The 115,343-nt window shown below is 45.5% G+C and carries 114 protein-coding genes and 1 pseudogene (2 of these 115 cut by a window edge); 17 read left to right on the plus strand and 98 right to left on the minus strand.

Going from position 1 to position 115,343, the window contains the following annotated elements; all coding sequences use genetic code 11:
• The 37 genes and pseudogenes from whiA to ACFODW_RS02655 form a co-directional block, all read right to left on the minus strand.
• A protein-coding gene (gene whiA / locus ACFODW_RS02475) for a DNA-binding protein WhiA (protein ID WP_390302444.1) crosses the window boundary here: on the minus strand, positions 1-288 show its start. 663 nt of this gene lie to the left of the window's left edge; the window shows 288 of its 951 coding nt (coding positions 1-288); its start codon is at positions 286-288; its stop codon lies off the left edge, out of view.
• Between the two features lie 51 nt (positions 289-339).
• Positions 340-1,305, minus strand: a complete 966-nt coding sequence (locus ACFODW_RS02480; protein ID WP_390302447.1) for a gluconeogenesis factor YvcK family protein — start codon at positions 1,303-1,305, stop codon at positions 340-342.
• A gap of 1 nt (position 1,306) precedes the next feature.
• Positions 1,307-2,191, minus strand: a complete 885-nt coding sequence (rapZ, locus tag ACFODW_RS02485) for an RNase adapter RapZ (protein ID WP_390302450.1) — start codon at positions 2,189-2,191, stop codon at positions 1,307-1,309.
• A gap of 365 nt (positions 2,192-2,556) precedes the next feature.
• Entirely contained in the window at positions 2,557-3,510 is a 954-nt protein-coding gene (gene trxB, locus ACFODW_RS02490; RefSeq protein WP_390302453.1) for a thioredoxin-disulfide reductase, read from the minus strand.
• A 77-nt stretch (positions 3,511-3,587) separates the two neighbouring features.
• A complete protein-coding gene (locus ACFODW_RS02495) occupies positions 3,588-4,592 on the minus strand; it encodes a tetratricopeptide repeat protein (protein ID WP_390302456.1) in 1,005 nt (334 codons plus the stop codon).
• A 63-nt stretch (positions 4,593-4,655) separates the two neighbouring features.
• Positions 4,656-6,326 carry a glycerol-3-phosphate dehydrogenase/oxidase gene (locus ACFODW_RS02500; RefSeq protein ID WP_390302459.1) on the minus strand — a complete coding sequence of 557 codons (1,671 nt, stop codon included), beginning with the start codon at positions 6,324-6,326 and terminating at the stop codon, positions 4,656-4,658.
• A 146-nt stretch (positions 6,327-6,472) separates the two neighbouring features.
• Positions 6,473-6,997, minus strand: a complete 525-nt coding sequence (locus tag ACFODW_RS02505) for an acyltransferase (RefSeq protein ID WP_390302462.1) — start codon at positions 6,995-6,997, stop codon at positions 6,473-6,475.
• A gap of 1 nt (position 6,998) precedes the next feature.
• Positions 6,999-7,637 carry a pyrophosphatase PpaX gene (ppaX, locus tag ACFODW_RS02510; RefSeq protein WP_390302465.1) on the minus strand — a complete coding sequence of 213 codons (639 nt, stop codon included), beginning with the start codon at positions 7,635-7,637 and terminating at the stop codon, positions 6,999-7,001.
• A complete protein-coding gene (locus tag ACFODW_RS02515) occupies positions 7,612-8,571 on the minus strand; it encodes a nucleoside recognition domain-containing protein (protein ID WP_390302468.1) in 960 nt (319 codons plus the stop codon). The genes ppaX and ACFODW_RS02515 overlap by 26 nt, the downstream gene beginning before the upstream one ends.
• Before the next feature lie 20 nt (positions 8,572-8,591).
• A complete protein-coding gene (lgt, locus tag ACFODW_RS02520; protein WP_390302471.1) occupies positions 8,592-9,464 on the minus strand; it encodes a prolipoprotein diacylglyceryl transferase in 873 nt (290 codons plus the stop codon).
• A gap of 12 nt (positions 9,465-9,476) precedes the next feature.
• On the minus strand, positions 9,477-10,412 hold the full coding sequence (gene hprK, locus ACFODW_RS02525; protein WP_390302474.1) for an HPr(Ser) kinase/phosphatase: 936 nt from the start codon (positions 10,410-10,412) through the stop codon (positions 9,477-9,479).
• 145 nt (positions 10,413-10,557) lie between these two features.
• On the minus strand, positions 10,558-10,914 hold the full coding sequence (locus tag ACFODW_RS02530; RefSeq protein ID WP_390302478.1) for a phage holin family protein: 357 nt from the start codon (positions 10,912-10,914) through the stop codon (positions 10,558-10,560).
• The gene (locus ACFODW_RS02535; protein WP_390302481.1) at positions 10,914-11,108 is read right to left on the minus strand and encodes a PspC domain-containing protein; all 195 of its coding nucleotides are present in this window, start codon (positions 11,106-11,108) and stop codon (positions 10,914-10,916) included. The genes ACFODW_RS02530 and ACFODW_RS02535 overlap by 1 nt, the downstream gene beginning before the upstream one ends.
• Before the next feature lie 159 nt (positions 11,109-11,267).
• Positions 11,268-11,924: a bacillithiol biosynthesis deacetylase BshB2 gene (gene bshB2 / locus ACFODW_RS02540; RefSeq protein WP_390302484.1), complete on the minus strand. Its 657-nt coding sequence runs from the start codon at positions 11,922-11,924 to the stop codon at positions 11,268-11,270.
• Between the two features lie 27 nt (positions 11,925-11,951).
• Positions 11,952-12,305, minus strand: coding sequence for a YojF family protein (locus ACFODW_RS02545; RefSeq protein WP_390302487.1), 354 nt, complete (start codon positions 12,303-12,305; stop codon positions 11,952-11,954).
• A 122-nt stretch (positions 12,306-12,427) separates the two neighbouring features.
• A complete protein-coding gene (gene uvrA, locus ACFODW_RS02550) occupies positions 12,428-15,307 on the minus strand; it encodes an excinuclease ABC subunit UvrA (protein ID WP_390302490.1) in 2,880 nt (959 codons plus the stop codon).
• A 24-nt stretch (positions 15,308-15,331) separates the two neighbouring features.
• Positions 15,332-17,314: an excinuclease ABC subunit UvrB gene (gene uvrB / locus ACFODW_RS02555; protein WP_390302493.1), complete on the minus strand. Its 1,983-nt coding sequence runs from the start codon at positions 17,312-17,314 to the stop codon at positions 15,332-15,334.
• A 263-nt stretch (positions 17,315-17,577) separates the two neighbouring features.
• Positions 17,578-18,488, minus strand: a pseudogene (locus ACFODW_RS02560) (multicopper oxidase domain-containing protein).
• A gap of 455 nt (positions 18,489-18,943) precedes the next feature.
• Complete coding sequence (locus tag ACFODW_RS02565; protein WP_390302496.1) at positions 18,944-20,119, minus strand: PDZ domain-containing protein; 1,176 nt, start codon at positions 20,117-20,119, stop codon at positions 18,944-18,946.
• A gap of 174 nt (positions 20,120-20,293) precedes the next feature.
• Entirely contained in the window at positions 20,294-21,760 is a 1,467-nt protein-coding gene (locus ACFODW_RS02570) for a S41 family peptidase (RefSeq protein WP_390302499.1), read from the minus strand.
• Between the two features lie 258 nt (positions 21,761-22,018).
• Positions 22,019-23,464 carry a murein hydrolase activator EnvC family protein gene (locus tag ACFODW_RS02575; protein WP_390302502.1) on the minus strand — a complete coding sequence of 482 codons (1,446 nt, stop codon included), beginning with the start codon at positions 23,462-23,464 and terminating at the stop codon, positions 22,019-22,021.
• A gap of 104 nt (positions 23,465-23,568) precedes the next feature.
• Positions 23,569-24,462 carry a permease-like cell division protein FtsX gene (gene ftsX / locus ACFODW_RS02580; RefSeq protein ID WP_390302505.1) on the minus strand — a complete coding sequence of 298 codons (894 nt, stop codon included), beginning with the start codon at positions 24,460-24,462 and terminating at the stop codon, positions 23,569-23,571.
• Positions 24,452-25,138 carry a cell division ATP-binding protein FtsE gene (gene ftsE / locus ACFODW_RS02585; protein ID WP_390302507.1) on the minus strand — a complete coding sequence of 229 codons (687 nt, stop codon included), beginning with the start codon at positions 25,136-25,138 and terminating at the stop codon, positions 24,452-24,454. The genes ftsX and ftsE overlap by 11 nt, the downstream gene beginning before the upstream one ends.
• Positions 25,139-25,353: 215 nt before the next feature.
• Positions 25,354-25,731, minus strand: a complete 378-nt coding sequence (cccB, locus tag ACFODW_RS02590) for a cytochrome c551 (protein WP_390302510.1) — start codon at positions 25,729-25,731, stop codon at positions 25,354-25,356.
• Positions 25,732-25,946: 215 nt separating this feature from the next.
• Positions 25,947-27,048, minus strand: a protein-coding gene (gene prfB, locus ACFODW_RS02595) for a peptide chain release factor 2 (protein ID WP_390302513.1) whose coding sequence is annotated in 2 segments (ribosomal slippage) — positions 25,947-26,975 and positions 26,977-27,048 — 1,101 coding nt in all. Because the reading frame shifts where the segments join, the coding sequence is not laid out codon by codon here.
• 76 nt (positions 27,049-27,124) lie between these two features.
• On the minus strand, positions 27,125-29,638 hold the full coding sequence (gene secA / locus ACFODW_RS02600; protein ID WP_390302516.1) for a preprotein translocase subunit SecA: 2,514 nt from the start codon (positions 29,636-29,638) through the stop codon (positions 27,125-27,127).
• A 638-nt stretch (positions 29,639-30,276) separates the two neighbouring features.
• Positions 30,277-30,834, minus strand: coding sequence for a ribosome hibernation-promoting factor, HPF/YfiA family (hpf, locus tag ACFODW_RS02605; protein WP_390302519.1), 558 nt, complete (start codon positions 30,832-30,834; stop codon positions 30,277-30,279).
• A gap of 210 nt (positions 30,835-31,044) precedes the next feature.
• Positions 31,045-31,398, minus strand: a complete 354-nt coding sequence (locus ACFODW_RS02610) for a flagellar protein FliT (RefSeq protein WP_390302522.1) — start codon at positions 31,396-31,398, stop codon at positions 31,045-31,047.
• Positions 31,398-31,793, minus strand: coding sequence for a flagellar export chaperone FliS (gene fliS / locus ACFODW_RS02615; RefSeq protein WP_390302525.1), 396 nt, complete (start codon positions 31,791-31,793; stop codon positions 31,398-31,400). The genes ACFODW_RS02610 and fliS overlap by 1 nt, the downstream gene beginning before the upstream one ends.
• Positions 31,794-31,815: 22 nt before the next feature.
• The gene (locus tag ACFODW_RS02620) at positions 31,816-33,306 is read right to left on the minus strand and encodes a flagellar hook-associated protein 2 (protein ID WP_390302528.1); all 1,491 of its coding nucleotides are present in this window, start codon (positions 33,304-33,306) and stop codon (positions 31,816-31,818) included.
• Positions 33,307-33,473: 167 nt separating this feature from the next.
• Positions 33,474-34,346 carry a flagellar hook-associated protein FlgL gene (gene flgL / locus ACFODW_RS02625; protein ID WP_390302531.1) on the minus strand — a complete coding sequence of 291 codons (873 nt, stop codon included), beginning with the start codon at positions 34,344-34,346 and terminating at the stop codon, positions 33,474-33,476.
• Between the two features lie 5 nt (positions 34,347-34,351).
• A complete protein-coding gene (gene flgK, locus ACFODW_RS02630; RefSeq protein ID WP_390302534.1) occupies positions 34,352-35,788 on the minus strand; it encodes a flagellar hook-associated protein FlgK in 1,437 nt (478 codons plus the stop codon).
• A 28-nt stretch (positions 35,789-35,816) separates the two neighbouring features.
• The gene (locus ACFODW_RS02635) at positions 35,817-36,305 is read right to left on the minus strand and encodes a flagellar protein FlgN (protein ID WP_390302537.1); all 489 of its coding nucleotides are present in this window, start codon (positions 36,303-36,305) and stop codon (positions 35,817-35,819) included.
• A 22-nt stretch (positions 36,306-36,327) separates the two neighbouring features.
• On the minus strand, positions 36,328-36,591 hold the full coding sequence (gene flgM, locus ACFODW_RS02640) for a flagellar biosynthesis anti-sigma factor FlgM (protein ID WP_390302540.1): 264 nt from the start codon (positions 36,589-36,591) through the stop codon (positions 36,328-36,330).
• A gap of 96 nt (positions 36,592-36,687) precedes the next feature.
• Positions 36,688-37,113: a TIGR03826 family flagellar region protein gene (locus tag ACFODW_RS02645; protein ID WP_390302543.1), complete on the minus strand. Its 426-nt coding sequence runs from the start codon at positions 37,111-37,113 to the stop codon at positions 36,688-36,690.
• A gap of 38 nt (positions 37,114-37,151) precedes the next feature.
• Positions 37,152-37,631, minus strand: coding sequence for a ComF family protein (locus tag ACFODW_RS02650; protein ID WP_390302546.1), 480 nt, complete (start codon positions 37,629-37,631; stop codon positions 37,152-37,154).
• Between the two features lie 206 nt (positions 37,632-37,837).
• Complete coding sequence (locus ACFODW_RS02655; RefSeq protein WP_390302549.1) at positions 37,838-38,962, minus strand: DEAD/DEAH box helicase; 1,125 nt, start codon at positions 38,960-38,962, stop codon at positions 37,838-37,840.
• Positions 38,963-39,008: 46 nt separating this feature from the next.
• Here ACFODW_RS02655 and ACFODW_RS02660 point away from each other — a divergent pair, with 46 nt between their 5' ends.
• Positions 39,009-39,140, plus strand: coding sequence for a hypothetical protein (locus tag ACFODW_RS02660; RefSeq protein WP_390302552.1), 132 nt, complete (start codon positions 39,009-39,011; stop codon positions 39,138-39,140).
• Positions 39,141-39,314: 174 nt separating this feature from the next.
• On the opposite strand, the gene ACFODW_RS02665 is transcribed toward ACFODW_RS02660, so the two are convergent.
• The 3 genes from ACFODW_RS02665 to ACFODW_RS02675 form a co-directional block, all read right to left on the minus strand.
• Entirely contained in the window at positions 39,315-40,157 is an 843-nt protein-coding gene (locus tag ACFODW_RS02665; RefSeq protein ID WP_390302556.1) for a DegV family protein, read from the minus strand.
• A 290-nt stretch (positions 40,158-40,447) separates the two neighbouring features.
• Positions 40,448-41,140 carry a response regulator gene (locus ACFODW_RS02670; protein WP_390302559.1) on the minus strand — a complete coding sequence of 231 codons (693 nt, stop codon included), beginning with the start codon at positions 41,138-41,140 and terminating at the stop codon, positions 40,448-40,450.
• Between the two features lie 102 nt (positions 41,141-41,242).
• Complete coding sequence (locus ACFODW_RS02675) at positions 41,243-42,376, minus strand: sensor histidine kinase (RefSeq protein ID WP_390302562.1); 1,134 nt, start codon at positions 42,374-42,376, stop codon at positions 41,243-41,245.
• Between the two features lie 128 nt (positions 42,377-42,504).
• Here ACFODW_RS02675 and ACFODW_RS02680 point away from each other — a divergent pair, with 128 nt between their 5' ends.
• Positions 42,505-43,158, plus strand: a complete 654-nt coding sequence (locus ACFODW_RS02680; protein ID WP_390302565.1) for a YigZ family protein — start codon at positions 42,505-42,507, stop codon at positions 43,156-43,158.
• Positions 43,159-43,575: 417 nt separating this feature from the next.
• Here ACFODW_RS02680 and ACFODW_RS02685 read toward each other — a convergent pair whose 3' ends face one another.
• Both ACFODW_RS02685 and ACFODW_RS02690 read right to left on the minus strand, forming a co-directional pair.
• Positions 43,576-43,737 (minus strand): hypothetical protein, encoded by a 162-nt coding sequence (locus tag ACFODW_RS02685; RefSeq protein WP_390302568.1) that lies wholly within the window; start codon positions 43,735-43,737, stop codon positions 43,576-43,578.
• Between the two features lie 155 nt (positions 43,738-43,892).
• Positions 43,893-44,375, minus strand: coding sequence for a VanZ family protein (locus tag ACFODW_RS02690; RefSeq protein WP_390302571.1), 483 nt, complete (start codon positions 44,373-44,375; stop codon positions 43,893-43,895).
• 313 nt (positions 44,376-44,688) lie between these two features.
• Between ACFODW_RS02690 and ACFODW_RS02695 the strand changes: the two genes are divergently transcribed.
• Both ACFODW_RS02695 and ACFODW_RS02700 read left to right on the plus strand, forming a co-directional pair.
• Positions 44,689-45,633 (plus strand): LCP family glycopolymer transferase, encoded by a 945-nt coding sequence (locus tag ACFODW_RS02695; protein WP_390302574.1) that lies wholly within the window; start codon positions 44,689-44,691, stop codon positions 45,631-45,633.
• Between the two features lie 188 nt (positions 45,634-45,821).
• On the plus strand, positions 45,822-47,840 hold the full coding sequence (locus tag ACFODW_RS02700) for a penicillin-binding transpeptidase domain-containing protein (protein WP_390302577.1): 2,019 nt from the start codon (positions 45,822-45,824) through the stop codon (positions 47,838-47,840).
• A gap of 82 nt (positions 47,841-47,922) precedes the next feature.
• Here ACFODW_RS02700 and ACFODW_RS02705 read toward each other — a convergent pair whose 3' ends face one another.
• The 7 genes from ACFODW_RS02705 to ACFODW_RS02735 all read right to left on the minus strand — a co-directional run bounded on the left by ACFODW_RS02705 (position 47,923) and on the right by ACFODW_RS02735 (position 53,734).
• Positions 47,923-48,369, minus strand: coding sequence for an IDEAL domain-containing protein (locus ACFODW_RS02705; RefSeq protein ID WP_390302580.1), 447 nt, complete (start codon positions 48,367-48,369; stop codon positions 47,923-47,925).
• Positions 48,370-48,703: 334 nt separating this feature from the next.
• Positions 48,704-49,147 (minus strand): IDEAL domain-containing protein, encoded by a 444-nt coding sequence (locus ACFODW_RS02710; protein ID WP_390302583.1) that lies wholly within the window; start codon positions 49,145-49,147, stop codon positions 48,704-48,706.
• A 132-nt stretch (positions 49,148-49,279) separates the two neighbouring features.
• On the minus strand, positions 49,280-50,314 hold the full coding sequence (locus tag ACFODW_RS02715; protein ID WP_390302818.1) for a hypothetical protein: 1,035 nt from the start codon (positions 50,312-50,314) through the stop codon (positions 49,280-49,282).
• Between the two features lie 115 nt (positions 50,315-50,429).
• Complete coding sequence (locus ACFODW_RS02720) at positions 50,430-50,789, minus strand: DUF779 domain-containing protein (protein ID WP_390302586.1); 360 nt, start codon at positions 50,787-50,789, stop codon at positions 50,430-50,432.
• A gap of 40 nt (positions 50,790-50,829) precedes the next feature.
• Positions 50,830-52,350 (minus strand): acetaldehyde dehydrogenase ExaC, encoded by a 1,521-nt coding sequence (gene exaC / locus ACFODW_RS02725; RefSeq protein WP_390302589.1) that lies wholly within the window; start codon positions 52,348-52,350, stop codon positions 50,830-50,832.
• 244 nt (positions 52,351-52,594) lie between these two features.
• Positions 52,595-52,777 carry a cold-shock protein gene (locus ACFODW_RS02730; protein WP_390302592.1) on the minus strand — a complete coding sequence of 61 codons (183 nt, stop codon included), beginning with the start codon at positions 52,775-52,777 and terminating at the stop codon, positions 52,595-52,597.
• Between the two features lie 78 nt (positions 52,778-52,855).
• Complete coding sequence (locus ACFODW_RS02735; RefSeq protein ID WP_390302595.1) at positions 52,856-53,734, minus strand: LysR substrate-binding domain-containing protein; 879 nt, start codon at positions 53,732-53,734, stop codon at positions 52,856-52,858.
• Positions 53,735-53,878: 144 nt separating this feature from the next.
• Here ACFODW_RS02735 and ACFODW_RS02740 point away from each other — a divergent pair, with 144 nt between their 5' ends.
• Positions 53,879-54,892, plus strand: a complete 1,014-nt coding sequence (locus tag ACFODW_RS02740; protein WP_390302598.1) for a YeiH family protein — start codon at positions 53,879-53,881, stop codon at positions 54,890-54,892.
• A 142-nt stretch (positions 54,893-55,034) separates the two neighbouring features.
• Here ACFODW_RS02740 and ACFODW_RS02745 read toward each other — a convergent pair whose 3' ends face one another.
• From ACFODW_RS02745 to putP, 10 genes are all read right to left on the minus strand, one after another.
• The gene (locus ACFODW_RS02745) at positions 55,035-55,766 is read right to left on the minus strand and encodes a Cof-type HAD-IIB family hydrolase (protein ID WP_390302601.1); all 732 of its coding nucleotides are present in this window, start codon (positions 55,764-55,766) and stop codon (positions 55,035-55,037) included.
• A gap of 118 nt (positions 55,767-55,884) precedes the next feature.
• Positions 55,885-56,826, minus strand: coding sequence for a 5-oxoprolinase subunit C family protein (locus ACFODW_RS02750; RefSeq protein WP_390302603.1), 942 nt, complete (start codon positions 56,824-56,826; stop codon positions 55,885-55,887).
• 43 nt (positions 56,827-56,869) lie between these two features.
• On the minus strand, positions 56,870-57,634 hold the full coding sequence (locus ACFODW_RS02755) for a 5-oxoprolinase subunit PxpA (RefSeq protein WP_390302606.1): 765 nt from the start codon (positions 57,632-57,634) through the stop codon (positions 56,870-56,872).
• Between the two features lie 5 nt (positions 57,635-57,639).
• A complete protein-coding gene (gene pxpB / locus ACFODW_RS02760; RefSeq protein ID WP_390302609.1) occupies positions 57,640-58,353 on the minus strand; it encodes a 5-oxoprolinase subunit PxpB in 714 nt (237 codons plus the stop codon).
• 103 nt (positions 58,354-58,456) lie between these two features.
• A complete protein-coding gene (locus ACFODW_RS02765; RefSeq protein WP_390302821.1) occupies positions 58,457-59,665 on the minus strand; it encodes a CynX/NimT family MFS transporter in 1,209 nt (402 codons plus the stop codon).
• Positions 59,666-59,764: 99 nt separating this feature from the next.
• Entirely contained in the window at positions 59,765-60,229 is a 465-nt protein-coding gene (locus ACFODW_RS02770; protein WP_390302612.1) for a ferritin family protein, read from the minus strand.
• A 302-nt stretch (positions 60,230-60,531) separates the two neighbouring features.
• Entirely contained in the window at positions 60,532-60,633 is a 102-nt protein-coding gene (locus ACFODW_RS02775) for a putative holin-like toxin (protein ID WP_390302615.1), read from the minus strand.
• A gap of 298 nt (positions 60,634-60,931) precedes the next feature.
• Positions 60,932-61,180: a hypothetical protein gene (locus ACFODW_RS02780; protein WP_390302618.1), complete on the minus strand. Its 249-nt coding sequence runs from the start codon at positions 61,178-61,180 to the stop codon at positions 60,932-60,934.
• Positions 61,181-61,379: 199 nt separating this feature from the next.
• Entirely contained in the window at positions 61,380-62,339 is a 960-nt protein-coding gene (locus ACFODW_RS02785) for an agmatinase family protein (protein WP_390302621.1), read from the minus strand.
• A gap of 16 nt (positions 62,340-62,355) precedes the next feature.
• Entirely contained in the window at positions 62,356-63,852 is a 1,497-nt protein-coding gene (putP, locus tag ACFODW_RS02790; protein WP_390302624.1) for a sodium/proline symporter PutP, read from the minus strand.
• A gap of 389 nt (positions 63,853-64,241) precedes the next feature.
• On the opposite strand from putP, the gene ACFODW_RS02795 reads away from it, so the two are divergent.
• Genes ACFODW_RS02795 through ACFODW_RS02805 form a run of 3 tightly spaced genes read left to right on the plus strand, consistent with a single transcriptional unit; the run spans position 64,242 to position 69,253 of the window.
• Complete coding sequence (locus ACFODW_RS02795) at positions 64,242-65,894, plus strand: serine hydrolase (RefSeq protein ID WP_390302627.1); 1,653 nt, start codon at positions 64,242-64,244, stop codon at positions 65,892-65,894.
• A 12-nt stretch (positions 65,895-65,906) separates the two neighbouring features.
• Positions 65,907-67,985, plus strand: coding sequence for a beta-N-acetylhexosaminidase (gene nagZ / locus ACFODW_RS02800; RefSeq protein ID WP_390302630.1), 2,079 nt, complete (start codon positions 65,907-65,909; stop codon positions 67,983-67,985).
• Between the two features lie 14 nt (positions 67,986-67,999).
• Positions 68,000-69,253, plus strand: coding sequence for an exo-beta-N-acetylmuramidase NamZ family protein (locus ACFODW_RS02805; protein ID WP_390302633.1), 1,254 nt, complete (start codon positions 68,000-68,002; stop codon positions 69,251-69,253).
• A gap of 381 nt (positions 69,254-69,634) precedes the next feature.
• Here the strand turns inward: ACFODW_RS02805 and ACFODW_RS02810 are convergent, their stop codons facing one another.
• From ACFODW_RS02810 to ftsW, 7 genes are all read right to left on the minus strand, one after another.
• A complete protein-coding gene (locus tag ACFODW_RS02810) occupies positions 69,635-70,477 on the minus strand; it encodes a carbohydrate ABC transporter permease (protein WP_390302636.1) in 843 nt (280 codons plus the stop codon).
• Positions 70,478-70,518: 41 nt separating this feature from the next.
• Positions 70,519-71,412: a carbohydrate ABC transporter permease gene (locus ACFODW_RS02815; RefSeq protein ID WP_390302639.1), complete on the minus strand. Its 894-nt coding sequence runs from the start codon at positions 71,410-71,412 to the stop codon at positions 70,519-70,521.
• Between the two features lie 79 nt (positions 71,413-71,491).
• Positions 71,492-72,856 (minus strand): ABC transporter substrate-binding protein, encoded by a 1,365-nt coding sequence (locus tag ACFODW_RS02820; protein ID WP_390302642.1) that lies wholly within the window; start codon positions 72,854-72,856, stop codon positions 71,492-71,494.
• A 56-nt stretch (positions 72,857-72,912) separates the two neighbouring features.
• Positions 72,913-73,836: an N-acetylmuramic acid 6-phosphate etherase gene (gene murQ, locus ACFODW_RS02825; protein ID WP_390302646.1), complete on the minus strand. Its 924-nt coding sequence runs from the start codon at positions 73,834-73,836 to the stop codon at positions 72,913-72,915.
• A 184-nt stretch (positions 73,837-74,020) separates the two neighbouring features.
• Positions 74,021-74,881, minus strand: coding sequence for a MurR/RpiR family transcriptional regulator (locus ACFODW_RS02830; RefSeq protein ID WP_390302649.1), 861 nt, complete (start codon positions 74,879-74,881; stop codon positions 74,021-74,023).
• Positions 74,882-74,888: 7 nt separating this feature from the next.
• The gene (locus tag ACFODW_RS02835) at positions 74,889-75,866 is read right to left on the minus strand and encodes an N-acetylglucosamine kinase (RefSeq protein ID WP_390302653.1); all 978 of its coding nucleotides are present in this window, start codon (positions 75,864-75,866) and stop codon (positions 74,889-74,891) included.
• A 335-nt stretch (positions 75,867-76,201) separates the two neighbouring features.
• A complete protein-coding gene (gene ftsW, locus ACFODW_RS02840) occupies positions 76,202-77,326 on the minus strand; it encodes a putative lipid II flippase FtsW (protein WP_390302656.1) in 1,125 nt (374 codons plus the stop codon).
• A gap of 489 nt (positions 77,327-77,815) precedes the next feature.
• Between ftsW and ACFODW_RS02845 the strand changes: the two genes are divergently transcribed.
• Positions 77,816-79,870, plus strand: coding sequence for a thioredoxin domain-containing protein (locus ACFODW_RS02845; RefSeq protein ID WP_390302659.1), 2,055 nt, complete (start codon positions 77,816-77,818; stop codon positions 79,868-79,870).
• Between the two features lie 38 nt (positions 79,871-79,908).
• On the opposite strand, the gene ACFODW_RS02850 is transcribed toward ACFODW_RS02845, so the two are convergent.
• From ACFODW_RS02850 to ACFODW_RS02910, 13 genes are all read right to left on the minus strand, one after another.
• A complete protein-coding gene (locus tag ACFODW_RS02850) occupies positions 79,909-80,826 on the minus strand; it encodes a type II secretion system F family protein (protein WP_390302662.1) in 918 nt (305 codons plus the stop codon).
• Positions 80,827-80,829: 3 nt separating this feature from the next.
• Positions 80,830-81,756, minus strand: a complete 927-nt coding sequence (locus ACFODW_RS02855; RefSeq protein WP_390302665.1) for a type II secretion system F family protein — start codon at positions 81,754-81,756, stop codon at positions 80,830-80,832.
• A gap of 6 nt (positions 81,757-81,762) precedes the next feature.
• Entirely contained in the window at positions 81,763-83,169 is a 1,407-nt protein-coding gene (locus ACFODW_RS02860; protein WP_390302668.1) for a CpaF family protein, read from the minus strand.
• Entirely contained in the window at positions 83,153-83,983 is an 831-nt protein-coding gene (locus ACFODW_RS02865) for an AAA family ATPase (RefSeq protein WP_390302671.1), read from the minus strand. The genes ACFODW_RS02860 and ACFODW_RS02865 overlap by 17 nt, the downstream gene beginning before the upstream one ends.
• A gap of 17 nt (positions 83,984-84,000) precedes the next feature.
• Positions 84,001-84,957, minus strand: coding sequence for a Flp pilus assembly protein CpaB (gene cpaB / locus ACFODW_RS02870; RefSeq protein ID WP_390302674.1), 957 nt, complete (start codon positions 84,955-84,957; stop codon positions 84,001-84,003).
• Positions 84,958-84,966: 9 nt separating this feature from the next.
• Entirely contained in the window at positions 84,967-85,878 is a 912-nt protein-coding gene (locus ACFODW_RS02875; protein ID WP_390302677.1) for a pilus assembly protein TadG-related protein, read from the minus strand.
• Positions 85,879-85,887: 9 nt separating this feature from the next.
• Complete coding sequence (locus ACFODW_RS02880; RefSeq protein ID WP_390302680.1) at positions 85,888-86,265, minus strand: TadE/TadG family type IV pilus assembly protein; 378 nt, start codon at positions 86,263-86,265, stop codon at positions 85,888-85,890.
• Positions 86,262-86,768: an A24 family peptidase gene (locus ACFODW_RS02885; protein ID WP_390302683.1), complete on the minus strand. Its 507-nt coding sequence runs from the start codon at positions 86,766-86,768 to the stop codon at positions 86,262-86,264. The genes ACFODW_RS02880 and ACFODW_RS02885 overlap by 4 nt, the downstream gene beginning before the upstream one ends.
• Before the next feature lie 69 nt (positions 86,769-86,837).
• Positions 86,838-87,023 (minus strand): Flp family type IVb pilin, encoded by a 186-nt coding sequence (locus ACFODW_RS02890; protein ID WP_390302686.1) that lies wholly within the window; start codon positions 87,021-87,023, stop codon positions 86,838-86,840.
• Positions 87,024-87,084: 61 nt separating this feature from the next.
• Positions 87,085-87,267 (minus strand): Flp family type IVb pilin, encoded by a 183-nt coding sequence (locus tag ACFODW_RS02895; protein WP_390302689.1) that lies wholly within the window; start codon positions 87,265-87,267, stop codon positions 87,085-87,087.
• 40 nt (positions 87,268-87,307) lie between these two features.
• The gene (locus tag ACFODW_RS02900; RefSeq protein ID WP_390302692.1) at positions 87,308-87,682 is read right to left on the minus strand and encodes a DUF192 domain-containing protein; all 375 of its coding nucleotides are present in this window, start codon (positions 87,680-87,682) and stop codon (positions 87,308-87,310) included.
• A 192-nt stretch (positions 87,683-87,874) separates the two neighbouring features.
• Positions 87,875-90,007, minus strand: a complete 2,133-nt coding sequence (locus tag ACFODW_RS02905) for a LuxR C-terminal-related transcriptional regulator (RefSeq protein ID WP_390302695.1) — start codon at positions 90,005-90,007, stop codon at positions 87,875-87,877.
• Entirely contained in the window at positions 89,994-90,260 is a 267-nt protein-coding gene (locus ACFODW_RS02910) for a hypothetical protein (RefSeq protein WP_390302698.1), read from the minus strand. Before ACFODW_RS02910 ends, ACFODW_RS02905 begins: the two co-directional genes overlap by 14 nt.
• A gap of 202 nt (positions 90,261-90,462) precedes the next feature.
• On the opposite strand from ACFODW_RS02910, the gene ACFODW_RS02915 reads away from it, so the two are divergent.
• The gene (locus tag ACFODW_RS02915; RefSeq protein ID WP_390302701.1) at positions 90,463-90,597 is read left to right on the plus strand and encodes a hypothetical protein; all 135 of its coding nucleotides are present in this window, start codon (positions 90,463-90,465) and stop codon (positions 90,595-90,597) included.
• A gap of 88 nt (positions 90,598-90,685) precedes the next feature.
• Here ACFODW_RS02915 and ACFODW_RS02920 read toward each other — a convergent pair whose 3' ends face one another.
• From ACFODW_RS02920 to ACFODW_RS02930, 3 genes are all read right to left on the minus strand, one after another.
• Positions 90,686-90,925 carry a DUF362 domain-containing protein gene (locus ACFODW_RS02920; protein ID WP_390302704.1) on the minus strand — a complete coding sequence of 80 codons (240 nt, stop codon included), beginning with the start codon at positions 90,923-90,925 and terminating at the stop codon, positions 90,686-90,688.
• Between the two features lie 84 nt (positions 90,926-91,009).
• Positions 91,010-91,342 carry a CHY zinc finger protein gene (locus ACFODW_RS02925; protein WP_390302707.1) on the minus strand — a complete coding sequence of 111 codons (333 nt, stop codon included), beginning with the start codon at positions 91,340-91,342 and terminating at the stop codon, positions 91,010-91,012.
• A 15-nt stretch (positions 91,343-91,357) separates the two neighbouring features.
• Entirely contained in the window at positions 91,358-92,872 is a 1,515-nt protein-coding gene (locus tag ACFODW_RS02930) for an AbgT family transporter (protein WP_390302710.1), read from the minus strand.
• 397 nt (positions 92,873-93,269) lie between these two features.
• Here ACFODW_RS02930 and ACFODW_RS02935 point away from each other — a divergent pair, with 397 nt between their 5' ends.
• Positions 93,270-93,467: a DUF2188 domain-containing protein gene (locus ACFODW_RS02935; protein WP_390302713.1), complete on the plus strand. Its 198-nt coding sequence runs from the start codon at positions 93,270-93,272 to the stop codon at positions 93,465-93,467.
• Positions 93,468-93,555: 88 nt separating this feature from the next.
• Positions 93,556-94,098, plus strand: coding sequence for a hypothetical protein (locus ACFODW_RS02940; RefSeq protein ID WP_390302716.1), 543 nt, complete (start codon positions 93,556-93,558; stop codon positions 94,096-94,098).
• 88 nt (positions 94,099-94,186) lie between these two features.
• Here the strand turns inward: ACFODW_RS02940 and ACFODW_RS02945 are convergent, their stop codons facing one another.
• Positions 94,187-96,361, minus strand: a complete 2,175-nt coding sequence (locus ACFODW_RS02945; protein ID WP_390302719.1) for a DNA topoisomerase III — start codon at positions 96,359-96,361, stop codon at positions 94,187-94,189.
• 165 nt (positions 96,362-96,526) lie between these two features.
• Here ACFODW_RS02945 and ytaF point away from each other — a divergent pair, with 165 nt between their 5' ends.
• Positions 96,527-97,129: a sporulation membrane protein YtaF gene (ytaF, locus tag ACFODW_RS02950; protein WP_390302722.1), complete on the plus strand. Its 603-nt coding sequence runs from the start codon at positions 96,527-96,529 to the stop codon at positions 97,127-97,129.
• Here the strand turns inward: ytaF and ACFODW_RS02955 are convergent.
• Both ACFODW_RS02955 and ACFODW_RS02960 read right to left on the minus strand, forming a co-directional pair.
• On the minus strand, positions 97,124-97,915 hold the full coding sequence (locus tag ACFODW_RS02955) for an SDR family oxidoreductase (protein ID WP_390302725.1): 792 nt from the start codon (positions 97,913-97,915) through the stop codon (positions 97,124-97,126). The two genes, ytaF and ACFODW_RS02955, sit on opposite strands and share 6 nt — an antisense overlap.
• 296 nt (positions 97,916-98,211) lie before the next feature.
• Positions 98,212-99,111, minus strand: coding sequence for an AEC family transporter (locus tag ACFODW_RS02960; RefSeq protein WP_390302728.1), 900 nt, complete (start codon positions 99,109-99,111; stop codon positions 98,212-98,214).
• Positions 99,112-99,591: 480 nt separating this feature from the next.
• Here ACFODW_RS02960 and ACFODW_RS02965 point away from each other — a divergent pair, with 480 nt between their 5' ends.
• The gene (locus tag ACFODW_RS02965; protein ID WP_390302731.1) at positions 99,592-100,449 is read left to right on the plus strand and encodes a CvfB family protein; all 858 of its coding nucleotides are present in this window, start codon (positions 99,592-99,594) and stop codon (positions 100,447-100,449) included.
• Positions 100,450-100,640: 191 nt separating this feature from the next.
• On the opposite strand, the gene ACFODW_RS02970 is transcribed toward ACFODW_RS02965, so the two are convergent.
• Positions 100,641-100,925: a hypothetical protein gene (locus tag ACFODW_RS02970; protein ID WP_390302734.1), complete on the minus strand. Its 285-nt coding sequence runs from the start codon at positions 100,923-100,925 to the stop codon at positions 100,641-100,643.
• A gap of 106 nt (positions 100,926-101,031) precedes the next feature.
• The gene (locus tag ACFODW_RS02975) at positions 101,032-101,226 is read right to left on the minus strand and encodes a YwbE family protein (RefSeq protein ID WP_390302737.1); all 195 of its coding nucleotides are present in this window, start codon (positions 101,224-101,226) and stop codon (positions 101,032-101,034) included.
• Between the two features lie 154 nt (positions 101,227-101,380).
• Here ACFODW_RS02975 and ACFODW_RS02980 point away from each other — a divergent pair, with 154 nt between their 5' ends.
• Together ACFODW_RS02980 and ACFODW_RS02985 are read left to right on the plus strand one after the other, a co-directional pair.
• Positions 101,381-103,078, plus strand: coding sequence for a M3 family oligoendopeptidase (locus tag ACFODW_RS02980; RefSeq protein ID WP_390302740.1), 1,698 nt, complete (start codon positions 101,381-101,383; stop codon positions 103,076-103,078).
• Between the two features lie 175 nt (positions 103,079-103,253).
• Positions 103,254-104,039, plus strand: coding sequence for an HAD family hydrolase (locus ACFODW_RS02985; RefSeq protein ID WP_390302743.1), 786 nt, complete (start codon positions 103,254-103,256; stop codon positions 104,037-104,039).
• A gap of 395 nt (positions 104,040-104,434) precedes the next feature.
• On the opposite strand, the gene ACFODW_RS02990 is transcribed toward ACFODW_RS02985, so the two are convergent.
• From ACFODW_RS02990 to ACFODW_RS03000, 3 genes are all read right to left on the minus strand, one after another.
• Positions 104,435-104,962, minus strand: a complete 528-nt coding sequence (locus ACFODW_RS02990) for a chromate transporter (protein ID WP_390302824.1) — start codon at positions 104,960-104,962, stop codon at positions 104,435-104,437.
• Positions 104,962-105,537, minus strand: coding sequence for a chromate transporter (locus tag ACFODW_RS02995; protein WP_390302746.1), 576 nt, complete (start codon positions 105,535-105,537; stop codon positions 104,962-104,964). The genes ACFODW_RS02990 and ACFODW_RS02995 overlap by 1 nt, the downstream gene beginning before the upstream one ends.
• A gap of 63 nt (positions 105,538-105,600) precedes the next feature.
• On the minus strand, positions 105,601-107,214 hold the full coding sequence (locus tag ACFODW_RS03000) for a gamma-glutamyltransferase family protein (protein WP_390302749.1): 1,614 nt from the start codon (positions 107,212-107,214) through the stop codon (positions 105,601-105,603).
• 182 nt (positions 107,215-107,396) lie between these two features.
• On the opposite strand from ACFODW_RS03000, the gene ACFODW_RS03005 reads away from it, so the two are divergent.
• Positions 107,397-107,846 carry an Lrp/AsnC family transcriptional regulator gene (locus ACFODW_RS03005; protein ID WP_390302752.1) on the plus strand — a complete coding sequence of 150 codons (450 nt, stop codon included), beginning with the start codon at positions 107,397-107,399 and terminating at the stop codon, positions 107,844-107,846.
• 106 nt (positions 107,847-107,952) lie between these two features.
• Here ACFODW_RS03005 and ilvA read toward each other — a convergent pair whose 3' ends face one another.
• The 8 genes in view from ilvA to ilvB are tightly spaced (at most 58 nt apart) and all read right to left on the minus strand, a layout consistent with a single transcriptional unit that may run on beyond the window.
• Positions 107,953-108,918 (minus strand): threonine ammonia-lyase, encoded by a 966-nt coding sequence (gene ilvA / locus ACFODW_RS03010; RefSeq protein WP_390302755.1) that lies wholly within the window; start codon positions 108,916-108,918, stop codon positions 107,953-107,955.
• A 58-nt stretch (positions 108,919-108,976) separates the two neighbouring features.
• On the minus strand, positions 108,977-109,561 hold the full coding sequence (leuD, locus tag ACFODW_RS03015; RefSeq protein WP_390302758.1) for a 3-isopropylmalate dehydratase small subunit: 585 nt from the start codon (positions 109,559-109,561) through the stop codon (positions 108,977-108,979).
• Positions 109,562-109,573: 12 nt separating this feature from the next.
• Positions 109,574-110,980, minus strand: coding sequence for a 3-isopropylmalate dehydratase large subunit (gene leuC, locus ACFODW_RS03020; protein ID WP_390302760.1), 1,407 nt, complete (start codon positions 110,978-110,980; stop codon positions 109,574-109,576).
• Positions 110,981-111,013: 33 nt separating this feature from the next.
• Positions 111,014-112,105 carry a 3-isopropylmalate dehydrogenase gene (gene leuB, locus ACFODW_RS03025; protein ID WP_390302763.1) on the minus strand — a complete coding sequence of 364 codons (1,092 nt, stop codon included), beginning with the start codon at positions 112,103-112,105 and terminating at the stop codon, positions 111,014-111,016.
• A gap of 28 nt (positions 112,106-112,133) precedes the next feature.
• Complete coding sequence (locus tag ACFODW_RS03030; protein ID WP_390302766.1) at positions 112,134-113,678, minus strand: 2-isopropylmalate synthase; 1,545 nt, start codon at positions 113,676-113,678, stop codon at positions 112,134-112,136.
• Positions 113,665-114,699, minus strand: a complete 1,035-nt coding sequence (gene ilvC / locus ACFODW_RS03035; RefSeq protein ID WP_390302770.1) for a ketol-acid reductoisomerase — start codon at positions 114,697-114,699, stop codon at positions 113,665-113,667. The genes ACFODW_RS03030 and ilvC overlap by 14 nt, the downstream gene beginning before the upstream one ends.
• 55 nt (positions 114,700-114,754) lie before the next feature.
• On the minus strand, positions 114,755-115,273 hold the full coding sequence (ilvN, locus tag ACFODW_RS03040) for an acetolactate synthase small subunit (RefSeq protein ID WP_390302773.1): 519 nt from the start codon (positions 115,271-115,273) through the stop codon (positions 114,755-114,757).
• Positions 115,270-115,343 carry the 3' portion of a biosynthetic-type acetolactate synthase large subunit gene (ilvB, locus tag ACFODW_RS03045; protein ID WP_390302776.1) on the minus strand. It continues 1,648 nt past the right edge of the window, so only the last 74 of its 1,722 coding nucleotides appear in the window; its start codon lies beyond the right edge, outside the window; it ends in the stop codon at positions 115,270-115,272. The genes ilvN and ilvB overlap by 4 nt, the downstream gene beginning before the upstream one ends.

The raw sequence follows: 115,343 nt of genomic DNA on the forward strand, positions 1-115,343 counted from the left end.
CATATGTTTAACGTCTTCCTTCATCCGCACAATATAGACGTTATTCTTTTTCAACTTCATCTTTTTCCGCACCAAAAGTTCCACGGGAATAGAGTAAAGCGATTTTATTAATGTATATATTCTCCTTGCGATGGCCGCATTTTCGGTCTGTACATCTAAAACAAAATTCTGCCTGGAAACGGATAAAGCTCCATTCATACGTATCAAGGCTGCAAGTTCCGACTGGATACAGCATTCTTCCACTTCCATCGCTGTCAATTCTTTCTTGATTTCTGAGGCAAAAGACAAATAGTCCCCCTCCTTCCCACTAACTGTAAATATCTCCGTTGGCTTAAATATTTAACTATTCTTCTTTATAATGGAATACAACAGTTTAGATACCTTTTCCGTGTGATGGCGAATAGTTGATTTGGAGTGGTCAATGATATCTCCCTCAATAATCTGAAGTCCGATCTGACGAAGACGATCAGTATCATATAATACAGGTTCAGCATTCTCCTCGGCATAGACCGCCCGGACTTTCTTGCGGATCGGTTCGTTATGGACGACGATGGCATCTACAGTACCCTGTCCAATATGGCTGGTTATAGCCTCTACATGCTCTGAAGCCGTATAACCTGTTGTTTCACCTTCCTGTGTCATCACATTGCAAACATATACAACCTTTCCTTTACTGCTGCTGATGGCCTGATCAATTTCAGGCATGATCAATGTAGGAAGGATGCTCGTATACAGACTGCCCGGGGCTATTACAACCAAATCTGCTGCCTTTATAGCCCGAATAGCATTAGGCAGCGGCTTTACCGGCTGCGGCCTGAGGAATACCCTTTTAATCCGCTTTTTGGAAAGGGGGATATTCGATTCGCCAGAAACAATGGTTCCATCTTCCATTTCTGCATGGAGGGACATATTGTCATTGGAGATCGGGTAAATTTTCCCCTTGACGTTCAACACACGGGAAATTTCCTTGATTCCATTGTTGAAATCCCCAGTGATTGAAGTCATCGCCGCAAGCAAAAGATTGCCCATTGAATGGCCGGAGAGGCCATTGCCGACAGCAAAGCGATGCTGAAATAAGTCGACTAGCATCGGTTCTGCATCGGACAGTGCAGCTATTACATTACGTATATCCCCGGGAGCCGGAATATCCATCTCGCTTCTCAGCCTTCCGGTACTACCTCCGTCATCTGCAACTGTCACAATCGCTGTCAGATTAACAGGCAAATCCTTTAGGCCTCGCAATAGAACAGGCATACCCGTTCCACCACCGATGACAACCACCTGGGGCTTGTTCTCCTCCGTCATATTAATGTCCCTTTCTTTTATCAATATCCCTATGTGTCACATGTGCTATATAGTCAGGCGACAACTCTTTGGCAAAATACTCCGCAAGCGCTACAGAACGGTGCTGACCCCCTGTACAACCGATTGCAACCACCAGTTGTGATTTTCCTTCTTTTTTATATTGCGGCAGCATAAATTGAAGGAGATCGAAGACTTTTGAGGTGAATTCCTTCGTATCTCCCCATTTGAACACATAGGACGAAACTTCTTTGTTCAATCCAGTCATCGGCTGAAGATGGGAGACATAATGTGGATTCGGGAGAAACCTTACATCAAATACAAGGTCTGCATCAATTGGAAGTCCGTATTTGAAACCGAAAGACACCATTTGAACAGAAAAAACAGCCTGCTTTTCTTCCGCATACACTTTTACTATCTTTTCCCTTAGTTCTTTAGGCTTCAGGCTAGTCGTATCGATGATTCGATGGGAACGCCCTCTCAATTCATCGAGAAGCTCCCTTTCCTTCCTGATTCCATCAAGCGGCAAACCTTCAACGGCCAAGGGGTGGGATCTCCTCGTCTCTTTATATCTGCTGACAAGCTTTTCGTCTTTGGCATCAAAGAAGATAATATGTTCTTCCAGCCAATCTTCCTTGCCCAGAGTATCCAGAGCTTCCACTAATGAATCGAAGAACTCCCTTCCTCGCAAATCCATGACAATTGCCACTTTGCGGATGTTATTATTGGAATCCCTCATCAGATCGAGGAATTTTGGCAGTAATGTCGGCGGAAGATTATCCACACAATAATAACCCAAATCCTCAAAACTTTGGACGGCAACTGTCTTGCCCGCTCCGGACATCCCAGTGATGATCACCAATTTGGTTTCTTTTTCGCCGTTTCTCATCTCTATCTCCCCTTTAGTAGATCCGTAACACCCTGAAGGCACGACCCGATTGTTTCCTATTTATATTTATGCAGCATATTGGCTGAGTTATTCTTTTGATCTTTGCATCCATTACTCCCTATTATACAATGAAAAAAAATAAATCAACAGGGGATATTTATGGCTGGACATTATTTCGACACAGCCGGACAATCCTCTGCGAAACACCCAAAAAAATACACAGGCGCTGGGCACCTGTGCCAAAAAACTAATTTATTTATTAAAAGGGGGTCAATTAGTTATTTCTATTGTAACCAACTATTGTTGCGAGTGTATTACAGGTACATTAAAAACCGGTTACTTCTTGTAAATCCCACTTCATATTTCTAGGAATTCCCTGCTTTAATTTCCTCTTGCAAATCTTCGACATACTTAATGGCTGCCTCGGCTGCAATACTGCCATCCCCGGTAGCTGTCACAATCTGTCGAAGGTCTTTCTCCCGAATATCGCCTGCAGCGAAAATGCCCGGAATGTTTGTAGCCATATTTTCATCTGTAGGAATATAGCCATCCTCATTAGTAATTCCAAGTGACTGGAATGGTTCACTTAATGGCACCATGCCAATGTAAACAAACACGCCATCGGCATCAAAATCACGTATTTCACCTGTCTTTACGTTCTCAAGGGTGACACTGCTCACTTTTCCTTCTGGTCCATTTATCTCATTGACCACCGTATCCCAGATAAATTCTATTTTATCATTGTCGAATGCCCGATTCTGCAGAATTTTTTGGGCTCGCAATTCATCTCGACGGTGGATGACAGTTACCTTCTCTGCAAAGCGGGTCAAATAGATGCCTTCCTCGACAGCTGAGTCTCCGCCTCCGATGACTACCAGATCTTTTCCTTTAAAGAAAGCCCCGTCACAAACTGCACAGTAGGAGACTCCGCGGCCGCCAAGTTCCTCTTCACCCGGTATCCCGAGTTTTTTATACTGGGCTCCAGTAGTGATGATGAAGGAGCGGGTTTTATATTCTTTATTACCAGCGATTATTGTTTTGTAATCCCCTTGATCGGTTACTTCCTTGATATCGCCGTAGGCATATTCTGCCCCGAATTTCTTTGCATGTTCAAACATTTTATTGGATAGGTCAGGGCCCAGAATATGGTCAAAGCCGGGATAGTTTTCTACCTCTTCGGTATTTGCCATCTGGCCGCCCGGTATTCCACGCTCAATCATAAGGGTATCCAAATTAGCGCGTGAAGCATAAACGGCTGCTGTCATGCCGGCAGGCCCGGCACCTGCAATTATTACATCATATATACGTTCGTCGGACATAGTAATCGCCCTTTCTTGTTCAGTATTCAAAGCACCTTTAGCTTAATAAAAATAACTGTTTTCGTCCATCATTCTGCTTATATCATTTTCCAAGGGCCTTCCTCTTTGGAAAGCTTCGGATGCCGCTTGCAGCCTTCCTCCCACAGGGATAGGGCTTTCGAAGGTTCGCCGACCCTATAGGATGCAATACTATACCATTGGAAATAGGACAAGTGGCTTTTCATTTGATTTTTCATAAGCGGACGGAAGCGTTGATATGCTTCCATATAATGTCCAGTTTTGGCCAAAGTAACAGCAATCCGCAACTTCTGCTGTTCATGGATGGGATATACATTCTGCAATACATTAATATGATGCCTTGCTTTTTCTTCCTCTCCAAGTTGGTGATAAAACAAAGCAAGGTTCGTATGGCTGTATAAATTATCGGGATCCTCCGAATTTGCCTGTTGTTCAATTTCAACGGCACGCTCTTCCTCCCCGGTAAAGAAAAGGGCATACGCATGTTCGTGTACGGCTGTTCTGTGTTCCGGAAAGATCAGCATCATATCCTCAATTAAAGGCAATGCCTGCTCCCATTCTTTGTTTTCCATATGATAAAAGATGGTCTCTTGATAAATAAGAAGGTCATCTTCTTCTTCCAAGTCCCAATTATCCTCATCCATGTCATCTTCATCAATGTCTATCAGTTCAAGAAGTGTATTTGCCTCTTCGGTAAAATCCCCATCCGGTTCTTTTTCCAAATAGATATTGGCATGCTTTCTGGCGTCATTCAGCAGACCCAGATGTGCATAGTTATTGGCTATTAAATAATAACAGTCAGCATATTCGCTAGCCTGTAGCACGTTGGTCAATAATTGATTCGCCTTATGGTAACTGCCTGTCTCCGTATAGACCACGGATAACTGGCATGCATATAATGGCTCGAACGGCTTGGCTTCCATGGCTTTTTTCAGCCATTTCTCTGCTATATCAAATTTTCTTTTTTGAAATGCTTCAACGCCTTTGGTGAAATAAAAGTCGCCTTCGGGAATGAAGGGAATAATTTTATTTTCACTCTTACGTTTCTTTTCAACTTGCTGCATAGGTGGAGTCCCCCTAGTATTCATTACACATACGTACAGAGTATACCATATTTAATGGGGGAATTATATATCCTCTTTTATCGGGTTGACAGCATCATGGAGAAGTTGATCAAGCTCACGGCTGTATTCCTCTTGCTGTATTTCACTCCAATGAAGAACTTTTGCCATATACGGGATGACAGCGTCTTTATGGGCCTTTACCCAGTTGATTTCAAAAAACAGGGCACCTGTCCTCCTTACAAAGAAATCTGCAGGCTTATACACTGCTTCATGTTCGATACAATAGAGAAGTTCTGCAAATACTAGGGGATCTATCCCTGCCCTCTTTGCTTCCTCTTGTCTCTCTAGAAAAAGATCAAAAATCAGATCGACATTGGCACCATAGTTTTTCACTAGCTTCATGACCTTACTTTCTTCCATACCAAGTGCTCTTCCTAGTTCCAACTTCCGTCTTTTAAAATCAGTGAACCCCTTCGACCCGCCTACTTCTCCTCCTGCAATAGGCAAATTTTTTGTCTCCGACCCGGAGTAGAGAATACCTTCTTCCTTGAAATGCTCGGATACATTATCTATCACTTCTTCGGCCATTTTACGATAGCCTGTAAGCTTTCCACCAGCGATGGATATAAGGCCGGATTCCGAGACAAAGATTTCATCCTTTCTGGAAATTTCACCGGGACTGTCTTTTCCCTCTTCAGCAATAAGGGGGCGAATACCAGCCCAACTTGACTCCACATGATCCGCTTGAAGACCCAAGGATGGGAATATATATTGAATGGCATCGAGTAAATAATCTCGATCCTTCTCCGTCATAACTGGGTGTTGTTTGCTGCCGTCGTAAGCTGTATCCGTCGTACCCACATATGTCTTATTCTCCCTTGGAATAGCAAATATCATTCTGCCATCGGGAGCATTAAAGTAAACCGCTTGTTGTAGAGGAAATATTTCCTTAGGAAATACAAGATGAACCCCTTTGGAGAGAAGTAGATGCTTGCCGTTAGTCGATCCATCCATCTCTCTGAGATCATCCACCCAGGGTCCAGCTGCATTAACAATTTTCTTAGCATATACCTTATGCACCCTGCCTGATATTTCATCTTGTACTTTTACCCCGCATAGTTTATTGGATTCGTCATATATAAATTCTGTGACTTTCGCATAATTCAATGCCACAGCGCCTTTTTGTACGGCTTTCTTTAGAACCTCTATTGTTAAACGGGCATCATCTGTTTTATACTCCACATAGTAGCCTGCCCCGCTTAGTCCATCCCTTCTTAACAATGGCTCTCTTTCCAGGGCTTCACCTGCTTTGAACATGGTTCGCCTCTCACTTTTTTTCACCCCGGCAAGATAATCATAGATGCGCAGGCCGATATTGGTCATCAGCGGGCCGAAGGTGCCTCCTTTATAAAAAGGCAGCATCATCCATTCAGGCGTTGTCACATGGGGCCCGTTTTCATAGACTACCTCTCTTTCACTGCCAGTCTCCGACACCACCTTGACTTCAAACTGTTTTAAATAACGCAATCCGCCATGCACCAGCTTTGTCGAGCGGCTGGATGTGCCCGCAGCAAAATCCTGCATCTCCAGTACTGCTGTCCGCATTCCCCTGGTGGCAGCATCCAAGGAGATCCCAGCACCAGTAATGCCCCCTCCGATCACCAATACATCCAACATATCCTCCTCTAGCCGTTTGAAAGAGGATTTTCGTTCGAAGCTTGAAAAATTCGTCATTTCTGACACTCCTTATCGGTGGAATCCTATAGATATATTTACCCTATTCCCCTAAAACTAATTACCTTCTCGGCTTTCCGCAAAAAATAAAACCATAAAGCGGGAATTGGACAGGAAGCCATCCGCCTTACGGTTATCTGGTATTACTATTCGTCTAATGGTATATTCTTGTTCCTAGTTTCCATTTGCTCTTTTGTATAGATGATTTTCATTGGATTCCCTCCTGCAAAAGCTCCTTCCGGTACGTCCTTATGCACCAGGCTGCCTGCAGAGATGATTGCCCTGTCGCCAATTTCCACACCGGGGAGGATGGTGGTATTTGCACCAATTAACACGTTATTTCCGACGACGACATCTCCAATCCGGTATTCTTCTATTAAATATTCATGGGCTAGGATGGTGGTATTATATCCAATTACTGTGTTTTCGCCAATACGGATTTTTTCCGGGAACATTACATCCGGCATGACCATTAGAGCAAATGCCGTCTGTTTTCCGACATGCATTCTCAAAAGATTGCGGTACAGCCAGTTCTTTACTCCCAAGAACGGCGTATATCTAGCAGTTTGGATGACCACGAAGTTTTTAACCATTTTCCAGAAAGACACAGTATTATAAATCTGCCATAATGAATTGCTGCCTTTGACATAGTATCTATCTGTCCGTCGCATATTACTTCACCCCGGTTATTTTCAGCAAGTCCCGCATATCATCCAGCATGTATGTAGGATGGTAGGAAAGAAGCCTCTCTTTTCCTTTATGGGCCCATGCTACACCTGCAGTCTTTACCCCTGCATTCTTCCCCGATTCAATATCGTGATAATTGTCCCCGACCATAAGAGTCGTTGCCGGGTCGCCACCGAGCAGCTCCATGCCTCTAAGCACCGGTTCTGCATGTGGCTTAGGATGGTTGACATCATCATAGGTAACAATGGCATCGAAACAGCCGTCAAGTCCAACTGCAGTCAGCCCCATGTCTACCCCAGCCCTCATTTTAGTCGATACAATTCCAAGCTTGAAATTTTTTTCTTTCAGCTGGAGGATGGTATCTTTTACATGTGGGAAGGCTGTTACATAACTGTCATGGTTGGCATGGTTATGCCCGCGATATGCCGCAACCATCTGATCCGCCTTTGTTGGATCTATATTAATGAAGGTATCCATCAACGGAGGCCCATTGAATTCCATAATCTGTTCTCGTGTAAATGAGTGATTGAATTCAGAAAGTGTATGGCTGAAAGAAGCCATAATTAGTTCATTGGTGTCGATTAACGTGCCGTCGAGATCAAAGAGTATGGTATGAATGCTCATTTCCTGTTTCCCTTCTTTTTTGAACTTCTATGCGTTTCCAAATGTGGCCGATAACCATAGTCAGCACTACAGCTGTAACAATACGGATGATAAGCAAAGGCCATACTGGTATGCCGAGAGGAATAAAGACAAGTGTGTCCTCCACTACTGCATGGCATGAAACGAGGAAGATCATGGCCAAATACATATCTTTCTTGGACACTCCATCCTCTTTGACTGCCTGAATCATTAATCCTGCCCCATAGGCAAGTCCGATGGTCAAGCCTGCCACCATGGTCATAGATGTATTTCTTTCCATCCCAAGTATTTTTAAAGAGGGCGCGAGTTTGTCGGAGAACACATCCAGCCAGCCCTTTTCCCGCAGGTACTGCATGATGACCATTAGCGGAATGACGATGAGAGCGAGTTGGAACACTCCCATTCCCGCAGTCTCCAAGCCCTGTATGGCTATTTCCCCCCACCCACTTGGGCTTTCCTCTGATGCATTGATCAACCCATATTGCGCTTGCTCTGCTCCCCCATTCCACACAAAATTAATAACGATAGCAGATGTAAGAGCAAGAGTGATACGGGTAAGCAGAATGACCCATAAATTAATCCCCACCTTCGAAGCTACTGCAGATTCGATAAACAGGTTATGTGAAAAAGACAGCATGACTGCCAGGATAAATACTTCCTTGACAGTAAATTCAAAGGAGACGATTGCTGCAATGCCAGCATATAGGTTTAATGCATTTCCAAGCACCAATGGGACTGCCGCTTCCCCCGAAAGCCCGAGCAGTCCCATTAGCGGTGATAGTTTTTCAATTAACCATGGGAGAACGGGGGTGTATTGCAGGATGGTGACGATAAGAGTAATGGGAAAGATAATTTTCCCCAGTGTCCAAGTCGTACTCAATCCCTGCTGCAATCCCCTCCCCATTATTCCTCTCATCTATATCCCTCATTCCTAGCTTACTTTTTCTTCTTCGGTTTTTTAGCTTTTTTATTTGTTTTTGATTTCTTTTTGGATGGGACATCGTTGTAACGCGGGATCCCTCCTTTAAACCGCCGATAGATAATCAACGCAATAGCCGTGACAATTATAAGGATGGAAATCAACTGCGCCTGACGGATATCTCCGAAGTATAAACTGTCTGTCCGCAGACCCTCCACAAAGAATCGGCCAATCGAATAACTGATAGCATATGTAAGGAATATTTCCCCACGAAGAGGATTAAATTTTCTTAACAGGATAAGCAGAACGAATACCAGGACATTCCACATAGACTCATACAAGAATGTCGGATGATACAGTGTCCCATCAATTGTCATTTGATTGAGGATAAAATCCGGCAAGTACTGAAGGAAATTATTGAATACAGTCTCGGAAACCGGACCGCCATGAGCTTCCTGGTTCATAAAATTTCCCCACCGGCCGATTGCTTGGCCAAGGATGAGACTGGGAGCAATTATATCTGCAAGCTGCCAGAAGGAGATGTTTCGCTTCCGTGTATAGATGACAGCCGTCAGGACTCCGCCAATGATGGCCCCATGGATAGCAATTCCGCCTTCCCAAATGGCAAAAATATCCCACCAAGGTCCTCCAACATAGTTTTCCCATTCAAATATCACATAATAAATGCGAGCCGAGATGATGGCAACGGGGATGGCAAAAAAGATAAAGTCAATAAGTATATCTTTTTCCAATCCCAACCGATCTGCCTCTTTAGAGGCTAAATATATACCCAGAAATGCTCCAGCAGCTATAATGACGCCATACCAATAGATAGTTAGCGGTCCAAGCTCCAGAAATACCGGGTCAAGAGGTTGTGTACTGGCCAACAAATATACTCACTCCTACTCTTCTTCATTTTTTTCATGGTCTATCATGGTAGTTAAGCGTTCCGAAAATTCTTGAGCCGTGTTGATACCCATATTTTTAAGGCGAAAGTTCATTGCAGCCACTTCTATAATGACGGCAAGGTTCCTCCCTGGCCTGACAGGGATGGTTACTTTTGGCAGATGGACATCCATGATTTTCATGGTATCTTCATCCAATCCCAGCCGATCATACTGCTTCTTTTCATCCCAGTTTTCCAAATTCACAATCAAAGAAATCTTTTTGTAATTCCTGATTGATCCCGCTCCAAACAGCGTCATGACATTGATGATGCCCAAACCGCGTATTTCCAGCAGATGTTCAATTAAAGCTGGAGAATTTCCGATAAGTGTATCATAGTCCTCCTGTCTGATTTCCACACTGTCATCAGCAACCAGTCGATGTCCACGCTTGACCAGTTCCAGTGCAGTTTCACTTTTACCGACACCACTCTGACCGGTGATCAGCACACCTACACCGTTTATGTCCACCAATACCCCGTGAATAGCGGTAAAAGGAGCAAACTTGGATTCCAGATAATTGGTAAGCCTGCTGATGACTCTTGTCGTCTTTCTTGGTGAATGGAGAATCGGCACCCCGCCGTTATTGGCAGCGTCTATCATGGTTTGAGGAATCTCCATCCCTCTGGAGATGACGATTCCAGGTGTAATATCGGTACATAACTGTTCCATTCGATCTCGTTGCTGTGATTCCGTCAATTCAAGGAAATAAGCCATTTCCGTCTTTCCGATCAGTTGCAGCCGCTCTTTGGGATAAAAGCGGAAATAGCCCGTCATCTCTATCCCAGGCCGGGACAGATCGCTTGTAATGATTTCTCTATGTATTCCATCTTCTCCGGCGACTAATTTCAAATTAAAATTAGCCAATAAATCCTTTGTCCTCACTATCGACATTCTAACCCCTCCTTTAAAGGCCATCTGACTGTCTTTTATTGTAGCATATTTAATTCAGAAAAAAACTATTGTAAATCCAGCGTACTCTTCCAAAAAAGTTTTCAACCAGGCTGCCAGGCAGAAAAAATCGCAGGCAAGCCTGCGATTATCTCATAGAGTCTTTGATTAAGCTGTTAAGCAGAAGGTTCAGCACGGAAATGACGATGGACGCGATAATTGCCATGCCGAACCCATCTATTGTGAAAGACGGCCCCATCAAACTTTGGGCAATCATCAGGGTAACCGCATTGACAACAAACAAAAACAGCCCAAAAGTGATCAACGTGATCGGTAAAGTTAGGACAATCAGGATAGGTTTAACAATCAGATTAAGAATCGCTAGGATGAAGCTCGCCAACAGGGCTGCCCCGAACCCTTCCAAATGGAAGGAGCCAAATAACTGTGCTACCACTATCAAAGCCACAGCATTGAGTACCAGGGAAACCAACCATCCGAGCAACATCAGTATATGTCCCTCTCATTCGGTATAATAAAAGCAGCAACCACATAAATCAGCCCCACAGTGAAACCAGTGGTGATTAGAAGTACTGCAAATAAGAGACGGAGAATAGTAGCATCCATATTGATATACTCACTAAGACCGCCAATAACCCCTGCAAGCATTCTGTTTGTTTCGGAACGGTACAGTTTTTTCATATATCTATCTCCTTCCATCTGGTTTTGCTTTGTCCTGGTGAACACCTTCCTAGACTACGAATCACTCTGTCAAAAGGTTTCATCTTATTATTTAACACATTTCTTCCTGCTCATTGTAAAGAGCCCTTCCGCATAAAATTACGCAAAAAGGGCTCCGGTTTATTCATATTTCCAGATAAAAAACGCTTCCTTGCTGAACATTTGACGGGCATACTCCATGACATCTTTCTCATCTTTTCCGCCGCCCAACATGGGTGCTGCCTGGGAGTCATGCGCAAACACAGCCTCCATCTTCTTTTCAAACTGCTTGCTAACATCATTTATAACGTCCGGCCTCCCCAACTCTTCCAAGTAGTTGTTGGTGATAGCCTGCGCCCAGACAGCAGGCCTTTTCTCCGGGTCCATCCGCCGTACGGCTTCGACAGCGGCCGCTCCCAATGCATTATGATCCGGATGGACAGCATGATCCGGATAATGGGTAATAACGAGACTTGGGTTAATTTCCTCCAAAATTCCCTTTAAATGTTCTGCTACTTCACTACGATTCTCGAACTCCAGAGTCTTATCCCTATATCCAAGCATCCTCAGCTCCATATCAAGTACTTCACACGCATTTTTCAACTCTTTTTTGCGGATTTCTGGAAGTGTCTCCCTGTTGGCAAAAGTAGGGCTTCCCATATTTCTGCCCATTTCTCCTAGAGTCCCACATAGATAGGTTACCGGTACACCCTGTTCACGAAACTGTGTTATCGTGCCAGCAGCACCAAACGATTCATCATCAGGATGTGGATAGATGACAACCACATGCTTTTCCATTTATCTCACCCAGCTTTCTGTAAGTAATCAATACTTAAAAGGTGTTTCGCTAATCTGTAATGCTACCATCAGCCGCCCTTCCCGGTCATGTCCGGCCATTAGCAGCTGGTTCTCCGTCTGCATTACCCAATCGGTAAGTCCTTCCGCATAAATCCACCCTATCTCCATCTTTAACCCGACACGGTATGTACTGCCGTTACCGACAATCTTTGCCTGGTTGAAGGATACCTGTGCATTTCGTATATAAGCACCTACGTTATATGCTTTATCATTGAAGTGACTCGCATAAGCGCCATTTGTTGTTTCCAGATGTACATAGACCTGTTTATCAATAAACTGATTCAGGGTTTCCTGCACTTTTTCCATATCAATTGGCTTCATTCTTTTACCTCCATCCCTGCACACTTCTTCTTATAACCTTATCGGAAGGAGCTAAAAGCGTCAAAAATTCAGCACATATAAAATAGGGAGGACAGCAAGCTCCCTGACCTGCTGCCTCCTAATTACTTCTCCGTGCTGACTTTTTCCTTCCTTGCAACTACTTCTGCCATCCGATTCCGATCCCTTTCCAGTATCGGCTTAAGATACCGGCCAGTATAAGATTCTTCCTCTTCGCCAATTTGCTCTGGGGTCCCTGCTGCAATAATCTGGCCTCCCCTGTCTCCGCCTTCTGGCCCCAAGTCAATGATATGGTCTGCCGTTTTAATCACATCGAGATTATGCTCAATAATCAGTACGGTGTCTCCATTTTCCACTAACCTCTGAAGAACGGACAGGAGCCGCTTAATATCATCGGCATGCAGGCCGGTCGTAGGTTCATCGAGAATATAGAAGGACTTGCCGTGCGAACGCCTATGGAGCTCACTGGCCAGTTTCACCCGCTGGGCCTCGCCCCCGGACAATGTCGTTGCAGGCTGTCCCAATTTGACATAGCCGAGACCCACATCGTAAACGGTCTGCAGCTTACGTTTAATTTTCGGGATGGCAGCAAAGAAGTCCAAGGCTTCTTCCACACGCATATCCAGTATATCCGCTATGCTTTTTCCTTTGTATTTCACTTCCAATGTTTCCCTGTTATATCGTTTGCCGTCGCATACTTCACATGGTACATAGACATCCGGCAGGAAGTGCATTTCGATTTTAATAATTCCATCGCCGCGGCAGGCCTCACACCGGCCGCCCTTGACGTTAAAGCTGAACCGGCCTTTCTTATAACCACGTACTTTGGCCTCATTAGTTTGTGCGAATACTTCCCGTACATTATCGAAAACACCGGTATATGTCGCCGGATTGGACCTTGGTGTCCTCCCGATCGGGGATTGGTCTATATCAATCACTCTGTCAATATGATCGGTACCTGTTACTTTTTTATGTTTTCCGGGCTTCTGCTTGCTTCTATGAAGTTCTTTCGCAAGTGATTTATAAAGAATCTCATTGACAAGCGTGCTTTTACCGGAACCTGAAACACCTGTAACAACTGTCATAAGTCCGAGTGGGAACTTGGCTGTTACATTTTTGAGGTTATTCTCGGATGCTCCAGTCACTTCAATTTTTCTTTTATCCGGTTTGCGCCTGTTGGATGGCAATGGGATGAACTTCTCACCGGATAGGTAATTCCCAGTAAGGGATTGTTTATTGTTCATGACCTCTTCCGGTGTCCCGCTGGCAACAATCTGCCCTCCGTGTTCTCCCGCACCAGGGCCGATATCAATCAGCCAATCTGCTGCTGCCATGGTATCTTCGTCATGCTCCACTACAATCAACGTATTATCCAGATCCCGCATCTTCTTTAGACTGGCAATCAACCGGTCATTATCACGCTGATGGAGGCCGATGGACGGTTCATCCAGGACATAAAGCACACCTGTCAGTGCAGAGCCAATCTGTGTAGCCAGGCGGATCCGCTGTGCTTCCCCTCCAGAAAGGGTTCCCGCCGCCCTAGCCATCGTCAGATAGTCTAGACCAACATTATTCAAGAACTCCAATCTATTATTGATCTCTTTCAATATTAGTTTCGCAATCTGTTCTTCTTTTTCCGTTAATTCCAGGTTGGAGAGAACGTCTATTGCTTCGGCAATGGAATAACGGGTCACTTCACTGATGTGCATGCCATTGATCCGTACGGACAGGGCTTCCTGCTTAAGGCGGTGGCCTTTACAAGTGGGGCAATCCTTTTGTGCCATGTATTTTTCCAGCGTTTCCCGGGTGAAATCAGAAGTAGTTTCACGATAGCGCCGCTCTACATTGTTCAGTACCCCTTCAAAATAGATCATATTATCGCGGACATTTCCAAAATCATTCACATAATGAAAATGAATTTTTTCCTTGCTGCTGCCATGCAGGATTATATCCATTTGATCTTTAGGCAGATCTTTAACTGGGGTATCCATATCAATCTTATAATGCTCACAGACAGCCTTCAGTAACTGTGGGTAATATTGGGAGCTTATTGGTTCCCAAGCTGCAATGGCATGTTCACTTAAGGTGCGAGTCCAATCGGGGATCACCAGCTCAGGATCCACCTCAAGGTTGGTCCCGAGCCCATCACAGGTCGGACACGCGCCAAATGGGCTGTTGAAGGAGAACAGCCGCGGCTCCAACGCACCGATGGAAAAACCGCAGATAGGACAGGCATGATTTTCATTGAACAGCAATTCCTCCTGCCCAATCACGTCGACAATGATTTTCCCATCACCCAGTGCAAGGGCCGTCTCTATCGAATCAGTAAGACGCCCTGTAATTCCTTCTTTTACGACGATTCGGTCGATTACCGCTTCAATGGAATGCTTTTTATTCTTCTCCAATTGTATATCTTCGGACACATCCCGTATTTCATTATCCACCCGAACACGCACATATCCTTCTTGACGCAATTTCTCCAGTACTTTGATATGTTCTCCTTTGCGGCCTGATATTACAGGAGCCAAGATCTGCATCTTGGTCCTCTCCGGGTATTCCAGAATGCGATCCACCATCTGCTGGATGGTCTGAGAAGTAATTTCAATGCCGTGTTTCGGACATGTAGGACGGCCGATTCTAGCATACAGCAGCCGGAGATAATCATAGATCTCGGTTACTGTTCCAACTGTTGATCGGGGGTTATTGCTCGTCGTCTTCTGATCTATAGAAATGGAAGGAGACAGACCTTCGATCGAATCAACATCCGGCTTATCCATCTGTCCCAAGAACTGGCGTGCATAAGCGGAAAGAGACTCTACATAACGCCTTTGGCCTTCTGCATAGATGGTATCAAAGGCCAGGGAAGATTTGCCGGAGCCTGATAACCCAGTTAGAACTACTAATTTATTCTTAGGAATCGTTACATCGATATTTTTTAGGTTATGAGCTCTGGCTCCTTGAATTTGAATAGATTTACTAGGCATATGTTCACCTTCTTAGCTTTATAGTTAGGCTCCTGATTTAAGCTCGAGAATAACATCCCTCAGCTCAGCCGCTTTTTCAAAGTCAAGAGACTTGGCGGCCTCTTTCATTTCTTTTTCCATCTGTTCTATCACTTTCGTTTTTTCTTTGGCTGACAGCTTGGTCAAGCTTGGTTTTTCCTTATATTCTTCCTGCTCTTCTGCAGCTACTGTTGCGCGGATTACATCTCTTACATCTTTTTTGATGGTAGTAGGAGTAATATTATGTTTTTCATTATATTCCATTTGAATTTTCCTACGCCTGTTGGTTTCATCGATTGCCGCCTGCATGGACTGGGTGATTTTATCCGCATACATAATGACCTGGCCGTTTTCATTACGGGCTGCACGCCCCATCGTTTGGATAAGCGACCGTTCCGAACGAAGGAAACCTTCTTTGTCAGCATCCAGGATGGTGACCAGGGATACTTCCGGAATGTCCAGCCCCTCCCTCAGCAGGTTGATTCCTATCAATACATCATATTTGCCGACCCTCAAATCGCGTATCAGTTCAATTCGTTCGAGGGTTTTTACTTCGGAATGGAGGTAGGCCACCTTGATGCCGACTTCTTTTAGGTAATCGGTCAGATCCTCAGACATTTTCTTGGTAAGAGTAGTCACGAGTACACGCTCGTTCCGCTCTGTGCGTTTGTTTATTTCTTCGATTAGATTATCTATTTGCCCTTCAATCGGCCGGACTTCCACCTCCGGATCCAACAAACCTGTCGGCCGGATGATCTGTTCCGTCATATCAGGAGAGTGTTCCATTTCATATGGACCTGGTGTGGCTGATACATACACCAGCTGATTGGTCGATTTCTCAAACTCTTCGAATTTAAGTGGACGGTTATCAAGCGCAGATGGCAGGCGGAAACCATGATCCACCAGCACCTGTTTTCTTGCCTGGTCCCCATTATACATACCACGGATCTGTGGAAGGGTGACATGGGACTCGTCGATGATGGTCAAAGAGTCCTCCGGGAAATAATCCAGCAGCGTATAGGGAGTGGCACCCGATTCCCTGAGTGTCAAATGGCGGGAGTAATTTTCAATCCCAGAGCAAAAGCCCATCTCCTCCATCATTTCCAAATCATAGTTGGTGCGCTGTTCCAGCCGCTGTGCCTCCAGCAGTTTATCCTCGCTCCGCAGTTCTTCCAGTCTTTCTTCCAATTCCTTTTCTATATTGGCAATAGCCAGTTTCATTTTCTCTTCACGGGTAACGAAGTGGGAAGCCGGGAAGATGGCAATATGTTCTCTGTCTCCGACAATCTCGCCTGTCAGGGCGTCCACTTCTCGAATTCTGTCAATTTCATCACCGAAGAACTCTATCCGGATACAATGCTCCTCGCGCGAGGCTGGTATGATCTCCACCGAATCTCCTCTTACACGGAAGGTACCGCGCTTGAAATCAATATCATTTCGTGCATATTGTATATCAACAAGATCCCTCAGCAGCTTATCCCTGTCTTTCTCCATCCCCATTCGGAGGGAGAGTACCTGGCTTCCATATTCTTCCGGGGAACCTAGGCCATAGATGCATGAGACACTGGCTACAATGAGTACATCATTCCGTTCGAACAAGGCTGATGTCGCAGAGTGCCTCAGTTTATCAATTTCATCATTGATGCTCGCATCCTTTTCGATGAATGTGTCGGTGGAAGGCACATAGGCTTCAGGCTGATAATAGTCATAATAGCTGACGAAATACTCTACTGCATTGTTAGGAAAAAATTCTTTGAACTCACTGTACAATTGTCCCGCCAGCGTTTTATTATGAGCTATCACCAAGGTTGGACGATTAATCTCTTTCACTACATTGGACATTGTAAACGTTTTTCCCGTTCCGGTCGCGCCAAGTAGCGTTTGATGGCGCTGGCCAGCCAATACCCGTTCGGTGATTTCCCGTATGGCATTGGGCTGATCCCCTGACGGTTCGTATTTGGAAACAAGCTCAAACTTATTTTCTTTCACTTGTAAAGCCTCCGTTCTTATCCTACACCTAGTTTATCATAGATAATTATATATTTTAACATACTTGCGAACGAACATTCGATGGTTCTGCTTTAACTGGCTACTAACATAATACCCTTCCTGCCAGGCAAAAAACCGTTGCCTTCTACATTCCCTGCAAAAGAAACGCTCAAAACCTGTCTTGATGTATCAATTGGTTAAAGCCCATTTTCTGATTGCAAAAAGCCTTCAGCAATAAACTGAAGGCTTTTTAGATCAGGCAGTTATTCCGTTACAAGGAGTCTTCCCTTGGCTCCTTTCGCAACATGGTTGAATTGATGGGTAACGAAGTGGTAGTCTCCTGCTTCTTTCACCGTAAATTCAGCCACTGCTCCACAGCTGGCCGGAAGCATTAATGTTTGTAATCCTTCCATATGGTTCGCCGGATTTCCGTCTATATAGACGTCATCAAATATAGTTCCAATCATATGGAAAGAGCTGACTTCATTTGGACCTACATTATTGATATAGAATCGGACTTTATCCCCGACTTTGGCTGTGAGCGGCTCTTCTTCTATAGAAGCAACGGTTCCATTCGTATTCAATTGATGATCATTCAGGGCTTTCGTAGAGAATACTACCTGAGAAGGTACATTGTTCATCATATCTTCCAAATCATTATACTTATACCATTCATTTTGGATGATCACATATTCCTGGTCCACTTCCCCATCTGTCGGGTAACCCTCATCAGGCTGGACAATGATCACCCCGTGCATGCCATTGGCTATATGGGACAAAACTGGATCGGTGCCACATCCGCAAATCCTTTATCAGGAGCAGTGTGGACGGCGTGGAAATCCATACTGTGCGGAATAGCGGGGTCCAGGTTATCCAGTGTGAAATGGATGGTATCTCCTTCTTTCACTACTACTAATGGGCCTGGGGCTTCTCCATTGAACGTCCAAGCCTTATACGTGTTGCCTGGTTCTATTTCAATATCAGTAATTTGAGAGGTCATTTTGATAAAAACATCTGACCCATCTCTTTCCAACTCCACCGGAACCGGTTCTTGATTTAAATGTTGATGGGGTGCAATTACTTGGGCTGCCTCCTCCACTTCCTGTTTTTCTTCTGCCTTTACTTCATCTCTCTGTTCATTCGGATGATCCATTTCCATGAATACGGATAACATAACGGCGAGCGCTCCAAAACCGACTATGATACCGAAAACAATTTTTTTCAGCATTTTTACCACTCCATGGTTATATGGTAGATAAAAGTTCCGACCACTCAACCGTTGTTATAACCTGCCATCCACTGGATTGAATGGTTGATTTTTATCTTCATCTATAGTATAAATGGCCTATATTTTCCCACGTGTGATTTGCCTCACTTATTCATGCTCATTTGTGAACAACGTATGACAGCTTATGCGAACAACCAAACAGGGCGGCCAGTCGGCAAGATGCGGTTCTACCAGAGCAATGGCGGGTTGCTCACCGGAGCAATGACCACATAACCCTTCTGCAGAATATGCCAACGCACACCCTGAGTCGAAATGCCTAGTCCTCTTTAAAAATGGAAGCGTACTCCCCAATGATCATACTTTCTTAACTATTTAAAAGCCATCCTGGCATACAGCAATGGCTATCTTTCCCTGTGCGGCCCGGTCACGAAGACTAATCCAAGCTCATAGTGGTCTCCCTCATAAAAAGCACCTTGGACAAACCTCATTTCACCGAACGCATTCAATACTTCCAATTTAAAATAGGCTCCGCTGCCCTGTAGAGCTTGATAAAAACCCTCTTCTGTATCTACTTTTCGGCCATTTACTTTGGTGATCGTTTCCCCTACGCCAATGTCCATGCGATCAGCCGGTGTTCCCTGAATAATTCCTAGAACACGTAACCCGTTTCCCATCTTTCGGAAGTACGGCTGACCTTTCCTTTCCCTTATGCGGTGCCGGTAACTGATATATTCTCTACCTATAATAGCTGCAGCTGCTGCAACGAAAATAAGCAATGATTGATAGATACCGCCAACTGCAAGCAGCAAAACCAGCAAAGACAATAAAAGAGTTGCCTTGAACAGGCTACCAGCTGCTTGTTGGGGCAGCCTGCTTTTCACCCCATAATCAAATCCTAGCAAAAAGGGAATAAGCACCAGACCATAGGACTCCCCTCCGATAGAGAAATAAGGCCAAAAATCAGCAAAAGGCGTAATCGCTCCCATCGGTACCAGAGTGAAAAAGGGAATAATACTCATCTTTTTTAGATGGTGTTGTCCTATCCACCCGCCGCGCCGGCCGGGAATCAACCTTGGAAAGCCCTCCTGTCCGGCCCTCCGAACTAACAAAGCCTCTATGATTAATAGAATTCCAAGCAACAAGACAATTCCCAAAAGGTTGACCTGTTGCAGTCCATCTATCATGGTGCCACCAAAGAACAAGCGATCCCCGATGGGAAGCAGAAGAAGCAGCAAATAGGTAATCCCCAGGGTATACGCCGGTGATAGCAGGGTAAATCGGTATGGCAGTGACAAAAGAAGGGTAATCCATCCTAGAAGCAGTATGGTTTCAAACTGAAAAACCATTCCTGCTCCTAAATTGATCATGGAAAGCAGGAACCCCGCACCGATAGAAATCTTCCAAGTATGCCTCCATTCCGTAAACAGAGGAGAGACTTTAACACCGAAATCTTTTCTTTCTCTTTTTATCCTTACATAGCCCGATATCAGTATTAATAATATCGCCCAATAGGTCAGCGGATGAATAAACAGCTTCCCTGCGGCTGATAGCAATTCATGGAGCCAGTCCTGTATCATTTATCTCACCTTCCAAAATAATCAAGCGAATCTTTGCTAAATGTACTATTCGCTGCTTAAAGATTTTTCTCCTGCAAAATCTGTAGAAATTATTTACACTCTGTAGAATAAAGCAGAACAGCTTTCACGTAAAGAAGATGAAACGGAAAGATCCGCGGGAGTCCCGCGGATCTTTTATTGATATAACTCTTCCATCGCTTTTTCCAACTGTCTGTCGTCGTTTCCTTCCCGAATCTTTTCCACAATAGCCGCTTCCAAGACTCCAGCAGTTTCTTTGTCGACTTCCCCAGTAGGCTCCAACTCGTGTTCAGACTGGAACTGGCTGACAGCCTCCTCCGTCTCCACGCTGAAATAGCCATCGGTCCGGCCTGGTTCATAGCCAAGACCCTTGAGCATCTGCTGTACATTGGAAATAGCAGTATCTGTCTGATCCAAGGTAAACGGCTCCTCTACTTGCACAGGACTGGTGTAGAAGTAATCAGGCTGTGATACCTCAATGGTAGGTTCAACACCTTCCTCATTAATCCAGTTCCCATTCGGTGACAACCATTTGAAGGTGGTAAGTTTGATGGAACTGCCATCCCCTAATGGTACAGCCTGCTGAACAGTTCCCTTGCCATAGCTTGTCCGGCCGACAACATCATAACCAAGCTCTTTCATAGCCACTGCAAGGATTTCCGAAGCAGACGCACTTCCTTCATCAATAACTACACTAATTGGGTAATCCTTTTTCTCCTCCAAATTAGAATAGTAAGGCTGTTTTTCGCCATTCTGATCTTCTATCTGAATATATGGGATATCAGAAGGAACAAATAGGGATAGTATTTCTTCAGCCACGTTCAACAGCCCGCCTGGGTTTGCCCGGACATCTATGACAAGACCTTCCATCCCATCCGCTTCCAATGCCTCCAACTGTTCGGTAAATTCATCGGCTGTATTCTCACTGAAATTCGTTATTTCAATTATACCCGTCTTTTTTCCATCCACTGTTTCCATATTACTGTATACTGTCTCCACCGGAATTTCATCTCTAGTGATCGTCACTTCAAATGAATCTTCCACACCGGACCGCTTTATTTCCAGCACCACTTCTGTTCCTTTTTCCCCTCGGATTTTCGCTACTGCCTCATTAAGATTCAATCCTTGCAAATCTTCTCCGTCAACAGAAAGCACCTGATCATTCGGACGGATTCCCGCCTTTTCGGCTGGTGAGTCTTTTATCGGGGCTATAATGGTGACAATGTCATTCACCATGCTTACCTCGGCACCGATACCTTCAAAGGAGGACTCAATCTGCTCATCGAATTGTTCCATCATTTCTATATCCATATAGGAGCTATGCGGATCATCCAACGTGGACAGCATCCCTTCAATCGCTCCTTCTACCAACTGCTTATCGTCAACTTCTTCCAGATAATTCTGCTGAATTATCCCGAATGCTTGGCTAATCTTCTGCATTTGACCATCACCACTGGAACCCTTGATAGCACCCGTTTCAGATGATTCAATGGCTTCAATGATTTCCTGGCTGGGATTACTGTTATCGGGCCCTGCAATTTGAATACCCGCATAGACGCCGCCTGCCAAGAGAACTACAGCACCTAAAACAGCTAATAAAATTTGCGGCAATCTTTGTTTCATTTTTTCACCTCTGTTATATCTTTCGTATAAAAAGCATACCACTATATTCTAACAATGACTATGGTTTTATCCATTTTCCCTGCCAAATTAAGGCATGAGCGTCCACTTAGGTACGATCATGCCATTAATTGAAGCTGCTCGTTAGTATTCCAGCTGATTGAATGAAAAAGGGCCTAAGACTTTCATTTTCTTACTTTATTATAGAAGAAGGCATCATGCCATAATGGCAGATGCCTTCTTCATCCATTCATTTAAAAATTATTGTAGATATGGCATAGGGTCTACCGGATTTCCATATCCTCCAACATGCACCTCAAAGTGTAAGTGAGGTCCCGTTGAGTTGCCCGTGTTCCCTGTAGCGCCGATTACTTCTCCCCTGCTGACTGTATCGCCTTTAGATACGGACATGCTGCTTAAGTGAGCAGAGACTGTTGTATAGCTCTTTCCGTTAATATGGTGGGAAATCATAATGACATTTCCGAACCCGCCCAATCTGCCGGCCCTGCTGACAACACCATCTGCCGGAGCTTTAAGTGGAGTTCCAGTACTGACTGCAAAATCCACCCCTTTATGGTTGGTCGAACCTATCCCTCCCGGGGATTTCCGCGGACCGAATGTAGAGGTAACTCCTCCTGGTGCTGGATGCATAAAGATGCCGCCGTTATTGGAACTTGTCTTAGAACTTGAAGCAGCAGCTGAACGAGAATTGCTGCTTGGCTTGCTGTTTGAAGTGGATGGAGCAGAGGAATCCGCACTGGCTGTTTCAGTTGATGCCTGTGCCTTCTGTTCGCGCTCCCTATCCGCCTTTTCCTGTGCAGCTTTTTTACGCGCTTCTTCCTCTTTTGCAAGCTGTTCAAGCTCCCGCTGCTCTTGCTGGGCCATAGCGATTGCCTTTTCATTGGCTTCTTTTTCTGCAGCAAGAATCTCTTGTCTCTCCTCCGCACTCAGATGAATTTCCTCTAAGTGGTCATGCTCTTCCTCCAGCTCAGCGAGCAATGCTTCATGCTCTTTGCTTTGTTCTTTAAGCTGTGTTTTTAATGTTTCAAGCTCTTCTTTCTGCTTTTCCAAGGCAAGCTTCTTATTTTCCACTTCTTTTTTACTGTCTTGCACTTCTTTCTTGTTATCCTCTAAAGCAAGCTTGTCTGCCTGCTGATCTTCCATGATTTGCTTATCGGAATCCATGATGGTATTCACGGCCGTAGACCTGTTAATGAAGTCACTGAAACTCTGAGCTCCAAAGATCACTTCCATATAATTCATCGGTCCGCCGTTTTGCTGAATCGACTGGAGACGCTCTTTCAGCAGTTCCTCTCTTTTAGCAATTCGTTCTTCAAGAACCTTGATCTCCTTTTTCAATTCTTCAATACGGTTATTGAGGTCCTTAATCTCTTCATTTGTATCGTCAATTTCCTGCTCTTTTTCGCTAATTTTGGTGTTTGTCTTGTTGAGATCTTCTTCAAGAGATGCGAGCTTTTCTGAAACACTTTTCTGCTCACTCTGGTTTTCTTCCAGCTTTTTTTCCGTCTTCTCTTTTTCTTCAAGAAGACTCTCCCTCTCCTGCTCTATTTCACTATTATTCTTTTCAAGTTCATTGATTTCCTGTTGTTTTTGTTCAACCGACCCAGCGGATACAGCGCTCATATTTGTGGTGGCACCGGCAGTTGCTAAAGCGACTGCTAGTAATCCTGATAAGACTTTCCTCATTGTATTGCTTCCCCTTCCATTGCCTAAAAGTTAAACTGCATAGATAATCTGCATTTAGTTCATCAGCTCTTCTTAGCATTGCGGAACCTGCTTCTCCTTCTAAATTAAACCTTGAGGAATTTCCGGACACTCATCACACTGCCCCATACTCCGATAGTTGCCCCGATGACAAAGATGATCAAGGACAGCTGCCAGGCAAACGGATTGAATGGCAGAATCTCCACAAAACTGAAGCTTATTTTATCGCTCAAATTATTGTCTAAGAAATAATAGCCTGTCATGATGACAGCAATAGGTATGATCGATCCCAATACGCCCAGAAGCAGGCCTTCAATAAAGAATGGCCACCTGATAAAACCATTGGTTGCACCAACCAATTTCATAATCCCGATTTCCCTGCTTCGTGCCATAATCGTAATTTTGATAGTATTGGAAATCAGAAAGATTGCTGTGAACAACAAACCAATAATCAAAGCCAAGCCGATATATCTGGCATATTGGTTAAATTCAAATAACTGTTGGACAACTTCCTGGCCATAGTTGACCTCTTGGGTCCCTTCAAGCTTTTGAATAGCCTCGGCTACAGAGCCGGTTTGTTCCGGGTTCTGTGCATGGACTTCATAGGCATGATTCAGCGGATTTTCCTGTTCAAACAGCTGCCAGGCCTGCCCTTCTTCCCCCATGCTTTCGACGAGACTTTCCAGTTGTTCATCTTTGGATGAAAATTCCACCGACTCAACCCCTTCAATTTCAGCGATCTGGTCACCAAGGGCGGTTATCTCTTCTTCATCCAAGGTAGGGTCAATAAGCACATTCACCTGTACATCGTCTTCTATATTGGTAGCCATCTGGTTAATGTTCAGCATCAGGGCTATAAATGCACCGACCAAAATGAGGGTCGTTGTAACTGCTCCTACAGAGGCTACCGTCATCCAGCCGTTACGGAAGATATTTTTTGCACCCTCCCGCAGATGCCGCGTCAAAGTACTAAATTTCATAGCCGTATTCACCTCTGTATTCATCCCTGACCACCAATCCGTCTTCGATGGCGATCACTCGCTTTTTCATAGAGTTCACAATTTCCCTGCTATGTGTAGCCATGATAAGGGTTGTTCCCTGTGCATTGATTTGCTCGAATGTTTTCATGATTTCCCATGAGGTCTCCGGATCCAGGTTGCCTGTCGGTTCATCGGCAATCACAATCTTCGGACGGTTGACGATGGCCCGGGCAATCGACACCCGCTGCTGTTCCCCGCCCGAAAGTTCATCTGGAATGAATCTTGCTTTATTCTTCAGGCCAACAAGTTCCAATACGTCCATGACCCTTGTACGGATCTTCTGTGGCGACTCTCCTATCACCTCTAAAGCAAAGGCAATATTTTCATAGACTGAGAGTTTCGGAAGCAGCTTGAAATCCTGAAAAACGACACCAATTTCGCGGCGCAGATAGGGAACCTTTTTTTCCTTTAATGTAGCCAAGTCTTTATTGTTTATTAAAATTGTTCCATCTGTAGGTTTTTCTTCCCTGTATATAAGTTTTATGAAAGTGGATTTGCCGGCTCCACTAGGGCCGACAACATAGACGAATTCCCCTTGTTTTATGTCAATACTGATGCCATTTAAAGCGGTCACTCCATTGGCATACGTCTTATAGACATCCTTCATTAAAATCATAAATTTAGCTCACCTTTTTGCTGTAGTCTCTTGTGCTGTAATTAATTCTGTATTTATTATTTGCTCTCTCTCCAAATCACTTCTACATTATATCATTTATCGACAGCATTTTTAGCTAAAAAATTATTACATTTATATTTCATGAAAGGAAATTTTGTAATAAAAAAACGGACCATGGAATATATCCATGATCCGTCTTTCTTTCTACAAAAATTTTACTGTTTTTCTGCCAGCCAATTGGCCAATGTTTCACGGTCTTCTGCGGAAACTTGATCCTGTGCCGGCATGCTGCCTTTTCCATTTTGAATAATATCTGCAATCTCCTCTGCAGAATATTCAGCGCCTACGGAAGTCAAATCAGGGCCTGCTCCGCCTGAAAGGTCACCACCATGGCAAGACGCACAATTGTTTTGATAAATTTCTTCTGCTGAGGCAGTATCCACTGTTCCGCCTCCATCAGCGGATTCCTCTGTGCCTGTGTCACCATTGCCATTGTCTGCCGGCTCATCGGTGCCGCCTTCATCGCCACCTCCGCCGCATCCGGTAAGTACGAGTGCTGAACCAAATACTACTGCCATTAACCATTTCTTCATTTGAGCTTTCCCCCTAACTGGATATTGGAGTTGGTAGTTACAATGTTATTATAACCTTTAGGAGTGGAAATAAAACAATTTTTGCTTTTTACTTGTCTGGGCTTTTCAGGACTTAGCACAAGGTTTCCAAGTACTTTCCCCATATCTTGGAGAAAATATTCATAAAAACATCATAGGAAAGGGCTGTGGGACTAAAGGCTACTCCACCCCATCGTTTAATTCATCCTTGAACGAAGGTATGCATCAATAAAGGGATCAAGGTTACCATCCATAACACTTTGCGTATTCCCGATTTCCATATTTGTACGGTGATCCTTCACCATAGAATACGGATGGAATACATAGGAACGGATCTGGCTCCCCCAACCTATTTCTTTTTGTTCACCGCGAATCTCGTCTAGTTCCCGCTGCTGCCGCTCAATTTCCTGCTGATACAGCTTGGATTTGAGCATTTTCATAGCTGCTTCTCTATTCTTGATCTGCGACCGCTCGTTCTGGCATGTGACAATCGTATTGGTCGGGAGGTGGGTGATTCGCACGGCTGAATCGGTCGTGTTGACATGCTGACCGCCAGCTCCGCTCGCCCGGTAAGTGTCCACCTTAATATCTTCTGTCTTTATTTCGATATCCACGTCCTCCGGCATTTCCGGCATGACCTCACAGGAAGCAAAGGATGTGTGGCGCCGTCCAGAGGAGTCGAACGGGGAAATCCGTACCAGACGGTGGACACCTTTTTCCGCCTTCAAGTAGCCGTATGCATTATGGCCTTTAATCATAAGCGTGACGCTTTTAAGGCCTGCCTCTTCACCTGGGAGGTAATCAAGTGTTTCTACTTTAAAATCTTTTTCCTCGGCCCAGCGCTGGTACATGCGCAGCAGCATACTTGCCCAATCCTGTGATTCCGTCCCGCCTGCACCTGGATGGAGTTCAAGAATTGCATTATTCCGATCATATGGTTCACTGAGCAGCAACTGAAGCTCAAAGTCATTGATCTCCTGTTGCAGTGCACTCACTTCTTCATTCAATTCTTCATAGAGTTCCTGGTCATTCTCTTCCTTGACTAGTTCATAGGAAACTTCAAGATTCCCCCATTTTTCATCCAATTCCTCAAAGGTGCCTACATAATCCTTCAGTACATTTGCCTCATTAATAATTTTCTGCGCTGCATCCTGATCATTCCAGAATTCTGGCTCCGACATCTCCAGATCCAATTCTCTAATACGCGCCTTTTTGTTATCCAGGTCAAAGAGACCCCCTAAAGTCTTCGATTCTTGCCCTCATTTTATCCAATTCATTTTTAATTTCTGCCATTTCCATTATTGGATCACCTCTTATTGAATAATAAATATTTCAAGGAAACACTCCCAAAGATTATGGGAGTGTTCATATATCTTTAAGCACCGTGGCAGTTCTTATATTTCTTGCCGCTGCCGCAAGGGCATGGATCATTTCGGCCGACATCCTGCCTTTTCACAAAGGGCTTGCGTTTTTTCTTCTTTTCTTCCTGTCCGCCGGAAACTGCCTGCGTATTCTTAACTACTGCTTCTCTTTGCAGGTTTTCCCTGATGCGTGCTTTCATTACATATTTTGCAACCTCTTCCTCAATGTTCTCAACCATTGCTTCAAACATGGAAAAGCCTTCAAGCTGATATTCACGCAGCGGGTCATTCTGGCCGTATGCCCGGAGATGGATTCCCTGCCGGAGCTGGTCCATCTGATCAATATGATCCATCCACTTCGTATCAACTGTACGCAGTAAAATAACCTTTTCAAATTCTCGCATTTGATCCGGGGAAAGTTCTGCCTCTTTTTCATCATACCGTGCTCTGACTTTTTCCATGACCAGTTCGTTGATCTCTTCGGGCTCTTTGCCTTTTATTTCATCGATTGAGAGATCTTCTTCATCCAGAAGATTACCATGTACATAGTCGATGATCGCCTGTAGATCCCACTTATCTTCGTCATCGTCCTGGGTATGTGTAGCTGTTACCCTCTCTAATGTGGAAACAATCATATTCTCTACAATTTCGCGGAGATTTTCGTTCCCTTCGATGACCTCAAAACGCTGTTTATATATGATTTCCCGCTGTTCCCGAAGGACATCATCATAGGAAAGCACCTGTTTCCGGGCATCAAAGTTATTTCCTTCCACCCGTCTCTGTGCTGATTCGACGGCACGGGAAACCATTTTACTTTCAATTGGCTGATCGTCATCCATACCAAGCCTATCCATCATGGAACGAAGGTTATCTGAACCGAACCTGCGCATCAATTCATCTTCCATAGACAGGAAGAACTGCGACATACCAGGGTCTCCCTGGCGTCCGGCCCGCCCTCTGAGCTGATTATCTATCCTGCGGGACTCATGGCGTTCCGTTCCGATAACTGCCAGACCGCCAAGTTCTTTGACCCCGTCGCCGAGCTTAATGTCCGTTCCACGCCCTGCCATGTTAGTTGCAATGGTAACGGCGCCTTTTTGGCCAGCATTTTCAATAATTTCCGCCTCACGGTAATGATTTTTCGCGTTCAGCACATTGTGCTTGACACCTGCTTTCTTCAGCAGGTTGGAGATCAATTCAGAGGTTTCCACCGCAACGGTGCCTACCAATACCGGCTGTCCCGCTTCATGCCGTTCTTTAATATAATCGACAACCGCCCGGAATTTCCCCTCCATTGATTTATAGATCATATCCGGTTTATCTTCACGTTGAATAGGTTTATTTGTCGGGATCGCAATAACATCCATATTATAGATGTTCCTGAATTCCTCTTCTTCTGTCTTAGCCGTACCGGTCATCCCAGACAGCTTATTATACATACGGAAGAAATTCTGGAAGGTGATCGAGGCTAATGTCATGCTTTCATTCTGGATCTGCAGACCTTCTTTTGCCTCAATCGCCTGGTGCAGCCCATCACTGTACCGGCGTCCTTTCATTAAACGGCCAGTGAACTGATCGACAATAACAACTTCGCCATCTTCCACTACATAATCTGTATCTCTATGCATGGAGACATGTGCTTTAAGGGCTTGATTAATATGGTGGGTAAGCGAAACATGATCCAAGTCAAACAAGTTTTCAATGGAGAAATACCGCTCCGCTTTATTAATTCCCTCTTCCGTCAGCTGTACCCCTTTCGTCTTTTCATCAAAGGTATAGTCTGTTTCGCGCTGGAGGGTCCGTACAAATCCATCCGCCTGCTGATAGAGGGAAGCTGATTTTTTAGCAGACCCTGAGATGATTAGCGGTGTCCTTGCTTCATCAATCAATATGGAATCGACCTCGTCAATGATCGCAAAATTCAGCGGCCGCTGAACCATCTGCTCTTTATACTGCACCATATTGTCCCTCAGATAATCGAAGCCGAACTCGTTGTTGGTACCATAGGTAATATCTGCTTTATATGCTTCACGTTTCTCTTCCTTTGACAAGCCGTTGCCATTCAAGCCGACAGTCAAACCGAGGAATTGATAGAGCTGGCCCATTTCCCCAGCATCCCGTTCGGCCAAATAGTCATTCACCGTGATAATATGGACGCCCTTGCCCGTGATAGCATTCAGGTAAGCTGGCATCGTGGAAGCAAGTGTTTTACCTTCCCCTGTTTTCATTTCCGCAATATTGCCTTCATGCAAAGCAACTGCACCGGTCAGCTGGACAGGGAAGGGCCGCATGCCCAATACACGTTTAGCAGCTTCCCGGACCACTGCGAAGGCTTCCACCATCAAGTCATCCGTGCTCTCTCCTCCAGCATGCCTTTCTTTGAATTCCTCCGTTTTCTGTTGGAGATCATGGTCGGAAAGCTTTTCCATCTCCGGTTCCATTGCTTCAATTTTATCTACTGTCTTTTGTATTCGTTTCAGCTGTTTTTGGTTTCCATCACCAAATATCTTTGTCAGTAATCCAGCCATCGCAAACGCTCCTCAACTATTTCGAAATTATCCAGAATTTCCGGTTCAAGTTATAAATACTATTCAATAATAACACTATATCTTTTGGGATGACAACTTGTTGAGTTCTTACGGGGAACGGCAAAAAGAGCAATCCAGGGGATGGACTGCTCTTTATATGAAAAGTGGTGTAGCGGGGCTTCTTGCAGCTTAATTGTAATTTTCGGCCGGCGGGGAGATTCAATGAAGGGGTGCTTAAAACATCTGGTGTCCCTGTGGCTCGGTTCAATCAGGCAATGTCTAGCTTGTTCTCCGGCAATTATGCGACACGGCCTTTTGTCGTGGACTTGTCATGCCTGGATGGTCCATTTTACTCCTCGCGCTTAGTTTCTTGATCACCTCCTAGTGCTATTGACTCAGTTATACCACATAGCCTATTAAATGCGCTAGTTGCAATTTTCCGATTTTATTGAGTCATTCGACACCTTTCTCTCCGGAAATCAGCCTTTTTTGTCCTCTTTTTGTCTATATTTTCCATTTTATCAATTTTTTTCCCTGTTAAATTTCAATTTCTGCAAATCGTACGTCAAATTTCGACAGCAAGGCGAAAAAAGGCGGTCCCCCTCAGGGAACCGCCTCGACGTCTATTTCATTCAGCATTAAGCATTTGGTTCAATTAAGCCGTACTTGCCATCCCGGCGTTTATAAACGACATTTGTATCTTCAGTTTCCGCATTGGTAAAAACATAAAAGGAGTGGCCCAGCATATTCATTTGAAGTATTGCTTCCTCGGAATCCATCGGTTTCAGATTGAACTTTTTCTGACGCACAATTTCAATATCATCCGTATCATCCTCGACCGCAACATTGCTTGCTTCTTTTTCCATTTCCGCAAACACGTGCTTTGCAGCGCCTTCCTGTCTGGATTTACGATTGACTTTTGTTTTATATTTGCGGATCTGCCTCTCCAGCTTATCTACTACCAAGTCAATCGCTGCATAGAGGTCAAGATGCTGTTCTTCTGCACGTAATAATAGATTTGTCATTGGAATGGTCACTTCAATTCGCTGTTCATCATTATAGACACTTAAATTCACATGGACATCAGATTTAGGCGGAGACTCAAAATATCTCTCCAGCTTACTGATTTTTTTCTCTACATAGTCCTTGATCGGTGCTGTGACCTCAAGATTTTCGCCTCGAATGTTAAATTTCATGAAAGTGCCCTCCTTTATCCTTTAACTATATTATACTACTTTCCCGTAGTGATTTCCTGCCTAAACCCTGCAGAAAATACAAAGAATTGAAAACAATTTGTCTGATTCTTGTCCGATTTCTGGGGATGAGGGGAAATAAAGGGATTTCTGTCTGGCAATCTCACACTTTCGCTGCGGTCCTTAGTCTATCTAATCAGCACCTGAACAGAACTACTTTTTACTGTCCAGATACATCCCGTCCATTGTCCTCACATTTTGGTAAGGATTTGTATATTTCCGATTGGATTGTTTCTGCTTCTTCACTTGCTTCATTTCTTCTTTTAATTCTGCAAACAGCTTATGCAGGGAAGTGCTTATTGATGCATTTAGATCTGTCAACATGCGTCCAAGCTTCTGTTCCTCTTCTGTAAAAGGGGGAAGTAATACTTCCATCAGTTCCTCGCGGGCGTCCAGCAGCTGGTTCACCTGCTGGACAACTTCTTCTCGGTTTTGGGGAGTTATTTCCTGCTGTAACAACTCCTTTAATTCTATAGTAGCATCAAGAATCGGCTGCAGGCGGTTCATTAGATATGTGCGCCCTTTGCAAGCTGCTGCCTTGTTTTGAGGATAACCTGCTTCCATGTGTCACGGAATTCCACCGTATACCCGAGGACTTCTTCTAAGTATGCCGGTTCATTCTTTATATTCGCTTCCTTCAGCTGGAATTGCATGTATTCATATAACGGCAGCAGCTGATTAGATATTTCCATTTCCAAATTAAGCGTAAGCATCAGCTCCTGAATAATGTTCTGTGCTTTTTGAATATGTGTATTCTTGGCTTCATAATTTTTGTTCTCCATATCTTTCATGGCCTGCTTAATGAACTTAATGCATCCATTATAGAGCATAAGTGTCAATTCTCCATCGGAAGCAGTATTGACTGAATTGTTTTGATATGCCTGGTATTTATTTATCGCCATAATTGTGCAGCTCCTTTTTTCATTACATTTGACCGCCGCCGAAGTTGCTCATCAGCATGGCCGATTGGTTATTCATTTGGGAAATTGCCTTCTCCATGGCGGTGAACTGCCGCCAATACCGGTCCTCTATCTGTACCAGCCGTTTCTCAAATGAAGCGATCCGCTGGTTTAAATCCTTCATTCTCCGGCCCAGTGTGTAGCCTTCCAGTGTATCTGACCCCTTACCTGCCCGATCCTCTATTTTGCCCATTGTCCGTTCAACCGCATCCTCCAGACGGTTGACCAGACCCCGGCTGTTGCCTTCACTGCTATTGGAAAAAAGCTTTTGCACACTTCCCGGATCCTTGGAAAGGGCGGCTTTCAATTCTTCTTCATTAACAATCAACTTCCCGCCGTCCATGTAGTTATTGCTTGTAGTTATTCCAATTTGTGTCAGCGAGGTATATGCCCCGCCGGTCTCAACGGCTGCATACCATCCTTTTCGCATATCGAACAATCCATTGGAGATCGCCGACTCCCCTCTCAGGATGCCGCTTTTGGCCTTTTCTTCCCACAGTTCAATCTCCTTTTCGGACATTTCTTCCTTTTGTTCATCAGTCAATGGGGAGTAGTCGCGGTACCTCTCTTCCTTCTGGGTGTCACCCAGGGCTTCAATCACTTCATTGTACTTGTCCACAAACTTCATGATGTTATCAAATGCTGAATCGGTGTCACTGGCGACATTCAATGTTGCACCGTCTCCTACAGTGGGAGAGTTGAAATTGAACGTGATTCCATTCAGGTTATAACTGTTTTCTTTTGACTCCACCGTATAAGCCTCGTTATAGGTGAACATTGCATCCTTAGCCTCTCGCTCTGTACCCATAGCAAGAATGGGCCCAAAGAACGAATCGAAACCACTTTCGTCTCCAAAGACGATTTCATTCCCCCCGTTCGGATTATAAACGCCTGTCCGCGTTGTTTCCATTACCACCTGATTGGTACCCGCATCGTAAAAGGCTCGGACATGGTTATCATCATCACTAATCCGCTTCAACACGTCTTTTAGCGTATCCGTGGCTCCTATTTCATAGGTATGTGTCTTCATTGCTTTTGTCTCTTCATCATATGTCTGGAAAGAAACACTGTCTCCTTCCTGCAAATTCGTATGGTTGACAAGCGGCTCATCCGCAGTTAAATCGATTTTCCCACCTACATTAATGGCGTTTGTTGCCAATTGTGTAACCTTGATGTTGTAGGAACCCTCCATTGCACTAGTGGTAGCTGTCGCTGTCACTGCCGAGGGTTGTGAAGAGGTAACCGTTTTCGAGTTATAAGTGCGGCTCATTTTCATATCAAGCATCATGCCGTCCAATTCAGAGAGTTTCCGGTTAATATCCCGAAAGCCGTCCCGCTGCCACTCCAGCTTTGTTTTATCTTGATTCAATTTATCTAGCGGCATTTTTTCAGTCGTCATCAGCTTTTCGACAAGCTGATCAATATCCATACCTGTTGCCAATCCTCCGATTCGCATATCCCGTCTCCCCCATTATTAATGCTTGTTTTCATCTTTATTTTTATATCGGCTGAACTCTGTAGTTTTATAAGGATTCCAGACAAAAATATGGCAAAACCCCCTTTCCATGGACGAGGAAAAAAGTTTCGCTATATAAAACCCCCGCCCAATCGGGGCAGGGGTCATTATCTCAGAAAGTCCAGCAGACTTGGCTGGATGATCCTTGAACCTGCTGATAATGCAGCACGATGCAGGCTTTCTTGGGTAATCAGCTTGGTAATCGTTTCTGCATAATCAACATCTTCATTTTTGGACATGGTGCTGACTGCAATAACCTCCTGTTCATTCAGGCGGTTTTCCACCAGCTCAAGCCGGTTCATCCGCGCACCTAGTTCGGCCCGGGCATTGATCGTTTGATCGATATTCCGGTCCATATCACTGATGCTGTCTTGAATGCCATCCGGATTATTTTCCAAGTTGTCGATAAACTGGTCAATATTACCAAAGAATTCCTCGTTGAATACCTTGTCAGGGTTCACGTTTGCCGCCAACTGTGTTCCGGCAAACACCTCAATTTCCACCTTCCCTGGTTCTCCCTCCCTTAAGAGTGAGCCATCCTCGTCGACAGGGCGGTTTTGAGTGTCGGTCCCATTGAAGATATATTTTTCATTTACTTTGGTATTGGCCAGTTCCACTAAATGATTTTTCAGCTGCTCTGCTTCCACCTTAATATTTTTCCGTTCATCTGTACTATAGGTGTCATTGCTCGCCTGGACAGCTAGTTCACGTATCCTCTGGAGAGCTTGGGTGGTTTTATCAAGTGCCGCATCCGAATTATCCATCCAGTTATGGAGTTCATTAGTGTTCCGCTTGTACTGTTCCACCTGATTCACCTGTGAACGGTAATTCATCCCTTTCAGGGTGATCACTGGGTCATCGGAGGGTTTATTGATTTTCTTTCCGGTCGCCAGCTGATCCATATACTTATTTAATTGGTTATTGCTATTGGTGAGATTTCTGAGCATATTATTGGAGAGCATTCCCTGAGTCACTCGCATATCAATTACCTCCCTGCCAGTCCCATATTATTGATGATGCGGTCAAGCAGCTCATCCGTAACCGTCATGCTTCGGGCAGCTGCATTGTATGCATGCTGGAATTTAATCATATTGGACATTTCCTCATCGAGTGATACCCCACTTACAGACATCCGCTGGTTTTCTACCTGGGAACGGAGTACGTCCGTATTTTCAGCCATTCGGTTGGCTTCCTGGGCTTCTACGCCAAGCTTGCCGATTTCTGCTTCATAAAATCCTTTGACAGACTTGTTATCCAACCCTTCCAACTTGCGGTCAAAGACGTCCGCCAAGTTCCGCGCATTGGCGCCATCACCCGCTGTACCGTTAAGCCCCGCCGCAATCTTGTTTGGATCTCCGAGAGCCACTTTTATGGAAGAAGCTGTTCCGTCCGAGATCTCAAAAAATGAGCCGCCTTGCTCTCCCTCTAGGTCAGTCCCGGCCTTGTGGACCTGGTTAAATTCACTTACAAACCCTGCAGCCATATTGTCCAGTGCAACAAGCAGATTTCTCGCATCTTCGTCATGGGCCTTGATCATCCCGGAAAGGGAGCCGCTGGATCCATTCATCCCAAGAGGCTCTCCTCCGACTGTCACCTGCATCGATCCACCCTCTGTTTCTTTTAGGGACAAGTTGGCTGGATCCTTCCCGTCCTCCAGGAGTTTTAAAGAAGCACCATTATTGCCTTTAATGTCAATGCTGACTATGCCATCCGCTATCTTGGAACTAGCATGGCTGTTATCATAGGACACACTGATATCCAGGATTCCAGAAAGTTCATCAATCAGTTTATCTCTTCTGTCATACATGTCATTTGCCGTATATCCGTGTGTCTCCGACTGTTTCACCTGTTGATTTATTTCATGGATCTGGGAAGCAAGAGAATTTACACGGTCAACGGTTGTTTCCATCTCATGCCGCAAGTCATCACGGACACCACTTATAGAATCGGACAAATAACGGAATGTTTCCGCCACTGCTTCCCCCCGCTCCATCACGACCCTCCTTGCTCCGGTATTCTCCGGATTCACAGAAAGGTCTTGAAGCGATTGCCAAAACTGGTCCATGGAGTGGGCCAAGCCTGTTTCTGACGGCTCATTCAAGATATTTTCCATTCGGCTCAATGCTCCCGCCTTTGCCTCCCAGAATCCTGCTTTTCCGTTTTCCCCTCTATACTGCACATCGAGATATTGGTTGCGGATACGCTCCACAGATCCTGCTTCTACACCTGTTCCTATCTGGCCAGGAATTTGCGGCCGATTACGGGAAGCCGGCGGATAAGGAGAGGAAGCCTCAAAATTTACTCGCTGCCTGGAATATCCCTCTGTATTCGCGTTGGAAATATTGTGGCCTGTTGTGTGGATAGCAGACTGCTGGGTGAATAGTGCTTTTTTGGCCATCTCCAGACCATGGAATGTACTCATAGCTTTACTCCTTCTACAAATTAATCACTCAGGCTTGTGAATCAAATAATGAGTGGTTGGTAGTTGTCTGTTGTTGTTTTTGACTCCCGTAATTCATTTTCTTCATGGAGGGATTTACAAGCTCCAAGGAAAGCTGGACGAACTCCATTGACTGCCTGATCAGATCCTGATTAAGCCGCTCCTGCTGCCTCAGTTCAGCAATCACTTCAGTAAGTTCCTCCGTCCCTACGGCAAGTGCATGCTTTTCTTTCTCTCTCAGCAGACCAAGCATCTTTGAAACAGACATGTCGTTAACAGGCAGTTTATTGTGCTTGAACCATGACTCGGCGGCTTCCTGACGCTCACTTTCAGCCTGCTCCGCTTTTTTAATGATTTTTCGTTCTGCCAAAAGGACAGCCTGCAATTCATCCGGGATGCCTGACTTGATTGCCTCAGTCTTTTCCTTGGCTGTTTTTAGAAGCTCCCTGTGAACCTCTGTGAGTTTGGATATTGATTGGATAATTATGTTTGCGGACAACTTGGTGTCCTCCTTTTGTATCTTAATGCCCCGACCAGAAATCCAGCATTTTTTGAGCAGTTTTCTCCGGGTTCACCTTATAATTCCCCTTGTCCACCGCATCCTTTATTTCTTGGACACGCGCCGCCCTCTCTGGATCCGGCTTTTCCGTTTGCTGCATGTGCTTGGCCTGTTCCGAAATCTCCACCTGATCCTGCTTGTTACCGGCCTTTTTTGCTTGTGCTTGGTTCTGCAGCTGTTGTTTATAGGGATTTAAATTTACTTGGTTCGTTCCGTTTATCTTCATATACGTCTCACCCCAAATCTATTTATTTTATTTCCTGCCGTCTCCCTCTATCTATTTCTTATATCGTCAAAATCTCTGATATCTGTAGCGAATTTACTATTTTTTATTCTTCCTGCTTAATACATAGTACGTCGCGCTCTTTTCATTTAAGGTATCCTGCTTATGGGAACCTGCCTTCATCTCCTCATAAGATGCCAGTTCTCTTCTTAACTCTGCCGAACAGCCGGTGCAGACAGTACCGCCGATAATTGCCTCCCCGCATCTCTCACAGGGATAGGATAATTTGGGAAACTTGGATGGGCGGAGTCTTTTTTCCTTTACGAATTTAATTATGAGTGTATCCGAAACCCCGGTGGCTTCCACAATTTGACTAATAGTTGCCTCTCTGTTCTCCTGCCGGCCCAGGAACAGATACACGGTTTGAAAAGCGTTTTCTTCTTTTTCAAAGCAAGTTGGACATATCTTCCTTATGCCGCCTACGAATAGGCTGTCACACCGCTCGCAATTTGCCAATTCTGCCATATGGTTTACCTCTTTTCGCCAATTATAGCATAACACTTCTAACTCCGAATCAGGGTAAGGCTGTATACCGCAGGACAGTCATTCTGCTTCAGGAGCTCTGCGGCATGGCGAAGTGTAGTGCCTGTTGTATAGATATCATCGACAAGAACAACCGGTTTGTTTAGCTGCCGCTTCACTTCAAATGGATTCTTTGTCCCAACCCGTTCGGCGCGCGATTTTTTTGACTGTTTTTCCCCGTGATGCCGTGTCAGAACCGATGCTGTTTTCAAAGGAAGATACTCTGCAAGCATTTGGGCCTGGTTGAAGCCCCGCTCATTCATTCGCTCCTGGCTTAAAGGAATCGGAACAGCCAGCATCTCTTTATGGTCCTTATGGATGGTGGAAAATTTCCTCTGATAGGATGTGGTCATGGCAGCCTTGAATATGGAACCAATTTGATAGTCTCCTCGGTATTTCCAAGCAGCAACCATCTCCTTAATGGCCGAATTATAAGTGAACAGAGAGTGGTTCCAATCCAATGGGTCGCCACCCTTGGATTTTTCCCATGTAATGCAGTCAGAGCATATGGATTGCTTGACCGGTCTGCTGCATTTACGGCAGCGGCTGCCCTTAATTGGTTCTAACAGCATATTGCAAGAATCACAGAGGGGGCTCGGCTTTTCTGCCATTAACAGAGTGGACCAGGTGAGAGAAGTTTTAACAGGCTGGTGGCACCATAGACAATTCATGGCCGGCTAAAGCCTCCTCTCCTATTCATATTTTTAATCTCTCTTACAGCTTTCATCATCGACTCCGTTTTTCCATCATGGAAAAATAACACTTCACCTTCAGGATCATCGGGACTTCTCCCAGCTCTACCGGATATCTGAATAAGGGCAGCTTCGTCAAAAACTTCATGTCCTGCATGTAGTACTGCTACATCTACAGAGGGGAAAGTCACCCCCCGCTCCAGAATGGTAGTGGTAACAAGTACATCCAACTGCCGCTTGCGGAATGCGTCCACCTTCTGTTCCCTCTTCGGGTCAGATGCATGGACAGGTGCTGCCGACCCTGCTGTGGACAGATTTGATACCTTCCAAGTCTCGACCAGCTTTTCTGCCAATTCAATTGTTGGTACAAAGATCAGAAGCTGCCGGTCAGGATTTTTACGAACGGAGAGCCAACGGATCATTGAGGGAGGGAATTGATTATTCTGGAAGTCTTTTTTTAGGGTAAAGCACATTTTCAGCAAAGGAACGGGAAGAGGATGACCATGGAATCGGACTGGAACAAAAATATGGGGGAGTTTTTTCTGACGGATGCGCCTGTGGTGGGTCTTTCTGGGAGTTGCGGTAAGATAAACAGTGGTGCTTTGGAGGGTTTTAGCCCTGTCAGCCGCGTACGGAAGGGAGGGGTCTTTATGAAAAGGGAAAGCATCAACTTCATCAATGACCATCACATCAAAGGCCTCCCTGTAGCGGAGCAGCTGGTGGGTAGTGGAAATAGTCAGCTGAGAAGCATCATCTTTTTTATCGGCTCCACCATACAAGCCTTGTATTTTTGTATGTTTGAAGGATGCCTCGAAACGGGGAAGAAGTTCCCGGACGACGTCTGCCCTAGGTGTCGCCACACATACTCTCTTTCCTAGAGTCAGGGCTTCAGCAATACCTGGAAACAGCATCTCTGTTTTTCCCGCTCCACACACTGCCCATATAAGGAGCTCCTTATCTTCGGAGCGGACAGCCTCCGCTATCCGCTCCGCCGCATGGCGCTGATACGGCGTCAGAGTTCCCTGCCATGTACACGGGTTATTGATGCAGGGCCATTCATATCGCGGTCCTGACCAATAATATAGGGGCTCACACTCCATAACCCTGCCCATCTGTATACATTTACGACAGTATGGGTGAGCAGAATTGCAGGAAGAGCAATCGATCATTCCAAATAAAGAAGGATCCTTATTGCCGCAACGCCTGCAAGTGCAGGAGAAAAAATTTCGAGTGATGGATGGAAGCGGAGTAAAAAGGCCTGCTGTAAGGCACGATTGAAAACTGGTATTGTCGAGAAGAATTTCTTTGCGAAGAAGCAGCTTTCCTCCATACTGCCTGGATAAATGAGGGATATCTGCAATAAGCGGGGAATCTGGCATGAGTTCATCTCCTTAGAGGTATTATGAAGGGAAGGACTGCCGGTTTCTCCCGTGCAGTCCAAATTTTTACTATTTATTTTACATACCAGCCAATACCAATGGCCCCTTCCCCCAAATGGGTCCCAATTACTGGGCCAAAGTAGCTGATACTCGCTTCACATGCAGGGTATTTTTCCAGAAACTGCTCCCGGAGAGCTATCGCTGTCTGTTCATCATTGGCATGGATGAAAACTGCGTGGAGGGCTTTTCCCTGTTCCGCTTCCTCCTCCAGCATACCCATTATACGATTGATTGCCTTTTTCTTTGTTCTAATTTTCTCATAAGGAACAATTTGCTTATCAACAAAATGCAGAACAGGCTTGACCTGAAGAAGGCTTCCAACCAAAGCCTGCGCACCATTCAGCCTGCCGCCGCGCTGGAGATTAGTAAGATCATCAACCATAAAGTAGGCGTGCATCGACTGCTTCATCACATCCAGGCGCTGGATGATCTCTTCAGGTGCCCTCCCTTCTTTGGCAAGCTCTGCTGCCTCCAGGGCATAAAACCCTTGGGGAAGGCAACTGATTTCTGAATCATAGGGATAGACATCAATGCCTTCCACCATTTCCCCGGCACTGGCAACTGCCTGATAGGTGCCACTTATGCCACTGGAAAGGTGAACAGAAATAAGGGCATCATAGTCTTCAGCAAGCTCTTCCAGTTTTGCTGTAATCAGGCCAATGGATGGCTGCGATGTCTTGGGAAGCGCATTCGTTTGTTTCATTTTTTCATAGAATTCCCCCGTGGAAATATCCACTTCCTCTTCGTAGGTTTGATCATCGAATATCACGCTTAGCGGCACCATATGAATATTGTGGTGGGCACGTATATTTTCCGGTATATAAGCAGTGCTGTCTGTCATTACAGCAACCTTCATAGCGAACCTTCTCCTCTGCATATTAAGTGAAAATCATTCCATATTTTATATTGAATATATTCCACTTTATTCTACATCAACGCCATAAAAAATGCATTATCATTAATAGTATTAGCAAAGATGCAAGCGTTTGGTTACGACAGTGGATAGGCCTTTCTCCGATAGGAATTTTCGATAGGAGGTGAACACAAGTGGTGAAGCTGACCGAAAACAGTTCTTGCTCTTTAGAACATTAAAATACTCCGGCACCACTGGCACCGGAGCAGTAAGAAGGATTATTTATACCAGGCTTAAAGAACTTCCACCCAGCCTTTTTTAATGGCAGACACAACTGCCTGCGTACGATCATTACAGTTCATTTTCTGAAGGATGTTGCTTACGTGGTTCTTCACCGTCTTTTCACTGATGTATAAGGATTCTGCCACTGCACGGTTGCTTTTGCCATCTGCCAGCAATTGCAATACCTGACATTCTCTCTTAGTCAGCAGGTGCAGAGGTTTATGGTGTTCTATGTTTCCATCCCCGATGCTCGGTACATTTTCCTTGGCAAGCCGACGGTACTCCAATACTAGATTATGGGTGACTTTTGGATGAAGGTAGGAACCGCCTTCACTCACTACTTTAATCGCTTCGATCAGCGCATCAGAGTCCATTTCCTTCAAAAGATAGCCCTGGGCGCCAGTTTTAAGGGCATGAGTTACATAGCTTTCGTCATCATGGATGGACAGAATAATCACATGGGTTTCAGGAAAGAAACGGATCAAATCTGCGGTAGCCTGTACCCCATTCATGTTCGGCATATTAATATCCATTAAGACGACGTCCGGCTGATGCTCCTTCACCAGCTTGGATGCATCCGTACCGTCTTCCCCCTCTGCCACCACTTCAAAAGATGGCTCAAAATCAAGGATCCGCTTTACCCCTTCGCGAAATAATTTATGGTCATCTATTAAAACTATTTTTATATTTTTTTCATTGCTCATGTTTTGTTCCTCCCGCATTCCGTAAGAAATTCCTCTTTTGCTCACATAGGATGGATAAGTATAAATATATGATACCTCTTTCTCTATTTTCGGTACATCATACTATGACAGAGGAACCCTGATCAGAACCCTTGTTCCTTTCCCGAGTTCTGTATCGATTTCCATGTCCCCGTCCAGCATCTCTACACGCTCCCGCATACCGATTAATCCAAATGACTTATCTCGCTTCATGGAAGGATCGAACCCTTTCCCATTGTCTTTTACGGACATATTCAGATAATCACTGCCTATTTCCAATTTCACTTGAATCAACGAAGCTTCCGCATGCTTCAAGGCATTCTGTATAGACTCTTGCACTAAGCGGAAAAAGGCGATTTCATATTTTTGGCTGACCCGCCTTTCCTCTCCGCTCAAGGAAAATTCCACTTCTGTACCACTGTAATCAGATAACGTTGCGATATATTTACGGATGGTCGGTATCAGTCCAAGATCATCCAATGCCATCGGGCGGAGGTCGTATATAATGCGCCTGACCTCGTAAAGGGAAGTACGAACCATATCTCGGACACTCTTGATTTCCTCCATCGCCTGTTCCATATCTCCGTTGCGGAAGATCTTATCGACCAGTTCCGATCGAAGGAGGATATTGGCAAGCATTTGAGCAGGGCCGTCATGAATTTCCCGTGAGATCTTCCTTCGCTCTTCTTCCTGGGCCTCTATGATTTTCAGCCCGAATTCCTGCTTTTCCTTGGCGCTTTCAATCATTTCATTAACCTGGCGGAAGTCGTCGTGAAGATAGGTGAGAATGACCGAAATTTTACCGGCAAGCCCTTCAGCACGTTCAATTGTCTGGCTCAATGTAACCAACCGTCTTTCTAAATAATCCCGTTTATCCCTCAATGTTTTCTCTTCTTGCTGAAGCATGGCCAACTTCGTCTGCAGCTCATGTGTATTCTCATAGACTTCCCGGATTTCGACTTCTGAATAACGGTCGAAATATTTACTGACTTCCGCCAGCCTTTGTCTGGAATATCGGACCTTTTGCTGCAGTTTATCCCCATTGTCGATATGCTGGATTACCTGCTTTCTTGTTTCTTTCAGCTCTTCTACTAGCTGTTCATGTTCCTTACGGGCTTCTTCACTTATGTGGAAAATCTCATCTTTGCTGTTTTCCACTACATCAATCATTTCATCAATGACATCGTCCAATGCTCGTTCTGTTAATTTATGTGCCATAGTCTTCCACCAACCTATGTTATAATTATACGCATATATATGAATTTTTTATAGGGTCTTTTATCACACTTCCCGTAATTCTTACACTAATAATGGACTATATTCAGGAGGCAGGAGAGTGGATCATCATGATAAACAGTTACTATACTGTTAAGGAAGAAGGACAAGATGAAATAATTATACAGAAGTCGCGCTTTATCGGATATGTCCGACGGGTGGAGACAGAGAAGGAAGCACAGGATTTCATCCAGGAAATCAAGAAGAAACATCACGACGCCACACATAATTGTTCCGCATACATGATTGGGGAAAATGATCAGATCCAGAAGGCAAATGATGATGGCGAACCCAGCGGAACAGCAGGCGTACCAATCCTGGAAGTGCTGAAGAAACAAGGGTTGAAAGATACAGCCATTGTGGTGACCCGATACTTCGGCGGGATAAAGCTGGGGGCAGGCGGATTGATCCGGGCCTATGGCAGCACTACCTCCCAGGCAATAAAAACAACAGGGATCGTACGGCGGCAGCTGATGCAGGGACTTTCTATCAAGGTAGATTATACCTCGCTCGGAAAACTGGAAAATGAATTGCGAAATTCCGAATATATCTTGGAAACTATCAACTATCTGGACATTGTGGAGTTCATTGTTTATGTCAAAAAAGGAAAAGAACAGCTTTTCCAAGATTGGATGATCGAGCTGACTAGTGGGCAGGCAGAAATAGAGGAAACAGACAACAAATATATTGAAATTGAGGTGGAATCCACCTCGGATGAAGGTTAGAAATCAGTTTTTATATAAAAAGACTGCATGGTGAGTACATGCAGTCATCCGAGACTGGGACAAAAGTCTTTAATCAAAAGAAAAAATGAATGAACTAGAAATTTTGTTGAGTGGAATATCCGCTCCGGAAATATACTCCGCTTTCCACGGGTGGCTGCTGAGCCTCCCTGTGCTCTCGCGCTTCGGGGTCTCACCTAGGCCTTACCTCCCGTAGGAGTCTCCGCATATTTCCTTCGCTAATACCATCTATTGTTCATCTTTTGATTAAAGCGGTTTAGTTTTGCCCCAGTCTCTTCCTCCATCTTGAGGGAATATTCTTTATGCTACATGGATGAACGGCTAGGATTTCCTGCTTTCGAGGCAATCTCCCGCTATCGCTATGCAGTCCTGACATATCTGACCGAAGGATATGCTTTTTTATTTAACAGCATTCTGGGGATGAATAGATTTTTCTTCCCTTGGATTGCTCAATTCTTTAATCAAGGTCTGAATCAGTTCCTGAGAAGATTTAATTTTATAGTTTTCTGTTTCATCTATGACTCTTCTCAGTAAGTTTTTATACCTCTCTTGCTCTCCCATTTTACTCTCCCACCTTTGCACCAAGTAACGTTCTTATCCGTTATCTTCAGATAGATAGAATAATATCATATTTCCATGAAAAAAGTGGCGATTATCATCTTTTTTACACTTTTTTCATGTTTTTCAATCCGAAAAACAGTATTTTTGTCAGCTAGTTAACTCTTCCACCGCCTGAAGATTAGTAAACAGACAACAGCCAAAAGGGCACCAAAACTATCAAGAATCACATCACCGGCATATGGTGTGCGACCAGGTGTAAAGCCTTGATGAATCTCATCTGCTATAGCATATGCAACTGTCAGGAAAAAGGATAGCGCAACACTTGTCCATTCCCCAAGCCCAGGCGCCTTCCTCAAGGCCCTATAGAATAGACACACCAGGAGAAAGAACACCCCAATATGTGCCCCTTTCCGGAGGAAGAACTCAATGAACCCCCACATTCCCAGTGCATCTACACTCACAACCGACCGATGGTATGTAAAAGAAATCCAATCAAGCAAAGGTTCAAGAAAAGAAAGATCGACCGGCAACTCTTCCATCAATGGTTTAATGTCCTGGTTTTCATACGGAGTGGCCGACGAACGGAAGATAATCACCATCCACCCGAGAGGCAGCAGCCAATATAAATATTTTCGCATCTTCCCCACCCAATCATTCAAGAATAAGGATATTATAAGCCACTACTTCAACGAACGGAAAATTTTAGATCCTCTGTCTTTAGAAAATAAACGACCGGATGCCTCACGGTTACAATTTCTCATTTATGGTATTCACTTCTTCTTTCATTTCCTCCTTCAAACCTTTCATGTTGTACATTAGCTTTACCTGTAAAGGAAAATAACTGAATAGCCATAGACGAATAACAGACACTTAAGCTATAATTTAACTAGGAATATTATTTTTCACTAAATACAGCTGTAAACATGCAGCATTGTACAAGGGAGAATATTTGTGAACTCACGAAAAGAAACGAGACGGCATAAAAAAAGGCGGAAGTGGCCTTTCTGGCTTGGAGGCATCCTGCTTGCATTGTTCCTGCTTGTCGGAGGCTATGCTTTTTATCTATATAATCAACTCGGAAGTACCGTCGCTAGCATGCATACCCCTCTTGAAAGAGACAGTGATCCTGAGAGGCAGGAAGAATTAAAGCGTCTATTCAATGACAAGGATGCAGTGAATGTTCTCCTTCTCGGTGTCGATGAACGAGTTGGGGACAGCGGCCGATCAGATACAATGATCCTAGTCTCCGCCAACCCAAACACCGATTCTATGAAAATGCTCAGCATACCGAGAGATACTTACGTCGATATCCCGGGGTACGGCATGGATAAAATCAATCATGCCTACGCTTATGGGGGTGTAGAGCTATCGGTGGAAACTGTGCAGGAAGCTTTTGACCTACCTGTCCACTTCTACGCAAGGGTCAATATGGAGGGGTTCCAGCAGGGGATTGATGCCTTAGACGGCGTAACCGTACAAAACGCCCAATCCTTCTCCCAGGGAGGCAAAAACTTTCCTCAGGGAGAGATCCACTTGAATGGCGAGGAAGCACTAGAATATATTCGCATGCGCAAAAATGATCCACGAGGCGACCTTGGCAGAAATGAGCGCCAGCGGCAAGTTGTTACAGCAGCATTGCAGCAGGCAGCAAGCTTCTCCAGTATTGGCAAAGTCGATGATATCCTCAACATCCTGGGTTCAAATGTCCAGACAGATATGGATATGGATATTTTGCAGACATTGTTTACCGGATACCGGGGAGCGCTCACCAACATCGAAACGCTCGAAATAAATGGAGAGGGCCGTACCATTAATGGAGTTTGGTATCTCGTGGTGCCTGATTCTGAATTCACCCGGATCTCGGCGGAAATCCAAGGGCATATGGACGCAAAATAGCAACGGCCAAAAGTCACCTGACTAGTTTCAGTGTGACTTTTTGTCTATTATTTTTATATAATTATGGAAGATGGATTATTTTTCCAATCAAATCAGGGAAAAGCCTAGCCTACTCCTTATGCAGGCCGGATTATGCCCGAGTTAATTTACTATATAGCTAGATAAGATATGAATATGGGGGTCCAGAAATGAAGAAGATTATATTATTTGCTATGTTATTAATCATTGTATTTCTTGCTGCGTGTTCGAATGACCAAGCCACCCCGAATGAACGTTTCGATGAATATGTACAAAAGTGGAACAATATGGAATTCAGCGATATGTACCCACTTCATTCCAGCGAGGCCCGCGAAAACTTTACAGAAGATGACTCCACTGCCCGCATGGAAAAAATCTATCAGGATTTGGATGTCACAGAGTTATCCGTCAATTATGAGGCTCTGTCGGAGGATGAAATAGACACGGCACTATCCGAAGGAACAGCGGAAATCCCTTACCAAGTAGAAATGGAAACCATCGCCGGCCCTGTTACCTTCAATCAGACTGCCACCATGGTTCTAGAAGGGGAAGACAGTGAGGAAGGTCCCGATTGGTATGTCCAATGGCATCCCGGCTTTATCTTCCCTCAATTGGCAAACGGGGGAGAAATCAGTATCCAAACGCAAGAGCCGGAAAGAGGTGAAATCCTCGATCGTAATGATATGCCGCTGGCTCTGAACGATCTCGTCTATAACATTGGTGTGGTACCCGAGCGTTTGGGCGAGAATGCTGAACAAGCGAAAGAAGAGGCTGCAGACCTGCTGCAAATGACAACCGAAGAAATAGATCAGGCACTTGACGCTTCCTGGGTACAGCCAACTACCTTCGTTCCATTGAAAGAAATACCAAAAGAAGACGAACAGCTACTACAGGAGGTTATTGCTATTGATGGGTTTTCCTATCAGGAAACATCCGGGAGAGTCTATCCCGCGGGAGAAGCAGCTGCACATCTGACCGGCTATTTACGGCAGGTCAATGCAGAAGACCTGGAAAATGATGAAGAGGGTGAATACAGTGCCAATGACATGATTGGCAGCAGAGGCCTGGAAAGTCTGTATGAGGAGGAACTCAGAGGTGAAAGAGGCGTTCAGATTCTGGCAGTAAGCGAGGAAGAACAGACGGTAATCGCTGAAAAGGAAGTCCAACATGGAGAAGACATCAAACTGACGATTGATATTAACATGCAGGAGCAAGTTTTCAACTCTTATGAAGGGGATAAAGGGACCTCGGTGCTGCTTGAACCGAAAACAGGTGAAACCCTTGCGCTTGTAAGCAGCCCTTCTTTTGATCCAAACGAAATCATGTACTATAGCTCAAATTCCCTATGGGAAGACCTTCAGGAGGATCCACAGCAGCCGTTGCTGAACCGTTTCTCTGCAACATACGCTCCTGCTTCGGTCATCAAGCCGATCACGGCAGCAATCGGTATGCAGAACGGAACACTCGATCCGAATGAAGGGATTGAAATCGATGGACTTACATGGAGCAATGGAGAAGGTTGGGGAGACTATGAAGTTACCCGGGTATCAGAATCGAATGGACCAGTGGATCTGAAAGATGCCCTTGTCCGCTCAGATAACATTTACTTTGCCATAGAGGCGCTGGAGATGGGCAGTGATACACTTGTTTCAGGACTGGAACAGTTCGGGTTCTCCGAAAGCCTTCCTTACGAATATCCGATTGAAGCTTCCACCATATCCAACGAAGGAACCATTGAGGGAGAAGTCCTGCTTGCCAACACCAGCTATGGCCAGGGAGAAATGGAAATGAGTGCCCTTCACTTAGCAGCGACTTACACACCACTTTTGAATGGAGGCAATATGGTTAAACCTATATTGCTGCATGATGAAGAGAAGGGTCAGATATGGCAGGAAGGATTAATGACAACAGAGCAGGCCGACATTATCAATGATGCTTTAAGAGCGGTCGTGACAGAGGGAACAGCAGCCCCTGCACAGGAGGCTGACTTCCCGGTTTCAGGGAAAACGGGAACCGCCGAATTGAAACTGACCGATGAAGATGAAAATAGCGGCATCAACAGCTGGTTTGTTGCCTATCCAACAGAAGGCCAAGACTTGATTCTTGCCATGATGGTTGAACAGACCCAGGATAAGGAAAGCGGATATGCCGTCAAAAAAGCGACAGACCTGCTGAACGAGCTAAATTAACTGAAACCATACAAAGAACCTGCCCACCTCTTTAGGCGGGCAGGTTCTTTAATTTTTGCTAATACCCCACTGTAAAACTCTTCTACTGCAATAATCTGCTCAACTCCATAAATGCGGGCTCGTCCCGTTCATCCAGAGCAATATTGATCAGCCGCTTGATATTATCTTTTTCCAACAGCTCGATCAGTTCCTCCGTTTCCTGCCTCCTCATCTCCTCTTCCACCCTCGGCTTATGAAAATAGGATTCTACCAGACGATGCAGCTGAGGCAAAAAGCCGGGGATGGAAATGAGCTCCGTCATCGTGAGGTTTATAATATCCGTTCCCTTCTGAAAGGCGTACAGCTCATCTTTATTTTCTATTTGCTTAGTCTTTCGGTTAATCCTAATTTCATTCGAATGGATGGGTATGAACTTAAAATCCGTTCCATCAATTATGGCGGTAATATCTGCTGCTGCAAGCATGACATGAATATGTCGGGGGAAAGTTTTAATGAAGCAAGCCTTTGGAAAGTCTACTGTTACCTCCATTTTACCACCTCACTTATCTATATTCTTTTTTTAGAACCATTATTTTAATCTTATTATATCCCTTTTTTCACCCTTTTAAAAGCATTTGACTTAATTTTCTAAATAAAATGTAAAAATAAAGTGCCCATCCCGATTGAAGTATAGCCCAGTTCTAGTCAGCTTTCATAGACATTATGCCCATTGTTTCCTTTCCAAACAGAAGAGAATGCTAGTCGCAGGACAATGAAACTAAGATAGGTGGCCTACCCCTCCATCAGTTCCACCAACCATAGACCCCATCGCCTTTAGACAAAAAAAGCATTTCCCAACTGCTTAAAGGAAATGCTCTAACCGCCTATAGCTGTTTCACCAAATCATTAAATGCTTCTTCATCATACTCATCCAGGGCTTTATCAATCATCCGCATGATATTCTGCCTTTCAAGTTCTTGAATGATCAGTGATGTATCATCCTTTTTCTCTTTTTTGCTGGCAGTTTGTTCATTTCGATAGTATGGTTCCACGATAGTGTTCAGCTGCATTTGAAAATCAGGAAGCGAAATCAGTTCTGCCAACGTCATGTACACTACATCCTTTCCATGCTGGAATGCAAACCGGTCAGCTGTATTTACGACTTTCCGAGTCTTCCGGCTTAAACGGATCTCCTTAGCTTCCACAGGAATAAATTGATATACCTGTTTGTGGATCAAGACAGAAAAGTATTGATAGGCAAGGATTACACGGACAACATCTTTCTCAGCCTTAATATAATAAGGCTTCAGCGTTTTAACAGTTACCATCCATTCCACCTCCTGATTTTATATCTAAATTTTCAGTTAATTAATTCTACACTATATCCACCTGAATAGCAAGAAGATTTTTTCTTTTTGTTAAAAGTACAAACCTGCACCTGGCAAGACTTCTCCATTTTCTTAGGGGATCACTTGGTCCGTAATAAACGAAGTAATATTATCACATTCTGTTTCCGTGAATCGGAAGGATTTTTCCAGGTTTTCCAAATGAACTCCGGCTTGTTCAAGTTCCTTGACCCCTGACTTCATAAATGATTTATAGCGTTGGTTTACCTCCTTAATATCTTTGGCGTACTTCTCATCAGTTCCAGGAGTCACTGCTTCTTCGTACAAGTCGACGATCATTTCTCCTTTACGCCTAGGAAAGAATTCATGAGGGTCCGTACTGTCAAATAAGCAAAAGTCCAATTCCCTTACCATTACCATATCAATGCTCCCCGGATCAAAACTGCAATGATACAGTTCCACATCATATCCCCGTGTACTGCAAGCCTCCCCAATTTTCTTCATGAAAGTGGATTTGCCCGTACCGGCCCGCCCCTTCACATGATAGACTGCTGAAATATCGTCGATCAAATGGGGTACTTCATTGACGACTCCCTCCGGTGTATTGGTCCCGAACAGCCGATGGAACGTATTGGTGCTCCGGCTTTTTTTAGGAATTCCGTCTAACAACTTGGAAATATAGGAGGATGCAAGCCGATCCGCTTTGGCAAAATCCATTTCGTTGATATAAATCTCCTCTAGCTCGTCATGGATTTCAAGCCCCTTTCGAAACTTGCCATAGGCTGATTGGACTGCCTCTTCATACATGTTCTTGTTTTCCATATAATCATCGGTTAGATAAAGTTTGTCTCTCAGGAACAGACTCAAGTCAATTTCTATAGCTCCCGGTAGATCTGGAGTCGACAGAACATCACTAATCAATGCTAAGGATTTCTCCCTAATAATAATTCCATCAAGATACTTGCTACCCTTTGGGCTAAGGAGCATTTCCATTCCATCATCATAGTGGGCAGCCAATCGCTTCAAAACAGCAGTTTTCAGCGTTTCGGAAGGATGCTTGAGAATAATTACCTGCTTAAGCCCCCCTGTGTTCTGAGACATATAATTTACAAAACCACCAGCAGTGTTTCCGCTTACATAATATTTCATGTTAGGCAAAGGTGACACACCCTTTTCATAATGGATATATGTGATTAGTTTATGTGTATTTAAATATATGGGTGAATGGCTGCTATAATTCCCAATTTTCGACGGGTGTGCCTATTTATTTTTCTTCCAGGATTCTCCTCTCTTCTTCGGTAAACACACGGGACCTTGTCAGAAACCGCTTGCCTTCAGGGCCCTCCAAGGAAAACATGCCTCCCCTGCCTTCTACAGCGTCGATTATCAGTTGGGTGTGCTTCCAGTACTCATACTGGTCCTTTGACATATAAAACGGAGTGCCGCCGATGTCCCCCAACAGGCAGTCTGAATCTCCTATCCTCAATTCATCCCTCGGATAACACATGGGCGAGCTGCCGTCACAGCAGCCGCCCGATTGGTGGAACATCAACGGACCATGTATTTCCTTCAGCGTATCTATCAACTTCAAGGCCTCATCTGTCGCTGTTACACGCTGTACCATCTACATCGCCCTTTCTATATTCTATTCTGTGGTCTTAAAATTAGAAGAGTCCTGCTGCTCCTTCACTATAGCTGATCAGCAGGTTCTTGGTCTGCTGGTAATGGCTGAGCATCATTTGATGGTTTTCACGGCCGATTCCCGACTTTTTATACCCTCCGAATGCGGCATGTGCAGGATACTGATGATAACAATTGGTCCATACCCGGCCGGCTTCAATACCGCGCCCGAATCGATAGGCAGTGTTAATATTTCGTGTCCATATCCCTGCCCCCAATCCGTACAGTGTATCATTCGCAATTTCCATTGCTTCCTCTTTATCCTTGAAGGTTGTCACTGATAATACCGGGCCAAAAATCTCTTCCTGGAAAATCCGCATTTTATTATGGCCCTTAAAGATCGTCGGTTCTACATAATAGCCGTTTTCCAGTTCTCCCTCCAGTTTATTTACATTTCCGCCTACAAGCACTTCTGCCCCCTCTTGCTTGCCGACATCGAGGTAGGATGAAATTTTTTCAAGCTGTTCTTGGGACGCCTGTGCTCCCATCATAGTTTCTGTATCAAGCGGGTGGCCGATTTTTATTTGATTGACCCGTTCAATCACCCGTTCCATGAATTTATCATAGATGGACTCATGGACAAGTGCACGGGAAGGGCAGGTGCATACTTCCCCTTGGTTGAGGGCAAACATTACAAAACCTTCAATTGCTTTATCCAGGAAGCCATCATCCTCATCCATGACATCCTCAAAAAAGATATTCGGCGACTTTCCGCCAAGCTCCAGGGTAACCGGGATAATATTTTCAGAAGCGTACTGCATGATCAGCCTGCCCGTCGTTGTCTCCCCAGTGAAAGCAACTTTGGAGATGCCCGGGTTGGTCGCAAGCGGTTTTCCTGCTTCCACACCGAATCCATTGACAATATTAAGTACGCCAGGCGGCAGCAGATCTTTAATCAAATCCAATAATACGTGAATCGAAGCTGGTGTCTGTTCAGCCGGTTTCAGTACAACACAGTTTCCAGTTGCCAGTGCTGGAGCAAGCTTCCATGTTGCCATAAGCAACGGGAAATTCCATGGAATAATCTGGCCGACTACCCCCAGGGGTTCATGAAAGTGATATGCCACTGTGTCATTATCAATCTGACTGATGCCGCCTTCCTGGGAACGGATGGCACCGGCAAAATAGCGATAGTGGTCCACCGCCAGTGGCAGATCGGCTGCCAATGTCTCCCTTACCGCCTTTCCATTATCCCATGTCTCGGCAACTGCGAGTGTTTCCAGGTTCTCCTCTATCCTGTCAGCGATTTTATTTAAAATATTGGCCCGTTCTGCAACAGAGGTTTTTCCCCATGACTCCTTTGCTGCATTTGCTGCATCCACTGCAGCCTGTACATCCTCCTTATTTGAACGGGCAATTTGACAGAATACCTCCCCATTGACCGGACTGATATTATCGAAATACTTTCCGCTGGCCGGCGGGCGGTATTCGCCTCCAATATAGTTGTCATATTTTTCTTTGAAACTTACGACAGATCCTTCTGAATTCGGATTAGCATACCTCATTAATTTCTCCTCCTCCTTAAATTGCAATCGCTTACAATAACCTGATGAAGAAACAAGATGCATGTCTACCCTTATTATATAGTCCGATTTTAGATAATTGCAAGAATTTGGTTTTATATAATACTTTTTAAATAGAGGTATACCTTTAACCCCATAGGAAAGGCGCTGATTTCAATCAGCGCCAGACGAGAAAAAATATAGTTAATCACTGTTTCCGGAAACCTGCAGATGTATGGAGCAACATCTATTTTACTTCCGGAAGCACTCTTACTTCCTGTTCCATTGTTGATTTGCAAAGCGGACACGCAGGCTTTTCCTCAAAGCTGTACGATTCGCGCATCCATCCTTGGCAATCATCGCTGGTACATGACCATACGTTTGTTTCCACTTCTGCAACTGGTTCTTTAGGTCCTCGAGAAAATGACAATATTGCATCCCCTTTCCTGGTACACTTTCAATTATACTCCTTTCCCGCCGATAAAGAAAGGCAATCAAGCAAAACAGACTACTCCCCCATCATCCGGACTTCCTCTTCAAAAACCTGCAATGCCTTCGGGTGAAATTCTTGTTGATTCTTTATAATACTGAACTGGCGCCCCATCGGTAAGCCCTCCATATCCAATCTATGCAGATGCTTTGTCTGTAATTCCTTTTTAACCGCTAATTCGGAAAGGAGACTGATGCCCATCCCTCCCTCCATGGCTTCTTTGATCAACTGTGTACTTCCGAAGGTGAGCGTTCGCTTGGGCGAGATGTCCATTCGAGAAAACAGCTCTTCTGCCATTTTCCTCGTTCCGGAGCCCTCTTCCCGAATCAGCCATGTCTCATTCTCCAATTCTTTTGGAGACAATTGCTTATCTAATAGTTCTGGCCTATTGCCAGTGATAATAAACATTCTGTCTTGGGCGAACTGTTCCACTTGGATTTTCGGCCGGGAAATTTCACCTTCTACCAGCGCAATATCGATTTCCCGTTTTTCCAGCAAGCGTGTTACTGAAGTAGTGTTGCCAATCATGACCTCGGGCAGGATATCCGGATATTTCTCCTGCAATCTCCTTACTACAGACGGCACCAGATATTCACCGATCGTGTAGCTGGCCCCTATCTTCAATTTTCCACTCGGTTGATTTTTCAAGTCGGAAATCAGCACATCCAACTGTTCATACCTTCTCAATATATCCACAGCATACTGATAAACCAGCTCACCGGCTTTATTCATCTGTACGGACTTATTATTCCTTTCCAGCAGCCGCACCCCGTACTCCTTCTCTAAGGCAGCTATATACTGGCTGACAGCAGGCTGGGACATATGCAGGACGGCTGCAGCCCGGGAAAAATTCCTCCGTTCGGCAACTTCCTTGAACACCACTAGCGACTGGTCCATCTATTCTGCCTCCACTCTCTGCTCCTAATAATAAGTAAAAGTTATCGTTATTATTATAATAATTTATTTTTCTTATGATTACTACCGTTTTATACTTAACTCTATTGGAAAACTTTATAAGGTAAGCAAGAGAGGAATGTTGACATGTCACAGCAAGAACAAACATATGAACGGCGAATGATTATGGGAATTGGTTTCACATTCATTATAGCCATTTTCGGTTATCTGCTTGCAATGGTGCCCGGTTTTGACCGTGTCGGCCCCCTGGCCTGCGCGATTATACTGGCTATTATTTACCGCCAGATATTCGGCTATCCTGAGCAGTTTCGGCGTGGGATACAGTTCTCAGCCAAATATCTTTTAAGGGCTGCCATCATCCTATATGGATTGAAACTGAATATTGGTGTAATTTTTGAGGAGGGACTTGGATTACTTGCGAAAGGTGCAGCTGGCATTATTTTTTCCATCCTGCTGACGGTATACCTGGCGAAAAAGTTCAAGGCTAGTACTCAGCTTTCCCTTTTGCTTGGTGTCGGCACAGGAGTATGCGGGGCAGCTGCTATTGCAGCAGTATCGCCAATTGTTAAAGCGAAAGAGGAAGATACAGCTATCGGTGTCGGGATCATTGCATTGGCAGGGACTATTTTCTCTATTATTTACGCATTAATTATGCCGTTCCTTCCGCTAACAGAAGAGCAGTTCGGAATATGGGCTGGGCTCAGCCTGCACGAACTGGCCCATGTAGCCCTCGCTGCAGCACCTGCAGGTGAGGATGCTCTTGCCATGGCCCTGCTTGCCAAGCTTGGCAGAGTATTCCTTCTTGTGCCGCTATGTTTTATCCTGATTTACTGGATGCGGTCTAGAAAGGATATAGAAGAGGAAGGCGGGGCAAAGGTGAGTTTCCCATGGTTTTTGCTTGGTTTCATCGCCATGAGTCTATTTGGAAGTTTTGTACTCGGCGATTATATTCCTGTTTCGGATATGGTGATGAACGCAGTTGATTTTCTTACTATATTCATTCTTACTTCTGCGATGGTGGGACTCGGATTGAATGTCAGCTTGAAGGAAGTTAGGAACAGAGCTTTAAAACCATTGATAGCAATGCTAATCACTTCCATTTTGTTGTCTGTTCTCATGTTCTTCTTCGTACAAATATAAGAACATGGCTAGTGAGTGGAAAGGCCTCGCCAGGCTTAATAACTGGATCGGGCTATTCTAGCTTGAAAATAAAATGTGAGCCTTCTTTGTGAAAAAAGGTCCAAAAAAACCAGCACCCTACCTCGGGTGCTGGTTTCCACTTTTACAGTGCAAATTTCTCAATAGCCTTGGCAACTCCATCGTTTTCGTTGGTGTCCGTTACAAAATCAGCAGCCTTCTTGATTGCTTCCTGCGCATTGCCCATGGCTACCCCGATACCTGCCTCTTGGATCATTTTGATGTCATTCAAGCTGTCTCCGACGGCAAGAACATTCCCCATCTCAATTCCTATTTCCCCGCAGACAAATTGAAGGGCATTTGCTTTGCTGACACCTTGTGGGTTTACTTCAATATTGGTGGGCAGTGAATTGGTCATTTCCAGACCGTCCATAAATGAAAGCTCTTTGACCATCTTATCCAAAGTTGCTTCATCAAACGAGTTACAGCCAAATTTAAGCCACTCATAATCATGGAAGTTATCCGGGCGCTCAGCACGGAAAACACGTTCTGTAGAAAGCATCCACATATCGAGGTTCAAACTTTCTCCAATTTCCCACATCTTCTCGATTTTTTTACTTTCCAGCAGGTGCTGCTGCAGCAGCTCTTTCTCTACTGTCCAAACCTGTCCACCATTGGCCGTAATCAGGTAGGATTGCAGCTTCAATGGTTCTGCATATGGATAACAGGTAGTCAAGCCTCTCCCTGTACTTAGGACTACGTGAATATCCTTCTCCAATGCCTTTTGGATTGCTTGTTTCACTGGGTCCGTGACTTCCTGCTCATGTGTCAACAGGGTACCGTCCATGTCCAGGGCAATCAGTTTAATATCCGGCATAAATACACTCCTCCTTGATGTTCACTCTTATTATATTGCCTTCCAGTTATTGGTACAGAAGCCTTCCATAAAAGGCTTAAAATCTGTTAGTAGTACTTCCTTCCCTTTACGCACTTCTTTATATGTATTGGCGGTAGAAAGAGAGTTCATGTAAGAATTTCTTTACATGCAGGAGCCGCCTTTGTGCCTCCTCTACGGAGATCGGATAAAAACTTACTTCACCGCCAGGGGCCAGCTGAGCCAGCTTTGGAATATCAACACTCGCAACTGTGCCGATCCGAGGGTACCCTCCAGTCGTCTGCCGGTCTGCCATCAGGATAATCGGCTGTCCATTTCCAGGCACCTGTATGCCTCCCATTGGCACTGCGTCCGAAAATATCTCTCTATCCTCTTTCACCTGTATTCCCTCGGAACGCAGCTTATAACCCATTCGATTCGAGTTAGCATCCAGCCGATGGACCGTATTGAAAAACGTTTCACGCCCCCTGTCTGTAAATGACTCCGTATGAGGCCCTTCTATGACAGCTGCCTTAATCGAGTTTTTATATGCCGGAATATGCTTTCGGCTTAACCCGATTCCTTGTTCGACGGGCCGAGGGTATCCAATGATTTTATCCTTCTTTTTTAACATGGCTCCCAGCCCACTCTTCACATCTGCCGAACTGCTGCCAAAATATCGGGGAGCGTCAAAACCGCCGGACACCGCTATATAGGCTCTGGTACCAGACTGGTATTTGCCAAATGACAGGCGGTCACCTTCTCTCATTATCCGGGTCGACCACATGGCGGCAGGCCGGCCGTTTATCTCGGGTCCAAGCTCTGCCCCTGTGATCACTATGGTGACATCTGTACATGCAATCAATTCAGGTCCCAGCAATGTCACTTCCAATGCGGCCGCATCCGGAGAGTTTCCAGCTATGATATTGGCAGCCTGCAATGCAAATGGATCCATCGCCCCTGCTGTAGGTACACCATAACGCTGGTAGCCTTTCCTCCCCATATCCTGAAAGGTCGTGTACATTCCCGGTTTGACGACTTCAAATATTTCCCTGCTCTGCAACGCAGCTCCTCCTTTCCCAAAACCGTCGTATATTTATACGGAATTAAGATGAACCAGGGCTCGTTATCTTTATTCCTTTCTCACGTAACGATTCATACAGGCCATGCACAAAATGGAGGGCATGCGCTCCATCCCCATGGATACAAATGGTGTCCGCTTCCAGTTTCACCTGTTCTCCGTTGGTTGCTTCCACCACTCCTTCACTTATCATCCGTTCCACTTGTTTCACCGCTGTTTGCTGATCAGTGATCAAGGCATCTGAACGATTTCTAGGTGTAAGTCTTCCATCGGGGAGATAGGTTCTGTCAGCAAATGCTTCAGCCACTGTATTCAGGCCAGCAGCTTTACCAGCACGCAGCAATTCACTTCCGGGCAGACCGAACAACAAGAGGTTCGGATCCAAATCATATACAGCGGCTGCTATAGCCTCTGCCAACTCAGAACTGCGGGCCGCTTGGTTATACATGGCCCCGTGAGGCTTCACATGCCTTAGTCTTACATGGTGGATGTGACAAAAAGCCTGCAAACCTCCTATTTGTTGGATGAGCATCCGATAAATTTCATCCGCTGAGAAATCAATAGCCCTTCTGCCGAATCCGGGAATATCCGGATAGCCTGGGTGAGCACCGATTGCAACGTTTCTGTCTTTCGCCAGCCTGACTGTCCGATCCATGACATTTGCATCACCGGCATGGCCCCCACAGGCAATATTTGCAGAACTTATATAATCCATCAGCTTTTCATCCGCCCCAATGGTATAAGGCCCAAAACTTTCCCCCATATCACAGTTCAGATCAATCTGTGTCATTTACTTCACCCTCCACTATAAACTTCATAGATACCATGCTCCACCTGCTCCTCGATCTGCTTGAAGTCCTGCTCTGAAACAGATAGGAACTTAACCCGGTCTCCAGCTTGAAAAAGAAATCCTTCTTCCCCTTTTTGCTTATCAAACAGCCTTAACGGAGTCTTTCCAATCAAATTCCAGCCACCAGGAGATTCAAGCGGGTAAACACCTGTCTGTTCATGGGCAATTCCCACTGATCCCGGCTCGATTCTCGGTCTTGGTTCCGGAAGCCTTGGGGCCGCAATACGTTGATCCAGCCCGCCAAGATAAGGAAAGCCGGGAAGGAATCCCAGCATATAGACAAGATATTCAGGATGCTGATGGATGCGGATAACCTCCTCCGGTTTCAGCCGATTGTGTTCGGCCACCCGATGGAGATCCGGTCCCGCCTCTCCGCCATACAGGACAGGAATGTGGACAACCCTGGACATACTCCGTGTTCCAGACAGATCCTTCCCCGCTATCTCTTCCATACGCCCCTTAAACTCCTCGTAGCCAACCTGCCATGGATCATAATAAATGGTTACTGAATCAAAAGCCGGCACCCATTCAATTAGCCCGGTTATGGAAGCAGCATCCAGCTCCTCGCAGAATTGCCGGATCATTCTATTCATTTCCACGGACGCTTTACCGGAAAAAGATAGTTTTACTGCTGTATCACCGACTGGTTGAATTTTCATCCTTCCACCCTCTTCCACCTCTCAACTTATTAAAATAATATCATAGTTTTCTGAATAGATTCGAGTAGATAGATTGAAAACAGTCACATCAAGAATCGTTTGCCTACGCGTCATCCAGGACGTATTTATCCCTTCCTGCTCCCATACCGAACAACGATATAGCTGCAGTAACACCTATCAATGTCAGCAACGGGTAATTCCAGCTTCCGGTCAAATCATAGAGGTAGCCAATGAACATTGGTCCCAGAGCAGCCAATACATAGCCAACAGACTGGGCCATACCCGATAATTCTGCAGCATGCCTCGATGTTTTAGCCCGCATACCCAGAAAAGCAAGAGCGAGGGCGAAACTTCCACTAAGGGCTATTCCTATAAGAACCGTACAGACAATCATGACTGCATAGGAATTTCCGATAATCAGCCCTCCATATCCAGCAGCAGCAAAGCAGCAGAGTACGAAGGCCACCCCCCGCTGGGATCTGAACCTTCCTGCAATCACCGGCACCAGAAAACTAGCAGGCAAACCGACAAATTGAGTAAAAGACAGCATCCAGCCTGCCGTTGCCATACTTACTCCATAATCATGCAGAATCTCGGGAAGCCATGAAATAGTCACATAAAACAGAAACGACTGCAGCCCCATGAAACCAGCCACCTGCCAGGCCAGCGGCGACTTCCACATACGGTTGTCTGCGAGTTCAACCGCCTTTACCTCCATCCCATTGTCTGTTTTATCTTTCCGTGATATGTACATCCATAAAACAATTCCTATGACGGCAGGTGTCGCCCAAACGAGCAATGCCATCTGCCAGCCAAGCCCCATGCCGGAGGCCAGAGGAATACTCAGACCAGATGCTGTCGCCGCAAAAATCCCCATTGCGGTGGAATATGTACTGGTCATCAGTGCGACCTTCGTGGGGAATTTCTCCTTGATAATACCCGGCAGCAAGACATTGCATATAGCTATTCCGACTCCCACCAGCAATGTACCAAGGAAAACCAGCAGGATGAACGAGACCGAACGGACACTGATACCGATGAACAGGATAGTCAGACCTAGCAAGAGTGTACTCTCATTGGTAAACCGATTACCCAATTTAGGGGCTACCGGCGATATAACCGCAAATGCTACAAGAGGAAGGCTTGTCAACAGTCCGGCACTCCAGTTGGAGAGTCCTAAATCATCCCTAATCACTCCCATAAGCGGGCCAACCGATGTAATGGAGGGCCGTAAATTAAACGCCACCATAATAATGCCTAAAACAAGTATGAAGCTGTATAAATTCACTTTCTTCTTTCTGCTTCCGTCAATATCCAACCTGCTTCCTCCCTTATAAACACATTAAATATAAATATAGCACAGCCCTTTTAAATGAAAAAGGATGACATCAACGGCCATCCTAGAACACTATTATAGATCACGATATAAAAAACCAAAGCGTGTAGCATGCTCCATCTCATCAGTCATCGCATGGAAGAACACATCACGGATTGCCGTATCCTGTGTAAGAAGATAGCTGTCCCTGTAAAATTTATATGTTTCTATTTCATCATCGAAGGCTTGACGGACACCTTCTCTAAAACCTGCTATCTGCTTTTTACGTCTTCGGTATTTCGGACTTTTTCCTGCCAATGTCCTATACAGGTCGACAACCATCTCCAAATGCAGCCTTTCATCCTCCAACACATGCTCCACGGTTTCCCGTGATGTTTTAGTTGGAGATATCTTCCTCAACCTTTCATAAAAATCAATGGTTTCGCTTTCACCCTCCATCGCTTTAATCAAAGCTTCAAGCAGCTCCGTCTGTTGTCCATTAGTGCGCATATATGCCTCATATCCTCCGTGATAATATGCCGGGTGCATATAGTAATACATGCTCATTCTCCTTTCGTATGCACATATTTACTATATGAACAGCAGGGATATCTGTTCATTCTCTGTTTAAAGCAGAAATAAGTATTACCCGGGAAATAAAATGACAATACTTCGGTTTCTTCGGCAGGTCACGCATGGTTATATTATTCTTTGAAATAGATGGGAATATGGTATACTGTAGGTAGAAAGATGCATAAAATAAAAAGGGCCGCAGAGGCAGCTGCAGCCCGAAGATAAGCGGTTCCTGGAGAGGAATCGGCAGTCAGATGTGAGAGGCCTCCACGCTTTAAAAGCCGGGAGGCCTATTTTTTATTGATCATGCGAATCACCAGCGTGAGTAAAGCAATCAGGAATGTGCCGAATGTGAACATCAGCATCATCACTTCAAATGTGTTCAGCTGCATCACCCCCTATCCTTGGCAGAAAGGCAGGCCAATCACTCCCGAGGAACATTATCTTGTCACAAGTATATCATAATTTACAAGAAAATAAACGGAAAAACAGAACATATGTTCCCTGAGCGATCTCCATGCTATTCGTTTTCTGTCGCATCATGTACCCCTCTGCTATCCCCCTGAAAATATTAGGTCCCTTAATCATCTTGAACCTATCTATGCAGGTGAATGGACCTCAGGCATTTTTTCAGGGGAGTACATTTCCATCCTCAATAACTCAAAAAAAATAAGCCTGCCATATGCACGCTTAGCCAACTCTCCAAAGCAGGCAATTTCTCAGCCGGCGCCTTAGAAGAGGTTCTACTCTATCAAATTTGGATTCAATCTTCTCTATATATTCGTATAAACCGTCTAGATCAGTTCCTGCATGCTTCACTCTTGCCTCTAATTCACTTAAAAGTTCATTCATCTGCTTGCTGTTCAATTTTATCTGCTCTATTTCTTCAGACATTTTATTGCAATTGTGAAGCAGGTCCTCTATGTTCTCTCTATTCAAATTGACCCTCCTCCATCCCCCGTTGACTCATTTAAGATTATCACAAACTTACTTTTTGTAACAAGGGCATTTCGTATTATCTTACCTGATAATATAGGTCAATGTAACCGATATTGGGAGGAAAATCTGTTCAACAACTTCCGACAGCCTGCTTTTTACAAATAAAATGAGCACCCCATGATAGAGGTGCTCGCAATCTTTATCTGTTCTGCTCGTTCAAAATATTTCCTGCCAATGCATAGAGTACAGCATATGTCACAAAGTGGGAAGAATTATCGTTTGTGTCCTGTTGGGGGTATACTTCCACATAATCCATACCGCGGATTCCCAGTTTGGCAAACTCGTGGACAAGCTCAAGTAATTCAAATGAGGTGAGCCCATTACCGTCTACCGGGCCGCCTGGATTGAAAGCAAAATCCAGTACATCACTGCATATGCTCAAATATACTGCCTCCGTTCCTTCACTGGCAATTTCATATGCTTGTTTCGCCAATTCCGGCAACTGGTTGGAATTGCCCGCCTTGCGGATATCCCGGATGGATATAGTGGAAGCTCCTACCTCATCGGCATATTTACCGGTTTCCGGCTTATTTCTTGGACCGTGGATACCCATATGGACGATGCTTTCATTCCTTACACTTTCACTTTCATAAATCCGGTGGAAAGGGGTACTGCGTGCATATAGATCCCCTTCATAATCCGGATGGTTATCATAATGGGCATCAAGGTGGATAATCCCCACCTGCCCGTCAATATCTTCACTCAGCGCCTTTACAATGGGATACGTGATGCCATGATCCCCGCCGAAAGCCACCGGAAATTTCCCGGTTTTCCATACATCGGAAGCAAAACTTTCTATTCGGCGCATCGTCTCGATGGTATCGGCCGGTACGACGTCCACATCCCCAAGATCACCAAGTTTATAATGCTCAAGTACATCAATGCCGTCGAGTTCCGGGAGATAACCGGAATAGCGGGCAGAACTAAGCCGAATTACTTTAGGGCCAAGTTCCGCACCTGTGTAGTCTCCCCAGGTAACAGCCCCTTCCCAGGGCACCCCATAGATCAGAACATCACTATCATTTGCGCCGCCGTCTGATAAGCTGACTTTTTTACTGCCCAAATAGCAAGGTGTATTACCATAAATTTTTTCTGTCATTTCTATCACTCCTTGATTATTTAAAACCGGCAACTTTGTCGTATTCCTCCTGGATTTCCTTTGTCGGCCCCTTACCTAACAGACTTACTAATACAATGACGATACTTGAAAGGACAAAACCGGGAACCATTTCATACAGCTCTGAACCGGTTAACGGCCATAAAAACACGGTGACACCGCCCACAATAAGTCCAGCAACAGCTCCATTGCGAGAGGTTCTCCTCCAGAACAAGGAGAACAGGATTGCTGGCCCGAAAGTTGCTCCGAACCCAGCCCATGCATAGGAAACAAGATCAAGTACAGAGCTGGTTTCATTCCAAGCGAGCATCAATGCAACAAGGGCAATCACCAGGACGGATATACGGCCTACCCACACCAGCTCCTTGTCACTTGCCTGCTTACGGAAATAACGCCGATAAAAGTCCTCCGATAAAGCACTGGAAGAAACTAGAAGCTGCGAGTCGACTGTACTCATAATCGCTGCCAGCACTGCTGCAAGGAGAATACCCGCAATCCATGGATTGTAAACGACCTGGACAAGTTGAATGAACACTTGCTCCGAATCTGCCAGCGGTTCATTGAAGGTTACTATACCCAGCATACCAACAATCAATGCTCCGTACAATGGAATCACCAGTCCCAGTGTCACACTGATCAACCGTGCTTTTCTTACTTCTTTATGGGACTTGATTGCCATAAATCTTGCTAGAATGTGCGGCTGTCCGAAATATCCAAGTCCCCAGGCAAGTGCAGAAATTATGCCAACTGCTCCAATGGCCCCTGCAGGCTGCCAAAGCCCTCCATCTGCATCATAGGAAGTAGCCGCAAAGGCATCGACGAGGCTTGCATTGATCGAGCCTAGTTGATTAAAGAGCTCGCCAAAACCGCCTATCTGCACGATTCCATAAATGGAAGTGAATAATAAGGCGGCTGACATGAGCACCCCTTGGATCAAATCAGTAATGCTTACTGCCAGAAATCCTCCCAGGAACGTATAACCTACAATGATGATAGCACCCGCAGTCAGTGCGACATGATAGTCAATTTCAAATGTACCCTGGAACAGCTTGGCACCAGCAACCAGCCCTGATGCTGTGTAGAACAGGAAAAAAGACAGAATAAATACAGCGGAAATAACCCGCAGCAGATGAGAGTTATCCCGGTAACGATTTTCCAAAAACTGCGGCAATGTAATCGAATCGTTCGAATAAGCTGTATAAATCCTCAGCCGCTTTGCTACATACTGCCAGTTGATCATTGCCCCTACAGCAAGGCCAATGGCAATCCAGAGGCTCCACTGCCCGAGTCCAGCAGCATAGGCAGCTCCGGGCAGCCCGATCAGCAGCCAGCCACTGAAATCACTGGCAGATGCCGAGAATGCCGCTGTCCAGCTGCCTAACCTTCGGCCGCCAAGCACATAATCGGATAATGTATTGGTCATCCGATAGGTAATGATTCCGATCACTATCATTATTACTAAATAAAATAAAAACGTAATCATTGTAGGGTTCATGAATCATCACGCTCCCTCTCAGTAAAAAAGGTGATCACTGCCCATATAACCAACAAAGGCATAGGTACGGTGAACCAGAATGCAGACCAGAAATCAATCGTCACTTGTTCCATACAACCCCTCCTGTGTGTTTATGTTTATACTTGGCCTCCCCCTTATCCCCTTCCTTCATCTATATTATCATTATATACTGAATAATTCACATTATTTTAATTAAAACACTTTAAAGACTATTAACCCATTTCATATTGCCTAGTTTATGAAATTTAATTACATCAATTAGTATTTTAGTTCGATAGACAATTTCATTGATTGCCTTTATCTTTAATTTAATGTAAGCGAATTCATAGACTATTCCGACTATGAAACTATTAAAAAGGAGGCTATATATGATAAAAACAAAGTTATTTTCCGCGTTTACATTGTTCGCTTCCCTAGCACTAGTTTTAGGGAATACCATTCCCGTGTCAGCTAAAGATCCCCATCCCCGCTTTCACTGGGGAGAATCAGGCCCGTCCTCTCCGGTAATCAACCCTGGTTCAGCAAGAGGAGCCGGCATGATGGAAGCACCTTTAGAGAAGATTGATTCGGTAATGGAAAACCATATTGATCAAGGAACAATGCCAGGGGCTGTTACATTAGTCGCACGGAAAGGCCATATTGTCCAACACGAGGCATATGGGCATGCCTATCTCTATGAAGACGACAAGGGCAATATGGCAGATGAACCTATTGCCATGGAAAAAGACACCATATTTGACCTCGCATCCATCAGCAAGATATTCACTTCCACAGCAGCTATGATCCTATATGAACAAGGGGCATTCTACTTGGATGATCCAGTAGCACGCTATCTTCCCGAATTCGGTGCTAATGGTAAGGAAAATGTCACCATACAGCAACTGATGACCCATACTTCCGGTTTTACTGCGTGGATACCTCTTTATACCATTGGAGACAGCCGCGAACAACGTATCCAGCATGTTCTCCAGCACCCACTTGAAAACGAGCCGGGGGCAACCTACACATACAGTGACCTCAACATGATTGCCTTAGGTGCTCTAGTAGAAGAGCTTTCCGGAAAAAGGCTGGATGATTTTGTCTACGAGCAGATCACCGGGCCGCTCGGCATGAAGAACACAATGTATAACCCGCCCAAAGAATTTAAAAAGCGTATAGCTGCAACAGAATACCAGACGGGAATTGGCCGCAGCCTGGTTTGGGGAGAAGTGCATGATGAAAATGCGTGGTCTCTAGATGGGGTTGCCGGGCATGCAGGTGTATTCTCTACTGCTGAGGATTTGGCCAAGCTTGCCCATATGTTCCTCGAGGAGGGCCGGTATGGCGGCAAGCAGATCCTTCAACCGGAAACAGTCAAGCTCCTTACTGAAAACCAAATCCCTGAATTTCCAGGAAATGATCATGGGCTAGGATGGGAGTTGATGCAAGGTTGGTATATGGATGGATTATCTGAACCTGATACGATTGGGCATACTGGTTATACAGGAACTTCTCTGGTGATCAGCCAGAATAATGATACGATTGCCATCCTGCTGACCAATCGGGTGCACCCTTCGCGGGAAACTGCCTCCACCAATCTAGTCAGACAGGCTTTTGCCGGGCTTGCAGCCGATGCCATTCCTATAGATATCCCTAATGGGGAAGATGCCTGGTTCTCCGACTATGGCAATAACTTGGACCGTAACCTAATTGCAGAAGTGGAACTAAAAGAGGATGCTGTGCTTACCTTTGACACCTGGTACAGCATGGAACATGGCTATGATTTCGGTAAACTGGAATTCTCACAAGACGGGGTGAATTGGGAAACAATGGATGATCCTTACACGGGGAACAGCGGCACTTGGCTGCCTAAAGAAATCCATCTACCGCAAGAAACCACACATATACGTTTCAGTTACCAAACAGATAATGGGGCTAATGGCCGTGGTTGGTATCTGAACAATCTTCAGGTAACGGATACAGAAGGTGGCTCATTCCCACTTTCTTTTACAACCAATTCGTGGACACAGCGTAACTATTAATAAAGGAGGAAGATGATGGAACTTGTTCGTAAGTCTGCATGCTATATTTTGTCAGCGACAGTTTTGTTGGCAAGCTCCTTGGGGCTGACAGTCTCACCTGCCCAAGCAGATGATAGCGAGTCTGCCAATGAACTGATTATCCTTCAAAATGTTCCGGAAGTGGAAACCCAAGTTGAAAACAACCAGGTGGAATTGAACGCGTTGAGTGTATATGAGGACGGTCATTTCACCGCCGTTTCTGAAAACCTTAGATGGGAATCTAAAAATGAAAATGTCGCCACTGTTGATCAAAACGGTACAGTTACTATCACCGGCCAGAACGGTCGCAGCTACATTACCGTATCTAACGGGGTCGACACTGATCGGGTCGGCATCCACCAAAGACCTTCTGGACTGCAGGTAATCAAGGAAAAGGACAGTAAATACGACATCCTCGGCCAGGTGATGGCCAACATGACATTGGAAGAAGAAATCGGCCAGATGCTGATGCCTGATTTCCGGACATGGGATGGAGAAAACGTTACCGAAATGCTTCCTGAGATCGAACAGCTTGTCCAGGATTATCATTTGGGCGGCATTATCCTTTTCCGGGAAAATGTGGTTACCACTGAACAGACAGCCAGACTGGTAGCAGCATACCAAGAAGCGAGTGAAAAATACGGGCTGTTAATGGCGATTGATCAGGAAGGCGGAATTGTTACCCGGCTTCAATCAGGTACAGATATGCCAGGCAATATGGCACTTGGAGCAACGAGGTCACCTGAATTGAGCGAGAAAGTCGGACAAGCCATCGGGGAAGAGCTTCAGGCTCTTGGCATCAATATGAATCTGGCACCGGTAATGGATGTCAATAACAACCCAGACAACCCGGTCATTGGTGTCCGTTCCTTCGGCGAATCACCGGAGCTGGTGGCAGAGCTTGGTGTTGCTTTTACAAAGGGACTGCAAAATGCTGGAGTTGCCACAACAGCTAAACACTTCCCAGGCCATGGGGATACAGCTGTCGACTCCCACCTCGGCCTCCCTGAGGTTCCGCATGAAAAGGAGCGGCTGCTCGATGTTGAACTTTATCCATTCCAGCAAGCAATGGATGCAGGGATCGATGCCATCATGACCGCGCATGTCACCTTTCCAAACATTGATGATACAACAGTAATATCGGAAAAGGACGGCTCGGAAATTGCACTGCCCGCCACTCTTTCCCATAAAGTTCTTACTGAATTGATGCGGGAGGAAATGGGGTTTAACGGGGTTATCATTACGGATGCCTTGAATATGAACGCTATCAGTGACCACTTTGGTCCGGTGGATGCCGTTATCCGGGCGGTGAAAGCAGGCACGGATATTATCCTAATGCCCGTCGGCCTGGAGGAAGTGGCAGATGGTATAAGGGATGCCGTGAGAGCCGGAGAAATCAGTGAACAACGGATTGAAGCTTCTGCCCGCAGGATCCTTCAACTGAAATTGGAGCGTGGGATCATCAAGGAAGAAAATCCAGTGCCAGTGGAAGAACAAATAGCCAGGGCAAATGAAGTAGTGGGATCAGAAGAGCATAAGCAAGTGGAACAGGAAGCTGCCGGCCGATCTATCACCCTTCTTAAAAACGAGGATGTTCTGCCATTGGATTTGGCAGCGGATGATCAGTTGGCAGTTGTAGGAAACAGCTATAGCAGCAGCCTGTATGAAGCCATAAAAGCGTTCCATGAGAATACGGAACTTATAACTGCTTCTGGACCGCTCAGTGAAGAACAATTAAGGGAATTAAGGGGATCGGAGGCCATCATTGCTGGGACTTACACCTATAATGTTGCAGGAAGATCCCCGGACAGCAGACAGATGCTGCTCGTGAACCAGCTTATTAACGAACTCGATGTACCGGTAATCGGACTTGGCATCCGCAATCCTTATGATGTAACAGCATATCCTCAAGTGAATGCCTACCTTGCACAATACGGTTTTCGTGAGGCAAGTTTTGAAGCGTCAGCAGCTACATTATTCGGGGAAAATCAGCCAACCGGACTACTGCCAGTCACCATTCCGGATTTAAAAGGGAATAATTTGTTTGAATATGGTCATGGACTAACATATTAAGGGGGAGTTGAACCATGAAAAAGACGTGGATTACGATAGTCGCATTAGCACTGGTACTGAGCTCGTTTACGGCAGTACTGGCCGACCGGGGGACCGGCAAAGGAAATCCCAATGAGTTTAAGCTTGGGGTAGAAGTACTGCTGGATGAACAGAAGGATTTGCTGGACGGAAAGCGGGTTGGATTGATTACCAACCCGACAGGTGTCGACCAAGATCTGAACAGCATTGTCGACCTTCTCCATAATGACCCGGATGTAGAATTAACTGCCCTATACGGACCCGAACATGGGGTCCGCGGCAGTGCCCAGGCCGGGGAATATGTGGAATTCTATATAGACGAGGAAACAGGTCTTCCTGTCTACAGTTTATATGGCCAAACGAGGAAGCCAACGGCCGATATGCTTGACAATGTAGATGTACTGCTATTCGATATACAGGATGTCGGCACAAGATTCTACACGTATATTTATACGATGGCCTATGCCATGGAAGCAGCTGAAGAAAATGGGAAGGAGTTCATCGTCCTGGATCGTCCAAATCCATTGGGAGGGCAAAAAGTAGAAGGACCTGTTCTTGAGGAAGAGTATGCTTCCTTCGTCGGCAACTATCCGATCCCACTCCGGCACGGGATGACGGTAGGTGAATTGGCCAAGTTGTTTAACGATGAATTTAAAATTGGAGCAGATCTCACCGTAGTCGAAATGAGTGGATGGAAACGAAATATGTACTATGACCAGACAAGTTTGGAGTTTGTACTTCCATCGCCTAATATGCCAACATTCGATACAGCACTGGTTTATCCTGGCGCCGCTCTGATTGAAGGGACGAATGTTTCAGAAGGACGCGGAACAACCAAGCCATTTGAATTGATCGGTGCTCCGTTTGTGAACAGCACGGAGCTTGCCGAGACACTGAATAGCTTGAACCTTCCTGGAGTGACTTTCCGGGCTGCATCATTTAGCCCATCCTTCTCCAAGCACAGCGGTACATTGAGCCATGGGGTGGAGATTCATGTGACAAATAAGCAGCCATTCCAACCGGTGACAACAGGCCTGCATATCGTAAAAACACTGCATGACTTATACCCCGATGATTTTGAATTCCGGGCAGAAAACAGTGCTGGTATATCCTTCTTCGATAACCTGATCGGGAATGGCTGGATACGCCAAGATATTGAGGACGGAAAATCTGTAAAAGAGATCGAGAAAAAATGGGAAGATGAACTGGCTAAGTTTAAACAAGTGAGAAAGCAGCATCTAATCTATTAATCATGAAAAACCAGCCGCCTATTCGAGGGCGGCTGGTTTTTAGTGGAGGAATTGCTGCATATCGATCCTTTCCCCCTTGTCTGCTTCTGTCCTTACAATTGCCACAGCAATCCCTCCAAATACCAAAAGAGGCTGGGACAAAACTGAAGGGCTTTACTCAAAAAACGAACAATGAACTGAATTAGCGAAGGAAATATACGTAGACTCCTACGGGAGGAAAGGCCTAGGTAAGACAACGCAGTGCGATAGCACAAGGGGCTTACCAGCCGCCCGTGGAAAGCGGAGTATATTTCCGAAGCGGCTATTCCTACTAAATAGGATTTCTAGCTAGTTAGGCTTTTTCTATTGATTAAATACTTTTTCCTAGCATCAATAAGTTAGTTACCCTTTTATTGCCCCCTCCGTCATTCCCTGGGCAATCCTGCGCTGGAAGATGGCGTAAAGAATGATGACCGGAACTATGGCAATTACCAGACTGGCAAATAATGTTCCCCATGCATTAGTGTACTGCGCTTCACTGCTGATATAATCAATCGCCAAAGCCAGTGTGTAGTTTTCGCTGCTCTGCAGGAAAATCAATGCCATAAAGTACTCATTCCAGAATTGAATGCTATTCATGATTGTGACTGTAATAATTCCCGATGTGGACAATGGAGTAATGATTTTCCATAAGACCCCATAGGGAGTAAGGCCGTCAATGGCTGCAGACTCCTCAAGAGACTTCGGAATGGTTCCAATGAAACTGGTTAAAACAAAAATGGTAAACGGCAGTTGGCTTATTGCATACACAATCGCCAGACCAAAGATATTATCCAACATCCCCAAATCCATCAACAGGAAAAATAATGGGATCCACCCCAATACCATTGGAATCATCATGGCTGACACATATAGAGTGAACAGGAAATTGCTCCCTCGGAACCTGATCCTCTCGATAGCATATGCGGTCGGTATCGCAAGGACCAATGTCAGCACTGCTCCAACAATGGTCACGATAAGACTATTGAACACACTCGTACTGATATTATAGTTATTCCAGGCATCCGCATAATTCTGGAAATTGAAGGTTTCTGGTAGTCCCCATGGATTCCTGTATATCTCTGCGTTCGATTTGAAAGAACCGAGAAACATCCATAAAATCGGGTATAATACCGCTATAGTCCATAATATGAGCGGAATCCTTATCCCCGCTCTCCCTAGTATTTCTCCTACACTGCGTTTCACAGTCACTCCCCCTTTGCTGTCTCAGCGTCTTGCCCGTTCCGTTAATATTCCACTCGATCACGGCGCATGATCAGCTGCAGCAGAAGTACCGTAATCAATGAAAGGGCAAGGATCATAACCCCGATGGTTGCGCCATATCCAAAGTTATATTGTACAAAAGCCTGTTGGTAGAGATAGGATCCCATTACATGTGTGGAATTGTTCGGTCCACCGCCCGTCATGACTTGCACAATGATGAAAGATCCATTCAACGTGGTAATGACAATGTATAGAATAGAAATCTTAATTTGCGGCCATACCAAGGGAACTGTTACCTTCCAGAACTTCTGCCATTCGGTGGCACCATCTATATCTGCGGTCTCATAATAACTCTTTGAGATATTGGAGATCCCGCCCATGAGCATTAGCATAAACAAGCCAATACCGGCCCATATGGATGGCAGTACGAGACTCGGCAACGCCCATGTTTCACTTCCGAGCCATGGTTTTGCCCAACTGTCCAGCCCGATTGATTCCAATGCTGAGTTGACAAGCCCGAGGTCCGGGTTATAAATGAAGGTCCAAAGAATGCCGATGACCACAACAGACATGATATTCGGAAAGAAAAAGACAATCCGGTAAAAAGGCGCTTCCGTAATTTTCAATTGTGTCAGAGCTACAGCAATGAACATTGCCATAATCATAATGCCTATCACCTTAGTTATGACAAGGAAATAGTCATGAATGATGGTGTGTGGGATGATTGCATCGTTAAACAAACGTATGTAATTATCAAATCCGATAAATTCCCGGTTTGCCGAAGAACCCGACCAGTCAAAGAACGAATAATACAATCCGCTGAATAATGGATAGAGCGTAAAAATGGCAAACATGATAAAAGTGGGTACAAGACAAACAGCAAGGAATGTATATTTTTGTTTTTTCGACTGTACCATTTCAATCACTCTTTTCTGAAAAGAAATAAATGGCATGAAAGAGAAAGGCAATTCTGCCCTTCCCTCCCATACCTGAGAACTATTGGTCCCGGTAATCTGCCGCAGCCTGCTCCGCTGCCTCCACAAATTCCTCTGCTGTCATATTGCCGAGCATTAGAGACATCAGTGCATCTCCTACTGGTGTTTCCAAATCAGCACTCATCGGATGTGGTTTATGATAAATCTGTACCTGTTCCGGATCATTAATCATTTCGTTTGCCTCCACCAAATAGGCAGGAACATTATCACTCTGTGTCAAGTCCACCTCCGTAAGGTTCATGATAGCCCCCGTATGCTCCGAAAAGGACAGGGCATAATCCCTGGAGAAGACAAATTCCACAAAGGCTTTTGCCGCTTCCGGATTTTCCGCCTGTTCAGCAATAGCAAGCGGCCTGAGGTCCGGAACGATCGCATACGGTTCCCCGGCATCCTGCATTGGAGACGGAATAAAGCCATACTCAAAGTCTTCCGGAGTGTCATTGGCCATTTCATTCGGCAGCCAGAAGCCTACCGGTACAAACGCATTGTCATGAAGCAGGAAATTCATCTGTGACTGGGTATGGTTCAAGGACCCAAGTCCAGAATCGATCATGCCTTCCTGCTGCATAGTTTCTACTTTTTTCATGGTCTCCAGTACTACATCACTGGTCCAAGCTCCTTCAGCACCCGTGATCAAATCGTTCAGCAGTTCATCCCCGCCAGCCGCACCAAATGCCGGGTACAGCATGCCGCGCAGGAAGTAGTATGGATGCTGTCCGCTGGTCACAAATGGTTCGATGCCTTCCGCTTCTTTAATTTCTTCCATGGAACTCATGAAGCTGTCAAAATCTGTTGGCACCTCAAAGCCCTCTTCTTCAAACCAGGCACGGTCATACCAAGTTCCCCAAGTATCAAATACTAGTGGTAAGGAATAGATTTCCCCATCATATGTGGCAGGTTCTACGATGAAGCTGTCGGCAAGTTTTTCACCGTCTTCCAGTTCAATCTCAGCCAGCCAATCGGTCAGATTCATCAGCTGGCCATCTTCCACCATCTGTGTTTCACTTGATCCTGCCCCGTCAATATAAACGACGTCAGGCGGATTATTGGAAACCCAACGTGTCCGCATTTCATCATTGATATTAGGGCCGGCATGCTCAGTAACGGTCACGTCTGGATATTCCTCCTGGAAATCAGCGATAACTTCCTTCCACCACGAGTCGCCATATCCTCCGACAAAATACTGAATCTCCAGTTCACCTGAAATTTCTCCATCTCCACTGGATTCCCCGCCTTCTGTACCTGTATCTGCATTATCTGCTCCGTCTCCGGAAGCCCCCTCATCCGAGGAGCAGGCTGCAAGCAGCCCTATAAGCAGGACAGCAGCCAATAGAAGTAGTAAACGTCCCCTAAGCAAATCCCTCAACTGATTTTCCCCCTTTTCGAAATATATATATGAAACTCATTAATAGTCTCCGGCTATTAATGTTGTTCCCCCTTTGATGAACCTGACAGTGAGTCAACCGCCTGCCTGACGTAGCCCCCACTTCGGCTAATTGCATCTTTTGCCTCTTCCAATTCTGATCCGGTTTGCAGCATGACAATGGCAGGTTTCACTTCATAACCAGTCTGTATGAGCACGTCTTCGGCTTTCTCATAGGAAATCCCTGTCACTTCGATAACTGTACGCTTGGCACGTTCCATCAGTTTATAATTGCTGGCATTCACATCCACCATCAGATTTTCATAGACTTTGCCCATCTTAACCATGGAAGCGGTGCTGATCATGTTAAGGATCATCTTATGTGCGGTTGCTGCCTTCATACGAGTAGATCCGGTCAACACCTCAGGTCCCACGATCACTTCTATAGCACAATCTGCAAACTTACTAATCTCTGACTGCCCATTGCAGGAGAGCGAAATGGTATAGGCCCCGATTTTCCTCGCCTGTTTGAGCGCTCCGATCGGATAAGGAGTCCTGCCGCTGGCGGTAATGCCGACTACTACATCCCTTGCAGTCAGATTCCTCTCTAACAAATCTCTGCCCCCTTGGCCCTCATCATCCTCGGAACCTTCCACCGCCTGGAAAAAAGCGTCGGTGCCGCCTGCCATCACCGTCTGAACGAGTTCCGGCGGTGTCATGAATGTAGGAGGGCATTCAGACGCATCCATTACCCCGAGCCTACCGCTGGTGCCTGCACCTACGTAAAAAAGCCTTCCCCCATTCCCTAATGCATAGGAAATCTCCTCTACAGCTAGTGCCACCTGTGGCAATACCTCTTGTACAGCAAGCGCGACCCGCTTATCCTCCTCATTTATGGTCTTAAGTATTTCCAACACAGGCATTTGATCCAAGTTCATACTATTCGGATTTCTCTTTTCAGTCGTCAATTGGGACAATTTCATAGTCTTGTATACTCCTTATCTGTAAGTATAAATTAACGGCCAACAATATAAAAGCGTTTTCATATAATGGGAGGCTGTACCGAAGTTGTCTTAATTATAGGCAGGGTAAATTTTTTTGTCAATATAATTTTGATTTTAGGGTAATATTATTTCAAAAAGAAGCCAGCAGGACCATTTCTTCATGTCACTGCTTGTCATGAAGAAATGCAATGGCCTCCCGTGTCACATCCAGGTGGTCAATCGTTTGCTGGTAGTCTGATGAAGATAAACACATTAATAACAAGTCAATCATATGCAGTTGAGCGATTCTGGAAGATGTAGCACCCGTACGGAATGTTGCCTCCTTTGCAGCTGAGGTGTAAAGCAAAATATCTGAATAGGCTGCCATCTGGGATTTTCCATATTTGGTGATGCCAATGGTCACGACTTCTTTACATCTCGCTAACTCCATCAGTTTGACGGCTTCAGGGGTATTTCCGGAAAAGGATATGCCAATGACGACATCTTCCGGCCCTTTATTGGCAATCGACGTGGCTGCCATATGGACATCGGAAAAGGAATGGACATTTCTATCAATCCGCATGAACTTCTGCTTTGCATCCATGGCAGCGATATAGGAGGCGCCAAACCCAAAGAAGGTAACCGACTTTGCCTTGGACAGGACTTCTACCGCCCGCTCCAATTGCTCCACACTGACCATATCCGCAGTTTCATTCAACGTCTGAACCGTATTAGCTGTCACCTTGCTGATAATGTCCCGGACGTTTTCATTTGGCTCAATATCTCTGTATTCTTCTATTGGTTCTTCACGCAAATCCCCAGCGACCCGGATCTTCAATTCCTGAAAACCTTTAAGCCCCAATGATTTGCAGAGGCGGATGACTGCAGCACTGCTTGTTCGGCTTCTCTCTCCCAAGGTAAGTGCAGTAAGATGGATGGATTCCTCCGGGTTTTCCAATATATATAAAGCAATTTTCTTTTCTGAGGGCGGAAGACTGGGCAGCATTTCTTTTAAAATCACTAGACCGCCTTTAGTAGTTGACATAATCTGTTCACCTGCTTTCATGAAATGAGTGGATTAATTGCTGGATTACTTTCTCTTTATGGCCAATCTGTTTCAACTTGTATGCCGCGATCAGTGATCCCCCGACAGGAGGCAAATCGGGATTTCTCCATTCAATCTCCTGCCTGTCCTCCAATAGCCTGTTCAGTCTGGGAGGCATCACCGTCTGATCAGTAAAGATCCCACCTGCCAGTACCACCGGCACCTGATCGCCATCAGGGAACAGGCGTTCCATCAAGATCCGGATATTCTGAGCAATCTCTAATGCCGCCTGGTCAAGGATACCTTCTGCGACAGGATCTCCCTGTTTATATGCCTCAAAGACAATTTTCGCAGCAGACGCTATTTCCTCCTTTGGGTGTTCTGCTCCGTATATCTTCGCAAGCAGCATTTGGGGCTCTGCCGCATGAAAATGATCGTACAGCATGGAAAGGAGCATTGTTTCCGGTCCCCTGCCGTCGTAAGACTTCAAGGCAGCCGCTATTCCTTGTTTCCCTATATCAAAACCGCTTCCTTCATCTCCCAGCAAATAGCCCCAGCCGCTGACACGGCCAGTCTGTCCGGAGCTGTTCAGCCCATAAGCAATCGAACCTGTCCCGGCAATCTGCACGATCCCCGGACTGCCGAATGTCCCTGAATATAAAGCATTCAAAATATCGGGCTGTACCTGGACAACCGTACTCTTAGGAAGTATTTGTTCGATCAATTCTTCTATAAACTTCTCGGCTTTTTCATTTGCTGTGCCGGCCACCCCGGCAAAGACATGTGAAACTTCACCTAAACCATTGGGGAGATGCTTCTCCAATTCAGCAAAAAGCATTCTCAATTCCCGTTTTACTGCCTGTCCATCTGTACCATTCGGGTTCGTGGGCCCTGCGATGGCATGTGCAATAATTCTCCCATTGTCATCAGCAGCCACTGCCAGTGTCTTTGTGCCTCCCCCGTCGATTCCAAGTACCAAACTCATCCAATTCACCCTCTGTCTCATGCCTTATCACTATTTAGATTATATAAAATTCTCCATTCCCACAAGTATAATTGAAATTTAATTTTAATGTAAGTACTGCCAATGTGCAAGCTCCGATTGACAGCACAGTGAACCTGGGCGTGGCCATTCTGCTATAACGGAATAATGCTTCATGTCCACCTCTTCCCTATCTTCATAAAATCCCCCATCTCTATACGGCAGCTCTCCGCCATTCCAAGTGTAGGTGCCGACCACGACCGCATCGTATGCCAGGGCTTCTTTTTCCTCTATATGAAAAAACAGGAACCACTGAGCGGTCCCTGTTTATTTATAAATTAGTTATGAGCTTGTTGTTGATGAAACTGATTGGATTGGATGGATATGTTCATCAGAATACCAAGACTGATTAAAGTGATAACCATAGAGGTTCCTCCATAGCTGATCAGAGGCAGGGTAATACCTGTAATAGGCAGCATCCCGGAGATAGCACCCATGTCCAAGATCGCCTGGAAGGTTATTTGCACCACGAGGCCGAATGCGAGCAGCCGGCCAAAGTGGCTGGGGGCATGTTTGAAAATACGAAACCCTTTAAGCAGAAAAATCAAATACATCCCCATTACGAGAACCAGGCCCAACACTCCTAATTCCTCTAACACGATCGACATAATGAAATCGGTATGTGCTTCCGGCAAATACCCCAGCTTCTGAATACTGTTTCCAAGCCCCTCCCCGGAAAACCCAGAAGTCCCGATGGCGAGGTATGAATTCACCAATTGAAAACCATTTCCCTGTGGGTCTGCGAAAGGGTCCATAAAGGAAGTGATTCTTTCCAGCCGGTATTCTGCTGAAAATCCCAAATAGGCAATCCCGCTGCCTGCAACAAGCCCCAGCCCCCCCAAATGAGTAATTTTGGCACCCGAGACAAGCAGAATGGCGCCACAGGCAATTGTAATAGAGATACCTGTGCCAAGGTCCGGCTGAGCTAAAATCAGAAAGAAAACAGCGCCCAGCATAATCAATGGAGGCAGTAAACCGTTTTTGAAATCCTCGATATACTCTCGTTTTTTACTATATGCTCTGGCAAAATAGAGAATCATGACCACCTTTGCTATTTCCGACGGTTGGAAAACCAATGGACCGATTCCCAGCCACCTTGTGGAATAATTCCTCTCCAATCCCACCCCTGGAACAAGCACCAATACTAGAAGAAATATCGTCAAGCCCACGAAGAAGGCAATATACCTGCCGTACATCTGATAGGGTATGAAACTGACCACCGTAAAAAGTAAAAGGCCCAGTACCGCCCAGATCATCTGCCTGGAGAAAAAATGGGATGCATTGCCATACTCCAAGGCAGCAAAAACAAAACTCGCACTATAAACCATCATTAGCCCAAAAGCCACCATCAAGAGAATCAGCATCAATAGCCCTGTATCCACATTTCTCATCATCCTGCGCACGATATCCACCTTCTTCACTATTAATAAACATACCTTATCATATATAGGGAAGGGGGAGGTAGATGATTTTTCCCAAGAACACAGAAAAAAACTATTCAGACAATAAGTACTTCCGATTAGTTATCCTTATTATATAAACAGGCACATCACACTGCTAGATTCATTATTCATTCTTCAGGTATTGGCCGCAGAAACCACCTTTGCCATGGCTAATATACAGAACCGACCATAGGCGACTGCCATGCCTAATTTCTAGAGGAATTGCAGATACCCGGTTAAACTCTACGGTGGATCGAAAAGTGTATGATGGGCTGGATATCCGGTTTACTAATGACTGCTCCAGGCAATATTTTTTTAAAGGCTTCTTTATTTTTATATCCTCAACCTAAAGTATGAAGAAGAGAGAATAAGGAAACCTAACCAGAGACGAATCGGCAATAATTCGGCTACCCTGAAATTGTGCGTAATCAATAGAAAGAAGGTGCTACAATGGCAACATCTAATCGTCTGATCCATGAGAAATCCCCTTATCTTCTTCAGCACGCCGACAACCCTGTTGACTGGTATCCCTGGGGGGAAGAAGCATTTGAAAAGGCTAAAAAGGAAAACAAACCAATCTTCCTTTCCATTGGCTATTCAACGTGTCACTGGTGTCACGTCATGGCTCATGAATCATTTGAGGATGAGGAAGTTGCATCCGTTTTAAATGAAAAATATGTCTCCATTAAAGTAGACCGCGAGGAACGGCCGGATGTTGATTCAGTGTATATGAAGGTCTGTCAGATGATGACCGGGCATGGCGGCTGGCCGCTGACGATCTTCATGACTCCTGACCAGGTGCCATTCTATGCAGGCACCTATTTCCCTAAAGAAAGTAAATACGGCCGGCCGGGAATCATGGATGCATTGAAACAGCTCCATGAAAAATACTCGAAGGACCCGGACCATATTGAAGAAGTGACAGACAGTGTCAAAGATGCTCTGAACCGGACGGCCATGGAGAAGAGCGATAAGCGTTTGACCAAAGAAACCATCGATAAGGCTTACCAACAGCTGGTCAAAAGCTCTGACTTTGCTTATGGAGGATTCGGAAGCGAACCAAAATTCCCAATGCCTCAAAACCTTCTCTTCCTGTTGAGGCATTACCACTTTACCGGTGAAACAGCAGCGCTTAAACTTGTAGAAAGCACGTTACAGTCCATGGCCCGTGGCGGCATCTACGACCATGTGGGATTCGGGTTTTCCAGGTACTCCACCGACGAAAAATGGCTGGTGCCCCATTTTGAAAAAATGCTCTATGACAATGCCTTGCTGCTCGCTGCATATACCGAGTGCTGGCAGGTTACCGCAACCCCTTTCTATAAGAGGATTGCTGAAGAGATTATCACCTTCATCCAGCGGGAGATGACCGGTGAAGAAGGTGCCTTTTATTCAGCCATCGATGCAGATTCAGAAGGTATAGAAGGAAAATACTATGTATGGGGTTTTGAAGAAATCTACGAAGTACTGGATGAGGATCTTGCCAGCCTGTATGCCGAAACCTATAATATTCGTCCCCAAGGGAATTTTGAAGGGAAAAATATTCCCAATTTAATTGGAAGAGACCTTGGTGAACAGGCAACAGCCAGCGGACTGTCCTTGGATGAACTGGAGGATCAGTTGGAAAAAGCAAGGCAGAAACTTCTGAATGCAAGAGAAAAACGCATCTATCCCCATGTCGACGACAAAGTGCTCAGCGGATGGAATGGCATGATGATAGCCTCACTTGCCAAGGCGGGGAAAGCCTTCGGAAACCAGCAATATATCCAAATGGCCAAGAAAGCCCTTCAATTTGTCGAGGATAAATTATTTGAAGGCCAGCGCTTGATGGCCCGCTATCGTGATGGGGAAACCAAGTACAAGGCATATATTGATGACTATGCTTTCCTGCTGTGGGGATATATCGAGATGTATGAAGCAACCTTTTCTGCAGATTATCTAAATAAAGCAGGAAAGTTGGCTGCTCAGATGATCGAATTATTCTGGGATAAAAAGAGCGGCGGCTTCTACTTCAGCGGCAGGGATGGCGAACAGCTGATTGCCGAAGACAAGGAAATCTATGACGGGGCGATTCCATCCGGAAACAGTGTGGCTGCAGTAATGCTGACAAGACTCGGACATTTGACAGGGGAAACGGATTTTCTTGATAAGGCTGATGAAATGTATTCCACCTTTTATGAGGATATCAATCGGATGCCATCTGCAAGTCCATATTTCCTTCAGAGCCTTCAGCTTACCGAACACCCGGTCAAGGAAGTCGTCATCCTTGGAAAAGAAGCGGAAGCAGACAAAGCTGAACTGGTGGAACGGCTGCAAGAACGCTTCCTCCCCCATGTTCAACTGCTGGTTGCTGAGGATGCGGGCCAGCTGGCAAAAGCTGCACCGTTTACCGCAGATTATAAAGCTATCGACGGGCAGACGACCGTGTATGTATGCGAGAACTTTGCTTGCCACCAGCCGACCATCGACCTGGAACAAGCACTTGAGCAGATTTTGCAGCTATAAAAAGAAGAGGTCCCCCTACAATCGGGGAACCTCTTCTTTTAAAATGCATCCATAAATTGGAGGATGGCAGGTCCTAACAAGATAATGAACAAGGTCGGGAAAATGAACATAACCAGCGGGAACATCATTTTGATCGGAGCCTTCATAGCAGCTTCCTCCGCCCTCTGGCGGCGCCTTTCGCGGATATCCTCTGTTTGAATCCGCAGTACGGATACCATCCCGATGCCGAGCTTCTCCGCCTGGATGATGTTGAAAATCAGAGATCGGAAGTCGTCGGATGCCAGACGGCCATTGATGGCACTCAGTGCTTCCTTCCTCGTGCTTCCAAGGCGCATTTCCTCCAAAGAGATCTTGAATTCCTTGACGACTTCCCCTTTTTTCTTGGAGACAACCTGGCTTAACGCGGCATCAAAACCAAGCCCAGCTTCCAAACTGATCGTCAACAGATCCAAGATATCCGGCAATTCCCTGCCCGCCTTTTCACTTCTTTTTTTGATGGCCTTTTTGAGATACATTTTCGGAGTCACCATTCCGATTACAAACCCGATGATCACAGCAAGCAATACACCGAAGAATCCAAGGCCGGCAAGCCATCCGATCAACAATGCAAACAGCGGAAGACCCAGCAACAGCCCCAATTGAACCATCTTGAATTCCACCGGACTTAAGCCAAATGGCTGTCCGGCCTGCATCAGCAATGTTTCAATTTTTGCGGCCTCCTCTTTCCCCAACCTCTTATTATATTTCTGTTTGAAGGAACCCATAGCAGGCCCGATAACCCGCTCAAAAAAGGATCTGTCATCCTCTTCAATTCCTCCATTTTCTGTTGCTGCAGGCCGGAAAAAATAAGCATGTATCCGTTTCTGGACATGTGCCCTCTTTTCCTCGCGCATGCCGAAAAGTGCATAGAATAACAGGCTGATAAAGATGAAAAAGCTGCTGTATAAAACCGCCATTTACTACACCTCAATTGTTGTTATTTTACGGATCAGGACAAAACCGATAATGCCGCCAATCAGTCCGGCACCGAGCATGAACATGCCGATTGGATTCGTGAATAACGTCGTGATATATTCCGGATTGATTAGAAAGATGACAAATCCGAGACCGACCGGCAGCAGACTTATAATCATTCCGGACAATCTGCCCTGTGCGGTCAATGTTTTGATCTGGTTTTGAATCTTGCCTCTCTCCCGGATGGTTTCCACAATCTTATTCAGAAGATAGGCCAGATTGCCTCCGACCTGGCGTTGGATGATGACTGCTTCTACCATCAGACTCAGATCTTCACTAGGCATCCGGTCCTTCCATTCCAGTAAGGCTTCTTCCATGGTGGCTCCATAACGCATTTTCTTGAGTACCAGTTCGACTTCCTCTTTCAACGGAGAGTATGACTCCTCCGCCACCATTGCCAGCGACTGTGGGAGGCTGAAGCCGGCTCGGAGGGATCCTACCATGGAAGTGATCATGCCGGGCAATACTTGGTTGAACTGTTCCACCCTGATTCTCTGCTTTCGCTTGAGCCAGAACTTCGGAATCATATACCCTATCGCCCCACCCAATACAGAAAAGAGAACATTGCCCGTTATTAGATGAAGAAGCCCTGCCAGGAAAATCGCTGCAATCCATTGGAAAGCAATGAATTCCTCCGGCTTGACCGGAATCCCGGCCACACTCAATTCCTGCTCCAGGTTATTCTTCTTCTTGCTTTTCTTTTTATTTTTGGTCAGCAACAAGGTAAGTCTGCGGTTCGCTTCCTTCAGGCCGTCCCTTAAAGAAAACTTATTTTTATCGCCATCCTGCTCTTTGTTCTTTACCGAAACAGCGATAGCAAGAAACAGAAGAAAGATGGTCAGAAATAACGAAGAGAACAGGATGAGTTTCATGGGTTTCTACACTTCCTTTTCAGAGAATATCGATGCGGGCAGATGGATGCCCTGGTTGACCATCCGCTCATAAAATTTCGGCCGGATTCCTGTTGGTACGAGTTTGCCGATAATCTTTCCGTCTTCATCGACACCAGACTGTTTAAAGGTAAAGATGTCCTGAAGTACAATGACATCTCCTTCCAGCCCCTGCACTTCCGTAATATTCGTGATCCTCCTGGTACCATCCTTCAGCCTCGACTGCTGGATGATAACATCAAGCGCACCGGCAATCTGATCTCGGATCGCTTTAATTGGCAATTCCATTCCTGCCATCAATACCATGGTTTCCAGTCTGGCAACCATATCTCTCGGACTGTTGGAGTGGCCGGTTGCAAGCGAGCCGTCATGGCCTGTATTCATGGCCTGCAGCATGTCCAATGCTTCCCCGCTTCGAACCTCACCAATCACGATGCGGTCAGGACGCATACGAAGTGAGTTCTTCACCAGATCTCGGATCGTCACGGCTCCGGTTCCCTCAATATTGGCAGGCCTTGTTTCCAGTGATACTACATGATCCTGGCCAAGCTGCAGCTCTGCGGCATCCTCGATGGTGACAATCCGGTCTTTATTGGAGATGAACGAGGAAAGCACGTTCAAGGTGGTCGTTTTACCGGAACCGGTTCCACCACTGACGAAGATGTTTAGCTTCGCTTCTACACAGGCCTTGATAAAAGCAGCCATTTCCTCGGTCAAGGTACCAAAGCGGACCAAGTCATGGATCGTAAATGGATCCTTGGAAAACTTACGGATCGTGATGGTCGGACCGCCTAGTGCAAGGGGTGGGATGATGGCATTTACCCTGGAGCCATCCTGAAGACGGGCATCCACCATCGGGCTGCTTTCGTCAATCCGCCTTCCAAGCGGTGCGACAATCTTTTCCAATACGGCCATCACATGGTCATTGTCTCGGAACTTGATGTTCGTAAGCTCCAATTTACCATTCCGTTCGGCGTATACCTGCTTCGGCCCGTTTACCATTACCTCGGAGACTGTTTCATCCAGCAATAGCGGGTTGATCGGGCCATAGCCTGTCAGGTCATTCTTGATTTCCTCTTTAAGGTTCTGCCAATCCTTGACAGAGCTAAGCCCCTCATTTTCGTTAAGTATTTCCGAAATGATGGAGTCGAGGTCATGGACAATTTCATCGATTTCTTCATCCTTGCGTTCCTTGAGGATGTATTTGAAAATGAGATTTTTCAATTCGATGTAATCATTGGAAGGTTCCGGTATGGAAGCCGGTACTGGAGTTTCTTCCATAGGAGGAAGTACTAAAGCTTCTGTGATCTCCGGCTTTGGCTGTGTGTCCTGTACTGCCTTTTCCTGTCTGGGAGATTCCTGACTTTTCGACTGCAATCTAGCTAATAGGCTCATTCTTCATTCTCCTCCGTTTTATCCCTTTTAAAGAAATCCTGCCAAGAATACCCTGATGCTTTCCCTTGTCTTCCTGTTGCTCCATATCAGAACAGATAATTTCGGCAAGCTTGGAAATTTCTGTCGAGAAGGCGAGCTTCGGACTGTTTACGACGAGAGGCTGCCCCTGGTCAAAAGAGTGGTCCATTTGTTTATCATCCCGCGGGAGATAACTATGTGTCTCTATATTCAATAGTTCCGAAATATCCTCCGCCCTGATGACAGTTGGAGTGGTGAATTTATTGATGACCAGCAATGCCTTCTCTTTCAAGCCAAGCAGCTCCATTGTCTCCAGAAAGAGTTTGGTATTTTTTAGTACCGCCATTCCTGGTGTGCCGATGACCAGGATTTGGTCCGCTGCTTCCATCAGACTTAGATTCAGCTCGGTCAGCCCAGCCTGTGTATCAATAAGGGTGATGTCAGCATCATGACTGATTTTTTCTACTGCTGCACCAAGGAAATCTGGGGAAATGAGTTCAGCATGCTCTGGGCGCTTAGGGGCCGGCAGCAGCTTTACACCTGATGGGTGATTCATCAAATAGGCTTGGATATTGTCTATATCCTTCCGTTCCGCAGCCTCTTTCATGGTATCACCAGGCTCGAGGTCAAAGGCCAAAGCTGCATCCCCAAAGGAAAGATCTGCGTCAATTACAGTAACTTTATTTTTCCCTAATGCCAATTGTGCCGCCAAGTTGACGGTGACCGCTGTTTTGCCGACACCGCCTGAAGCACTGACTACCACGATTCTCTTGCCTTGCTTCTGCTCTTCTCCCACCTAAGTTCCCTCCTTGCTTATTCGTTCGAATTCTTAATGATCCTGCTGCTGATCCAACCTGCTTCTTGTTCAGCCGTTTCCACCTGCAGCCAGATTCTTCCTTCCTCATCTGTTTCCTGCCCATCCAGCAGCGGCAGTGTTGTTTCTTCCTCCACTACCTTAATTGGAGTGCCTTCCAAGCCAGGTGTATCACGGATAACTGACTTCGGAGGGATGGTAACGACCTCTGCTGTTAGGACAGTATCATTTTCTTCCGTTTGGTCAGTGCCACTCTCATCCGCTTCTACCACTTCTTCTGTTTCTTCGTTCGTTTCCTCTTCTTCTAAATCCGACTTACTATATAGAGCCAGTTGAAGTTCACCGCGATAATTGGCATTGATCAAATCAACCGTTTGTTCTTGATCAAGTTCCAATGTAACTGCCATATACTCCGTTTCTGTACCATCCGCTTTAGCTTCGGTCATTCTCCCGCCTACTGCCAATACCCGAACCTTCTCCTGGATAACTTCCGATTCAGCTGTTTCCGAGGTAAGTACCACATCTACATAATCCTCAGGCTGAATCAAATTGGAAACACCCGTTACATAGGTGACATCAATCGATACCCCTCGGGAACCCTCTTTTATTTTTCGGGACACCATTTCCTTTTCCTCTGTCTTATCCTGGATCCGGTGGTTCATCAGAATTTCACCCTGCTTGATATCGGTCACCGTATACTGTTCCAATACGGCTCCGGTCTCCTGAACCATTTCAGGATGAGCCTGGTCGGTAGGTATTTCTTTTGCAGCAAGAAGCTCTTCTGTAATCTGCTGATCTTTCGGAATGTCGGCGGCGGCCGTAATGACGTTTACCATCTCCACCTCTGGCTCTGATGCGCTGGTATCCATTCCGGTCCGGCTCATCAGGGAGAAAAACAGGATGGTCGTAATAAGGCCCGACAGAACAGCCATCAATAATATTTTTTTCGGTTTCATTTGCATCCCCTATTCTTCTAGTTTGATCATATATGCACCGCGGTCGTAAGGTGTCTTTTCCCCGGCCATCCCCGGTCCAGCATACTCCATAAACGTTCCTCGTATAGAATCATCATTATTACCCATTCTTTCTTCCAGATAAAAATAAGCAAAACCTGTTATCCTCACACTACCTTGTGAAACACCATCCGTATTATAGACCAATACGAGCATAATCCTATTTGAATCACGGGGGATATAATCTACTGTATCGTTAGGACTAGTATCGATGCGATGATTAACCCCCCTCATTGTCGGGCCTGCAATATTCCCTGTTTGGGTATTAACGACATCCCCTACTTGCAGAGCTTCGTCAAAACCAGATTTTAGAGTTTCCTCATAATTCTTTGCGCCAGGCCCTTGGAGGGCGAGGATGCCAAAGTGTCCATTTTGTGAATCACCTGCATCCACCTTTAGCTCGTAGATATCCCCATAGACTAATTCAACTTGTTCGTGAATACCTAGCGGGACAGCTCCTCTAGCTTCTCCAACAGGATCCAGTCCTGCTTTTGCCTCCACATTAATCGGGAGGGATTCGATTCCAAACAATGTCGCAAAAAATAATGGTACATCCTTTTTCAACGCTACCCGTATACCTGACTCTTTACTGGATTCAAGCGCCGACAGACTCGCCTGTTCATTATGGGAAGCAAGAATGTCATCCACCACCGTCTCTACAGCAGTTCTGTCATTCACTATTTCCTGGGCCCCTGATAATGCTGCCGCATTTGCTGTCTTTTGCAGGTGACTTTTAGAAACATAAAGGTTGCCCCCGTCAATGACGATTCCCACCATCATCAGCAGACCTGCCATCGCAACAGCTACGAGGACAATGACACTTCCATCTTCGGTTTTGCGGATTTTTTTATATAAATTTCTCATCTATCCACCTCATTCTACCCGGATGGTTGAATCTGAGCTCAAAGTAAATGGAATCGATGCCTTTCCTAGTACGTCCATGAAGGATTCCGGATACTCAAGCGTTACCGTTACATAATCCCCAGCCTTCCTTGCTGTTTCACCAGGACTGACCGTCACCAACAGCTGGCTGGGATCCTCAGCATTAAAGCGTTCTTGGGCATAGGTCCGTATCTCGGCATCCGAACGCCCTAGCCCGCCCATTCGGACAGTTTCCTGGGAAACCATCTCCAGTTCCAAGTGGGTATAATAGATTCTTCCAAAGTCAAAGATTCCAACCAACAGCAAGAGTAAAATCGGCAGAACGAGCGCAAATTCAACCATCGACTGGCCATCCTGCTTCCGAATCATATCAATGTCCACCCTTGGAAAATCAATCCCATAACAGCACCGCCGGCAATGGCTACTCCGTATGGATAGGTGGCGGTGAGTGACCCTCTGGCGATTCCACCTTTAAGCACGACACCTTGTCTCAAACTCGCCATATAGTAGGTCATCGACTTGAGGATTCCTTTACGGAAAAGGATGATGCCCAGGGCGATGATTGCACCAATAATTGCTATATAGAAGAAAGATTGGAAGACAAATGCTCCGCCCTTCATCGCACCGATCAGGCCGAGCAGCTTCACATCACCAGCTCCCATTCCTCCCATAAAATATGGAATCAGCAACAGGCCGAATCCAATCAAAAAACCAAGGAAAGAATGGCTCAGACCGTCCCAGCCGAAAGTGGCAAAATGATAGATGAAGGTCACCATTAGTGAAGGATAAATCACTTTATTATAGATTTTTCGGCTTCTCACATCCGTGATGACACAAATTAGTAGAATTAAAATAAGGAAAATATCAATCATCCGGTCCATCCTTTCATTCGTTTGTTGATTTTGATATGGAAAGGACCCTGGAGTAGGGTCCTATTACAATTATACAGTAGGAGTTGTTGTTCCTTTTAATCCATCTAAAGCTTTCTGAAAGATACTTTTGAGTTCTGGTCCGAATAGGACTAATACCGCTACTGCTCCTACCGAGATCAATCCAAGAATCAACCCGTACTCTGTCATACCTTGTCCTTTTTCTTCTACAAACAATCCTTTGATTTTGTTTAACATAAAAATCTCTCCTCTTATTTATTATAGATATAATGCCATATAGAGTAATTTACTTTACAGCTTAACCAACTGTTGTTGTTCCTTTTAATCCATCTAAAGCTTTCTGAAAGATACTTTTGAGTTCTGGTCCGAATAGGACTAATACCGCTACTGCTCCTACCGAGATCAATCCAAGAATCAACCCGTACTCTGTCATGCCTTGTCCTTGCTCTTCTACAAACAATCCTTTGATTTTATTTAACATGAAAATCTCTCCTCTTTTATATGAATTAAATAATTTATGTCTATTTGGCTTTCTCGTATTCTGAGTCAGCAAACGCGACAGTCTGTCCAATGGCAGTTGAGGTCTGTTTGATGGTGCCGGCTGGAAGCTCTATTACTGATCGAACCTGCTTGAATCTCTTTCCGATTTTCCCCTTTGCGAGATTCTCCTCGATTCCGACAATCTCTTTCTCTCTATTAAGATATAAAATATCAATGCTGTAGTTCATGAAGAATGTGTGGATCGATGTGCATGGTGTGATGTGAAGTCCTGTATGTTCCTGCATTTCCTTGGTGAACATGAGCCCTTTCAGCCGGGACCAGAACCGGTCGGCAACTAGTATTTCCCTGGCGATGATCTCGCCTGTCTCTTTATTAATGAGTCTGATGTTCAGCACCTCCCTGTCATTGGAGTCAGTAGCGCGTCGGCTAACTTACAATCCCTATTATGCCTTGTTCTCCCCTTAAAAAATATCCCCCACCATTCCTGTTATGAATTTCCAGTAATGGTAGGAATGCACTCCTATATGGGATGTTTTGATAGGACCATATAGGAGCCCATGAAAAAAAGCCTTCCTAGGTAGGAAGGCTTATCCTGTTCTATATCTCATCTGATAGACTTTTGATATCGCATGGGCTCTGTCAGGAACCTCCAGCTTCTGAAAGATCTTGGTGACATGGTTCTTGACGGTATGGCCGCTGATAAACAGCTCTTCGGCGATTTCACGGTTATTATAGCCCTGGACAACCAAATCAAGGACCTCCTGCTCTCTTGGGGACAGGCTCAGCTCCTTGACAGTCTGCTTCATGTCTATTAATTCTTCATTATTGATAATGTCTTCGGTCAGTGTCATTTCTTCTTCCACCACTTGGCTTTCCTCTACAAAGGCAAGGAACGTCTGTACGAGCTGATCCGCTCCCAGCCGAGACCGGAAGTCGTCCAGTTGGCCGTGCGCTGCATAGGAACAGGCCAAGGCAAACAGCTTTGGCTCTTCTTCAGCCATAGCCCACTCTGCATTCCTATCTTCCAATAACTGCTCTCCTTCTCGGACGATCTTTGCCAGTTTCGCAGATTCGACATGTTGCTTGATGAAATCCGGGTCATAAAAGGAAAGCTGGCAGGCTTGGATTAGTTCCTTGACGTCTGATACAGGCTTTCCTTGGACAGCCGCAAAATCACCCGCGAGTTTAGAAGCTTCCACTGTAGTTTCATAGGCAGACCTGTCAAACTGAGCAATTGCCTCATGCAGGGAATAGATCTTATCTTCTTCTGCATGGATGGTTTCCTGTTTGGCCAGCTGCAGTGACACGCCGCCAATGGTGGAAAGGGTCTCTAGGAATTCGGCATGATCCTTCACTTCCTGATCCGTCAGGCCATCCATGCCGACACATAGGACTCCTAGCAATTCCCCGTTATAGGTAAGAGGGCTTTCGATGACCGGAAAATTCCATGGCAGTTGCCCATCATTCATCATGACATACGTCTCACGGCTGGACTGGCTGCCTTCCAGGTAGTACCGCTTGATGACATCTCTTGCATACTCACTGACCTGTTCCTTGCCGCTGCCTCTCGACACAAGCTGGACTTTCTCTGTCTTTGCCTCTTTCAGGACAATCGCTGCAAAAGATCCCCCCACAAGGCCCAGGCTGATATCGACCAGCAGATATAGAATCCGCTTATAGTCCGGGATGGTGGCCATCAGTTTGCTGATTTCCACTAAGGAGGACAGACGCTGCAACTGATTTCTGTTCTCCTGTTGCAGGGTGTCCAGATGGACTCTTTTTTCCAGGATAGCTGCCAAGGTATCGACAAGCTCCCGTTCATTCTCCGGGACTCTATCCCTGGTGAAATGGCCTCCGAACAGCAATGCCTCTGTACCGCCAGGAGAATGGATCGGCACACAGAAAAGTGACTTGGGGTACAGGCGCTGCCTATGGAATAAGACGGCTCTTGGATCCTTGTCAATTCCTTCCCAGAATTCCTTTTTCCTCGTAAGCAGACCTCGTCCTAGGAAGCCTTCTCCAAGGGAAAAGGAAGTTCCTGATAAAGAGGCCACTCCTTCTCCTGAAAGGTTGGTAATCTGATAGGAATCTTCTTCCTGCTGCTCAGCAATCCCTAGAAAATCAAAGGCATGGCTGTTTATGCGAAGTTTTTCCAAGGCCCTATCCACATCCAGCTCGATATCCCGATAAGAATCCAGCAGCAGCTTGTTCTGCAGCTTTACCGACTCACTGCCACTTTCCTCCCCAAGAATTCGGGCTGCCGTGCTTTCCAGTTTTTGGATCCATTGCTTGATGTTCCTTTTGCTCTCTTCTGTGAGGGCAGGAGTGTTCTCTATAATATTCTCAGAGGGCAGGCGGACACTCAATTGTTCCTCCAGCTGTTTTTTCTTCTCTTCTTCCGGGCCATTTTCTATCAGAAAGCCTGCCCAGATATAATAGGAGAAACTTCCGGCTCCTTCCATTGGTTTTACGACCATATGGACACCAGGCCACAGCTCGAAGAATAGCGGGTTCACGACACGGCGCACCCCCGCCGCTATATCTTTTATCCTAGCAAACAATTCTTCACGTTTTTCATCTAACAGGATGCTGGTAAGGGCATTTTCCCCTTTTACTGGTAAAATAGGTTCTCCATCGGTATCAGTGATCATTACAGCTAGACTTTCATTCCATGCAAACTGGCTGATGATTTCCTCAAGAAGCTCTTTATTCTGAATCATGTACCTTCAGTTTCTTAGGTGTATCGATTTCCGTAATGATCAAAGGTTCATTATAACGATAGAGCGGATTGGCGTTGGTGCCGATCATCTCAAGAATACCTTGTTTCACCAGTAAATCCAGTACAGGAAACAGTACATCCAGCTGTTTTCCCAGTTTCTTTCCTAACCCTTCCGCCGATTCCACCATAAATGGATCGGATTGAAAAAGCATGGTACATTCTGCCTGCAGTGTCAATAACACGTCATCTCTCAATTAATTCCCTCCTTGGGCTGTGGTAAAGGTGTGTCCTTCCAATACTATCCTACCTCAGCTGCTGCCCAAAACATATCCCCTGATGTTCCCGTTTTCCTCCTCACCTATAGGAGCAATCCTGCTATCCCTATACCCCTAGACTGAGGCTTTCATGTATACTGGCAGGTAGGAAAGTAAAAATAAGCAAAAAGGAGCAATAAAAATGAAATTGAAAATGAATGTCCAGACTGCCTATCATGGCCAGCTGCTGCGAGCCGGTAAAGTCTATGAGATTGAAGACAGCATTGCGGAACGCTGGATCGCCAGTAAAATAGCGGAAAAAACAGAGGAAGAATAGATAGCTTCCCCTGTTTTTTATTTGGCCATGCCAGCTGGAATTTTTTCTTCAACAATTAAGAAGGCTGCCCATATCAGGCAGCCCTCTCTTATCTATTGGCGAAAAACTCTTCGGCCTTCTCCAGAAAGACTTCCTGGTCCGGCTCCAGATCGTACTCTTCTTCAATAGCCTCTACCGGGCAGACTGCTTTGCATGCTCCGCAGTCAATGCAGACATCCGGATCTATGTAAAATTGGTCAGCGCCTTCTTCAATGCAGTCGACCGGGCAAACACTTACACACTCACCGGATTTTTCATTTCTGCATGGATCCAATATGACAAAAGCCATCTATAGTAACCTCCCTTAAAGTCCTAATCTGTCTATTTCATGATAAGACTTTCCCGGTCTTAAGTAAACATCTCTGCCCGGAATTTAGCTATTCTTTTCAAAATAGAGATGATAGTGAAAAGAGCAGCCCGGATTGAAGGATGTCCCACAGCTCGGGCAGCGGTTTTGACAGCCGAGGTACTCATGGATGGACAATTCCTCGCCGCAGCCGCCGCATAGGACGGCCTTTTGGTCAAACATGCTCTTCGGCCAGACTTCCCTCTTCCCACAGCCATACTCCTCATGACATTGATAGCAGGGATAGTATTCCCCGCAGCAATAGAATTTGATGGCAATCCGGTCAATTTCCGTATGATAGTGGGAGCATCTTGTTTCTTCGTCTATCGCCCCTGCTACATTTTTACCATGGATATGCAATGTACATCCTCCTTTTTACAGATGAGGCTCGATTCCCGGCCCATATGGAATTCCCAGGAAATAGAAGAGCAGGAACATTGCTACGAATGTCAACAGGAAGAAGATGCTGTATGGAAGCATCATTGCTATCAATGTACCCATTCCTGCCTTCTTGTCATAATCCCGCACAAAACCTAGAACGACAATCAAATATGGATTCATTGGTGTAATAACATTGGTGGATGAATCGGCTATACGGTAGGCAACTTGAATAAATGCCGGATTATACCCTAGATAATAGAACATCGGAATAAAAATCGGTGCTTCTAATGCCCATTGAGCGGCACCGCTAAAAATAAACAAATTCAAAATGGCAGTCAGCAATATGAAGCCGAGGATTACTGCAATACCGGTCAAGCCGATGGATTGCAGGGTATCGGCCCCAGTGACGGCAATCCAAGAACCCAGATTGGACCATTCGAAATAAGCAATGAATTGGGAGGCGGCAAAAATAAGGACGATGAAACCAGACATATCCTTCATGGCGCTTCCCATGTAGCTTCCTACATCACTTGAACTAGTGATTTTCTTTACTTTGACTCCATATGTGACACCTGCCGTGATGAACAAGAACAGGATAATCGGAACAACACCCGCCAGGAATGGGGAGCCTGCAAGCCCGCCGTCTTCATTCATCAATGGAGAGTTTGGTAAAAAGATGACAACCAACAATAGAGCTATATATGCCAAACTTGCAAAAGCAGCAAATTTGAGGGCCTTATACTCCAAGGAGGTGATTTCTCCCATCTCTTTCCGTGCGCTTCCTTCGTATTTCCCTAACCTGGGTTCTACAATTTTCTCTGTCACTAACGCGCCGACTACTGTCAGAACAACGACACAGGAAATCATGAAGTACCAATTATCCACCGGGGTGACAACAATATCGGGGTTCACACTCCGGATGGCCTCAGTGGATATGCCGGAAAGCAATGCATCAGCGCCACTGATCATAAAATTGGCGGTAAAGCCCCCGCCAACCCCTGCAAACCCCGCTGCCAGACCAGCCAGTGGGTGACGGCCGAGATTATGGAAAACCATAGCCGCAAGCGGAGGAATAATAACGAAAGCAGCATCAGAAGCAAGGTTTCCGCAGATCCCGACGAAAATAACTGCATAGGTCACCATAGTTTTCGGTGCTTTTGTAACGGTACTTCTAATGGCTGTCTCCAAAAGTCCTACCTTATCCGCAAGCCCTATACCGAGCATGATGGCCAGCACATTTCCAAGAGGAGCAAAGCCTACAAAGTTATCCTGCATCGAGGTCAGGATGAATTCCAAGCCTTCTCCGGAAATCAAGCTCCGTATGGCAACTTCCCCTTCCTCTCCCGGCTGTACAAAGGTTACATCAAATAGTGAAATAATTGCTGATAATATGATTACTGCCACCGCCAACATGACGAACAGCATAAACGGATCGGGCAACCGGTTCCCGGCCGTTTCTATTCCATTCAGGAACCGTGTCATTACTGTTTTTCTTTCTCTCGGTGCCATGAGGTTTTCTCCCTCCATTCTATTATTATATGGACAATATGCATCCATGTCTGTCAGAAGTACCACTGTCTCCTAAGGCGATTTCCCTCTATGATCCTCGCTCCCTATGGACAGCATAGCCTGATTCATAGGTTACCTCATAATTTCCTAGTTTCTTTATCTACGGGTATCGGTAAAGGAGGGCATCTCTTTGACTATCCTGATTTCCAGCAGGAAAGCATCTATGTCCTTTCCATGGTCCCTTCTCCTGAAGCCTGTACTACATTCAGATAGTATAAATAAAATTTGGCTATTTGTACATTAATCCTAACTGAACCACTAGGTAAACATGGGAAAAGGCAGATGTTTTAGCTTGCTGGTACCCGGGAACAAAATTCATAAAAAGGAGTTTTGTTTGATGAGAACATACACTGTTGTCCCAAATGTCGATGCCAACAGCTGGTTTGTAAAGCTGGAAGACGTTGCACCGGAGGAAGTATATGACTCGAAGGATGCAGCCATCGATGCCGCCGAACAAATGGCAAAGGAAAATACTCCAAGTATCGTACAAATTACAGATGAGTACCACAATGTCATCGAAGAGAAACGATTCTGATGCAGACCTGTAATGTCCTTCCAGGTTTGTAAAATGACATTCAGGGTATGTAATTACTAAGAGCAGAACATTCGAGAGGAGAGATAACGTGAAAGATAACATGATGACAAAAGATAACATGGCGACAAAAGAGAAAGTTCAAAATAATAAAGGTAAAGTAGGAATGCTGGTTGGTGTAGGTAGCCTTGTTGCCGGAGTCTCCTTGATTCTGATGAACAGCAATACAAGAAACAAAGTAAAGGATTCTTCTACACAAATGAAAGGAACCGTATCCAATTATGTCTCCACTGTGAAAGAAGATCCTCAAGGAACTAAGGATGCTATCATTGATAAAGTAAAACGTACAAATGAAATCACAAAAGATGCATTCAATAAAATCCAGCAGGTTCTGGACAACCAAGGACAGGAGATTAAAGAAACGGCTCAAGACGTGGTGGAACAATCCAAAGAAGTGGCTGATCAGTCCAAAGAGGTAGTAGAAACTGCTAAGGATGCTCAGGAAGAATTGAAAGGAGTCGGCGATGACGTCAAAAAGGCTAAAGATGAGGTGAAACCTTCCGACTCCAAGAAGAAAAACAATTCTGCTTCCAAAGAAACAAACCATCACGTGATTAGTGAGCCGATTGAATAAATGATAAAAAGCGTAAGCGCCCGGTGATGGGCGCTTACGCTTTTTATTTAGATCCATATCAAGGGCTGACTGGTCAAACGTTTTCCCCTTATTTGTTCTTCAGCTTGGCAAGCTGTTCGGCAAGAGCATTATTGGCAAAACCGTCATCTTGTTTCTTCAAATACTTGTTAACATCCTTTTTGGAAACTTTGTGCTTCTTTTCCCGCTCCTTGCGTTCATTGAATGTCGAGAGTTTTTCTCTGTATCCGCATTTGCAGAGAAACATCTTGCCTTCCCCTTCCCCGCGCATCTCCATACGTTTATGGCAGTTTGGACAGCGGGCATTTGTATTTTTGGCTATATTTTTCTTATGCCCGCACGAACGGTCCTGGCAGACGAGCATCCGGCCATGCTTGTTTTTGATTTCCAGCATCAATTTCCCACAGTCGGGACATTTCGTTCCTGTCATATTATCATGTTTGAATTTCTCGTCGCTGTTCTTGATTTGCTGGACGACCTGTTTGGAGTAGTCTTTCATTTCACCAATGAACTTCTCCTTTTTCAGGCTGCCTTTTTCAATCTGGCTCAGCTTCTGCTCCCATTCTGCAGTCAATGCCGGGGAACGCAGCTCTTCCGGAACCAAGTCAAGCAGCTGGCGGCCTTTGGAAGTCAAGAATATATGTTTACCTTTCATTTCCATATACATACTGTTGAACAGCTTTTCAATGATATCCGCTCTGGTTGCGACGGTACCAAGTCCGCCTGTTTTGTTAATCGTTTTAGCAAGATGCTTTTCGTTACTGTCCATATATTTCACTGGGTTTTCCATCGCTTGCAGCAGGCTTCCTTCAGTAAACCGCTCCGGCGGTTTCGTTTCCCCCTGAGTTAGGGATATATTCAACCCCGTCAGCTGGTCTCCCTTTTCGATAGATGGCAGGCGCTGATCGTCCTGCTGTTCGTCATCCATAAATCGGTTGTCATAGACTTCCTTCCAGCCTTGTTTCTTCACGATTTTTCCATTGGCGCTGAACCGCTCACCATTTATATCAGTTGTGATGGTAGTCTGTTCGTACTCGAATGGATCGGACAAAACGGCTAGGAAACGTTTGACGACAAGGTCATAGATTTTGCGTTCCTTGTCATCCAAGTCTTCCAGGATGACCGGCTGTTCGGTCGGAATAATGGCATGGTGGTCACTGACCTTCGCATCATCCACCACTGCTTTTGGCAACTTAAAATTTTTCCGCATCACTTTCCCTGCTGCCTTGGCATACTGATCTACACCGCAGGCCTTTACCCGCTCTTTCAGGGTAGGGACAATATCCGAGGATAAAACACGAGAATCTGTCCGCGGATAGGTTAGTACCTTGTGCTGTTCATACAGCTTTTGCATTAAGTTGAGTGTCTGCTTTCCGGAATAACCGAAAATCCGGTTGGCATCCCGCTGTAGTTCAGTCAGATCGTAAAGCTGCGGTGCGTATTTCTTTTTATAGGCCTTGACCACATCTGTCACCTTTGCCGGTTTGCCTTTCAGCCGGCTGGCCAGTTCATCTGCTTTTTCTTTGGAAAAGAGCCGGCTATTATTCTTAGCATCCTGCCAGGTAAGTGTAAATCCTTTATTGGTCTTTGCTTGGATACCGTAGAATTTTTTCGGCTTGAATTCCTTGATCTCCTGTTCTCGTTTAGCAACCATTGCCAGGGTAGGCGTCTGAACCCGGCCGCTGGAAAGCTGAGCATTGAACTTGGTGGTTAGTGCTCTCGTTGCATTAAGGCCGACATACCAGTCCGCTTCAGAACGTGCTGCTGCTGCAGCATAAAGATTTTCATATTTGTTGCCTGGTTTCAGCTGTTTAAAGCCGTCACGGATAGCTTTATCCGTAACTGAAGATATCCACAGACGCTTCACCGGCTTGTTCACACGGGCTTTTTCAAGGATCCAGCGTGCCACCAGTTCTCCTTCGCGTCCAGCATCTGTCGCAATCACTATTTCTTTCACATCATTGCGGTTCAGCTGGGTTTTTACCGAATTGAACTGTTTTCCCGTCTTTTTGATGACCACAAGCTTCTGCTGCTTGGGCAGCATCGGCAGGTCTTCCAATTTCCATGTTTTATATTTATCATCATATAGTTCCGGGTCGGCCAGTGTAACCAGATGGCCGAGGGCCCACGTTACAATATACTTTGAACCTTCCATGAAGCCGTTGCCCTTCTTGCTGCAATTCAGCACACGGGCAATATCCCGGCCCACGGATGGCTTTTCCGCTAGTACAACTGTTTTGCTCATATATTAAAATCCTTTCTATTTTAAAGAACATCTATATGTACTTTACCACAGATTCTGCTGTCCGTGCAGACCTGTTTCCTGCCGGGTGTCCGGCCAGTTCCAATCACACCCCATCCGCCCAAACCATAAACTAACTTAGATATCAGACAAAAGGAATTGATGCGAATGCTTTACTATACAGGGTTGTTTCTGTTGGTGATTGCAGTCAGCTTGGATGGACTGGGAGTCGGAATCACGTACGGCATGAGGAAAATTAAGGTGCCAGTAGCTGCATTGATGATCATCATGCTTTGTTCTGGGGTCATTGTCCTTCTCTCCATGGTCATCGGCCATACTCTCAGTTCTTTCATTTCGCAGGAAATGACCCGGAATATCGGTGGGGGGATTCTTATATTCCTTGGTCTCTTTTCACTATATAATAGTGTGAAACCGGAAAAGGAAGATACAGGCAGCAGCCAGAACATCCTCAGCAGCGTTCTGGCTACGCCGGATAAGGCGGATTTGGACCATTCGGGGATTATTTCACCTGGTGAAGCTCTCCTGCTGGGCGCCGCTCTGGCACTGGATGCTTTTGGGGCGGGGATCGGCGCATCCATGCTTGGTTATTCACCAATCCTCACTGCCGGTTTGGTTGCATTCATGAGCGGGATGTTTCTGTTCAGCGGCATGAGGCTGGGCCTTTTTCTGTCAAGAAGCAAAAGGCTGCAAAGGATGACCTTCCTTCCGCCGGTATTGCTGATCACCCTTGGAGTGGCAAATATGCTATAAAGCCTTCACCAGTCCCCCATCGACAATCAGGGACTGACCGGTAATATATGTATTCGCACCGGATGCTAGGAAGACTACCGCTTTAGCAAATTCCTCAGGGCGACCATAGCGCTTCATCGGGATTCCCTCTTCCGCTTCTGTTTTCAGTTCATCGAGTGGGATACCCTGCTGATCGGCTGTAAAGCGGTTCAACTCAATCATGCGATCCGTCTCGATTGTGCCTGGTCCCACGGTATTGATCAGAATTTGATCTTCGGAGAGCTCTTGAGCTAATGTTTTTGAAAGTCCTGGAATGCCCGGTCTCAATGTGTTCGAGAGCACCAGGTTATCCAATGACTGTTTGATCGAGGAAGATGCGACATTTACAATTCGGCCCTCGCCCTCTTTCTGCATATAGGGAACAGTGGCACGGATGGTACGGACAAAGCTTAACAGATTAAGTTCAAAGGCATGGTACCAGTCGTTGTCCTCCATATCCATAAACCTGCCAGCTGGGGGACCTCCTGCATTATTTATCAATACATCAATACCGCCTGTTGAGCCAGCGGCCTTTTCCACCAGTTCAGTAATCTGCTTGCCATCTTTCATGTCACAAACTTGATAATCAACATGGGAGTTCTCTGTTTCCCGCTTGATAGCTTCAGCCGCTTCTTTCAAGGCATCCTCATCCCTGCTGCTGATCAGGACGTATGCCCCTTCCCGAGCAAACTCAGTCGCAATTGCCTTGCCAAGCCCTTTGCTTGAAGCGGTTACTAATACGGATTTCCCTTCCAGTTTCATATCCATTTCCTTCACTCCTTTTCCTGTATTGGATTCCAAAATAAGTGCCAGGCCCTTGCTTCCTATACTAAAAAACCTGGAAACTGTCCTATATCTAATATAAGACAAATTCCAGGATTTTAAAAACAATAAATTTTTTGTCAACTAGCTAGGCGCCCTACAGTAGTGAAAGTATTAAACTGATCACTACAATCGCCCCAATGATCATTAGAATTGTGCGTAACATTATTCCCATCCTCCTATAATTCATGATCCTAGGAATAAGTTACCCTGAATATCTCCGTCGGAAACATAACTCTTCCTCAGGAGATGAAGTTCAGCAAGACGGTGATAGAAACAACACTGATCAATGTACCAAAAAGGGTAATACTGGAGACAAGATCCGGTTCCGTATCAAATTCAATCGCATACATGGTTGTAGTTGCAGCTGTCGGCATGGCGGAGATAATCAGAATTACCGTCGCAACAATCGGATCCATATCCACAACAGCAATAAACGCTGTTGCAATAAGCGGTGCCCCGAACATTTTCAATGAGACTGACGAAATCAGCACCTGCCAGTTCATTTTCAAGGACACAATGGATGCCAGCTGCATCCCCAGCATGATCATCATAACAGGGATAGCCGCATCACCGACCATGGAAATCGTAGAATGAATAGGTTCAGGAATAGGCCCCCAAGAAAAGCCTTGGAATAAAAAGGCTAGGATAGCCGCATATGTTGCGGGCATTTTAAAAATATTCAATACAGCACGCCGCATGCCGCTCGTACTGCGCGAGGCATAATACACACCAAAAAAGTTGTTCATCATTGATTGGACTACCATGATGAAGACGGCATACGGCAGGGCTTCACTGCCGACACTGAACAGCACGACAGGCAGACCGTAATTTCCGGAATTCATAAAACCGGTCGATAAGATGGCTGCACTCTCTACAGAAGGCGTCCATTTGAATATCATGGAAAGTATTTTATTGATGAGTACCGTCGCAAAAAACAGGAAAAACATAAAAATGACAATGATGATATAGCCAGCATCAAACTCTGCTTCCGATAGATTGATAAATACCAGTGCCGGCGATAATATGTATATGGAAACAGATGACAACGTCCGTACATCCATCACGCGGATCCGCTGCAGAATAAAACCGGAAGCGAATACCAGAATAATAGGCAGAATAACATTGAAAAATAACCCCATCGAAACTTCCCCATTTATCAGTAATATAGAAATAATGTTAACTAACTCTTCTAACATTTAATGATAGCATAAGAATATAACGAATGTCGAAATAGTGGTTTAGAAAAGAAAAATCCAGGGTAAACTTGACAATGCGGCAGTTCCATGAGAAGATTGTCAAGTTATCAATTGTAACTAATAAGTATATCTGGCATTCTGCAATGTTTTTCAAGATGCTTATTCACACTGGCGCGGCTAAGGGGCCGCAAGGACGTAAGAGCAGGAAGGGCTTACGTTGCTTAAGTTAGAAAACATACCAGTGGAACATGTACCGCGGTAAAAGGGAAATCCCCACGGAACAGGATTCTCCGCCCGTTTAGGAACGGGATAAATATTAATAAAAAATCTCAACTTATGTGTTACTTTTAAAAACAAAGGGGTACTCTTTTACTAAAAGGGTGCTCCTTTTCCAATTTACATACCAAGGAAAGTAGGATGATAATGGATCATTTACAAACAGGGACTATTCAAACGATGACCGTCGAACGAAAAATCGATACAGGCTATGTACTAATAAAAAACGGCTCTGAGGCACTGCTCCATCATAGTGAAACAGAAAAGGCACTGGAAGAAGGAAATACGGTCGATGTATTCCTTTACCCCGATAAGAAAGGAAATGTTATTGCCAGTGCCAAGCTGCCCCACGTTGTCATCGATACATATGGCTGGGCGAAAGTAGTGGAAGTTCTCCCTCATTTGGGTGCATTTGTAGACATCGGAACCACGAAGGAAATCCTCGTTTCTAAAGATGACCTTCCACTATTTGAAAACGTTTGGCCGCAGCCCGGTGACAAATTGTTCGTGACATTAGGCAGAGATAAAAAAGGCCGGCTTCTTGCCATTCCGGCCACCGAAGGAGTTATCGCCAGAGAAGTAGAACTGGCACCTGAAGACCTAATAAACCAACCCGTCGGCGGAACCGTCTATCATACGAGCCGGGAAGGTGCAGCCATTCTCACAGATGACGACTACCGGGGATTCATCCACTATACCGAGCGAAAAGAAGAGCCCCGTCTTGGGGAATATGTGGAGGGTCGGGTCATAGAAGTAAAAGCTGATGGCACCCTGAACATTTCACTGCGGTCTCTCAAACAGCACAGTATGGGGGAAGATGCAGAAGAGATCTTATCCTTCATGAAGGAACAGGGCGGCCAAATGGCCTTTACGGACAAGAGTGACCCGGAAGATATCCGTGGTACGTTCCAGATAAGCAAAGCAGCCTTCAAACGTGCAGTAGGCAGGCTGATGAAGGAAGGAAAGATCGAGCAGCGGGACGGCTATACCTATTTAAAAGATTAGCGGTTTACGGCACACAGAAGCAGGCGCAAATTCAGGCGATATACGTGAGTTCACCTAGGTGGTACAGCCGGACCATGCTTGGCTGCAAACTGAATAAACTAAACTAACCAGCTGCAAAGGAAAAAGCACAGGATAATAGATATCCTGTGCTTTTAAATGAAGAAAAGCAGTGCTGCCAAATCTCCAACCATTTACGCTTCTGCGTTTGCTCTAGCGTCAAAAATTGAAGTGATAATCAGACTGATTGCTCCCGCAAACATGAAGGCGATGCCCCATCCGCCAAGGCCGGCACCCATAATATCCACTCTGCCGAGGATAGAACTGGTCAAAACCAGCAGCAATCCGGTGAACGCACTGAAGATGCCTGGATAGTAACCTCCCATGGAAGCCTTATTTAATGTCTTAGCTAGAAACAAACCTAGGATTACCAAAACAGCGGTTAAAATAATTCCAATGGTAAGTACAGATTGAATCATATTGAATTCACCCCATTATATTTATGTACATTTAGTTCTAGTATAAATTTGAACCAAATTAAAGTCAATTAAACTTTCGCCTAATATCGACTTTTCACGCACAGCATCACCGGTCAGCGACTCTTCCTACCTGTCCGTCTTCCAATCTCACCTTAATGCCATGTGGATGAAAACGTGAATTCGTTAGTATATCCTTGACAACCCCTGGAGTTGTCCTCCCTGTCCGCTGGTCTTTTTTCAGCACAATATTTACTTCTATACCCGGCTTGATATTTTCCCTGTACCTGCCATCTGCTGTCATATTTGAATACCTGCCTTCCGTATTATTCCGTAGAACCTCTCTTCCATTATAACCATAAACCTTTTCTGGCGCCAATTACTCTCTGCAACGCAGGAAACGAAATAAATGGGTTTTATATTCGTTTGCAGTATAATGGAAGCAAGGAGGGTCTATCATGGAGAAATTTGAGGACTATACGTACGTACGGCCGATACTTGATGAGGAAAAACAAAAATTCCATAGGCTTCTGGAGGCATTCACTGCCGCCGACACAGCCCAAGAGGCCTCCAAGGCCTTAGAAGCAATCAATAGATTCCGCAATCGATTAGACACCATGGGAAACTTGGTGTATATCCGTGCTTCTATCGACACAAACGATGAATATTACCAACAGGAACGGGACTATTTTGATCAATTGAGACCGGAGCTGGAAGCACTGGGCACTGAATTCTACCACGCCTTGATTGATTCCCCACACAGGAAGGAACTTGAAGAGAAATGGGGACCGCAGCTCTTTCGGATTGCCGACTACAGCATCCGGAGATTCTCCCCAGAGGTGATCAGCCTTCTGCAGGAGGAAAATAAGCTTACTTCCGAGTATTCAAAGCTTGTCGCTTCGGCACAGGTCGAATTCCGGGGAGATACCTACACACTGGCCCAGCTTGCACCGTTCACCGAGCACTCGGACAGAAAGGTAAGGAAAGAATCAGTAGAAGCAAGTGCAGGATTCTTTGAAAGTCATGAGGCCCAATTGGACAATATCTACGACCAGTTGGTAAAAGTACGGCACGAGACGGCAGTTAAACTGGGGTTTAAAAACTTCCTGGAACTGGGATATCTTCGGATGGAAAGGTATGACTATGACACAGACATGGTGGCAGCCTTCCGTAAACAGGTAAGAGAAAATATCGTCCCGCTTGTTTCCAAACTATACAAAAAACAAGCCGAGCGAATTGGGGTAGAAGCCCTCAAGTATTACGATGAAAACTTCGAGTTCGAAAGCGGAAACGCGCAGCCCAAGGGTTCGCCTGCTTGGATTATTGAAAACGGCAGGAAAATGTATGAGGAACTTTCTGATGAGACCAATGAGTTTTTCCGCTTTATGCTGCAACGTAACCTAATGGATTTGGAGGCCAAAAAGGGGAAAGAAGCCGGGGGCTATTGCACCTTCATTGAAGATTATCAGTCACCATTCATCTTTTCCAACTTTAATGGGACTTCAGCAGACATCGACGTGCTCACCCATGAAGCCGGACATGCTTTCCAATTCTACTCCAGTAGAAATATAGGCATTCCAGAATACCTGATTCCTACCAGCGAAGCTGCAGAAATCCACTCGATGAGCATGGAGTTTTTCACCTGGCCGTGGATGGAATTATTCTTCCAGGAGGATGCAGACAAGTACAAATACGCCCACCTGGCTGACGGCTTGAAATTCATCCCATATGGTGTGGCTGTTGATGAATTCCAGCACCTGGTCTACCAAAATCCGGACTGGTCACCAGCGGAGCGAAAACAGGCATGGAAGGAACTTGAGAAAGTTTATCTTCCCCACCGGGATTACGACGGCATCCCCTATTTGGAGGGAGGAGCATTCTGGCAGCGTCAGGGTCATATCTATGAAGTTCCATTCTATTATATCGATTATACACTAGCGCAAATCTGTGCCTTCCAATTCTGGAAACGGTCCAGAGAAGAGAGAGATGAGGCTTGGGAAGATTATTTGCACCTCTGCAAGCTCGGGGGCTCCAAGCCATTTCTTAGCCTGGTAGACGAAGCCAACCTCCAGTCCCCTTTCAAGGACGGAACTGTCGAGTCTGTCATCACCACCATCGAACAATGGCTTGACTCGGTTGATGATCAAGCCTTATAAATGATTACCATTGAACCAAACTCGAATAAGCAGGTTTGGTTCTTTTTTTATAGTGAAAATGGTGGATGAACTCCCCAGACTCCGGCTTCAGCTCCCCTCCTCCGGCACTTTCTGAATTTCTTATAGTATTATGCTAAAATAGGTGAGACTACATAGAAACTAAAAGGAGATTACTATGACTTATAAAGCTTTGTTCCTGGATATTGACGGAACGATCCTAAAACCGGATCACACATATACCGAATCGACAAAGAACGCTATATCCCAGCTCAAAGAAAACGGGATAGAAGTATTCATCGCTACCGGCCGACCACTTCATGAAATAATGGATTTAGCAGAGGAACTGAATGTAGACTCGCTGATCGGTTATAACGGAGCTTTCGCCGTATACCAGGAGGAAACAATCGTTGATGAACCAATCGACAGCAGCATCGTGAAGGATTTCCTGGATATTGCCAAAGAAAACGGGCATGAACTCGTTCTCTATACCAATGGCTGCAATTATTTCACTTCCCTTGAGCACCCATTTGTCCGCCAGTTCAATGATATTTTTCAGTTAAAGAAAAATGAACTGTTCACCTATGATGTAGTTGACGAGATTATAGGTATTACAATTATGAATATCAGCCCGGAGGAAGCCCGCCTTTATGAGATTGAGGAAAACATCCGCCTGTCTATTGTCAATGTAAATGGTGCTGAACAGGCGCAAGATCTCATCCGAAAAAATGTGAATAAAGGAGAGGCTGTAAAAACAATTCTCCAACGCCTGGATATACCCAAAGAACAAGCGATCGCTTTCGGAGACGGCATGAATGACAAAGAAATGCTGCAGGCAGTCGGGGAAGGTTTCGCCATGGGGAATGCGCATCCCGACCTGTTGGAGTTTGCCAAGCATCAGACAACCTCAGTCACTGAATCCGGTATATTCAATGGGTTGAAAAAACTGGGGCTAGTGGAATAACAGTAGAGGTTGGGACAAAACTATGCCTAGCTTGAGGAGGCTCACCAAGCCTCCCGCGGAAGTATATTTCCGAAGCGGCAGGTTTAGCCCTTATATACAAAAGTTATCCTTCTTAACTAATAAGGAAAAGCCTGGGATATAACTTTCTGCCTCATCCAAAACAAGGTCGACAGATGTATCAGCGAAGGAAATATGCGAAGATTCCCGCGGGAAGACAGGCCTAGGCGAGACAACGCAGTGCGACAGCACAAGGTGGCTAACCACCCGCCCCCGGAAAGCGAAGCATATTTCCGAAGCGACTATTCCCACTAAATAAGGGTTTTATGCCATTGGAATCCTTGGTCCCAATGGCATTAAAAACAGCCATGGGCTAAACCATGGCTGCTACAATCTTATTAAAGAAACAATCCGCCATATGCAAATGCTCCGATGATCACCAAGGCCGGATGAACATGGATCCGTTCGATCAGAAAGTAGCTGATCACTCCAAGGAACAGTGTCTGCCAAAGGCCAATTCCTTCAAACGAATCGGCAAAAAATCTCCATGCCATCAAACCAAGCAGGATGGCGATAACCGGCTGTACAAACAAAGTCAGCCTTTTTACTTTGGGAGAATCCTTGTATTTAAGCAGAACACTGAGCAGCAAAATCATAATAATCAAAGAGGGTGCTACGGTCGCAAAAACTCCGACCAGGGAACCAAGCACACCGCCGACTTCATAACCTATATAGCCTGCCATCTTCGTGGCGATCGGTCCTGGAAGTGAATTGCCGAGGGCAAGCACCTCACTGAATTCCTGGACAGTCATCCACTCATACCTGCGCACTACTTCATTTTCTACTAGCGGGATGGAAGCGGGACCTCCCCCATAGCCGAGAATGCCAGGAATGAAAAAGGCTAAGAATATTTCCCAGTAAAGCATCATTCTGTATCATCCTCCTTCTGCCGGGCATTATGGCCGGGTTTATCCCTGATCAGTAATGCAGCTGCAAGCAGGGCAGCAATAATGATGGCCGGATGAACTCCTGCAAATTGAAGCAGGATGAAAACCACTACTCCAAATACCAGTGCTCTCCCCCACCCTAAACCTTTGCCCGCTTTATTGATAAACTGCCAGGTCAAGACAGCAAGCATCATACCGACCACAGGAACCACCGCCGCTGTCATTCCCTGCACCCAATCGAACTCCTTAATGGAAGAGATGGTGGTCAGCAGGATGATCATTAAAACAATCGTAGGTACAACAGTAGCAAAAACTGCATTGATCATGCCGCCAATCCCTGTGACCCGGTATCCGATATATCCTGCCATTTTCGTGGCGATCGGTCCCGGAAGTGTATTGGCCAGGGCCAGCAGATCACCAAAATCGTCATCTTTCATCCATTTATACTTACCAACTACTTCTTTCTGAATTAATGGGATGGAAGCCGGCCCTCCGCCAAACCCAAGCATCCCTACACGGAAAAACGCGATAAAAAGATTCCATTGTGTTTTCATCTAGACCACATTTCCTTTGTAGATTTCTATGTTCGTTAATAAATCAGATTCTGGTTATCCCTATTACCAGGAAGATACCGTTCCATCTGTACGGGATTCGGTTCCCCCAGCAAGCACTCCTGTTTCAGGGTCTCTCCAAATAACCTGGCCCCGCCCAAAACTGTTCGGTTCCAACTGGTAACGGATGTGATGGCCTTTCGCTTGGAGGGCCTGGGCAATATGGTGAGGGAAACGGTGCTCTACTTCTATTATCTTCTCCCCCATCCATTGCCATCTAGGCGCATCGAGTGCCGCCTGCGGATTGAGTCCGAAATCGATGGTATTCATGGCTACCTGCACATGGCCTTGGGGCTGCATAAAACCTCCCATTACACCGAATGGGCCAATAGGACGCCCCCCTTTGGAAAGAAAGCCGGGAATAATAGTATGATAGGTTTTCTTCCCCCCTGCAAGTGCATTGACATGACTTGGGTTCATGGAGAAATTATGACCACGGTTCTGAAGGGCAATCCCCGTTCCTGGAACTACCAGGCCAGAGCCGAATCCCATATAATTGCTTTGAATGAATGATACCATATTTCCTTCTCCATCGGCTGCCGCCAGATAGACCGTTCCGCTGGAAGTCGGTTCACCTGCTTCCGGTTGAAGAGCCCTATCTGTAATAAGCCCTCTTCGCTTCTCTGCATACGATTCACTAAGCAAATCGTCCGTGCTATATCTCATATGAGCTGGTTCTGTTACATGCTGATGAGCATCGGCAAATGCGAGTTTAATAGCCTCCATCTGTTTATGATAGGTTTCCGGCGATTCCTTTTCCGGAAATTCGAAGCCCTTGAGTATATTGAGGGCTTCCAATGCTACGATTCCCTGTCCGCTTGGCGGTATTTCCCAAACATCGTAGCCGCGGTAATTTACCTTGATCGGTTCCACCCACTCCGGCTGATGATCGGCCAGATCTTCCTCTCTCAAATATCCGCCGTTTTCCTCAGAGAACGCAGCTATTTTTTCAGCCAATGCTCCGCGATAGAAGGACTCAGCCTTTGTTTCAGCGATTTCTTCCAACGTATTTGCATGATTGGGGGAGGACCAAATTTCTCCGACCTGTGGTGCTCGGCCATTTGGTGCGAAAGTATCAAACCAATGCCTAAACATTTCATCGGTCAATTTCTCACGGTAACTCTGATAGGCATTATTCCAAAATCTCGCCAAGGTAGGTGACAATGGATAGCCTTCTCTTGCATATGTAATAGCCGGCTGGAGAACTTCTTTCAGGGAAAGCTTCCCGAATCGATCAGACAATTCAGCCCATGCTGAGGGCGCCCCCGGTACCGTGACAGGAATCCACCCATGTGCGGGAATCTCCTCCATCCCCGCCTCCTTCAACTTTTCTAAAGATATATTTTTCGGTGACCTGCCATTGGCGTTCAACCCATGCAATTTTCCCTTTGTCCAAACTAGAGCAAATGCATCCCCGCCAATACCATTGGAAGTCGGTTCAACTACTGTCAAGCATGCAGCTGTCGCTATAGCTGCATCAATCGCATTGCCACCCTTTTTCAATATCTCAAGTCCTGCCTGACTGGCAAGCGGCTGTGATGTCGCTACCATCCCCTTTTTTGCATACACTGTATTCCTGGTGAGCGCATATGGATACGACGCACTCGAAAAAGATTTCATCTTAAACGCCCCTTCGTCTGAATATTAGTAGAATTAACTAATATGTTACGAAATCATCCCTTCTGTGTCAATCAAATATTAAGCGGCCCCCAACAATCACTTACAATAATATCCCAAAGTTTTTTATCCACTTACATTTTGTGTTATCATATATCCATAATATAACTATAGGAGTTCATGAAATGAGATATGATGACACAGACAAAAAACTATTAGAGATTCTCTCGGAAGATGGAAGAATATCTTATGTTGATCTTGCTGAGAAAGTAGGACTGTCACGGGTGGCTGTAAAAGACAGAATTAATAGTCTAAAGGAGCAAGGGATCATTGAAAAGTTTTCGGTGGTCATCAATTCAGAAAAGGCGGGAAAGAAAGTCTCCGCTTTCTTCGAGGTCGATGTAGAGCCACAGCATATGCAGGAAGTTGCCCAAAATCTGGCCGATAATCCAAGTGTAGCAAGCATTTACCAGATGACTGGTCCCAGCACCCTTCATATGCATGTGCTTGTAGAAGACTTCCGCATGCTCGAGGCATTTATTAACAACGAATTGTATGCGGTAGATGGAATCACCCGGGTGGAGAGCTCAGTAATCCTCAAGCGCTTCAAGAGCCGGACAGGTTACAAACTTTAATGGGCTCAATACACCGATGGAAGGGCCATATCTATATCAATACCCCGATTTATGGGTTTCCGGGGCAAAAAGAGAAGAGGCTGAGAGTAAGACTCTCAACCTCTTTTTAAATAGCTACTGTTTCCTGGACTTTCTTGGCGAGCCCTTGGATATTGGACAAGGCACCAATATCTAAATTCCCCCCGCTTACGATAACTCCACAGTGTCGTGATTTGATTTTTTCCTTATGGGAGAACAAAGCCGCGATAGCCGCAGCACCCGCTCCTTCCATAAGGGTTTTGTTTCTCTCCAGCATGTAGACGATTGCTGCAGCAATTTCCTCATCTGATACTGTCACAATTTCATCGACCAATTCCCGTATAATAGGAAGTGTATGTTTCCCGGGCTGCTTAACGGCAATGCCTTCTGCAATAGTCGAGACAGACTGAAGGTTTGTAATGCCGCCGCTGTAATAGCTGTCGTGTATAGCAGCAGCCCCTTCTGCCTGAACCCCGATGATGCGGATGTTGGGATTGGCATATTTGGCAGCAACTGCGATGCCACTGATCAGTCCGCCGCCACCAATCGGTACAATTATCGTATCCATCCTGTCCTCTTGACGAAGCATTTCCATGGCGATGGTTCCCTGACCGGCCATAATATCATAATCATCAAATGGATGGACATAGACAGCACCGGTCTGCATCTTTCTTTTAAGGGAAGCTTCATAGGCTTCTTGGAAGCTTTCCCCTATCAGAACCACTTCGGCTCCATAATTCCGAGTGGCTTCCACTTTCGCATGCGGGGTGCCCTCGGCCATGAAGATTGTCGCCTTAACACCGAGTTTAGCCGCTGCATGGGCGACTCCTTGGGCATGGTTTCCCGCTGAAGCCGTAATGACTCCTTTTTTCAATTCCTCCTGCGATAGCTGCATTAGTTTGAAGCTTGCCCCCCGGAATTTAAAAGCACCTGTTTTCTGCTGGTTTTCCATTTTGAAATAGACATTCTTTCCAACCAGCTCGTTTGTGGTTACTGAAGTCATTAATGGTGTGTGATGGACAATCGGCTTAAGTTTCTGCCATGCCTTATACACCTTTTCTCCTGTTAAGTCACCTGTTAAGCAATTCCCAATTGAGTCACTCTCCCTATTCTTAAGCTAGTGTTTTTTCGTATTGTTCTATCTTATCCTTATGCTGTAAAGTTAATGCTATTTCATCCCAGCCGTTTAAAAGTTTCTCTTTATGATAAGCTGGAATATCAAAATGGACAGTCTCATCCACTTCATCAACAATTTTCTGTGCTTCCAGATCGATGTCAAGGGTAAGGGTGGCATCTTCTGCCCGTTTCATCCAGCTTGCCAGCTGTGATTCATCGATTTTAATAGGTATAATGCCATTTTTTAGTGCATTATTATAGAAAATATCGGCAAAGCTTGGTGCGATGACTACCTTGAATCCATAATCAAGCAGTGCCCATGGTGCATGCTCCCTGGAGGAACCGCAGCCAAAGTTTTCACCTGCCAGAAGGATTGTTGCGTCATCATACTCTGGTTTGTTCAAAGAAAAATCCTCCCGGCGATTCCCTTCATTATCAAACCGCCAATTGTAGAATAAGAATTGGCCGAATCCGGTTCGTTCAATCCGTTTCAAGAACTGTTTAGGAATGATTTGGTCGGTATCCACATTAGAACGGTTCAATGGGTATACCAGCCCCTTATGCTGCTGAATTGCTTCCAATATGTGCACCTCCTAATTCAATACACCTGCATATTTGCGTACGTCGACGAAATGGCCTTCTACCGCAGCAGCTGCAGCCATTTCCGGACTGACGAGATGGGTTCTGGCTCCATTTCCCTGCCTTCCTTCGAAGTTGCGGTTGGAAGTGGAAGCACAGCGGCCATTAGGCGGGACCACATCATCGTTCATCGCCAGGCACATACTGCATCCTGATTCACGCCATTCGAAACCGGCATCTTTAAATACTTTATCGATCCCAGCTTTTTCCGCCTCCAGCTTAACACTGAAAGAACCTGGAACGACGATGGCACGGACGCTGTCTTTAACTTTTTTCCCTTCAATTATACCTGCGGCTTTCTCCAGATCACTGAAACGGGAGTTTGTGCAGGAGCCGATGAAGACATGGTCAATTTCAATGGAAGAGATCGGCTGACCTTCCTCCAGCCCCATGTACTCAAGGGCACGTTCCACATCTTCTCTATGATCCGATTCATCCAGCTTAGGCGTTTCCCCGCTGACAGGTACACACATACCAGGGTTTGTTCCCCATGTTACCTGCGGCTCAATCTCTTCCGCATTAATCGTTACAGTTTCATCATACACGGCTCCTTCATCAGTTGCCAGTGAGAGCCATTCTTGGGCCTTTTCCTCGAAGGCTTCTCCCTCCGGTACGTATTCCCGGCCTCTCAGATATTCCACTGTCTTGTCATCTGGGCTGATCAAGCCTGCACGTGCTCCGCCTTCAATGGACATATTACATACAGTCATCCGTCCTTCCATGGAAAGGTTGCGGATTGCCTGGCCAGTATATTCCATCACGTAGCCGGTTCCGAATTTGACACCGAATTTACCAATAATTGCTAGGATCAGGTCTTTTGCCGTTACTCCCGGCCCCAAGTCCCCTTCCACTTTCACATTCATGGTTTTCGGACGTTCTTGCCAGATGGTTTGCGTCGCTAATACATGTTCCACTTCGCTGGTGCCGATGCCGAATGCAAGAGCGCCGAACGCTCCATGTGTGGATGTATGGCTGTCGCCGCACACAATCGTTTTCCCTGGCTGGGTAAGCCCCAACTGCGGTCCGATAACATGGACAATCCCCTGATCAGGGTGATACATGTCAGCAAGTTTAATGCCATTAGCCTCACAGTTTTTCCGTAATGTCTCCATCTGTTTCCTGGAAATCTCATCTTTGATTTCTTCCCGATTCCGAGTGGGAACGTTATGGTCCATCGTAGCGTATGTGAGATCTGGACGGCGGACTTTCCTGTTATTCAGGCGAAGCCCTTCAAATGCCTGTGGGGACGTAACTTCATGGACCAAATGCTGATCAATATAGAGCAGGTCCGGCTTTCCCTCTTCCTGGTGGACTATATGTTTATCCCATATTTTTTCAATGATTGTCTGTGGTTTTCCCATATGATCACCCTCCCGCTATTAGACATACATATTTCAAATACTATTGGACACGCTCTTCGTGGTAAGGTTTTCGATAACCGCTTGTGTCATTTCTTTCGTTCCTACCTTTTGGCCGCCTTTAATATCAAGGTCACCTGTATGGTAGCCCTGTTCTAGACATTCATTGACCGCCTTCTCAATCTCGGTCGCTTCTTCCTCCATATGGAAAGAGTGTCTGAGCATCAGGGCAACTGAAAGAATCATCCCCAGCGGGTTAGCGATACCTTTGCCTTGAATATCCGGCGCTGAACCGTGTACTGGTTCATATAATCCTACTCCATCGGTACGAACACTAGCTGATGGCAGCATTCCAAGTGATCCTGTCAATACACTTGCTTCGTCGCTTAAGATATCACCAAACAGATTTTCCGTGACAATGACATCAAATCGGTTCGGCTCGGTAATCAGCTTCATCGCTGCAGCGTCTACCAACAGATGCTCCACCTTTACATCCGGAAACTCCTTCGCTTTTTCTTCTACAATTTCCCTCCACATCCGGCTGGATTCCAAGACATTGGCTTTATCCACAGATGTGAGCTGTTTGTTGCGAATTTGCGCACTTTGAAATCCTTTTTCAATAATGCGCTCCATTTCCTGCCTAGAGTAGGCAAGTGTATCAACAACTTCTTTTCCATCATTCCGGCGCTCGCTCGGTCTGCCGAAATAGAGGCCTCCGGTAAGCTCGCGGATGATCAGGATATCGCTGCCTTTAATCACTTCTTCCTTCAGCGGAGAAGCATGCAGGAGGGAAGAGAATCCTTGGACAGGACGAAGGTTGGCGAACAGACCAAGCTTTTTCCTGATTCCAAGCAGCCCTTTTTCCGGACGGAGGTGGGGTGGGTTTCCATCCCATTTCGGCCCCCCGACAGCTCCAAGCAGTACTGCATCGGAATCCTCGCATGCCTGAATGGTATCCTCCGGAAGCGGAGTGCCATACCGGTCGATTGCATCGCCGCCGATTGCATGTTCCTGAAAACTGAAGCGGTGATCATATTCACTAGCAATGGTGTTCAGGACCACCTTTGCAGACTCCATAATTTCTTTTCCTATCCCGTCACCAGGCAATAGGGTGATCTTTTTGTTCATATACTCCCCTCCCCTTTCCTCGCTAGATTTATTTTATCGCTTCTTTTTCCAATGCTGCTTTTTGTTGGACAATATAACGATTTACAGCATTAAGGAAAGCATTTGCTGAAGCCTCGATAACGTCCTGGGCAGCACCTCTACCATTTACCTTCACATTGTTCACTACCAGCTGGACATGTGATTCAGCCAAGGCGTCTTTCCCACCGCCGACCGAATTAAGCTGGTAATCCTCCAATTTGAGGTCCTCTTCAATCAATGCATCCATTGTTTTATACAAAGCTTCGACACTTCCCTGCCCGGTTCGTGCCGCTTCCACTGTTTCACCAGCCGGTGTCGTCAATACGACGGTTGCTGTAGGGATATTGGCGGTACCATATTGGACTTGAAACATTTCCATCTTGTATTTGCTTACGGTAGAAGTATCCGTCTTGATTTCCATCAAGATCGTATAAATATCATCATCGGTTACTTCCCGTTTATGGTCAGTCAACTGTTTAAACTGCTTGAATGCCTCTTTCAGCTTTTCATCCGACAGCTCAATGCCGAATTCCTTTACCTTATCTTTAAACGCATGCCGTCCGGAATGTTTACCAAGGAAAAGGGTATTCGAGTTCAGGCCGACCATTTCTGGGGTGATGATTTCATAAGTCTGTGCGTTTTTCAGCACACCATCCTGGTGAATGCCGGACTCATGAGCAAATGCGTTGCGACCGACGACAGCTTTGTTGGGCTGTACATACATACCGGTCAATTTTGCTACCAGATCACTGGAGCGCTTGATTTCATCCAGCTTCAAACCTGTTTCATATGGATAATAGTCTGACCGGATTTTCATTGCGACACCAATCTCTTCCAAAGCAGCATTACCAGCACGTTCACCAATTCCATTGATGGTTCCTTCTACCTGGGTAGCTCCATTTTCCACTGCTGCAATGGAGTTGGCTACAGCCATTCCCAAGTCATCATGGCAGTGGCAGGAAAGGTCGACCCTGTCAATATTCGGCACAGTTTCTTTGATGTAGCGGAAAAGTTTTCCGTATTCCGCTGGTGTTGTATAACCGACCGTATCCGGCAGGTTAATGACGGTGGCTCCTGCGTCGATGACCTGTTCAATGATCTTAGCAAGAAAATCCCAATCGGATCTGGTTGCATCCTCTGCTGACCACTGTACTTGAGGGAATTTTTCCCTTGCATAGGACACCATGTCAACGGAAGTTTGGATCACTTGTTCCGGTGTCTGCTTCAGCTTATATGTCATATGAATAGGGGAAGTCGCCAGAAACAGGTGGAGGCGGGGCTCTTCGGAATTTTTCAATGCTTCCCAAGCCGTGTCAATATCACTTTTGATCGTTCTGGCCAATCCGGTCACAGATGTACCTTTAATATTGTCGGCAATCGCCTTAACTGCTTCAAAATCACCTTGGGAGGAAGCAGGGAACCCTGCCTCCATCCGGTCAATCCCAAACCGTTCCAGCTGTTTGGCAATCTCCATTTTCTCCAGCTGGTTCAGATTGACGCCTGGTGATTGCTCACCATCTCTAAGGGTGGTATCAAATATTTTAATTCGTGACATGGGCTTTCACATCCTTTTGTTTTTCTTGCAGAGGCTGTTTGACAAAAGGCATCAACTCACGTAACTCCCTTCCCACTTTCTCGATCTGATGTTGGTTCTCTTTGGCATTCGTAGCATTGAACTGGGCACGGTTTGCCTGATTTTCAAGGATCCAGCCTTTAGCGAATTTCCCTGCCTGGATATCTTCCAGAACCTCTTTCATGCGCCCTTTTGTTTCGTCGTTGATGACACGTGGACCGGAAACGAAATCGCCCCATTGTGCTGTATCCGAAATAGAATAGCGCATGTTTTCCAATCCGCCTTCATATAGAAGATCCACAATCAATTTCATTTCATGGAGGCACTCGAAGTAAGCGACTTCCGGCTGATAGCCTGCTTCTGTCAATGTTTCAAATCCTGCTTTTACAAGGCTGGTCAAGCCGCCGCATAATACTGCCTGCTCACCGAACAAGTCTGTTTCAGTCTCTTCCTGGAAGCTGGTCTCCAGAACACCGGCACGTGCTGCGCCAATACCCTGTGCATATGCAAGAGCCAGTTGTGTTGCTTCGCCTGTGACATCCTGGTAAACACCATACAAAGCAGGTACTCCAGCACCCTCTTCATATGTTCTGCGCACCAAATGCCCTGGACCTTTCGGTGCTACCAGAAAGACATCTACATCTGCTGGAGGAACAATTTGGCTGAAATGGATATTGAACCCATGAGCAAATACTAATGCATTTCCTGCTTTCAGATTAGGTTTGATGCTTTCTTCGTAAACTGCTGTCTGATGCTCATCCGGCAGCAATACCATTACTACATCCGCCTGTTTGGTGGCATCCGCTACAGATACTACCTGAAAGCCGTCTTCTTCTGCTTTCTGCTGGGATTTCCCTGGTCTGAGCCCAACAACTACATCATGGCCGCTCTCCCTAAGATTCAGTGCATGTGCATGGCCCTGTGAACCATAACCTACAATAGCGATTTTCTTTCCTTGTAAAACTTCCTTTTGGATATCCTGGTCATAAAGTACTTTTGTCATGATAATTCCTCCTGAGATTTAATATTGTATGTGTTTTTATTTTCAATAACTCTTCCTAGATAGATAGAGAGTTAATTTCCGTTACTTGCTGGGGCTGCTGTCCCCGTAGGAAAGCAGTTACCCCTGTTCTGGTTAATTCCTTAATTCCATAAGGCCTAAGCAGTGTGATCAAAGCCTCCACCTTATCCGGCTTACCCGTAACCTGGACAGTCAGGCTGTCACGGCTTACATCGATGACGGTAGCACGGAAAGGATTGATAATCCCCTGAATTTCAGCTCTCAGCTGACCGCTGCCGCCAACCTTGATAAGAGCCAGTTCCCTTGCCACCATCGCCTTATCGGTAATATCGGAAACTTTAATTACATCAATCTGCTTATTAAGCTGCTTGGTCAGCTGCTCCAGCTTCTGTTGATCATTGACATCGACAACGAAAGTCATTTTGGATACACCTTCTACTTCCGAGGAGCCGACAGAAATGCTGTCTATATTAAACTGCCTTTTGTGGAGCATTCCGGTGATCCGGTTCAGCACCCCACCTCTATCCTGTACGGTTGCTGTTATGATCCTTTTCATTTTTTCACCCCTATCATTTCATGAAGCCCCTTGCCTGGTGCGACCATCGGATAAACACACGCCTGTTGGT

This window comes from Virgibacillus sediminis, assembly GCF_042643265.1.
Taxonomy (GTDB): domain Bacteria; phylum Bacillota; class Bacilli; order Bacillales; family Amphibacillaceae; genus Virgibacillus_O; species Virgibacillus_O sediminis.

Excerpts from the sequence above, each read along its gene's own strand:
- fliS (WP_390302525.1), bottom strand. The coding sequence starts at position 31,793 with ATGGCGATAAATAAATACCAGGCATATCAAAACAATTCAGTCAATACT.
- ACFODW_RS02965 (WP_390302731.1), top strand. The coding sequence starts at position 99,592 with ATGGATCATTTACAAACAGGGACTATTCAAACGATGACCGTCGAACGA.
- ACFODW_RS02620 (WP_390302528.1), bottom strand. The coding sequence starts at position 33,306 with ATGCGAATCGGAGGATTGGCAACAGGTATGGATATTGATCAGCTTGTC.
- leuC (WP_390302760.1), bottom strand. The coding sequence starts at position 110,980 with ATGGGAAAACCACAGACAATCATTGAAAAAATATGGGATAAACATATA.
- trxB (WP_390302453.1), bottom strand. The coding sequence starts at position 3,510 with ATGTCCGACGAACGTATATATGATGTAATAATTGCAGGTGCCGGGCCT.
- ACFODW_RS02795 (WP_390302627.1), top strand. The coding sequence starts at position 64,242 with ATGATAAAAACAAAGTTATTTTCCGCGTTTACATTGTTCGCTTCCCTA.
- flgK (WP_390302534.1), bottom strand. The coding sequence starts at position 35,788 with ATGAGTACATTCCATGGTCTGGAGATGGCCAAAAAAGCACTATTCACC.
- ACFODW_RS02775 (WP_390302615.1), bottom strand. The coding sequence starts at position 60,633 with ATGCAGCTGAACACATTTGAAGTGATGATGCTGATGTTCACATTCGGC.
- ACFODW_RS02715 (WP_390302818.1), bottom strand. The coding sequence starts at position 50,314 with ATGAAATATTATGTAAGCGGAAACACTGCTGGTGGTTTTGTAAATTAT.
- ACFODW_RS02690 (WP_390302571.1), bottom strand. The coding sequence starts at position 44,375 with ATGCGAAAATATTTATATTGGCTGCTGCCTCTCGGGTGGATGGTGATT.
- ACFODW_RS02860 (WP_390302668.1), bottom strand. The coding sequence starts at position 83,169 with ATGAGCCTATTAGCTAGATTGCAGTCGAAAAGTCAGGAATCTCCCAGA.
- ACFODW_RS02920 (WP_390302704.1), bottom strand. The coding sequence starts at position 90,925 with ATGGCTTTTGTCATATTGGATCCATGCAGAAATGAAAAATCCGGTGAG.
- ACFODW_RS02875 (WP_390302677.1), bottom strand. The coding sequence starts at position 85,878 with ATGAGAAATTTATATAAAAAAATCCGCAAAACCGAAGATGGAAGTGTC.
- flgM (WP_390302540.1), bottom strand. The coding sequence starts at position 36,591 with ATGAAGATAAACGGAACGAACCAAGTAAATTTAAATCCCTATAAACAA.
- ACFODW_RS02985 (WP_390302743.1), top strand. The coding sequence starts at position 103,254 with ATGACTTATAAAGCTTTGTTCCTGGATATTGACGGAACGATCCTAAAA.
- ftsX (WP_390302505.1), bottom strand. The coding sequence starts at position 24,462 with ATGAAATTTAGTACTTTGACGCGGCATCTGCGGGAGGGTGCAAAAAAT.
- ACFODW_RS03005 (WP_390302752.1), top strand. The coding sequence starts at position 107,397 with ATGAGATATGATGACACAGACAAAAAACTATTAGAGATTCTCTCGGAA.
- flgL (WP_390302531.1), bottom strand. The coding sequence starts at position 34,346 with ATGCGAGTGACTCAGGGAATGCTCTCCAATAATATGCTCAGAAATCTC.
- ACFODW_RS03030 (WP_390302766.1), bottom strand. The coding sequence starts at position 113,678 with ATGTCACGAATTAAAATATTTGATACCACCCTTAGAGATGGTGAGCAA.
- ACFODW_RS02735 (WP_390302595.1), bottom strand. The coding sequence starts at position 53,734 with ATGGACCAGTCGCTAGTGGTGTTCAAGGAAGTTGCCGAACGGAGGAAT.
- ACFODW_RS02745 (WP_390302601.1), bottom strand. The coding sequence starts at position 55,766 with ATGCCGGATATTAAACTGATTGCCCTGGACATGGACGGTACCCTGTTG.
- ACFODW_RS02495 (WP_390302456.1), bottom strand. The coding sequence starts at position 4,592 with ATGCAGCAAGTTGAAAAGAAACGTAAGAGTGAAAATAAAATTATTCCC.
- ACFODW_RS02930 (WP_390302710.1), bottom strand. The coding sequence starts at position 92,872 with ATGGCACCGAGAGAAAGAAAAACAGTAATGACACGGTTCCTGAATGGA.
- ACFODW_RS02915 (WP_390302701.1), top strand. The coding sequence starts at position 90,463 with ATGAAATTGAAAATGAATGTCCAGACTGCCTATCATGGCCAGCTGCTG.
- murQ (WP_390302646.1), bottom strand. The coding sequence starts at position 73,836 with ATGAAATTGTCCCAATTGACGACTGAAAAGAGAAATCCGAATAGTATG.
- ACFODW_RS02710 (WP_390302583.1), bottom strand. The coding sequence starts at position 49,147 with ATGGTAACTGTTAAAACGCTGAAGCCTTATTATATTAAGGCTGAGAAA.
- exaC (WP_390302589.1), bottom strand. The coding sequence starts at position 52,350 with ATGAGGTATGCTAATCCGAATTCAGAAGGATCTGTCGTAAGTTTCAAA.
- ACFODW_RS02675 (WP_390302562.1), bottom strand. The coding sequence starts at position 42,376 with ATGGCACATAAATTAACAGAACGAGCATTGGACGATGTCATTGATGAA.
- ytaF (WP_390302722.1), top strand. The coding sequence starts at position 96,527 with ATGCTTTACTATACAGGGTTGTTTCTGTTGGTGATTGCAGTCAGCTTG.
- ACFODW_RS02990 (WP_390302824.1), bottom strand. The coding sequence starts at position 104,962 with ATGCTTTACTGGGAAATATTCTTAGCCTTTTTCATTCCTGGCATTCTC.
- ilvN (WP_390302773.1), bottom strand. The coding sequence starts at position 115,273 with ATGAAAAGGATCATAACAGCAACCGTACAGGATAGAGGTGGGGTGCTG.
- secA (WP_390302516.1), bottom strand. The coding sequence starts at position 29,638 with ATGGCTGGATTACTGACAAAGATATTTGGTGATGGAAACCAAAAACAG.
- ACFODW_RS02815 (WP_390302639.1), bottom strand. The coding sequence starts at position 71,412 with ATGGTACAGTCGAAAAAACAAAAATATACATTCCTTGCTGTTTGTCTT.
- ACFODW_RS02905 (WP_390302695.1), bottom strand. The coding sequence starts at position 90,007 with ATGATTCAGAATAAAGAGCTTCTTGAGGAAATCATCAGCCAGTTTGCA.
- ACFODW_RS02850 (WP_390302662.1), bottom strand. The coding sequence starts at position 80,826 with ATGGCGGTTTTATACAGCAGCTTTTTCATCTTTATCAGCCTGTTATTC.
- nagZ (WP_390302630.1), top strand. The coding sequence starts at position 65,907 with ATGATGGAACTTGTTCGTAAGTCTGCATGCTATATTTTGTCAGCGACA.
- ACFODW_RS02755 (WP_390302606.1), bottom strand. The coding sequence starts at position 57,634 with ATGACACAGATTGATCTGAACTGTGATATGGGGGAAAGTTTTGGGCCT.
- ACFODW_RS02480 (WP_390302447.1), bottom strand. The coding sequence starts at position 1,305 with ATGACGGAGGAGAACAAGCCCCAGGTGGTTGTCATCGGTGGTGGAACG.
- ACFODW_RS02610 (WP_390302522.1), bottom strand. The coding sequence starts at position 31,398 with ATGAACCGCCTGCAGCCGATTCTTGATGCTACTATAGAATTAAAGGAG.
- ACFODW_RS02535 (WP_390302481.1), bottom strand. The coding sequence starts at position 11,108 with ATGAAAAAACTGTACCGTTCCGAAACAAACAGAATGCTTGCAGGGGTT.
- ACFODW_RS02545 (WP_390302487.1), bottom strand. The coding sequence starts at position 12,305 with ATGAAGCCAATTGATATGGAAAAAGTGCAGGAAACCCTGAATCAGTTT.
- ACFODW_RS03000 (WP_390302749.1), bottom strand. The coding sequence starts at position 107,214 with ATGAAATCTTTTTCGAGTGCGTCGTATCCATATGCGCTCACCAGGAAT.
- ACFODW_RS02645 (WP_390302543.1), bottom strand. The coding sequence starts at position 37,113 with ATGGCAGAATTGGCAAATTGCGAGCGGTGTGACAGCCTATTCGTAGGC.
- ACFODW_RS02515 (WP_390302468.1), bottom strand. The coding sequence starts at position 8,571 with ATGAGAGGAATAATGGGGAGGGGATTGCAGCAGGGATTGAGTACGACT.
- ACFODW_RS02955 (WP_390302725.1), bottom strand. The coding sequence starts at position 97,915 with ATGGATATGAAACTGGAAGGGAAATCCGTATTAGTAACCGCTTCAAGC.
- ilvC (WP_390302770.1), bottom strand. The coding sequence starts at position 114,699 with ATGACAAAAGTACTTTATGACCAGGATATCCAAAAGGAAGTTTTACAA.
- ACFODW_RS02770 (WP_390302612.1), bottom strand. The coding sequence starts at position 60,229 with ATGTATTACTATATGCACCCGGCATATTATCACGGAGGATATGAGGCA.
- cpaB (WP_390302674.1), bottom strand. The coding sequence starts at position 84,957 with ATGAAACCGAAAAAAATATTATTGATGGCTGTTCTGTCGGGCCTTATT.
- ACFODW_RS02975 (WP_390302737.1), bottom strand. The coding sequence starts at position 101,226 with ATGACAGCAGATGGCAGGTACAGGGAAAATATCAAGCCGGGTATAGAA.
- ACFODW_RS02935 (WP_390302713.1), top strand. The coding sequence starts at position 93,270 with ATGAGAACATACACTGTTGTCCCAAATGTCGATGCCAACAGCTGGTTT.
- ACFODW_RS02805 (WP_390302633.1), top strand. The coding sequence starts at position 68,000 with ATGAAAAAGACGTGGATTACGATAGTCGCATTAGCACTGGTACTGAGC.
- ACFODW_RS02980 (WP_390302740.1), top strand. The coding sequence starts at position 101,381 with ATGGAGAAATTTGAGGACTATACGTACGTACGGCCGATACTTGATGAG.
- hpf (WP_390302519.1), bottom strand. The coding sequence starts at position 30,834 with ATGAAATTTAACATTCGAGGCGAAAATCTTGAGGTCACAGCACCGATC.
- ACFODW_RS02945 (WP_390302719.1), bottom strand. The coding sequence starts at position 96,361 with ATGAGCAAAACAGTTGTACTAGCGGAAAAGCCATCCGTGGGCCGGGAT.
- ACFODW_RS02995 (WP_390302746.1), bottom strand. The coding sequence starts at position 105,537 with ATGAAAACACAATGGAATCTTTTTATCGCGTTTTTCCGTGTAGGGATG.
- ACFODW_RS02570 (WP_390302499.1), bottom strand. The coding sequence starts at position 21,760 with ATGAAACAAAGATTGCCGCAAATTTTATTAGCTGTTTTAGGTGCTGTA.
- ppaX (WP_390302465.1), bottom strand. The coding sequence starts at position 7,637 with ATGAGCATTCATACCATACTCTTTGATCTCGACGGCACGTTAATCGAC.
- ACFODW_RS02575 (WP_390302502.1), bottom strand. The coding sequence starts at position 23,464 with ATGAGGAAAGTCTTATCAGGATTACTAGCAGTCGCTTTAGCAACTGCC.
- ACFODW_RS02670 (WP_390302559.1), bottom strand. The coding sequence starts at position 41,140 with ATGAGCAATGAAAAAAATATAAAAATAGTTTTAATAGATGACCATAAA.
- ACFODW_RS02655 (WP_390302549.1), bottom strand. The coding sequence starts at position 38,962 with ATGGAGTGTGAGCCCCTATATTATTGGTCAGGACCGCGATATGAATGG.
- ACFODW_RS02685 (WP_390302568.1), bottom strand. The coding sequence starts at position 43,737 with ATGGGAGAGCAAGAGAGGTATAAAAACTTACTGAGAAGAGTCATAGAT.
- ACFODW_RS02700 (WP_390302577.1), top strand. The coding sequence starts at position 45,822 with ATGAAGAAGATTATATTATTTGCTATGTTATTAATCATTGTATTTCTT.
- ACFODW_RS02835 (WP_390302653.1), bottom strand. The coding sequence starts at position 75,866 with ATGAGTTTGGTACTTGGAATCGACGGGGGAGGCACAAAGACACTGGCA.
- ACFODW_RS02720 (WP_390302586.1), bottom strand. The coding sequence starts at position 50,789 with ATGGTACAGCGTGTAACAGCGACAGATGAGGCCTTGAAGTTGATAGAT.
- ACFODW_RS02880 (WP_390302680.1), bottom strand. The coding sequence starts at position 86,265 with ATGATTCGGAAGCAGGATGGCCAGTCGATGGTTGAATTTGCGCTCGTT.
- ACFODW_RS02845 (WP_390302659.1), top strand. The coding sequence starts at position 77,816 with ATGGCAACATCTAATCGTCTGATCCATGAGAAATCCCCTTATCTTCTT.
- ACFODW_RS02705 (WP_390302580.1), bottom strand. The coding sequence starts at position 48,369 with ATGGAGGTAACAGTAGACTTTCCAAAGGCTTGCTTCATTAAAACTTTC.
- putP (WP_390302624.1), bottom strand. The coding sequence starts at position 63,852 with ATGAACCCTACAATGATTACGTTTTTATTTTATTTAGTAATAATGATA.
- ACFODW_RS02960 (WP_390302728.1), bottom strand. The coding sequence starts at position 99,111 with ATGGGGTTATTTTTCAATGTTATTCTGCCTATTATTCTGGTATTCGCT.
- ACFODW_RS02895 (WP_390302689.1), bottom strand. The coding sequence starts at position 87,267 with ATGTTAAATAAAATCAAAGGATTGTTTGTAGAAGAGCAAGGACAAGGC.
- ACFODW_RS02785 (WP_390302621.1), bottom strand. The coding sequence starts at position 62,339 with ATGACAGAAAAAATTTATGGTAATACACCTTGCTATTTGGGCAGTAAA.
- ACFODW_RS02885 (WP_390302683.1), bottom strand. The coding sequence starts at position 86,768 with ATGATTGATATTTTCCTTATTTTAATTCTACTAATTTGTGTCATCACG.
- bshB2 (WP_390302484.1), bottom strand. The coding sequence starts at position 11,924 with ATGGAAAAGCATGTGGTTGTCATCTATCCACATCCTGATGATGAATCG.
- leuB (WP_390302763.1), bottom strand. The coding sequence starts at position 112,105 with ATGAACAAAAAGATCACCCTATTGCCTGGTGACGGGATAGGAAAAGAA.
- cccB (WP_390302510.1), bottom strand. The coding sequence starts at position 25,731 with ATGAAGAAATGGTTAATGGCAGTAGTATTTGGTTCAGCACTCGTACTT.
- rapZ (WP_390302450.1), bottom strand. The coding sequence starts at position 2,191 with ATGAGAAACGGCGAAAAAGAAACCAAATTGGTGATCATCACTGGGATG.
- ftsE (WP_390302507.1), bottom strand. The coding sequence starts at position 25,138 with ATGATTTTAATGAAGGATGTCTATAAGACGTATGCCAATGGAGTGACC.
- ACFODW_RS02855 (WP_390302665.1), bottom strand. The coding sequence starts at position 81,756 with ATGAAACTCATCCTGTTCTCTTCGTTATTTCTGACCATCTTTCTTCTG.
- ACFODW_RS02970 (WP_390302734.1), bottom strand. The coding sequence starts at position 100,925 with ATGATTCAATCTGTACTTACCATTGGAATTATTTTAACCGCTGTTTTG.
- ACFODW_RS02665 (WP_390302556.1), bottom strand. The coding sequence starts at position 40,157 with ATGAAGGTTGCTGTAATGACAGACAGCACTGCTTATATACCGGAAAAT.
- ACFODW_RS02530 (WP_390302478.1), bottom strand. The coding sequence starts at position 10,914 with ATGTTGCTCGGATGGTTGGTTTCCCTGGTACTCAATGCTGTGGCTTTG.
- ACFODW_RS02830 (WP_390302649.1), bottom strand. The coding sequence starts at position 74,881 with ATGTCAACTACTAAAGGCGGTCTAGTGATTTTAAAAGAAATGCTGCCC.
- ACFODW_RS02565 (WP_390302496.1), bottom strand. The coding sequence starts at position 20,119 with ATGATACAGGACTGGCTCCATGAATTGCTATCAGCCGCAGGGAAGCTG.
- hprK (WP_390302474.1), bottom strand. The coding sequence starts at position 10,412 with ATGTCGATAGTGAGGACAAAGGATTTATTGGCTAATTTTAATTTGAAA.
- ACFODW_RS02500 (WP_390302459.1), bottom strand. The coding sequence starts at position 6,326 with ATGACGAATTTTTCAAGCTTCGAACGAAAATCCTCTTTCAAACGGCTA.
- pxpB (WP_390302609.1), bottom strand. The coding sequence starts at position 58,353 with ATGAAAATTCAACCAGTCGGTGATACAGCAGTAAAACTATCTTTTTCC.
- ACFODW_RS02680 (WP_390302565.1), top strand. The coding sequence starts at position 42,505 with ATGATAAACAGTTACTATACTGTTAAGGAAGAAGGACAAGATGAAATA.
- ACFODW_RS02505 (WP_390302462.1), bottom strand. The coding sequence starts at position 6,997 with ATGCGACGGACAGATAGATACTATGTCAAAGGCAGCAATTCATTATGG.
- ACFODW_RS02740 (WP_390302598.1), top strand. The coding sequence starts at position 53,879 with ATGTCACAGCAAGAACAAACATATGAACGGCGAATGATTATGGGAATT.
- uvrA (WP_390302490.1), bottom strand. The coding sequence starts at position 15,307 with ATGCCTAGTAAATCTATTCAAATTCAAGGAGCCAGAGCTCATAACCTA.
- ACFODW_RS02890 (WP_390302686.1), bottom strand. The coding sequence starts at position 87,023 with ATGTTAAACAAAATCAAAGGATTGTTTGTAGAAGAAAAAGGACAAGGT.